This window comes from Streptomyces sp. NPDC087310, assembly GCF_044744405.1.
Lineage (GTDB): Bacteria > Actinomycetota > Actinomycetes > Streptomycetales > Streptomycetaceae > Streptomyces.
This window is the reverse complement of sequence record NZ_JBIUYF010000008.1, coordinates 345,861-458,444: the sequence shown is the minus strand read 5'-3', so window position 1 is coordinate 458,444 and position 112,584 is coordinate 345,861. Positions and strand designations below refer to the sequence as shown.

Annotated in this window: 99 protein-coding genes, 1 tRNA gene and 6 pseudogenes (1 of these 106 cut by a window edge); 56 read left to right on the top strand and 50 right to left on the bottom strand. The window is 71.7% G+C overall.

Annotated elements, in window-relative coordinates; all coding sequences use genetic code 11:
- Window positions 1-327: 327 nt before the first annotated feature.
- The 3 genes and pseudogenes from ACIO3P_RS30630 (at window position 328) to ACIO3P_RS30620 (ending at window position 2,494) form a co-directional block, all read left to right on the top strand.
- Window positions 328-870 carry a GNAT family N-acetyltransferase gene (locus ACIO3P_RS30630; protein ID WP_329824600.1) on the top strand — a complete coding sequence of 181 codons (543 nt, stop codon included), beginning with the start codon at window positions 328-330 and terminating at the stop codon, window positions 868-870.
- Between the two features lie 491 nt (window positions 871-1,361).
- Window positions 1,362-1,889, top strand: a pseudogene (locus ACIO3P_RS30625) (transposase); the annotation flags it as partial.
- 293 nt (window positions 1,890-2,182) lie between these two features.
- Complete coding sequence (locus tag ACIO3P_RS30620) at window positions 2,183-2,494, top strand: hypothetical protein (RefSeq protein ID WP_329824599.1); 312 nt, start codon at window positions 2,183-2,185, stop codon at window positions 2,492-2,494.
- Here ACIO3P_RS30620 and ACIO3P_RS30615 read toward each other — a convergent pair.
- Complete coding sequence (locus tag ACIO3P_RS30615) at window positions 2,473-5,400, bottom strand: AfsR/SARP family transcriptional regulator (protein ID WP_401854128.1); 2,928 nt, start codon at window positions 5,398-5,400, stop codon at window positions 2,473-2,475. The genes ACIO3P_RS30620 and ACIO3P_RS30615 overlap by 22 nt on opposite strands.
- Window positions 5,401-5,748: 348 nt before the next feature.
- On the opposite strand from ACIO3P_RS30615, the gene ACIO3P_RS30610 reads away from it, so the two are divergent.
- Both ACIO3P_RS30610 and ACIO3P_RS30605 read left to right on the top strand, forming a co-directional pair.
- Window positions 5,749-6,594 (top strand): putative protein N(5)-glutamine methyltransferase, encoded by an 846-nt coding sequence (locus ACIO3P_RS30610; protein WP_401854130.1) that lies wholly within the window; start codon window positions 5,749-5,751, stop codon window positions 6,592-6,594.
- Between the two features lie 110 nt (window positions 6,595-6,704).
- Window positions 6,705-8,375 (top strand): rhamnogalacturonan lyase B N-terminal domain-containing protein, encoded by a 1,671-nt coding sequence (locus tag ACIO3P_RS30605; RefSeq protein WP_329824596.1) that lies wholly within the window; start codon window positions 6,705-6,707, stop codon window positions 8,373-8,375.
- A 70-nt stretch (window positions 8,376-8,445) separates the two neighbouring features.
- On the opposite strand, the gene ACIO3P_RS30600 is transcribed toward ACIO3P_RS30605, so the two are convergent.
- From ACIO3P_RS30600 to ACIO3P_RS30545, 12 genes are all read right to left on the bottom strand, one after another.
- Window positions 8,446-9,783, bottom strand: coding sequence for a polysaccharide lyase family 1 protein (locus ACIO3P_RS30600; RefSeq protein WP_401854133.1), 1,338 nt, complete (start codon window positions 9,781-9,783; stop codon window positions 8,446-8,448).
- A gap of 59 nt (window positions 9,784-9,842) precedes the next feature.
- Entirely contained in the window at window positions 9,843-10,706 is an 864-nt protein-coding gene (locus ACIO3P_RS30595; protein WP_401854134.1) for a rhamnogalacturonan acetylesterase, read from the bottom strand.
- 115 nt (window positions 10,707-10,821) lie between these two features.
- Window positions 10,822-12,159, bottom strand: coding sequence for an ABC transporter substrate-binding protein (locus tag ACIO3P_RS30590; protein WP_401792766.1), 1,338 nt, complete (start codon window positions 12,157-12,159; stop codon window positions 10,822-10,824).
- Between the two features lie 57 nt (window positions 12,160-12,216).
- Entirely contained in the window at window positions 12,217-14,259 is a 2,043-nt protein-coding gene (locus ACIO3P_RS30585; protein WP_401854137.1) for a pectinesterase family protein, read from the bottom strand.
- Between the two features lie 100 nt (window positions 14,260-14,359).
- Window positions 14,360-15,904 carry a family 43 glycosylhydrolase gene (locus ACIO3P_RS30580; protein ID WP_401854139.1) on the bottom strand — a complete coding sequence of 515 codons (1,545 nt, stop codon included), beginning with the start codon at window positions 15,902-15,904 and terminating at the stop codon, window positions 14,360-14,362.
- Complete coding sequence (locus tag ACIO3P_RS30575) at window positions 15,901-16,776, bottom strand: PmoA family protein (protein ID WP_329824590.1); 876 nt, start codon at window positions 16,774-16,776, stop codon at window positions 15,901-15,903. The genes ACIO3P_RS30580 and ACIO3P_RS30575 overlap by 4 nt, the downstream gene beginning before the upstream one ends.
- A complete protein-coding gene (locus ACIO3P_RS30570; protein WP_401854142.1) occupies window positions 16,773-17,999 on the bottom strand; it encodes a Gfo/Idh/MocA family protein in 1,227 nt (408 codons plus the stop codon). The genes ACIO3P_RS30575 and ACIO3P_RS30570 overlap by 4 nt, the downstream gene beginning before the upstream one ends.
- Window positions 17,996-18,901, bottom strand: a complete 906-nt coding sequence (locus tag ACIO3P_RS30565) for a carbohydrate ABC transporter permease (protein ID WP_329824588.1) — start codon at window positions 18,899-18,901, stop codon at window positions 17,996-17,998. Before ACIO3P_RS30565 ends, ACIO3P_RS30570 begins: the two co-directional genes overlap by 4 nt.
- Window positions 18,898-19,851 carry a sugar ABC transporter permease gene (locus tag ACIO3P_RS30560; RefSeq protein WP_329824587.1) on the bottom strand — a complete coding sequence of 318 codons (954 nt, stop codon included), beginning with the start codon at window positions 19,849-19,851 and terminating at the stop codon, window positions 18,898-18,900. The genes ACIO3P_RS30565 and ACIO3P_RS30560 overlap by 4 nt, the downstream gene beginning before the upstream one ends.
- 162 nt (window positions 19,852-20,013) lie before the next feature.
- Complete coding sequence (gene araD / locus ACIO3P_RS30555; RefSeq protein ID WP_401854144.1) at window positions 20,014-21,807, bottom strand: L-arabinonate dehydratase; 1,794 nt, start codon at window positions 21,805-21,807, stop codon at window positions 20,014-20,016.
- The gene (locus tag ACIO3P_RS30550; protein WP_329824585.1) at window positions 21,804-22,715 is read right to left on the bottom strand and encodes a dihydrodipicolinate synthase family protein; all 912 of its coding nucleotides are present in this window, start codon (window positions 22,713-22,715) and stop codon (window positions 21,804-21,806) included. Before ACIO3P_RS30550 ends, araD begins: the two co-directional genes overlap by 4 nt.
- A complete protein-coding gene (locus ACIO3P_RS30545) occupies window positions 22,702-23,358 on the bottom strand; it encodes a GntR family transcriptional regulator (protein WP_329824584.1) in 657 nt (218 codons plus the stop codon). Before ACIO3P_RS30545 ends, ACIO3P_RS30550 begins: the two co-directional genes overlap by 14 nt.
- Window positions 23,359-23,573: 215 nt before the next feature.
- Between ACIO3P_RS30545 and ACIO3P_RS30540 the strand changes: the two genes are divergently transcribed.
- From ACIO3P_RS30540 to ACIO3P_RS30510, 7 genes are all read left to right on the top strand, one after another.
- The gene (locus ACIO3P_RS30540) at window positions 23,574-24,857 is read left to right on the top strand and encodes an ABC transporter substrate-binding protein (RefSeq protein ID WP_401854148.1); all 1,284 of its coding nucleotides are present in this window, start codon (window positions 23,574-23,576) and stop codon (window positions 24,855-24,857) included.
- A complete protein-coding gene (locus tag ACIO3P_RS30535) occupies window positions 24,857-25,858 on the top strand; it encodes a sugar ABC transporter permease (RefSeq protein ID WP_329824582.1) in 1,002 nt (333 codons plus the stop codon). The genes ACIO3P_RS30540 and ACIO3P_RS30535 overlap by 1 nt, the downstream gene beginning before the upstream one ends.
- A complete protein-coding gene (locus tag ACIO3P_RS30530; RefSeq protein WP_401854150.1) occupies window positions 25,855-26,793 on the top strand; it encodes a carbohydrate ABC transporter permease in 939 nt (312 codons plus the stop codon). The genes ACIO3P_RS30535 and ACIO3P_RS30530 overlap by 4 nt, the downstream gene beginning before the upstream one ends.
- Window positions 26,794-26,802: 9 nt before the next feature.
- Window positions 26,803-27,423 carry a hypothetical protein gene (locus tag ACIO3P_RS30525; RefSeq protein ID WP_401792795.1) on the top strand — a complete coding sequence of 207 codons (621 nt, stop codon included), beginning with the start codon at window positions 26,803-26,805 and terminating at the stop codon, window positions 27,421-27,423.
- Window positions 27,424-27,507: 84 nt separating this feature from the next.
- A complete protein-coding gene (locus ACIO3P_RS30520) occupies window positions 27,508-30,273 on the top strand; it encodes a Tat pathway signal sequence domain protein (RefSeq protein WP_401854153.1) in 2,766 nt (921 codons plus the stop codon).
- Between the two features lie 11 nt (window positions 30,274-30,284).
- Window positions 30,285-31,415, top strand: coding sequence for a rhamnogalacturonan acetylesterase (locus tag ACIO3P_RS30515; protein WP_401854156.1), 1,131 nt, complete (start codon window positions 30,285-30,287; stop codon window positions 31,413-31,415).
- A 133-nt stretch (window positions 31,416-31,548) separates the two neighbouring features.
- Complete coding sequence (locus tag ACIO3P_RS30510; protein ID WP_401792803.1) at window positions 31,549-32,463, top strand: SDR family oxidoreductase; 915 nt, start codon at window positions 31,549-31,551, stop codon at window positions 32,461-32,463.
- Between the two features lie 81 nt (window positions 32,464-32,544).
- On the opposite strand, the gene ACIO3P_RS30505 is transcribed toward ACIO3P_RS30510, so the two are convergent.
- Window positions 32,545-33,228, bottom strand: coding sequence for a response regulator (locus ACIO3P_RS30505; protein ID WP_329824669.1), 684 nt, complete (start codon window positions 33,226-33,228; stop codon window positions 32,545-32,547).
- 125 nt (window positions 33,229-33,353) lie between these two features.
- On the opposite strand from ACIO3P_RS30505, the gene ACIO3P_RS30500 reads away from it, so the two are divergent.
- The 4 genes and pseudogenes from ACIO3P_RS30500 to ACIO3P_RS30485 all read left to right on the top strand — a co-directional run.
- Entirely contained in the window at window positions 33,354-34,337 is a 984-nt protein-coding gene (locus ACIO3P_RS30500) for a tripartite tricarboxylate transporter substrate-binding protein (RefSeq protein ID WP_329824576.1), read from the top strand.
- The gene (locus ACIO3P_RS30495) at window positions 34,334-34,966 is read left to right on the top strand and encodes a tripartite tricarboxylate transporter TctB family protein (protein WP_401854159.1); all 633 of its coding nucleotides are present in this window, start codon (window positions 34,334-34,336) and stop codon (window positions 34,964-34,966) included. The genes ACIO3P_RS30500 and ACIO3P_RS30495 overlap by 4 nt, the downstream gene beginning before the upstream one ends.
- A 3-nt stretch (window positions 34,967-34,969) precedes the next feature.
- On the top strand, window positions 34,970-36,472 hold the full coding sequence (locus ACIO3P_RS30490; RefSeq protein ID WP_329824574.1) for a tripartite tricarboxylate transporter permease: 1,503 nt from the start codon (window positions 34,970-34,972) through the stop codon (window positions 36,470-36,472).
- Between the two features lie 88 nt (window positions 36,473-36,560).
- Window positions 36,561-37,109: pseudogene (locus ACIO3P_RS30485) on the top strand (NUDIX domain-containing protein); the annotation flags it as partial.
- Here ACIO3P_RS30485 and ACIO3P_RS30480 read toward each other — a convergent pair.
- Window positions 37,088-38,011, bottom strand: a complete 924-nt coding sequence (locus ACIO3P_RS30480) for a GNAT family N-acetyltransferase (RefSeq protein ID WP_329824573.1) — start codon at window positions 38,009-38,011, stop codon at window positions 37,088-37,090. The pseudogene ACIO3P_RS30485 and the gene ACIO3P_RS30480 sit on opposite strands and share 22 nt — an antisense overlap.
- Before the next feature lie 116 nt (window positions 38,012-38,127).
- Here ACIO3P_RS30480 and ACIO3P_RS30475 point away from each other — a divergent pair, with 116 nt between their 5' ends.
- A complete protein-coding gene (locus ACIO3P_RS30475; protein WP_329824572.1) occupies window positions 38,128-38,502 on the top strand; it encodes a GntR family transcriptional regulator in 375 nt (124 codons plus the stop codon).
- Between the two features lie 113 nt (window positions 38,503-38,615).
- Here ACIO3P_RS30475 and ACIO3P_RS30470 read toward each other — a convergent pair.
- From ACIO3P_RS30470 to ACIO3P_RS30455, 4 genes and pseudogenes are all read right to left on the bottom strand, one after another.
- A pseudogene (locus tag ACIO3P_RS30470) lies at window positions 38,616-39,724 on the bottom strand (DUF5925 domain-containing protein).
- A 68-nt stretch (window positions 39,725-39,792) separates the two neighbouring features.
- Window positions 39,793-40,575 (bottom strand): polysaccharide deacetylase family protein, encoded by a 783-nt coding sequence (locus ACIO3P_RS30465; protein WP_329824668.1) that lies wholly within the window; start codon window positions 40,573-40,575, stop codon window positions 39,793-39,795.
- 110 nt (window positions 40,576-40,685) lie between these two features.
- Window positions 40,686-41,762 (bottom strand): glycosyltransferase family 2 protein, encoded by a 1,077-nt coding sequence (locus tag ACIO3P_RS30460; RefSeq protein ID WP_401854161.1) that lies wholly within the window; start codon window positions 41,760-41,762, stop codon window positions 40,686-40,688.
- On the bottom strand, window positions 41,759-42,655 hold the full coding sequence (locus ACIO3P_RS30455; RefSeq protein ID WP_401978237.1) for a glycosyltransferase family 2 protein: 897 nt from the start codon (window positions 42,653-42,655) through the stop codon (window positions 41,759-41,761). The genes ACIO3P_RS30460 and ACIO3P_RS30455 overlap by 4 nt, the downstream gene beginning before the upstream one ends.
- Before the next feature lie 535 nt (window positions 42,656-43,190).
- Here ACIO3P_RS30455 and ACIO3P_RS30450 point away from each other — a divergent pair.
- Window positions 43,191-44,003, top strand: a complete 813-nt coding sequence (locus tag ACIO3P_RS30450) for an SGNH/GDSL hydrolase family protein (RefSeq protein WP_401854163.1) — start codon at window positions 43,191-43,193, stop codon at window positions 44,001-44,003.
- Window positions 44,004-44,178: 175 nt separating this feature from the next.
- Window positions 44,179-44,442, top strand: a complete 264-nt coding sequence (locus ACIO3P_RS30445) for a hypothetical protein (RefSeq protein ID WP_329824567.1) — start codon at window positions 44,179-44,181, stop codon at window positions 44,440-44,442.
- 206 nt (window positions 44,443-44,648) lie between these two features.
- Here ACIO3P_RS30445 and ACIO3P_RS30440 read toward each other — a convergent pair whose 3' ends face one another.
- Both ACIO3P_RS30440 and ACIO3P_RS30435 read right to left on the bottom strand, forming a co-directional pair.
- Window positions 44,649-45,431 carry an ABC transporter permease gene (locus ACIO3P_RS30440; protein WP_401792818.1) on the bottom strand — a complete coding sequence of 261 codons (783 nt, stop codon included), beginning with the start codon at window positions 45,429-45,431 and terminating at the stop codon, window positions 44,649-44,651.
- Complete coding sequence (locus ACIO3P_RS30435; protein ID WP_401792821.1) at window positions 45,428-46,471, bottom strand: ATP-binding cassette domain-containing protein; 1,044 nt, start codon at window positions 46,469-46,471, stop codon at window positions 45,428-45,430. The genes ACIO3P_RS30440 and ACIO3P_RS30435 overlap by 4 nt, the downstream gene beginning before the upstream one ends.
- A 63-nt stretch (window positions 46,472-46,534) precedes the next feature.
- Here ACIO3P_RS30435 and ACIO3P_RS30430 point away from each other — a divergent pair, with 63 nt between their 5' ends.
- Complete coding sequence (locus ACIO3P_RS30430) at window positions 46,535-47,272, top strand: TetR/AcrR family transcriptional regulator (RefSeq protein ID WP_329824564.1); 738 nt, start codon at window positions 46,535-46,537, stop codon at window positions 47,270-47,272.
- A gap of 36 nt (window positions 47,273-47,308) precedes the next feature.
- Here the strand turns inward: ACIO3P_RS30430 and ACIO3P_RS30425 are convergent, their stop codons facing one another.
- The 3 genes from ACIO3P_RS30425 to hmgA form a co-directional block, all read right to left on the bottom strand.
- Entirely contained in the window at window positions 47,309-48,553 is a 1,245-nt protein-coding gene (locus tag ACIO3P_RS30425) for a type ISP restriction/modification enzyme (RefSeq protein WP_401792824.1), read from the bottom strand.
- Between the two features lie 91 nt (window positions 48,554-48,644).
- Window positions 48,645-49,424 (bottom strand): GntR family transcriptional regulator, encoded by a 780-nt coding sequence (locus ACIO3P_RS30420; RefSeq protein ID WP_329824562.1) that lies wholly within the window; start codon window positions 49,422-49,424, stop codon window positions 48,645-48,647.
- Window positions 49,425-49,444: 20 nt separating this feature from the next.
- Entirely contained in the window at window positions 49,445-50,773 is a 1,329-nt protein-coding gene (gene hmgA / locus ACIO3P_RS30415) for a homogentisate 1,2-dioxygenase (RefSeq protein ID WP_401854165.1), read from the bottom strand.
- 116 nt (window positions 50,774-50,889) lie between these two features.
- On the opposite strand from hmgA, the gene ACIO3P_RS30410 reads away from it, so the two are divergent.
- The 7 genes from ACIO3P_RS30410 to ACIO3P_RS30380 all read left to right on the top strand — a co-directional run bounded on the left by ACIO3P_RS30410 (window position 50,890) and on the right by ACIO3P_RS30380 (window position 61,276).
- Window positions 50,890-51,594 carry a TetR family transcriptional regulator gene (locus tag ACIO3P_RS30410; protein WP_401792828.1) on the top strand — a complete coding sequence of 235 codons (705 nt, stop codon included), beginning with the start codon at window positions 50,890-50,892 and terminating at the stop codon, window positions 51,592-51,594.
- A 181-nt stretch (window positions 51,595-51,775) separates the two neighbouring features.
- Window positions 51,776-54,133 carry a molybdopterin oxidoreductase family protein gene (locus tag ACIO3P_RS30405; RefSeq protein WP_401854167.1) on the top strand — a complete coding sequence of 786 codons (2,358 nt, stop codon included), beginning with the start codon at window positions 51,776-51,778 and terminating at the stop codon, window positions 54,131-54,133.
- 123 nt (window positions 54,134-54,256) lie between these two features.
- Window positions 54,257-55,753, top strand: a complete 1,497-nt coding sequence (locus ACIO3P_RS30400; protein ID WP_401854170.1) for a CitMHS family transporter — start codon at window positions 54,257-54,259, stop codon at window positions 55,751-55,753.
- Window positions 55,753-57,132, top strand: a complete 1,380-nt coding sequence (locus ACIO3P_RS30395; protein WP_329824557.1) for an MFS transporter — start codon at window positions 55,753-55,755, stop codon at window positions 57,130-57,132. Before ACIO3P_RS30400 ends, ACIO3P_RS30395 begins: the two co-directional genes overlap by 1 nt.
- 58 nt (window positions 57,133-57,190) lie before the next feature.
- The gene (locus tag ACIO3P_RS30390; RefSeq protein WP_329824556.1) at window positions 57,191-58,543 is read left to right on the top strand and encodes an ABC transporter ATP-binding protein; all 1,353 of its coding nucleotides are present in this window, start codon (window positions 57,191-57,193) and stop codon (window positions 58,541-58,543) included.
- 109 nt (window positions 58,544-58,652) lie between these two features.
- Window positions 58,653-60,065 (top strand): aldehyde dehydrogenase family protein, encoded by a 1,413-nt coding sequence (locus ACIO3P_RS30385; protein WP_401854173.1) that lies wholly within the window; start codon window positions 58,653-58,655, stop codon window positions 60,063-60,065.
- Between the two features lie 131 nt (window positions 60,066-60,196).
- A complete protein-coding gene (locus tag ACIO3P_RS30380) occupies window positions 60,197-61,276 on the top strand; it encodes a zinc-binding dehydrogenase (protein WP_401854175.1) in 1,080 nt (359 codons plus the stop codon).
- Here ACIO3P_RS30380 and ACIO3P_RS30375 read toward each other — a convergent pair.
- Window positions 61,273-62,310 carry a DMT family transporter gene (locus ACIO3P_RS30375; RefSeq protein WP_401854178.1) on the bottom strand — a complete coding sequence of 346 codons (1,038 nt, stop codon included), beginning with the start codon at window positions 62,308-62,310 and terminating at the stop codon, window positions 61,273-61,275. The genes ACIO3P_RS30380 and ACIO3P_RS30375 overlap by 4 nt on opposite strands.
- A 116-nt stretch (window positions 62,311-62,426) precedes the next feature.
- Complete coding sequence (locus ACIO3P_RS30370; RefSeq protein WP_329824552.1) at window positions 62,427-63,551, bottom strand: asparaginase; 1,125 nt, start codon at window positions 63,549-63,551, stop codon at window positions 62,427-62,429.
- 252 nt (window positions 63,552-63,803) lie between these two features.
- Between ACIO3P_RS30370 and ACIO3P_RS30365 the strand changes: the two genes are divergently transcribed.
- Both ACIO3P_RS30365 and ACIO3P_RS30360 read left to right on the top strand, forming a co-directional pair.
- The gene (locus ACIO3P_RS30365) at window positions 63,804-64,091 is read left to right on the top strand and encodes a YiaA/YiaB family inner membrane protein (RefSeq protein ID WP_329824551.1); all 288 of its coding nucleotides are present in this window, start codon (window positions 63,804-63,806) and stop codon (window positions 64,089-64,091) included.
- A gap of 68 nt (window positions 64,092-64,159) precedes the next feature.
- Complete coding sequence (locus ACIO3P_RS30360) at window positions 64,160-64,792, top strand: TetR/AcrR family transcriptional regulator (protein ID WP_329824550.1); 633 nt, start codon at window positions 64,160-64,162, stop codon at window positions 64,790-64,792.
- On the opposite strand, the gene ACIO3P_RS30355 is transcribed toward ACIO3P_RS30360, so the two are convergent.
- On the bottom strand, window positions 64,780-65,241 hold the full coding sequence (locus ACIO3P_RS30355) for a MaoC family dehydratase (RefSeq protein WP_401792855.1): 462 nt from the start codon (window positions 65,239-65,241) through the stop codon (window positions 64,780-64,782). The two genes, ACIO3P_RS30360 and ACIO3P_RS30355, sit on opposite strands and share 13 nt — an antisense overlap.
- A 146-nt stretch (window positions 65,242-65,387) precedes the next feature.
- Between ACIO3P_RS30355 and soxR the strand changes: the two genes are divergently transcribed.
- Complete coding sequence (gene soxR / locus ACIO3P_RS30350; RefSeq protein WP_401854180.1) at window positions 65,388-65,921, top strand: redox-sensitive transcriptional activator SoxR; 534 nt, start codon at window positions 65,388-65,390, stop codon at window positions 65,919-65,921.
- A 102-nt stretch (window positions 65,922-66,023) separates the two neighbouring features.
- On the opposite strand, the gene ACIO3P_RS30345 is transcribed toward soxR, so the two are convergent.
- Window positions 66,024-66,635 (bottom strand): hypothetical protein, encoded by a 612-nt coding sequence (locus ACIO3P_RS30345; RefSeq protein WP_329824547.1) that lies wholly within the window; start codon window positions 66,633-66,635, stop codon window positions 66,024-66,026.
- 252 nt (window positions 66,636-66,887) lie between these two features.
- Between ACIO3P_RS30345 and ACIO3P_RS30340 the strand changes: the two genes are divergently transcribed.
- Window positions 66,888-69,734 (top strand): penicillin acylase family protein, encoded by a 2,847-nt coding sequence (locus ACIO3P_RS30340; protein WP_401854183.1) that lies wholly within the window; start codon window positions 66,888-66,890, stop codon window positions 69,732-69,734.
- A 132-nt stretch (window positions 69,735-69,866) separates the two neighbouring features.
- Here the strand turns inward: ACIO3P_RS30340 and ACIO3P_RS30335 are convergent, their stop codons facing one another.
- Complete coding sequence (locus tag ACIO3P_RS30335; RefSeq protein ID WP_401854481.1) at window positions 69,867-71,195, bottom strand: MFS transporter; 1,329 nt, start codon at window positions 71,193-71,195, stop codon at window positions 69,867-69,869.
- 109 nt (window positions 71,196-71,304) lie between these two features.
- Window positions 71,305-72,624: an exo-beta-N-acetylmuramidase NamZ domain-containing protein gene (locus ACIO3P_RS30330; protein WP_401854185.1), complete on the bottom strand. Its 1,320-nt coding sequence runs from the start codon at window positions 72,622-72,624 to the stop codon at window positions 71,305-71,307.
- Window positions 72,625-72,829: 205 nt separating this feature from the next.
- On the opposite strand from ACIO3P_RS30330, the gene ACIO3P_RS30325 reads away from it, so the two are divergent.
- From ACIO3P_RS30325 to ACIO3P_RS30305, 5 genes are all read left to right on the top strand, one after another.
- Entirely contained in the window at window positions 72,830-73,594 is a 765-nt protein-coding gene (locus ACIO3P_RS30325) for an SDR family oxidoreductase (protein ID WP_401854188.1), read from the top strand.
- The gene (locus tag ACIO3P_RS30320; RefSeq protein WP_401854190.1) at window positions 73,591-75,249 is read left to right on the top strand and encodes a class I adenylate-forming enzyme family protein; all 1,659 of its coding nucleotides are present in this window, start codon (window positions 73,591-73,593) and stop codon (window positions 75,247-75,249) included. Before ACIO3P_RS30325 ends, ACIO3P_RS30320 begins: the two co-directional genes overlap by 4 nt.
- A gap of 82 nt (window positions 75,250-75,331) precedes the next feature.
- Window positions 75,332-75,925 carry a TetR/AcrR family transcriptional regulator gene (locus ACIO3P_RS30315; RefSeq protein ID WP_329824542.1) on the top strand — a complete coding sequence of 198 codons (594 nt, stop codon included), beginning with the start codon at window positions 75,332-75,334 and terminating at the stop codon, window positions 75,923-75,925.
- Window positions 75,926-76,160: 235 nt separating this feature from the next.
- Entirely contained in the window at window positions 76,161-76,730 is a 570-nt protein-coding gene (locus ACIO3P_RS30310; RefSeq protein WP_329824541.1) for a hypothetical protein, read from the top strand.
- A gap of 141 nt (window positions 76,731-76,871) precedes the next feature.
- Window positions 76,872-77,690 carry a LuxR C-terminal-related transcriptional regulator gene (locus ACIO3P_RS30305; protein WP_329824540.1) on the top strand — a complete coding sequence of 273 codons (819 nt, stop codon included), beginning with the start codon at window positions 76,872-76,874 and terminating at the stop codon, window positions 77,688-77,690.
- 8 nt (window positions 77,691-77,698) lie between these two features.
- On the opposite strand, the gene ACIO3P_RS30300 is transcribed toward ACIO3P_RS30305, so the two are convergent.
- From ACIO3P_RS30300 to ACIO3P_RS30290, 3 genes are all read right to left on the bottom strand, one after another.
- Window positions 77,699-78,931 carry an acyl-CoA dehydrogenase family protein gene (locus ACIO3P_RS30300; RefSeq protein WP_401854192.1) on the bottom strand — a complete coding sequence of 411 codons (1,233 nt, stop codon included), beginning with the start codon at window positions 78,929-78,931 and terminating at the stop codon, window positions 77,699-77,701.
- Between the two features lie 9 nt (window positions 78,932-78,940).
- Window positions 78,941-79,963 carry a phosphotransferase family protein gene (locus tag ACIO3P_RS30295; protein WP_401854193.1) on the bottom strand — a complete coding sequence of 341 codons (1,023 nt, stop codon included), beginning with the start codon at window positions 79,961-79,963 and terminating at the stop codon, window positions 78,941-78,943.
- 148 nt (window positions 79,964-80,111) lie between these two features.
- Window positions 80,112-81,023: an MBL fold metallo-hydrolase gene (locus ACIO3P_RS30290; protein ID WP_329824537.1), complete on the bottom strand. Its 912-nt coding sequence runs from the start codon at window positions 81,021-81,023 to the stop codon at window positions 80,112-80,114.
- Between the two features lie 219 nt (window positions 81,024-81,242).
- Here ACIO3P_RS30290 and ACIO3P_RS30285 point away from each other — a divergent pair, with 219 nt between their 5' ends.
- Window positions 81,243-82,169, top strand: a complete 927-nt coding sequence (locus tag ACIO3P_RS30285) for an NADP-dependent oxidoreductase (protein WP_329824536.1) — start codon at window positions 81,243-81,245, stop codon at window positions 82,167-82,169.
- Between the two features lie 37 nt (window positions 82,170-82,206).
- On the opposite strand, the gene ACIO3P_RS30280 is transcribed toward ACIO3P_RS30285, so the two are convergent.
- The 3 genes from ACIO3P_RS30280 to ACIO3P_RS30270 are packed head-to-tail and all read right to left on the bottom strand — an operon-like array spanning window position 82,207 to window position 83,475.
- A complete protein-coding gene (locus ACIO3P_RS30280; protein WP_329824535.1) occupies window positions 82,207-82,530 on the bottom strand; it encodes a DUF202 domain-containing protein in 324 nt (107 codons plus the stop codon).
- Window positions 82,527-82,919: a DUF202 domain-containing protein gene (locus ACIO3P_RS30275; protein WP_329824534.1), complete on the bottom strand. Its 393-nt coding sequence runs from the start codon at window positions 82,917-82,919 to the stop codon at window positions 82,527-82,529. Before ACIO3P_RS30275 ends, ACIO3P_RS30280 begins: the two co-directional genes overlap by 4 nt.
- 10 nt (window positions 82,920-82,929) lie before the next feature.
- Window positions 82,930-83,475 carry an NUDIX domain-containing protein gene (locus ACIO3P_RS30270; RefSeq protein WP_401854197.1) on the bottom strand — a complete coding sequence of 182 codons (546 nt, stop codon included), beginning with the start codon at window positions 83,473-83,475 and terminating at the stop codon, window positions 82,930-82,932.
- 85 nt (window positions 83,476-83,560) lie between these two features.
- Here ACIO3P_RS30270 and ACIO3P_RS30265 point away from each other — a divergent pair, with 85 nt between their 5' ends.
- From ACIO3P_RS30265 to ACIO3P_RS30245, 5 genes are all read left to right on the top strand, one after another.
- Window positions 83,561-85,216 carry an FAD-binding dehydrogenase gene (locus ACIO3P_RS30265; protein ID WP_401792890.1) on the top strand — a complete coding sequence of 552 codons (1,656 nt, stop codon included), beginning with the start codon at window positions 83,561-83,563 and terminating at the stop codon, window positions 85,214-85,216.
- 254 nt (window positions 85,217-85,470) lie between these two features.
- The gene (locus tag ACIO3P_RS30260) at window positions 85,471-86,532 is read left to right on the top strand and encodes a hypothetical protein (protein WP_401854198.1); all 1,062 of its coding nucleotides are present in this window, start codon (window positions 85,471-85,473) and stop codon (window positions 86,530-86,532) included.
- A 32-nt stretch (window positions 86,533-86,564) separates the two neighbouring features.
- A complete protein-coding gene (locus ACIO3P_RS30255) occupies window positions 86,565-88,106 on the top strand; it encodes an APC family permease (RefSeq protein ID WP_329824530.1) in 1,542 nt (513 codons plus the stop codon).
- Window positions 88,107-88,227: 121 nt separating this feature from the next.
- Window positions 88,228-88,893 (top strand): molybdopterin-dependent oxidoreductase, encoded by a 666-nt coding sequence (locus ACIO3P_RS30250; RefSeq protein WP_401854483.1) that lies wholly within the window; start codon window positions 88,228-88,230, stop codon window positions 88,891-88,893.
- The gene (locus ACIO3P_RS30245; protein WP_401854200.1) at window positions 88,835-89,506 is read left to right on the top strand and encodes a cytochrome b/b6 domain-containing protein; all 672 of its coding nucleotides are present in this window, start codon (window positions 88,835-88,837) and stop codon (window positions 89,504-89,506) included. Before ACIO3P_RS30250 ends, ACIO3P_RS30245 begins: the two co-directional genes overlap by 59 nt.
- Before the next feature lie 40 nt (window positions 89,507-89,546).
- Here ACIO3P_RS30245 and ACIO3P_RS30240 read toward each other — a convergent pair whose 3' ends face one another.
- Both ACIO3P_RS30240 and ACIO3P_RS30235 read right to left on the bottom strand, forming a co-directional pair.
- Entirely contained in the window at window positions 89,547-90,944 is a 1,398-nt protein-coding gene (locus ACIO3P_RS30240) for a gluconate:H+ symporter (RefSeq protein ID WP_401854484.1), read from the bottom strand.
- 5 nt (window positions 90,945-90,949) lie between these two features.
- Window positions 90,950-91,486, bottom strand: a complete 537-nt coding sequence (locus ACIO3P_RS30235; RefSeq protein WP_329824528.1) for a gluconokinase — start codon at window positions 91,484-91,486, stop codon at window positions 90,950-90,952.
- 162 nt (window positions 91,487-91,648) lie between these two features.
- Here ACIO3P_RS30235 and ACIO3P_RS30230 point away from each other — a divergent pair, with 162 nt between their 5' ends.
- The 3 genes from ACIO3P_RS30230 to ACIO3P_RS30220 all read left to right on the top strand — a co-directional run bounded on the left by ACIO3P_RS30230 (window position 91,649) and on the right by ACIO3P_RS30220 (window position 94,207).
- Window positions 91,649-92,350, top strand: coding sequence for an FCD domain-containing protein (locus ACIO3P_RS30230; protein ID WP_329824527.1), 702 nt, complete (start codon window positions 91,649-91,651; stop codon window positions 92,348-92,350).
- 142 nt (window positions 92,351-92,492) lie between these two features.
- Entirely contained in the window at window positions 92,493-93,578 is a 1,086-nt protein-coding gene (locus ACIO3P_RS30225; RefSeq protein ID WP_329824526.1) for an S-(hydroxymethyl)mycothiol dehydrogenase, read from the top strand.
- Window positions 93,578-94,207, top strand: coding sequence for an MBL fold metallo-hydrolase (locus tag ACIO3P_RS30220; RefSeq protein WP_329824525.1), 630 nt, complete (start codon window positions 93,578-93,580; stop codon window positions 94,205-94,207). Before ACIO3P_RS30225 ends, ACIO3P_RS30220 begins: the two co-directional genes overlap by 1 nt.
- Before the next feature lie 15 nt (window positions 94,208-94,222).
- Here the strand turns inward: ACIO3P_RS30220 and ACIO3P_RS30215 are convergent, their stop codons facing one another.
- Entirely contained in the window at window positions 94,223-95,149 is a 927-nt protein-coding gene (locus ACIO3P_RS30215) for a pseudouridine synthase (RefSeq protein ID WP_401854202.1), read from the bottom strand.
- Window positions 95,150-95,266: 117 nt separating this feature from the next.
- Between ACIO3P_RS30215 and ACIO3P_RS30210 the strand changes: the two genes are divergently transcribed.
- Window positions 95,267-96,136: a DMT family transporter gene (locus ACIO3P_RS30210; protein ID WP_401854205.1), complete on the top strand. Its 870-nt coding sequence runs from the start codon at window positions 95,267-95,269 to the stop codon at window positions 96,134-96,136.
- Window positions 96,137-96,187: 51 nt separating this feature from the next.
- On the opposite strand, the gene ribA is transcribed toward ACIO3P_RS30210, so the two are convergent.
- Entirely contained in the window at window positions 96,188-96,907 is a 720-nt protein-coding gene (gene ribA, locus ACIO3P_RS30205) for a GTP cyclohydrolase II (protein ID WP_329824522.1), read from the bottom strand.
- A gap of 157 nt (window positions 96,908-97,064) precedes the next feature.
- On the opposite strand from ribA, the gene ACIO3P_RS30200 reads away from it, so the two are divergent.
- Window positions 97,065-97,814 (top strand): creatininase family protein, encoded by a 750-nt coding sequence (locus ACIO3P_RS30200; RefSeq protein ID WP_401854208.1) that lies wholly within the window; start codon window positions 97,065-97,067, stop codon window positions 97,812-97,814.
- The gene (locus ACIO3P_RS30195; RefSeq protein WP_401854485.1) at window positions 97,811-98,845 is read left to right on the top strand and encodes a RibD family protein; all 1,035 of its coding nucleotides are present in this window, start codon (window positions 97,811-97,813) and stop codon (window positions 98,843-98,845) included. The genes ACIO3P_RS30200 and ACIO3P_RS30195 overlap by 4 nt, the downstream gene beginning before the upstream one ends.
- Here ACIO3P_RS30195 and ACIO3P_RS30190 read toward each other — a convergent pair.
- From ACIO3P_RS30190 to ACIO3P_RS30170, 5 genes and pseudogenes are all read right to left on the bottom strand, one after another.
- Window positions 98,771-99,580 (bottom strand): annotated as a pseudogene (locus ACIO3P_RS30190) (YbhN family protein); the annotation flags it as partial. The gene ACIO3P_RS30195 and the pseudogene ACIO3P_RS30190 overlap by 75 nt on opposite strands.
- A 65-nt stretch (window positions 99,581-99,645) precedes the next feature.
- Window positions 99,646-100,518 (bottom strand): methyltransferase domain-containing protein, encoded by an 873-nt coding sequence (locus ACIO3P_RS30185; RefSeq protein WP_401854210.1) that lies wholly within the window; start codon window positions 100,516-100,518, stop codon window positions 99,646-99,648.
- Window positions 100,515-101,585, bottom strand: coding sequence for a glycosyltransferase family 4 protein (locus ACIO3P_RS30180; protein ID WP_401854488.1), 1,071 nt, complete (start codon window positions 101,583-101,585; stop codon window positions 100,515-100,517). Before ACIO3P_RS30180 ends, ACIO3P_RS30185 begins: the two co-directional genes overlap by 4 nt.
- Window positions 101,586-101,692: 107 nt before the next feature.
- Window positions 101,693-102,091 (bottom strand): 6-carboxytetrahydropterin synthase, encoded by a 399-nt coding sequence (locus tag ACIO3P_RS30175; RefSeq protein ID WP_329824519.1) that lies wholly within the window; start codon window positions 102,089-102,091, stop codon window positions 101,693-101,695.
- A 148-nt stretch (window positions 102,092-102,239) separates the two neighbouring features.
- Entirely contained in the window at window positions 102,240-103,229 is a 990-nt protein-coding gene (locus tag ACIO3P_RS30170; protein ID WP_401854211.1) for a zinc-binding alcohol dehydrogenase, read from the bottom strand.
- Between the two features lie 106 nt (window positions 103,230-103,335).
- Here ACIO3P_RS30170 and ACIO3P_RS30165 point away from each other — a divergent pair, with 106 nt between their 5' ends.
- Window positions 103,336-104,148 (top strand): CDP-alcohol phosphatidyltransferase family protein, encoded by an 813-nt coding sequence (locus ACIO3P_RS30165; protein ID WP_401792914.1) that lies wholly within the window; start codon window positions 103,336-103,338, stop codon window positions 104,146-104,148.
- Between the two features lie 580 nt (window positions 104,149-104,728).
- Here the strand turns inward: ACIO3P_RS30165 and ACIO3P_RS30160 are convergent.
- Window positions 104,729-106,210, bottom strand: coding sequence for an HNH endonuclease (locus ACIO3P_RS30160; RefSeq protein WP_401854214.1), 1,482 nt, complete (start codon window positions 106,208-106,210; stop codon window positions 104,729-104,731).
- A gap of 100 nt (window positions 106,211-106,310) precedes the next feature.
- Between ACIO3P_RS30160 and ACIO3P_RS30155 the strand changes: the two are divergent.
- Window positions 106,311-106,647 (top strand): annotated as a pseudogene (locus ACIO3P_RS30155) (cupin); the annotation flags it as partial.
- 268 nt (window positions 106,648-106,915) lie between these two features.
- Here ACIO3P_RS30155 and ACIO3P_RS30150 read toward each other — a convergent pair.
- Window positions 106,916-107,495 (bottom strand): annotated as a pseudogene (locus tag ACIO3P_RS30150) (transposase); the annotation flags it as partial.
- 41 nt (window positions 107,496-107,536) lie between these two features.
- Here ACIO3P_RS30150 and ACIO3P_RS30145 point away from each other — a divergent pair.
- On the top strand, window positions 107,537-107,959 hold the full coding sequence (locus ACIO3P_RS30145; protein WP_401854215.1) for a hypothetical protein: 423 nt from the start codon (window positions 107,537-107,539) through the stop codon (window positions 107,957-107,959).
- Between the two features lie 30 nt (window positions 107,960-107,989).
- On the top strand, window positions 107,990-108,172 hold the full coding sequence (locus ACIO3P_RS30140) for a hypothetical protein (protein ID WP_401854217.1): 183 nt from the start codon (window positions 107,990-107,992) through the stop codon (window positions 108,170-108,172).
- A 391-nt stretch (window positions 108,173-108,563) separates the two neighbouring features.
- Here the strand turns inward: ACIO3P_RS30140 and ACIO3P_RS30135 are convergent.
- A tRNA-Leu gene (locus tag ACIO3P_RS30135) sits at window positions 108,564-108,648 on the bottom strand.
- A 198-nt stretch (window positions 108,649-108,846) separates the two neighbouring features.
- Between ACIO3P_RS30135 and ACIO3P_RS30130 the strand changes: the two genes are divergently transcribed.
- From ACIO3P_RS30130 to ACIO3P_RS30120, 3 genes are all read left to right on the top strand, one after another.
- A complete protein-coding gene (locus ACIO3P_RS30130; protein ID WP_401854220.1) occupies window positions 108,847-110,172 on the top strand; it encodes a M20/M25/M40 family metallo-hydrolase in 1,326 nt (441 codons plus the stop codon).
- Between the two features lie 142 nt (window positions 110,173-110,314).
- Window positions 110,315-110,548 carry a chaplin ChpH gene (chpH, locus tag ACIO3P_RS30125; protein ID WP_329824513.1) on the top strand — a complete coding sequence of 78 codons (234 nt, stop codon included), beginning with the start codon at window positions 110,315-110,317 and terminating at the stop codon, window positions 110,546-110,548.
- Between the two features lie 138 nt (window positions 110,549-110,686).
- Window positions 110,687-111,508, top strand: a complete 822-nt coding sequence (locus tag ACIO3P_RS30120) for a chaplin (protein WP_401854222.1) — start codon at window positions 110,687-110,689, stop codon at window positions 111,506-111,508.
- A gap of 133 nt (window positions 111,509-111,641) precedes the next feature.
- On the opposite strand, the gene ACIO3P_RS30115 is transcribed toward ACIO3P_RS30120, so the two are convergent.
- Complete coding sequence (locus ACIO3P_RS30115) at window positions 111,642-111,830, bottom strand: DUF5703 family protein (RefSeq protein ID WP_114625034.1); 189 nt, start codon at window positions 111,828-111,830, stop codon at window positions 111,642-111,644.
- A 47-nt stretch (window positions 111,831-111,877) separates the two neighbouring features.
- On the opposite strand from ACIO3P_RS30115, the gene ACIO3P_RS30110 reads away from it, so the two are divergent.
- Window positions 111,878-112,528, top strand: a complete 651-nt coding sequence (locus tag ACIO3P_RS30110) for a hypothetical protein (protein ID WP_329824511.1) — start codon at window positions 111,878-111,880, stop codon at window positions 112,526-112,528.
- Between the two features lie 53 nt (window positions 112,529-112,581).
- Here the strand turns inward: ACIO3P_RS30110 and ACIO3P_RS30105 are convergent, their stop codons facing one another.
- Window positions 112,582-112,584, bottom strand: the final stretch of a protein-coding gene (locus ACIO3P_RS30105; protein WP_401854490.1) for a helix-hairpin-helix domain-containing protein. 2,178 nt of this gene lie beyond the right edge of the window; 3 of the gene's 2,181 nt are visible here — the last part of the coding sequence; the start codon falls outside the window, past its right edge; the stop codon is at window positions 112,582-112,584.

Below are 112,584 nucleotides of genomic sequence, written 5' to 3'. Positions count from 1 at the left end.
GGCTACGGCCGACACGCACGGACGGCAGCAAAGACCCTCCTCGCGCACGCCCTGCCGAGCACGGCCTGGCGCGGAGGTTTCGCACCGCAACAGTTGCCCGTGCGGTTCCGGCAGCCGCCGCCACTGGCCGCCCGGGGACCTCCGCACCGTCTGCGAGGTGACGTCGCACTCGCGCCGCAAAGCCTGCCGCGACATACCGCCGCGGTGGTCGCGGCGGGTCGCGGCGTACTGATCGACCTTCGACTGCGACGTTCCGCAGGCCCCTGCGGACGGACATCGCCCCTGGGTGCGCATCAGAGTGTCAGAGGTGAGTGCCAGGATCTCAAGATGGCCACCGACCTCCTCAGTTTTCAGCAGCTCACCTCGCCCGGCGACGTCACCCCCCAGCTCCGGCAGGCCCTCGCCGAGTGCTGGGTCGAGGTCACCAACGCGGGCGGCGCGGCCGGCTTTCCCTTTCCCCCTGTCGATGCCGCCACGGTGACTCCGGCCCTCGACCGCATCATCGGCCTGCTTGCCCCAGATGTCAGCCGGCTCCTCACGGCCACCCTGGACGGGGAACTCGCAGGCTGGCTCAACATCCGTCGCGATCGGTCCGAACTGATCGCCCACTGGGGCACTCTCCACCATGTTCAGACCCGCACTGCCATCCGCGGGCGCGGTGTCGGCCGTGCCCTCATGGAAGAGGTACGCAGGGTCGCCAGGGACGAGATGGGCCTGGAACAGCTACGCCTCGCCGCCCGCGGCGACGTCGGCCTGGAGGACTTCTACGGGAGGCTCGGCTGGAAGGAAGTCGGCCGATGGCCCGGCGCCCTCCGGCTCTCCTCAGACGACGACCGCGACGAGGTCCTCATGATCATCACCCCGCTCTGAGCCCAGCCACCGGATCGGGGAAGAAGCTCGCCCTTGCCGGTGGCAGTCGGCTGATCGCCCGTGCCTGATGAACCTCACCCGTGTGTGCGACATCCCGTGAGTTCTCCTGGGCCGTGTCTGACAAATGATCACCGAGCGGGGATGTGCGTGCGTGCTCGGCCCGATTGCCTTGCCGTCCTGACGTCGGCCAGTGATTCTGGTCAGATGCCAAGACAGGGGAGAAGAAGGCAGCGGCAAGAGGGCGCGCGACAGCGGCTTGCTGCTCGCACTGCGCCGGAAGCGGGACAGTGGGAAGTGATCGTTGAGACTCGGGATCCGGCGGAGATGCGTACGCGGTTGCGGCGTCTTCGGGAGGCAGGAGTCGACGGGGCGATGATCCGGATCGACACGCTGTGCGGGAGCCTGGAGCTGCCGACCACCTACCGACTGAGCCGTTTCCTGACGGACCCCGCGCGGGAGTCCGAGCACGAGCACTCTGATCATTGATCTTGAAGCTGCTGGAACACGTCCAGGTCCGCGACGACGCCGTGGGCCGGGCGGAGTGGACCGTCTCCATCGACTCCACGATCAACCGGGCCCACCAGCACGCGGCCGGCGCCCATAAGAGGGGGCCGCGGACGGGGACGAACGGGAAGATCCGGACCGCTCGCAGGAGCGTCAGGCCCTCGGCCGGTCCCGGGGCGGGCTGACCACCAAGGTGCACCTCGCCGTCGATGGCCGGGGCCTCCCGCTGTCCATCGTGCTCACGCCCGGCAACGTCAACGACGCCACCGCCTTCGGCCAGGTCATCGACGGCGTCCACATCCCGCGCTCCGTTACGGGCCGACCTCGCACGGACCCATGGCGGTCGCCCACCGGGCTTCGAGAAGGACATCTACCGTGCCCGCAACGTGGTCGAACGATGCTTCGCCCGTCTCAAGCAGTTCCGTGCGATCGCAACAAGGTTCGGCAAGCTCGCCGATCGTTACCGGGCTGGAATCGTCGTAGCAGCTCTGATCTTGTGGCTCCGCGAACCCGCCGGATGATCATTTGTCAGACAGCCCCTGGGCCCCTGAGTCCCCGACCTCGTGGCCAGAGGGTTCGTCCCTTCCTCGGTGGCCCTTCACCATCTGACGCGACTCGGGATTCCTGAAGCGGTCTCACGATGTCTGACCGGTCGACGGCCAGGGTGTGAAGCACGAGGCCCCGCGGGTCGCCGTGGCCGCCCCAGATTCGTTCAAGGTTTCCTCAAACAGCCCTCGGCATGGTGGCACGTGAGGGGCCGGACACATCCGGAACCCGGCGAACGAGTCTCCAACGATTGGGAGTCACCATGCGTCTTCGTCACGCCATCGCGGGCAGCGCCCTCGCGGCAGCAGTCGTCCTCGGAGCGGTTCCGGCGGCTCAGGCCGCGCCGTCCGGCGAGTCAGGGGTGGCGGCCGCCACCTGCCGTACGTCCTGGTCCGACAGCAACACCTACGCGGCGCAGTGCTCCGGGGCCCCGAGCACGAAGTTCTACGCCTGGGCCGAGTGCGGCAACGGCGCCATCGTCTTCGGCGCGACGAAGTACGCCAACGGGTCGCAGTCGTACGCCTACTGCGCGGGCAAGGGCGGATTCACCGGCTATGGCGGTTGGGTGGTGTGATCCGGGCCGGCCGGCGGCGACGGCGTCCGGCCGCGTGGTCGGTCGGTTGTCGCGGCCGACTTGTCCTCCAGGCGGCCGGCCTCCTCCGTACGGTGCTGTACGCGGAAGAGGTCGGCCGCCCGACGCCATTGGTCCCGGGCCCGGTCGGTCCTGCCGAGTGCCAGGTGGACGTCGCCGAGGTTGGCGAGGGTGTTCGCCTCCTCGTAGAGGTTGCCGAGATCGTGGAACAGGACGCGAGCGCGCTCGTAGTGGGCGAGGGCTTCGTCGTGCCGGCCCGCGGCGTGCGCGATGAAGCCGAGACTGTCCAGGGTGCACGCCTCACCGTCGCGGAAGCCGTGGCGGCGGTGGATCTCCAGGCCCTCCTCGCAGTGGGCGAGGGCCTGCCCGTACTCGCCGAGGCGGGCCTCGTACCAGCCGACGGCGTTGAGGGCGTTCGCCTGCGCCAACGGGTCGGCGCCCTGGCGCTGGAGCCGCAGGGTGTGCCGGACGTGGGCCAGGGCCTCCCGGTCGTCGCCCTGTCTGGCCCACGACCAGGCGATGACATCGTGGATGCGGGCCTGTTCGGTGACGTCCGCGGCCTCCTGCGCCGCGGCCAGGGCCAGATCGGCGTGGTGGACGGCGCGGTCGTGGTGGCCCACGCGGGCGCAGGCGTGGGCCAGGCGGCGGTGGGCCCAGGCGCGGGCGGTGCCTTCGCCGAGGCGCTCTGCCGCGGCGAGTCCCGTACGCCACAGGGCCAGGTGCTCGTGGAGCCGTCCCTGCCGCCACAGGAAACCGTCCACGACCCGGGCCAGTTGCCAGACCAGGCGGTCCCACCGGTGGAGGTGGGCCACGCGCTGCGCGGCGACCAGACCGGCGTGCTCGGCGCGGAACCAGGACATGACGGCCGCCTGATCGGCGGGCGGCTCGACGAGCGTCACGCCGTCCAGCGCCGGTTCGAGTTCCAGGACATGGTGTTCGAACGGACTGAGGATCAGGTCGCAGGCGTAACCGGTGTGCAGGTAGAAGTCCGTCAGACGTCGCAGCGCACGTTCGCGTGACTCCCGCGGCTGGTCCTCGGCGGCCCGCTCCGCGGCGTACAGACGGATCAGGTCGTGCATGCCGTACCGGCCGGGAGCCGGCTGCTGCACCAGATGGACCGTCTCCAGTTCCCGCAGCGTCACCCGGGCCGCGGCCGGTGGCTCGCCCAGCAGCGCGGCGGCGGCCGCCAGGCCGATCTCGGGGGCCGGTCCCGCGGCGCCGAGGAGACGGAGGGCCTCCGCGGCCCGGTCGGTCAGGCTGCGGTACGACACGCGGCACACCGCGCGGACGTTGGTGGACAGGTCGCCCGCGTCCAGGGCGTCCAGCCGCTCCGGCCGGGCCTGGAGTTCCTCGGCGAGCGCGGCGAGCGTGAGACCGCTGCCGACGGCGGCGCGGGCCCCGGCGACGCTGATCGCCAGCGGCAGTCCCGCGCAGTGCTCCAGTACCGCTGTGACGGCCGCGGGGTCGGCGGCCAGGCGCTCCTCGCCCAGGTGACGGCCGAACAGATTCCGTGACTCGTACGGCGAGAGCACGTCCAGCGGCAGCAGGTGCGCGCCGTGGGTGACGGCGAGCCCGGTCAGCCGACGACGGCTGGTGACGAGCACCGCGCAGCCGGCTCCGCCCGGCAGCAGGTCGGTGACCTGGTCGACGTCTCTGGCGTTGTCGAGGACGACGAGCATGCGCCGGTCAGCGACGAGGGTGCGGTACAGCCCGGTCAGGGCCTGCTGGTCCGCCGGGATCGAGCCGGGGTCGACGCCGAGGGCGTCGAGGAATCCCCGTACCGCGGTGGCCGAGGTCAGGGGTTCTCCGGAGGGAGTGAATCCCCGAAGGTCCACGTACAACTGGCCGTCGGGGAACCGGCCCAGGGCGCGATGGGCCCAGTGCACGGCCAGCGAGGTCTTGCCGACGCCGCCGCTGCCGCTGACGGCGCACACCGCCGCGGAACCGTCGGCCCGGCCCGTGGTGCCCAGTGCCTTGTCCAGTTCGGCCACCTCGGCGCCGCGTCCGACGAACAGCCCCGAGGAAGGGAGCTGACGCGGCACGGTGCGGTCCCGTGACGAGGCGATGCCGGAGGCGGGGACGGAGGCGGGGACGACACCGGCCGCCGGTGACGGGGCGGGGGCGTCGGACGGCACGCGGATCGCCGGGTCGTTCGTGAGGACCTGCTGGTGCCGTCGCCGCAGCTCGGGGCCCGGGTCGCTGCCCAGTTCCTCGGCCAGGGCGTGGCGGATCCGGTCGAAGCAGCGCAGGGCGTCCGCCGTGCGGCCACTGCGGTAGAGCGCGAGCATGTACTGGGCGGCCAGGCGTTCGTCCAGCGCGTGTCCGTCGAGGCAGGAGGCCAGCTCGGACAGGAGCGCCGCATGGCGGCCGTGGCGCAGCAGTACGTCGTTCCGGTCCAGCAGGCAGGCATGCCGTTCCTCCAGCAGCGACGCCCGCAGGGAGTTGCACCACGGCGTGTCCAGCGTGGCGAAGGGCTCGCCCCGCCACAGCCCCAACGCCCGCTCGAACAGGGCTGCCGCACTCTCGTCCTCAGCGGCCCTCGCCCGGCCGACCAGGTCGCGGAAGAGGTGGAGGTCCACCAGGTCAGGGTCGGTGAGCAGCACATATCCACCAGGACGTCGTTCGATGGCGGCGCCGGAGGACGACGCGTCGGCCGCGGCGCCGAGCGCCTGCCGCAGCCGGGACAGATAGCTGTACAACGTCGACCTGGCCCCCGGGGATATGTGGGCGCCCCACACCCGGCCGAGCAGGCCGTCCACCGGCACCGCACGGTTGACGTCCGTCAACAGCGCCGCCAGCACGCAGCGTTGCCGGACGGGCCCGAGATCCACGGCCGTCCCGCCCACGTGCGCCTGGATCTCCCCCAGCATGCCGAACTCGATCGTCACCGCATCCCCGACTTCCCCCGTACCGCCTTCTCCAAGTCTTGGCCCCCTCCGCCGCCCGGCCAATCCACAATCCGGCCAGGCTCGGGCTCGCGTGGCCCACCGAGCGCGGGATGTTCCCGCGGACATCCCCGAACGCGTCACTGCCGGAGCACCCGCCGCGCATCCACGCGCGGGCCGGGGCCGCCTCGGGTAGGGTGTCCGACGCATACAGTGATGTACCCATCACCACCGAAGGAGGCGAGACCCATCACCGCTGTACCAGGTCGGGCACTCCTCTCCCACGGCCGTGCGGTTCATCAGGCATAGGTGACCGCCGGGAGTGCCCATCGGCATCCCGAAAGGCTCCCCGTGTCCTCTGCTTCCTCCCCTTCCTCCCCTTCCTCCTCTTCTTCCCCCGCCTCCTCCTCTTCCCCTGCCTCGGCGGCCGTTCCGCCCTCCGAGGTCGTCGCCCGGCTCCGGGCCGCCGGCTGTGTCTTCGCCGAGGACGAGGCGCGGCTGCTCGTCTCCACCGCGCGGACCCCGGACGACCTCGCAGCCATGGTCGACCGCAGGGTCGGCGGGCTGCCCCTGGAACACGTGCTCGGCTGGGCCGAGTTCCACGGGCTGCGGGTCGCCGTCGACCCCGGGGTCTTCGTGCCCCGCCGCCGTACGGAGTTCCTGGTCGACCGGGCCGCCGCGCTCGCCCCGGCCCGGCGGGCGGTCGTCGTCGACCTGTGCTGCGGCTCGGGGGCGCTCGGCGCGGCGCTGGTCGCCGCGCTCGACGGGGCCGAGCTGTACGCCGCCGACATCGACCCCGCCGCCGTACGGTGCGCCCGGCGCAATGTGCCCGCCGGGGCGCGGGTGTACGAGGGCGACCTCTACGCGCCGCTGCCCGCCGCGCTGCGCGGCCGGGTCGACGTCCTCCTCGCCAATGTGCCGTACGTGCCCACCGAGGAGGTCGGGCTGCTGCCCCCGGAGGCCCGGATACACGAGGCGCGGGTGGCGCTCGACGGCGGCGCGGACGGGCTCGACGTGCTGCGCCGGGTCACGGCGGAGGCGTCCGGATGGCTGGCCCCGGGCGGCTCCCTGCTGGTCGAGACGAGCGAGCGCCAGGCGGCGGGCGCCGCCCGGACGTTCGCGGGGAGCGGGCTGGTGCCGCGCGTGGCCACCTCGGAGGAGCTGTACGCCACGGTGGTCATCGGGACCCGGCCGTAGGGCGTGTTTCGGGAGTCGCGCGGCAACCAATGAGCCGTCGGCGGCGACCAGCAGACGTGGAGCCCTCCCCGCTCCACTCGGCCTACCCCCCACCGCTGGAGCGTCCCGCCATGAGCACGTACAAGAGGCATCTCACCCGCCGCCGGGTCCTCGGCGCCACCGCGGCGGGCCTCGCCGCCACCGGGCTCTCCGCCGTGACCGGGCAGGGCGTCGCCTCGGCCGCGGCCTTCGGCTACACCGACGACGGCACGAACTACGTCCTCAACACCGGTGCCGACCTGGTCTTCAAGGTCTCCAAGTCGACCGGCGACCTGACCTCGCTGGTCCACAAGGGCACCGAGTACCAGGGCTACGGCGGCATGAACTCCCATGTGGAGTCCGGGCTCGGCGCCTCCACGGTGTCCATCGCACAGACGGGCTCGACCATCCTCGTCTCCGTCGCCCACGGCACACTCCGCCACTACTACGCGGCGCGCAGCGGCGAGAACAACGTCTACCTCTGGACCAACAAGGCCGACACGTCCTTCACCGCCACCCGCTACATCGCGCGCCTCAAGCCCGGCATCTTCCCCTCCACCGGCGCCGACGCCTGGGTGGAGGGCGGTGACACCGTCATCGAGGCGGGCGACGTGTGGCGGCAGTCCGGCGGCCAGACGCGCTCGAAGCACTACTCGGGCGTACGGGTCATGGACTACGACTACGTCGGGTACACCACGGGCTCGGTGGGGTTGTGGATGGTCCGCAGCAACCACGAGAAGGCGTCCGGCGGTCCCTTCTACCGCTCGCTGCTGCGCCACTCCAACGAGGGCGGTGTCGGGCTCTACGAGATCCTGCACTACAACCAGAGCCAGACGGAGGCGATGCGCTTCGGCCTCCAGGGCCCCTACCTCCTCGCCTTCACGGCGGGCGGTGCGCCGTCCTCGTCGCTCTTCGCCGCCAACGTCGACACCTCGTGGGTGGACGGGCTCGGGCTCTCCGGCTGGGTCGGCAGAAGCGGGCGCGGCCGGGTCGCGGGCGTCGGCATCGCGGGCCGCGACACCGCGTACCCGTACACCGTGGGGTTCGCCAACGCCCAGGCGCAGTACTGGACTTCGGCCGCCGCCTCCAACGGGGCCTACTCCTGCCCGAACATGCTGCCGGGGACGTACACACTCACCGTCCACAAGGGCGAACTCGCGGTCCACACCAGCACGGTGACGGTGACGGCGGGCACCACCACCGCGCTCAACACCCTCACCGTCGCCAACGACCCGAGCACCGCCCCGGCGATCTGGCGGATCGGCAACTGGGACGGCACACCGGGGGAGTTCAAGAACGCCCGGCTGATGACGACCGCGCACCCCTCGGACGTACGGGCCGCCGCCTGGACCGGCAATGTCGTCGTCGGGAACGGCGAGACCGCCGCCTTCCCCTGCTACATCTGGTCGGACGTCAACGACGGCGTCCTGGTCTACTTCAAACTCACCGCCGCCCAGGCCGCCGCCGCGCACACCCTGCGCATCGGCGTCACCACCGCGTACATCAACGGCCGTCCACGGGTGACGGTCAACGACTGGGTCTCGGCGATCCCCGCGCCCCCGACGCAGCCCAGCACCCGTTCGCTGACCACCGGTTCGTACCGGGGCAACAACCACACCTTCACGTACAACGTGCCCGCGAGCGCCTGGAAGACGGACACCGGCCAGTACAACATCCTCAAGCTGAACGTGGTCAGCGGGTCGACCGGAACCGGCTTCCTGAGCGCCGGGACCGCCTTCGACTGCCTGGACCTGCTCGTCTGACCGCGTCGGCGGGTACGGGTACGGGGGCGCCCGTACCCGTACCCGCCGCTCACAGCGGTACGGGATCCGCTCAGCGCAGCTTTCCGGCGCCCGCCCCGGAGTCGACCACGCGCGGCACCGCGCGCGGCGAGTCGACGGCGGTACGCAGCGTGGGCGTCCACCCCGCGTCGGGGCGCAGGGTCTCCTCGGGGATCCCCGCGTTGTGGACCGCGAGGAGATCCACGGGGAGCCCGTTGACGTAGTTGTCCGCGGTGGTGACCGGCGCGTCGCTCCACTTCTTCAGGATCTTCGCCGGGTTCACCCCCGCCGCCAGCGTGAACGCGTTCTTCTCCGCGAACAGTTGGGACTCGAAGCCGATACCGAAGGAGTAGCCGTAGTCCGCCGGCTTCTGGGCCACGTAGTGGTTGTTGTACGTGTCCACCTGGCCGAAGCGGACCCGGGGCGCCCGCTCGACGACATTCCTGAACTGGTTGTGGTGCAGGGTGACCCTGAGCTTGCCCCGGTCGGTGGCCGCCGCGCCGTCACTGTTGCCGATCAGCATGGTCTTGTCGTGGTCGGCGAAGACGTTCCACGAGACGGTGACCAGGTCGGCGCCCCGGACGATGTCCAGCTCCCCGTCGTGCTGCTGGTACAACCGGCCGAAGTAGTGGGGCTGTTCACTGTCCGGGTGGCGGCCGTCGGTGAAGGTGTTGTGATCCACCCAGACATGCGTGGTGCCGTACACCACCAGGTTGTCGTACTCGGAGTTCCACTCGCCGAGGTCGCCGTCGGTCGGGTCCCACTGCGGGAAGCAGTCGTAGGTGTCCTCGAAGGTCAGATTGCGGACGATGACGTTGTCGACGTTCCTGATCTGGAGGCTGCCGCCGAGGATCCGGGCGTCCTTGCCGACGCCGACGATCGTCGTGTCGGCCGGGACGTACGCCATGATCTGCGCCGACTGCAGCTTGGCGGACGCGGCCCGCAGATCCTCCTGCGCGCCGCTCACCGGGTTCTCGTACCCCCAGACCGCCGGGTCGTAGTCGGCGAGGTACTGGTCGAAGGAGTAGCCCGGAGCCGCGTAGTCGTCGCAGGTACGGGCGTTGCCCTGCTCGTCCGAGAGCGCGTCGAGGGTGCCCTTGACCCGGATGATCGACGGGGCGTCGGCCGCCTTCGCCAGCGCCGCTCTGAACTGGGCCCAGGTGGTGACGGTGTAGACGTGCTCGGCGTCGGCGGCCCGGCCGCCGGTGGTGCCGGATCCGGAGGAGGCCCAGCCGTCGCCCGGGGCGAGGGCCGCGCGCTCCGCGGAGCCACCCGCCGTATCCGGGCCCGGGCCGGCCTGCGCCGGGGCGGCGAGCGTGGCCAGGGCCAGGGTCGTACCGCACACCACGGCGGTGGCGGCGAGCCGTGCATGACGTCCAAAGGTGCGCATCACTGCTTCTCCTCGGTCGGGGTCATGTCAAATCGTGTGGAGGGTGGGTGGGGCCGGGCTCAGTCGTCGAGCCAGGTGAGCCAGGACTCCGGGATCTCCTCCCGGAGGCGGCGCACCTCGCGGGGCGCCAGCACCCGCTCGTCCCGCAGCGCGCGGGCCACCAGACGGGCCACCGCGACGGCGCCGCGCGGCCGGAAGTGGGTGTTGTCCGAGACCCCGTCGGGGTAGTTCGGGGACTCGCCCGGGGCGAGCCAGTTGAAGTACGTCGTCGACTCGGCCACGCCCAGCCGCTGCCACAGCGCCAGCGTCGCGGCCTGGAGATCCAGCAGCGGGACCCGCTCGGCCGCTGCCAGCGCGCGCATCGCCGCCGGGTAATCGCCGTGGGTGGGTACGGAGTTGCCCGCCGCGTCGAACCTCCGGCGCTCCACGGAGGTGAGCAGCACGGGACGCGCCCCGGCTTTCCTCGCGCCCGCCACATAGCGCCGCAGGTACTCCTGGTAGGTGGACCAGGGCTCGGTGTAGCGCGTGGGGTCGGTGTCCTTCTCGTCGTTGTGCCCGAACTGGACGAGGAGCAGATCGCCGGGGCGCAGGGCGTCGAGGATCGGGGTGAGGCGGCCCTCGTCCAGGAAGCTCTTCGAACTGCGGCCGTTCACCGCGTGGTTGGCGACCGTGAGGTGTTTCCCGAGGAAGAACGGGAGGGCCGTGCCCCAGCCGCTCTCGGGAGCGGCGCCGAGGTGTTTGTCCGCGGCCGTGGAGTCGCCCGCGATGTAGAGCGTCCGGGCGCGGACCGGGTGCGGCGGAGTGGAGGAGACCCCCGCCGCCGAGGACGCAGCGACGGCGGTCCCGGGCAGCGCGGCCAGAGGTAAGGCGGCCAGAGGTAAGGCGGAGAGGGCCGCTGCGGCCTGTCGCCTGGAGATCGGCATGACGGTGTGCCTCGCTTTCCTGTTCCGTACAGAAGAGGGGGAGGCGGCCGGCGGCGGGGCCGGTGGGTGAACGCGCCCCACCGCCGGACCGGTTGGTCAGCTCATCGGCCGTGTCTCAGCTCTTGGTCTGCTCTTTCCACTCCGCCTGGGCGTCGTTCAGCTCCTTGGCGACCTTGTCCGCGAACTCCTTCGCTGACATGTCACCGAGCAGCACCTTCTGGAAGTTCGGCTCGTTGCCGCTCTTGCTGATGGTGTTCCAGTCGGGCAGGTAGTACGGCAGGTTGACGAGCTTGGTCGAACCGTCGCTCAGCGCCTTCATCGCGGTGGCCGTCGGCGCGGCGTCCTTGATCCAGTCGTCCTCGGCGGCATCCGTGTTCGCCGGGATGGAGCCCGCCGACGCGTTCCACGCGCTGTTGGACTTGTGGGACGCGGCGAACTCGATGAACTTCCAGGCCGCCGCCTTGTTCTTGCTGCTCTTGAACAGCCCGAGCCCGTCGACCGGGTTGGAGACCTGGACGCGGCTGCCGTCCTCCAGCGCCGGGTAGGGCAGGCCCTTGAACTTCTCGTTGCCGAGCGCCTTCACATGGTCCTGGTACGAGGCCAGGTTGTGGGTCAGCATCCCGATCGAGCCGTTGTCCCACTGCGCGACCATCTTGATGAAGTCGTTGTTGACGTCGGCCGACGGCGTCACCTTCTTGTACAGGGCGACGTACTTCTCCAGGGCGGCCACGTTCTTCGGGTCGTTGACCGTGGTCTTGTCACCGTTCCAGAAGGACGTGATGCCGGACTGCCCGTACATCGCGTCCATCGCCGGCGCGATGGACCCCGCGCCGCCCCGGATCGTGTAGCCGAACTGGTTCTTGCCGGCGTCGGTCAGCTTCTCCGCCGCGTCGTAGAACGCCGCCCAGGTGGTGGGCGGTTGGAGACCGGCCGCCGAGAACAGGTCCGTGCGGTACCAGAGCGTCCCGTTGTTGGTGGACGTCGGCACGGAGTACATGCCGTCCCGGCCGCCCGCCGCCTTGACACTGTCCACCATGGCCGGGACGAGCTTGCCCTTGAGCGCGCCGTCGGCGATGCGCTGGTCGACCGGGTCCAGGACATCGCGTACCACCAGGTTGGAGAGGTACGCCGTACCCACACCGCCGACGTCCGGCAGCCCGCCGCCGTCGATCGCCGTGTCGTACTTCGCCTGGACCTGGTCGATCGGGAGCCCGACGTACTTGACCTTGATGTCCGGGTTCTGCGACTCGAAGTCCTTGATGATCTGCGCCCAGATGTCCCTGCGCTCACCGGTGTTGTTGTCCCAGAGGGTGATCTCACCCTTGCCCGAGCCCTCGCCGCCGCTGCCGCCGCCGTCGTCACCGCACGCGGTCGCCGTCAGGGCGAGGACGGCGGTCAGGGCGACGGCGGCGGACGTCCGTCCTCTGCCGCCGGATGCCATGGGGATTCTCATGTCAGGCTCTTCTCTCTCGTCGTTGAGTTGAGTGGAGGGTGGAGTTTCGTTGGGAGTTCAGTGCCGCGTCCGCGACGGGGTCCGGTGCGGCGCCCAGCCGTCCTGCCCCGCGAGATAGTCGGCGACCTGGTGGCGGGCCGCGTCGGCGTCCGCCATCTGCGGACGGTCCGGTGTCACGGCCGCTCCAGGACCGTAGGTGCGGTACTCGGAGAAGCGGGCGTCCCGCCACGGGAAGCCGCTCATGTCCGTCCACGGCGACGACTTGATCGCCGCGGGCAGCTCGGTGTCCCGGATCAGCACCTGGGCGATCGCGTCCGGCTCCCCGCCCGGATGCCAGGGCCGGCCGAGGTGGAAGGACTGGGCGGGGGCGTCGCTGACGATCCGGCTGCCGGTGATCAGGAAGCCGTACGGGTTGCCCTTCCACGTCGAAGCGGCCGTCACATAGCCGTTGTTGGTGGCGGAGCCCCGGCTGAGCGCCCTGATCAGGGAGCGCTCGATGACGGTGGTGGCCCGTCCGTAGATGAAGTCGACATCGCCCTCGATGTAGCTGTCGCGGACGTAGACCCTGCTGATCCGGGTCAGTTGGGGGCTGTCCGTCATCAGGGTGTCCTGGTTGCCCTTGAAGGCGGTGTTCTCGAAGACGATCCGGTCGCCGGTCGTCTTCATCGCCAGCGCCTGTTCGCTGTTCAGCTCGTGCGCCGCCTCGTCGAAGTCGTTGACGAAGGTCAGATTGCGGGCGGTGACGTCGTTGGCGGCGATCAGCACCGTGGCGCTGCCGCTCGAACCGCCGTACTCGTTGGGGGTGTCGTGGACGATCACCGCCTGGGACCGGTCGCTCCCGGTGCCCCGGAAGTCCAGCAGGGGCTTGGTCGCGGGCACCCGGACCTGCTCCCGGTACGTACCGGGAGCGATCGCCACGGTGATCCGGCCGTCGTTGCCCGCGGGGACGGCGTCCACGGCCGACTGCACGGTCCGGTAGTCGGCCGGCACGTTCAGCACGGTGTCCGTCCCGATGGACGCCTGCGGTCCCGCGTACTTCTTCACCAGCGCGGGCACGGCCGCCGCCGGGTCCAGCCGGTACGGGTAGAAGTCGCGCGGCCGGAAGGCGGTGCCCCACGCGTCCCGGCGCCCCGTGGTGTTCCTGAGGATCGAGCCGCGCTGCACCAACTCGGCGGTCTCGTCGGCCTGATAGGGGTGCTGGACGTCCTCGTAGAAGCTGTTCTCGATCACCATTTTCGTCCGGCCGCGCGCCCAGTTGCCGTAACTCCACACCGGATCGCCGTCGGCGACCTGTGCGGAGAGGTAGTTGTTGTAGAGATGGGCGTAGGCGCAGTTGTCGGCGGACGGGTTGCGCTGCTTCGTGCCGCTGAACCAGTTGTGGTCGATAGTGATCTGGGTCTTCGCGTTCTCGGTCCAGCCGATCCCGAACGCCTTGTTGTGGTCGTCGAAACGGTTGTACGAGACGGTGATGTACTCGCTGTCCTTGCGGATGTCGAGCAGCCCGTCGCCCATGTGCGTGAACCGGTTGTGGTCGATCCAGACATGGTGGACGGAGTCCATCTGGATGCCGTCGAAGTCCTGGGTCTTGCCGTCCCAGTCGCCCTCGACGTACGAGTCCCTGATGGTGAGGTTCCGGATGATCACGTTGTGGGTGCCGGGCCGCAGATGCAGCTCGCCGTGGACGATCTCACCGGCCGTACCGACCCCGACGATCGTCTTGTCGGAGGTCACGACGATGTCCGCGCCGAACGGCGCGACCTCGATCGCCCCGGCGACCCGGATGATGTACGGCTCGGCCGCGGCGGCGTAGCGGGCCAGATCGGCCTGGGTCCGCACGGTGACGACCTGGCCGCCCCGGCCGCCCGTGGTGGAGCCCGCGAGCGAGGCGAAACCGTGCGGCTCCTCGGAGATCCGGTCCTGGACCCGGCCGGAGGGGCCGGGGGAGGGGGCCCCGGAGACGGCGGCGGGCGCGGGGGCGGAGCCGGAGGGGGCGGCGGGCGCCGCGACGGCGGGGGTCGTGGCGACCCCCGCGAACAGGGTGAGCAGGGCGGACGCGAAGGCGGCTGCCCCGATGCGAAAGCGCTTACGGCGGTGCGTCATGTGCGGCTCTCTCCTCACGGGCTTGCGTCGGAAGGCGGATCAGGCGGAACGTGTGGGTCTGGCGGTCAGGCGGGTCGTACGGGTCGGTCGGTCCTGCGGGTCACGCGGTCGTACGGAACCTGGCGAAGGCGGCTGTCCCGGCCGCCCCCTCCCCACCCGGCGGCGCCGTGGCGAACAGCCCCAGCAGCGCGCCGACCCAGCGCCAGGGCGTGGCCGCGAAGACCTGGCCCGAGGGGCGGAAGCCGTCCCCCGTATCCGCGGCGAAGCGGCAGCGCGCGCCCGGGGCGACCTCGATCCGCAGCACGGCGTGTCCGCCGGACGCGGGGCGTGGGGCGTCGGCGTCCCGTTCGTGGGGCGCGCCGGTCTCCGCGAAGCGGTGGACGAGGGTGACCGCGCCGTCCGCACCGCGTTCGAGGCCGATCCAGGAGAAGGCGTCACCGAGCACGGCGAGACCTGCCTTCGCCCCGGGCTCGGTGGACTCCAGGGAGAGTCCGACGGTGACGGTGAACGTTTCTGCGGGCAGCCGCTGCACCAGCACACCGGGAAGCAGCCGCAGATCGTGCGCGTCCGCCGTCCGCAGGCAGGCCAGCCGCAGCCCGTCCCCCGGGTGCGGGAGCGTCCAACCGGGTCGCGGGTTCGCGGTCCACTGCCACTGCGGTCCGAAGCGACCGCCGGGGAAGTCGTCGTCACTGGCGGGCGCCCGTACCACCGGCGTGGCCGCGCGTGCGGGGAGTGCGGGCTTCGGGTGGACGAGGACGGGCTCGCCGTCCGCCCCGACGACCGGCCAGCCGTCGTCGTCCCAGCGCAGCGGCTGGAGGTGCACGACCCGCCCGTACGCGCCGCGTTCCTGGAAGTGCAGGAACCAGTCGTCGCCCGTGGCGCCCGTCACCCAGGCGCCCTGGTGCGGTCCGTTGATCTCCGTACGCCCCTGGGCGAGGACGACCCGCTCCTCGTACGGTCCGAAGAACTCCCGGGCCCGGAAGGCCCCTTGCCAGCCGGTGGTGACGCCCCCGGCGGGCGCGAGGATCCAGTACCAGCCGTCGCGTCGGTGGAGCTTCGGCCCCTCCAGCGTGAACCAGCCGGGCAGCCGGTCCCCGTCCACCACCGTCCTGCCCTCGTCGAGCAACTCCCGCCCGTCCGGGCTCATCCGGTGTCCGGTCAGCCGGTTCTTCACCCCCGACCGGGACTTGGCCCAGGCGTGCACGAGATACGCCTCGCCGGTCTCCTCGTCCCACAGCGGGCAGGCGTCGATCAGGCCCTTGCCCGCCTTGAGGAGGTGCGGGCTGCTCCAAGGCCCGGTGATGTCAGGGGCATTGACCTGGAAGACGCCGTGGTCCGGGTCGCCCCAGAAGATCCAGAACCGGTCGTCGTGGTGCCGGAGCGAGGGCGCCCACACCCCGCAGTCGTGCCGGGGCACGTCGAACGCCTCGGCCGGCTCCAGCCGCTCCAACGCATGCCCCACCAGCGACCAGTTGACGAGATCGCGGGAGTGCAGCAGCGGCAGTCCCGGCACCCGGCCGAAGCTGGAGGCGGTCAGGTAGTAGTCGTCCCCGACCCGGATGGCGTCCGGATCGGACCAGTCGGAGGCCAGCACCGGGTTGCGGTACGTGCCGTCGCCGAGGTCCGCCGTCCACGGCAGGCTCATGCCGCCACCGCCTTACGGGCCAGGGCCGCCGCGTCCTGGCGGGTGAGCCGGCCGTCCGCGACGACGGTGACGATCCGCCGCGACAGGCTGCCGCCCGCGGCCAGCGGCAGCCGCCGCCCCCAGGCCAGCGAGGAGCCCACCCCGGGGTACTGGCCGGTGCGGACGAACCAGGGGTCCTGCCGGGTCTCCTCGTTGGCCCCGGCGAAGACCAGCGTCCACTCCCGTCCCGCGAGCGCCAGCCACTCCGCGGTGGTCCCGTGCACCGCGGCCTCCCCGGAAGCGGCCTGGGTGAACACCTCGGGCTCCGGGTCCGCCGCGTCCTCCTTCGGGGCCCGCCAGAAGAAGCCGCCGTACCCCGCGCCCGGCCGCCCGTTGGTGGCCGGGCTGCCGAAGGAGAGGTCCCCGCCGGACACATTGGTCAGCGCCGAGGTGAAGTCGAGGGCCCAGGCACCGGCGGAGAGCGCGAGCACACTGATCGTGCGCCGCTCCTTGAGGAGTTCACGCCCCTCCCGCGTCCAGGACAGCTCCTGCACACAGCCGTCCGGGTCCCGCAGCAGCCAGCCGGTGTGCTCCTGCGCACCGTGGTTGTCGAGCGCCACCGGCCCCTGGTCGCGTACGTAGGTCCGTCCGCCCCAGAAGTTGACGCCCGACACGTCCGGTACGGCCATCGACACCCCGAGGTGGTGTGCGTGGTCGGCGGGGCGCAGCTCGGTGACGGTGACGCCGCCGAGGGTCCGTACGGGGTGCAGGTACGGGCGGGGCGCGAGCGTCGCCGGGAGCGCCGCGGGCCGGTGGTGGTAGCCGGCCACCGGACGGGTGTCACAGCGCAGCGTCGTGACCGCGGGGGCTCGGGAGACCTGTGCCTCGCTCATCGGGGGTGCACCTCCGTCGGCGGCGCGGCCCAGCCCGCGCCCAGTTCGGAAAAGGTGGAGAGGGTGTCCGCGCTCGCCGTGACCAGCGCGTCGATGCCCTTGACGACGCGGCGCGGCGCCTTCTCGCCCGGTACGCCGTACCAGGCGTCCGCGGGCAGCGGGGTGGGCAGCGGGCCGGTCCTGACGGCCTCGACGATCCGCATGAAGGCGCCGGTGCGCGGGGCCGGTACCAGCAGTTCCGTACCGTCACGCAGATGCGCGACCAGGTTCTCCAGCAGGTCCGTACGGCCGTGGACGGTCCCGGCCCGGTCCACGGTCCCGGCCCGGTCCACGGCGCCGTTCCCGTCCCCGTCCGTCCCGCCGTCCGTGTGCTCCACGAGGACCCGGTCCTGCTTGTACCAGAAGGTGATCCGGCCCCGGCTGCCGTGCACCACGACGTACGGCTCCCCGGCCTGCTCCGCGCAGAGGGTGACGGCGACCGTGATCCGGGTCCCCTTGGCCGTCCGTACCCGCAGACAGCTCGTGTCGTCGGCCTCGATGTCGTTGGCCCGGAACTGCTCCAGCTCGATCTCGGCGATGTCCTCGGCCCGTTCGCTGCCGTCGAGGCGCAGCGCGGTCGCGACGGCGTGCGCGAGCGGGTTGGTGAGCACCCCGTCCACGACGTCCCGCCCGTTCAGGGAGCGCCGCCCGGCCCACGGCACCCGGCGGTAGTACGCGTCGTCCCGTACCCACGCACCGGCCGCGCCGATCCCGCGTACGGCGCCGATCGCACCGTCCGCGACGAGACGCGCGATGGCGTCGAGGGCGTGCGAGCCGAGCGACTGGAAACCGACCTGGCAGGCGGTGCCCCGCTCGGCCAGCCCGGCGAGGAGCCGCTCGTACTCCCCGTACGACGGTGTGGTCGGCTTCTCCAGCAGGGTGTGCACCCCGTGGTCGGCGGCGATCAGCGCGAGTTCGGTGTGCGTGTGGATGGGGGTGCACAGCACGGCGATCCGCGCGCCCGTACGCTCCAGCAGCCCGGCGAAGTCGTCCGACTGCTCGGGGGCGCCGAAGCCGGCCAGCTCCTCCTCGCTCAGCGGTTTCAGCTCGCAGATGCCCACGAGCCGTACCAGACCGGCCTGTTCGAGCCGGTGGATGTTGACGAGGTGGGTACGGCCGTGGCCGCGCGCCCCGGCCAGGACGACGGGCAGCGGGCCGGCCTGCGGGGCAACGGGGTGGCTCATCCCTTCACCGCCCCCGCGCTGAAGCCGCTGATCAGCCACTTCTGGATGAACGCGAAGACGATGACGACCGGTACCGCGGAGATCACACCGCCCGCCGCCAGCGCGCCGAAGTCCACACTGTCCGAGCCGATGAGGGTGGAGAGCCCGACCGGGATCGTCTGCTTGTCCTGTTCCATCAGGAACATCAGCGCGAAGAGGAAGTGGTTCCAACTGTGCACGAAGGCGAAGGAACCCACGGCGATCAGACCAGGACGCAGCATCGGCAGCACGACGATGCGGAACGCCTGGAGCCGTGAACAGCCGTCCACCCAGGCCGCCTCCTCCAGGGAGTACGGGACGTTCTTGATGAAGCCGCTGATCAGGATGATCGACAGCGGGAGCTGGAAGACCGTCTCCGCGAGGACCACGCTCACCGGCGAGTTGATGAGCTGGAGGTTCTTGAAGATCTGGAAGAGCGGCACCAGCATCAGCGCGCCCGGGATGAACTGCGAGCAGAGCAGCGCCAGCATGAAGCCCTGCTTGATACGGAAGTCGAAGCGGGCCAGGGCGTAACCGCCGGCCAGCGCGACCCCCGTCGTGCAGATCAGGGTGAAGACGCCGATCAGCGCGCTGTTCTGGAAGAAGACGGAGAAGCTGCGTTCGTTCCAGACCTTCTCGAAGTGGTCGAAGGTCATCGGCCACGGCACCAGCGAGGTGGATCCGGCGGGCCGCAGGGAGAACAGCACCATCCAGTAGAACGGCACGAGGGTGAAGAGGAGATAGAGGCCGAGGGGCAGATAGATCTGCCACCGGGGGACGTCGTCGAACCGGCGTTCGCGGCGCCGGCGCCGCCGGGGCGGGGGCACCGGGCCGTCGCTCGCGGACACGTCGCTCAGGCCCTTCTCGGCGAGGGCGGTGGTCACTTGTGATCGCCTCCGAACTTGCTCAGGCGCAGATAGAGAATCGAGCAGAAGAGGAGGATCGCGAAGGCGACGGTGGTCAGCGCGGTGGCATAGCCGAAGTCGTGTGCCTCGAAGCCGGTGACCGCGACATACAGCGGCAGTGTGGTGGTGACACCGGCGGGACCGCCCTTGGTGAGGGTGAGCAGCAGGTCCACGTTGTTGAACTCCCACACCGCCCTGAGCAGGGTGGAGAGGATGATCGCGTCCCTGAGGTGGGGCAGTGTGATGTGGGTGAACTGCTGGAACCGGTTGGCTCCGTCGACCGAGGCGGCCTCGTACAGATCGCCCGGGATGGACTGGAGGTCCGCGAGGATGAGGATCGCGAAGAACGGTACGCCGCGCCAGAGTTCGGCGAGGACGGCCGCCCAGAAGACGGTCCCGGTGTCGGAGAGCACGGACGAGCCGTACTCGCCGAAGCCCGCGTCCGCGAGGTAACGCCCCACGCCCGTCGAGGGGTTGTAGAGCAGCAGCCAGATCGTGGTGGTCAGGACGCCGGAGACCGCCCACGGTGAGAAGACCAGCGCGCGGGCCACGGCCCGGCCCAGGAACGTCTGGTTGACCAGCAGCGCCAGGATCAGACCGAAGGCCAGTTGGAGACTGACCTCGGTGACGACCCACTTGCCGCTGAAGATCAGGCTGTCCCAGAACAGCGGGTCGTCGGTGAAGATCCGCCGGAAGTTGTCGAACCCCGCGAAACCGTTCCGCCAGGGCTTGGTGGCGTTGTAGTTCTGGAGGCTGTAGTAGAAGACGCTGAGCATCGGATAGGCGATGAAGCCCAGCATCAGCAGTCCGGCGGGGGCGATCAGCAGATACGGGAGACGGCGTGGTGTCGCTCCGGTACGGCGCCCCGGCTTACGGGGCCGGGGGGCCTGGGGCGGCGCCCCTGAGTCCTGCGCCACAGCAGAGGCCATGACTTGCTTCTCCGTTCGGTGGGTGAAGCGCTTTCGCAGACCGGGTCCGGCGGAGCGGGCCCGGCGGTGTGCGGGGATGGTCGCGCGGGGCGACGTGGTGATCGGCTCGGCCGATCGGCGACGTGGTGGTCGGCCGAGCCGACCGGTGACGCTGCGGTCGGCTCAGCCGACGTACGGGTCGGGCACCTCGCCCGGCCTGGCGAGGAAGGCGAAGTCGCAGCCGGTGTCGGCCTGCGTGATCTGCTCGTCGTAGAGGGCGCCGTAACCGCGCTGGTAGCGGGGCTCGGGCGCGGTCCACCCGTCCCGGCGCACCGCCAACTCCTCGTCACTCACATGCAGATGGAGACTTCGGGCGGCGACGTCCAGGGTGATGAGGTCGCCGCTGCGGACCAGGGCGAGCGGCCCGCCGACGTACGACTCGGGCGCGATGTGCAGGACGCAGGCGCCGTAACTCGTGCCGCTCATCCGGGCGTCGGAGAGCCGCACCATGTCCCGTACACCCTGCTTGAGCAGGTAGTCGGGGATCGGCAGCATCCCGTACTCGGGCATCCCCGGGCCGCCCTTGGGCCCGGAGTTGCGCAGCACCAGCACATGGTCGGGGGTGATCGCGAGCGCGGGGTCGTTGATGGTGCGCTGCATGGTCCGGTAGTCGTCGAAGACCACGGCGGGACCGGTGTGCTGGAGGAGTTCCGGCTCGGCGGCGATGTGTTTGATGACCGCGCCGTCGGGGCAGAGATTGCCTCGCAGCACCGCCACCCCGCCCTCGGACGCGAGCGGCTTCTCCCGGGGGCGGATCACCTCCGGATTGTGGACGAGCGCGCCGGCGAGCTGTTCCCGCATGGTGGTGTGGGCGACGGTCGGCCGGTCCAGGTGCAGCACATCGGTGAGCCGGCTCAGGAAGGCGGGCAGGCCGCCCGCGAAGTAGAAGTCCTCCATGAGGTACTGGCCGCCGGGGCGGAGGTTGGCGAGCACCGGTACGGTCCTGGCGATCCGGTCGAAGTCGTCGAGCGTGAGCCGCAGTCCCGAGCGGCCCGCCATCGCGATGAGATGGATGACCGCGTTGGTGGAGCCGCCCAGCGCGAGCACCGTGGCGACCGCGTCCTCGTACGCCTCCCGGGTCAGCAGCTTCGACAGCCGCAGACCGCCGCGGACCAGCTCGACGATCCGCCGCCCGGAGGCGGCGGCCATCCGGTCGTGCCCGGAGTCGACGGCCGGGATCGAGGAGGCCCCCGGCATCGTCACCCCGAGCGCCTCGGCGGCGGCGGTGAGCGTGGAGGCCGTCCCCATCGTCATACAGGTGCCGGGGGAGCGGGCGAGACCGTTCTCCAGCTCGGCCATCTCGGCGTCACCGATCAGTCCGGCCCGCTTGTCGTCCCAGTACTTCCACATGTCGGTGCCCGAGCCGAGGACCTCGTCGCGCCAGTGCCCCGGCAGCATCGGCCCCGCCGGGACGAACACGGCCGGCAGATCCACACTCGCCGCGCCCATCAGCAGCGCGGGCGTCGACTTGTCACAGCCGCCGAGCAGCACCGCGCCGTCGACGGGGTACGAGCGCAGCAGCTCCTCCGTCTCCATCGCCAGCATGTTGCGGTAGAGCATCGGCGTCGGCTTCTGGAACGTCTCGGAGAGCGTCGAGACGGGGAACTCCAGCGGGAAGCCGCCCGCCTGCCACACCCCGCGCTTCACCGCCTGGGCGCGGTCCCGCAAGTGGACATGGCACGGGTTGATGTCGGACCAGGTGTTGAGGATCGCGACGACCGGCTTGCCCAGATGCTCCTCGGGGAGGTAGCCGAGCTGGCGGGTCCGGGCGCGATGGCTGAACGAACGCAGCCCGTCCGTCCCCCACCACTGGTGGCTGCGCAACTCCTCGGGGCGTACGGCGGCTTCCTCCCCGGCCGTCTCCCCGCTCGCTTCCCCGCTCGCTTGCCCGGCGGCGGGTCCGGGGCCGCGGGTCATATCGCCCACCCCGCGACCAGCGAAGCGACCGCCGCGCGCTGCTCCTCGGGCAGGGCCCGGCTCGGCGGGCGGATGTCGCGCCGGCACAGGCCCAGCGCGGCCAGCGCCTCCTTGACCACCGTCACGTTGTCGGCGGACTGGTGCGCGGCCCGCAGCTCCTCGAAGGGCCTGATCTGCTCCCAGACCTTCATGGCGCCCGCGTAGTCCCCGGCGCGCAGCGCCTCCAGCATCCCCAGCGAGACCGCGGGGGCGACATTGACGAGACCGGAGGTGAAGCCGGTCGCGCCGCCCGCGAAGTAGGAGGGGGCGTACAGCTCGGCGAGGCCCGCGACCCACACGAAGCGTTCGAGCCCCGCGTCCCGGGCGAAGGCGGCGAACCGCGCGGCGTCCGGCACGGCGTACTTCGCGCCGATGACATTGGGGCACAACTCCCCGAGCCGGGCGAGGGTTTCGCCGCTGAGCAGCGGGTTGCGGATGTACGGTACGACGCCCAGCTCCGGTACGGCGTCGGCGATCGCGCGGTGGTAGTCGATCCAGCCGTCCTGCGAGACGTAGGGGTGGACGGGCTGGTGGACCATCACCATCCCGGCGCCCGCGGCGCGCGCGTGCTCGGCGGCTGCCACGGCGGTCGGCACTTCGAGGCCGATACCGACGAGGATCGCGGCCTCGCCCGCGGCCTCCTCGACGGTCAGCTCCGTGACGGCGCGCCGCTCGTCGGGGCCGAGCGCGTAGTACTCGCCGGTGTTGCCGTTCGGTGTGAGGGTGCGGACGCCGCCGTCGAGCAGCCGGCGGAGCAGGGCGCGGTGTGCCGCGGTGTCGATGGTGCCGTCGGCGGTGAACGGTGTCACGGGGATCGCCACGACATCGGCGAGCGCGTCCCGCGACGATGTGAGATCAGGGCTCTTCATGCGTGGTCTCTCCTTCGGGGAACGCCCGGTGCAGGAACGAGGCGATGTGGTCGTGGAGGGCGCCCGCCGCGCCGTCGATGTCACCGGCGAGGGCGAGCCGCAGGATCTCGCGGTGCTCGCCCGCCTCCCGCTCCCAGGACGGGACGGTGGCCCAGGCCACGGTCGAGACGAGGGCCGCCTGGTCGCGCACCTCGTCGAGCATCCTGGCCAGCAGCGGATTGCCGCAGGGCAGATAGAGCGACCGGTGGAACTCCCGGTTGGCCAGGGAGCGTTCGGCCTGGTCGGCCGCCTGGTCCGCGCGCAGGAGGGCTTCCCTGGCGGGCTCCAGCGAGGCGCCGCGGCCCAGGGAGCGCCGTAGCGCCGCCGGTTCCAGCAGCAGCCGTACGTCGTAGACCTCGTGGGCCATCGCGGCGTCGACCGTGCGGACGGTGGCGCCCTTGTACTGGCTCATGACGACCAGGCCGGTGCCGGCCAGGGTCTTGAGGGCTTCGCGCACCGGTGTCTTCGACACCCCGAACCGCGCGGCCAGTTCGGTCTCGACCAGGGGCTGACCCGGACTGAGCCCGCCGGTGAGGATGGCGTGCTTGATCGCCTCCTGGACGTACTGGGTGCGGGAGGGGATCGGACTCGGGGCGAAGGCCATGGGCGCTCTCAGATCTCGCGTCTCATATATGACGTACGAAGTACGACGCGATGAAGCTAGAGCGGCGTTTCATGTTTCGTCAATGCTTCGGACAGAAGTGGAAAGCGCTTCAACGGATGTCGTCCGAACCATTGACGTACGGCTCACAGGTCCTTAATTTCTAGCGGCAAGCGCTTACCTAAAACGATTCAATTTTTCGGAGTGAGGGGCGAGCTATGCCTACGTCGGGGAGCGTCGACAGACGCGGCCTGCTCAAAATCGCGGGCGGCTCACTGGCCGCACTCGGCCTGACAGCGGCCGGCTGCGGATCCGGAAGTGGATCGAGTGGCGGGAACGTCACCATCCGGTACGCGTGGTGGGGGTCCGAGGACCGTGCGAAGCGGATCAACCGGACGATCTCCCTCTTCGAGGAGAAGTACCCGAAGATCAAGGTCAAGACGGACTTCCAGCCCTACCTGGACTTCTGGAAGAAGTTCAACACCCAAGCCTCCGGCGGCAATCCGCCCGACGTCTTCCAGAACGCCGTCGGCTTCCTGCGCAAGTACGACCAGAAGAACGTCCTGCTCGACCTGAAGCAGCAGGTGAGCGCGGGCAACCTCAGCATGGACGGCTTCCGGGCCGGCCTCGCCACCTTCGGCGAGGTGGACGGCAAGCTCCTCGGGGTGCCGGTCGGCAGCAACTCCATGGCGCTGGTCATCGACGAGAAGGTGTACGAGAAGGCGGGCATCGCCCCCAAGCCCGGCTGGACCTGGGACGACTTCGACGCCGCGATGCGCAAGATCCGCGACACCCAGGGCATGGCGGGCGACAGCGGGATGTACGGCGTCATGTACCTCTACGACCTCTACCTCCGCCAGCACGGCAAGGCGTTCTTCACCGCGGACGGGCTCGGGTTCACCGAGGCCGACCTCACCCAGTGGTGGACCAAGGCGTACGACGGGGTGAAGTCGGGCGTCTACACGGACCCGAAGAAGATCGCGCAGATCAAGCCCAAGTCCGCGGTCGCCGCCGAACTGGCCGCCGGGGAGTTCACCTGGGACAACTTCACCGTCCGCTACACCGCCGAGGGCAAGAGCGACTACGGCCTCGCCCCGATCCCCACGACCGACGGCAAGAAGACGGGCCAGTACCTCGGCTCGCTGATGCTGAGCGGGTCGCGGCGGACCAAACACCCCAAGGAAGTCGCCCAGTTCATCGACTTCATGGTGCACGACCCCGAGGTCGCGAAGATCATGGGCTACGACCGCGGTGTGCCCACGACCACCGCCCAGTACGAGGCGTTCAAGCCCACCGACGAGGTGAACAAGCAGATCGCCGCGTACGAGCAGCAGCTCGTCGACACCGGCGTGCTGGAGCCGATCACCCCGCACCCGGCGGGCGCGGACGTCGCCGAGTCGGCCTTCCTGCGGATCGCCGAGGAACTCGCCCTGGGCAAGCGGCCGGTGGACGACGCGGTGAAGCAGTTCTTCACCGAGTCGAACACGGCGCTCGGCTCCTGATGGGACCCACGGTGGTGAGCGGGGCGCCCACCGCGGCGGAGCCCGGAGCCCGGGACCGCGCGGCCGCACGGGCCGGCCAGGACAGCCCCGGACCCCCCGCCGCCCGACGGCGGGGCCGCCGGGAGAACCTGGCCGGCTTACTCTTCATGTCCCCCTGGATCGCGGGCTTCCTGATCCTCACGGCGGGGCCGATGATCGCCTCGCTCTACTTCGCCTTCACCGACTACAACCTCTTCGACGCCCCGAAGTGGATCGGGTTCGACAACTTCACCGAGATGTTCGGGGACGCCCGCTGGCGCCACTCGGTCTCCCTGACGCTGTGGTACGTGGTCGTCGGCACCCCGCTCAAACTGGCGGCGGCGCTCGGCGTCGCGCTGCTGCTCAGTCAGAAACGCCGCGGACAGGGCTTCTACCGGGCCGCGTTCTACGCCCCGTCCCTGATCGGGGCGAGCGTCTCCATCGCCATCGTCTGGAAGGCGATCTTCTCGGACGACGCCGTGGTCGACCGGGCCCAGCGGCTCTTCGGCCTCCCGGCGGGCGGCTGGGTCGGCGACCCCGACATGATCGTGTACAGCCTGGTGGCGCTCACCGTCTGGCAGTTCGGCGCGCCCATGGTGATCTTCCTCGCCGGGCTGAAGCAGGTGCCGGTCTCGCTCTACGAGGCCGCGGAGGTCGACGGCGCGGGACCGCTGCGCCGGTTCTGGAACATCACCCTGCCGATGATCTCGCCGGTGCTCTTCTTCAACGTCCTGCTGGAGACCATCCACTCGTTCCAGATCTTCGGCTCCGCCTACATCCTCGGCGGCGCGGGCGGCACCTGCGGCCCGGCCGACGGCACGCTCGTCTACACCTGTTACCTCTACATCCAGGGCTTCGAGAACAGCCGGATGGGGATGGCCTCGGCCATGGCCTGGATGCTGCTGCTCGCGGTCGGACTGGTGACCGCGGTGCTGTTCTGGTCCCAGAAACGCTGGGTGCACTACGAGGAGGCGACCCGATGAGCACACCGCGTACGCAGTCGTCCCCGCACCCGGCGCCCGGCCCGGCCGTGCCGCCAGGGTCGCGCCCGGACCCGGCCGAGGCCGTACGCGCCGCCTTCCGCCGCCGGAGCGCCGGCTCGCTGGCCTGGCACCTCGGCTCGCTGGCCGTCCTCGCGATCGTCCTCTACCCGGTGTTCTGGGTGATCGGCGGCTCGTTCAAGCCGAACGACCAGATCGTGGGCAGCCTGGACCTCTTCCCGGTGGACCCCATCACCGAGAACTACACGCGCCTCGCCGACGGCATCGCTGACATCCCGATCACCACCTTCTTCGTCAACTCGACGGTCCTCGCCCTGGGTTCGGTGGCCGGGGTGCTGATCTCGTGCTCGCTGGCGGCCTACGCCTTCGCCCGGATCCGGTTCGCGGGGCGCAACCTGCTCTTCGCGCTCATGATCGGGACCCTGCTGCTGCCGTACCACGTGCTGCTGATCCCGCAGTACGTGCTCTTCCAGAAGCTCGAACTCATCAACACCTACACGCCGTTGCTGCTCGGCAAGTATCTGGCCACCGACGCCTTCTTCGTCTTCCTGATGATGCAGTTCATGCGGAACCTGCCGAAGGAGCTGGACGAGGCGGCGCGGCTGGACGGCTGCGGGCACGCGCGGATCTACTGGTCGATCGTGCTGCCGCTCTGCCGGCCCGCCCTGATCACCAGCGCGATCTTCACCTTCATCAACGCGTGGAACGACTTCATGGGCCCGCTGATCTATCTCAACGAGCCCGAGAAGTACACCGTTTCCCTCGGGCTGAAGATGTTCGTCGACCAGGACGGCGTCGCCAACTACGGCGGAATGATCGCGATGTCGCTCATCGCCCTGCTGCCCGTGCTGCTCTTCTTCCTCGCGTTCCAGCGCTACCTGATCGACGGCATGGCGACCTCCGGACTGAAGGGCTGAGCCGCTGCGATGAGCCAGACCGTCCACCTCTCCGAGGCCCGGGCCGAGCGGCGCCGTACGGCCCGCCAGGACTCCCGCTTCCTGCGGGCGTTCGCCGTGTTCGCCGAGGCCCTGCTCACCGGCGTGTGGATCGCGCTGGCCTCGCTGCCCCTGCTCACCTTCCCCGCGGCGTTCGCCGCCGGCGCCTCCCACCTGCGCCGGGTGCTGGGCCACGAGGTCGCCACCCGGCGGGAGTTCCTGGCGGACCTGCGCTCCGCCGCCCGGCGCGGCTGGCTCGTCGGGGCGGCCGGCTGGGCGGCCCTCTGGCTGCTCTGGGCGGATCTCACCGTGGTACGGGCCGGGCTGCCCGGCGGCGCCTTCGCCGGGGCGGTCGGGGTGCTCGCCTTCCTCGGCGTGTGCGTCGCCGGGCTGCGGGCCGCCGCGTCATGGCGGCCCGGGGCGTCGTGGCGGGTCCTGCTGCGCGCGGCGGCCCGCCGTACGGTCGCGGACCCCGCCGGGTCGCTGCTGCTGATCTGCGGCCTCGCCGTCGTACCGGTCTCGGCGTGGTTCGCCACCCCGCTGGCGGCGCCCGCGCTCGGCGTGGTGACGGCAGCGGCGCTGGCCGTGGAGCGCCGCCACCGTACCGGCTGAGCTCCCTGCCGCAACCGCGCCCGGCCGGCGCCGGCGCGTCTCCGCATATGTCATGTGCATGTAGATGCCGAGGAAGGATTGCCGATGTCACCGATCCCTCGCAGGTCCCTGCTCAAGGCCGCCGCCGTCGCGGGCGCGGCCACGCAGTTCAGTTGGGCGCTCGGTGGGCAGCAGGCCCAGGCCGCGGAGGCCACCGCGGCCGCGGCCGACGCCCCCGTCACGGTCCGCTGGCTGGAGGACGAGGGTCCCGGGGCCGCGCCGGGATCCACCTTCGGTGTGCCGTGGCCCCGCGGCGCCCACCCGGCCGGCACGGCGTTCGCCCTCGCCACCGGGGACGGCGAGGCCGTCCCCGTACAGACCTGGCCCACCGCCTACTGGCCCGACGGCTCCCTCAAGTGGACCGCCCACGCCGTCGGCATCGAGTCCACGGGCACCGGTGTGGTCGCCGCGGCCGAGCGCTTCACCCTCGCCGCCGGCCGGCCCGCGGCCCCCGCGAGGAAGGTCACCGTCACCGAGACCCGGCGGAAGATCACCGTCGACACCGGTGTCGTCAAGGCCGTGATCCGCAGGGACGGCGACCAGCTCGTCGAGTCCCTGACCCGGGGCACCACGAGGATCGCCACCGACGGCCGCCTCGTTCTGCTGCGCCAGGGCGAACTCGACGAGGACGACGCGGGCAGCGCCAAGTGGGAGCGGTTCGACGGCGAGATCGGCGTCGCCGAGGTGGAACAGGACGGCCCCGTCAGGGCGGTGGTCCGCATCGACGGCAAACACCGCAGGGGAAGCCGCAGTTGGCTGCCTTTCAGCGTCCGGCTCTACTTCTACGCCAACGCCGACTCCTTCCGTATGGTCCACACCATCACCTACGACGGCGAGCAGACCGCGGGCCGTACGAAGGGCGACTTCATCCGCGGCCTCGGCGTCCGCTTCTCCGTACCGATGCGCGACGCCGCGTACGACCGCCACATCCGGGTCGCCGGCGAGGGCAAGGGCTTCCTCACCGAGGCCGTCCAGGGCATCACGGGACTGCGCCGCGACCCGGGCGCCGCCGTCAGAGCCGCGCAGGTCAAGGGCGAGAAGCTGCCCGACCCGGCCACCTGGGACCAGCGGGTCACCACCCGCCTCCAGTACATCCCCACCTGGGGCGACTACACCCTCTCCCAGCTCTCCGCCGACGGCTTCACCCTGCGCAAGCGCACCAAGCCGGGCCACGGCTGGATCACGGCGGGCGGCGGCGGCCGGGCCTCCGGCTTCGGTTACGTCGGCGGGGCGAGCGGCGGACTCTCCTTCGGGCTCCGCGACTTCTGGCAGAAGCACCCCGCGCAGCTCGACATCCGGGGCGCGGCGGGCGACGAGGCCGAGGTCACCCTCTGGCTCTGGTCACCCGAGGCCCGCCCCATGGACCTGCGCTTCTACCACGACGGGATGGGCCAGGACACCTATCCCGAACAGATCGAGGGCCTCAACATCACGTACGAGGACTACGAGCCGGGCTTCGGCACCCCGTACGGCATCGCCCGCACCAGCGAGCTGATGTTCTGGGCCAACGCGGCCACCCCCACCGCCGCCGAACTCGTCGCCCAGTCGCAGGCCGTACGCACCCCGCCGCAACTCGCGACGACCGCCGAAGTCCTCAGCAGGGCAGGGGTGTTCGGCGGACTGTTCGCCCCCGTCGACCGCTCGGATCCCGCGAAGGCGAAGATCGAGGACCAGCTCGACTTCCTCTTCACCTACTACCAGGAGCAGGTCGAGCAGCGCCGCTGGTACGGCTTCTGGGACTACGGCGACTTCATGCACAGCTACGACGAGAACCGTCACCAGTGGCGGTACGACGTCGGCGGCTACGCCTGGGACAACTCCGAACTCTCGCCCGACCTCTGGCTCTGGTACGCCTATCTCCGCTCGGGCCGCTCCGACATCTTCCGCTTCGCCGAGGCGCTGACCCGGCACACCGGCGAGGTCGACGTCTACCACCTCGGCCAGTGGGCGGGACTGGGCACGCGCCACGGCGTCCAGCACTACGCGGACAGCGCCAAGCAGCAGCGCATCTCCACCGCCGTCTACCGCCGCCCGTACTACTTCCTCACGGCCGACGAACGGGTCGGCGACCTGATGCGCGCACAGGTCGACTCCGACGAGACCTTTCTCGTCCTCGACCCCATCCGCAAGATCCGCACCGAGCCGTACGAGCCCGACCGCAACGCCCTGTCGGTCGGCTTCGGCACCGACTGGAGCGGGCTCGCGGCGGGCTGGCTCACGGAGTGGGAACGCCGGGGCCCGCAGGCGGCCAAGGCCGAGGCGCGGCTGCGCTCCACCATGGAGACGATCGCCGCGCAGCCCAACGGCTTCGTCCAGGGCTCGGGGCTCTACGACCTGGACACCGGGAAGTTCGCGGTCCCCGGCACGCCCGTGGTCAGCGTCTCCCACCTCTCCTCGATGTTCGGCCTGGTCGAGATGTGCGCGGAGCTGATCGGCCTCATCGACCTGCCGGCGTTCAAGGACGCCTGGCTGGACTACTGCCGCTACTTCAACGCGACCAAGGCCGAACAGCGCGAACGGTACGGCTCCGACTTCGGCAGCCTGCTCCTCTTCCAGGGCCACTCGCGCCAGGACGCCTACGCGGCGGCCCAGTTGGGCGACGAGAAGCTGGCGGCGCGCGCCTGGCAGAAGTTCTTCGACAGCGACGCGTACACCTCGGCGATGGTCTGGGACAAGAAGCGCATCGAGGGCCCGGACGTGCTCGAACCGGGCTGGGAGAACCTGCGGGTCAACAGCAACGAGACGGCGCTGTTCGGGCTGGCGGCGATCCAGAACCTGGCGCTGGTGGGCGACAGCATCCCGAAGAAGTAGGGGAGGGGCCCATGGAACAGGAACAGGAACAGGAACAGAAACGGGGACAGGAACGGGAACAGGGACAGGAACGGGAACGCGCACGGGCGAAGGGACGCGGCGCCCTCGCCCGGCACACCGGCGCGCTGGCGCTGGCGGCCCTCACGGCGGCGACGGCCCTGTCGTCCCCCGCCCAGGCCCGCCCGCCGCGCCTGCCCGCCGGGTGCGCCGGCACCTCCCCGGTGGTCTGCCACGTCGACGTGCCACCGGGTACGTACGAGGTGTCGGCCCTGCTCGGCGGCGCCACGGCGGGCTCCACCGGCGTCTCGGCGGAAACCCGCCGGACGATGCTGGACGAAACGGCGACCGCGGCGGGCCGGACCGTACGGCGCGGCTTCACCGTGGACGTACGCGAACCCGAGGGCGAACCCACGGGCCCGAGCGGCACCCCCGGGCTCGACCTGCGCTTCGACGGCGCGGCGCCCCTCCTGGCGGGGCTCCGGGTCACCCCGGCGCCCCGTACGCCCCAGCTCTTCCTGGCCGGTGACTCGACGGTCTGCGACCAGGCGGGAGAACCGTACACCGGATGGGGCCAGCAGCTCCCGCAGTACCTCCGCGGTGGTATCTCGGTCGCCAACTACTCGGATTCGGGGGAGGGTTCGCAGTCCTTCCTGGACACGCCCGCGCTCTTCCCCGCCGTCGAGTCCCGGGTGGGCCGCGGCGACCTGGTCCTCGTCCAGCTCGCCCACAACGACAAGCAGACGCCCGCCGACGTCTACCGCGCCAACCTCACGGAGATGACGGACCGGGTCAGGGCCCGGGGCGGCCGGCCCGTCCTGGTCACCCCGATCGTCCGCCGCTGGTTCAACGCCGACGGGACGCTCGACAACGGCACGGCCCTGAACGTGAACGGCCTGGGCGTCGACCTCCCGGCCGAGATGCGCGCGCTCGCCAGGGACCGGAACATCCCCCTCGTCGACCTCACGGCGCTCACCAAGCACCGGGTGGAGGAACTGGGCCCCGAGGCGTCCAAGGCGCTCTTCCTCTACGACGAGAAGCGCGACAACACGCACACCTCGGTCAGGGGAGCGACGGAGTTCGCCGCCCTCGTCCTCGGGGAGCTGCGCGCCCAGCGGCTGATCCCGGCAAGGGTGGTGCGCTGACCGCCGGCGCCCCGGCCCGCGGGTCCGCGTGGATACCCGACAGAAGATGTCGGGTATCCACGCCATCATCGTGCTCGGCGCCGCCACATCGGGCGCCGGCACAACGGTGGTACGTGGACACGGAAGGACACACATGTCAGCAAGGCTGGACGGCAAGGTCGCTCTCGTCGCGGGAGCGACCCGGGGAGCGGGCCGGGGCATCGCGGTGGAACTCGGCGCGGCCGGCGCCACGGTCTACGTGACCGGCCGCAGCACCCGCAAGCAGCGCTCGGAGTACGACCGCCCCGAGACCATCGAGGACACCGCCGACCTCGTGACCGAGGCGGGCGGCCACGGCATCGCCGTCCCGACCGACCACCTGGTCCCTGCCCAGGTCCGCGCCCTGGTGGACCGCATCGCGTCCGAACAGGGGCGGCTCGACCTGCTCGTCAACGACATCTGGGGCGGCGAGAACCTCTTCGAGTGGGACGTCCCCGTATGGGAGCACGACCTCGACAACGGGCTGCGGCTGCTCCGGCTCGCGGTGGAGACCCACGCGATCACCAGCCACCACGCCCTTCCCCTCCTCCTGCGGAACGAGGGCGGTCTGGTGGTCGAGATGACCGACGGCACCGCGGAGTACAACCGCGACACCTACCGGAACTCGTTCTTCTACGACGTCGCCAAGGCCGCCGTCCTGCGGATGGCCTTCGCTCTGGGCCACGAGCTGGGATCACGCGGCGGTACGGCGGTGGCCCTGACGCCCGGGTGGATGCGGTCGGAGATCATGCTGGAGCAGTTCGGCGTGACCGAGGGATCATGGCGCGACGCACTGGAGCGGGTACCGCACTTCTGCATCTCCGAGACCCCGCGCTACGTCGGACGGGCCGTGACCGCCCTGGCCGCCGACCCCGGGGTGAGCCGGTGGAACGGGCAGTCCCTGTCGAGCGGCGGGCTCGCGGAGGTCTACGGCTTCACGGACGTCGACGGCAGCCGGCCGGACGCCTTCCGCTACCTCGTCGAGGTGCAGGACGCCGACAAGCCCGCCGACGCGAGCGGATACCGCTGAGCGGACTCCTGAGGCCACCCCTGAGGTCAGCCCTGAGGCCAGCCTTGAGGCCACCCCTGAGGTCAGCCCTGAGATGACCCCTCACCCCGTCCAGCGGTAGCGGCGCTCGGGGCGGCCCGTACCGCCGTAGCGCAGCGAGATCTCCGCGCGGCCCGTCGTGGCGAAGTACTCCAGGTAGCGGCGGGCGCTCACCCGGGAGAGGGCTCCCGCCGCCGCACACTCGGTGGCGGAGAGCCCCTCGGCGTTCTCCCGCAGGACGCGTTCCACCAGCTCCGCCGTGTGCGGGGCCAGCCCCTTCGGGAGACCGCGGCTGCCCGGCGGGCGGGCGCCGAAGATGTGGTCGACGTCCTCCTGGCGCGCCTCGCCCAGACCGGCCAGCCGGGTCCGCAGCGACGCCACGTGCTGAAGCTGCTCCTGGAGCGCCGTCCGGTGGAACGGCTTGATCAGATAGTGCAGCGCGCCCGCCCGCAGCGCGGCGCGGATCAGCTCCGCGTCCCGTGCCGCCGTGATGAACAGGGCGTCGACCGTGCCGGCCCGGCCGTCCCGCTCCTCCGCCGCCCGCAGCTCCCGCAGGACCGCGATCCCGTCCATGTCGGGCAGGTAGATGTCGAGCAGCACCAGGTCGGGCCGGAGCCGTTCGGCCGCGCGCAGCGCTTCGGCGCCGCTGTGCGCCACACCGACGACGGTAAAGCCGTCCATCGCGGACACATAGCGGCTGTGCAGCTTGGCGACCATGAAGTCGTCGTCCACCACCAGCACTTTCATCACGCGCACACGCTAAGCCGCGACCACAACGACCACAACGTCCGTTGATTCCGGAAGAGAGACAGCTTGTTAACGCGCAGGCAACATGTGGCCCACTTCACACCACCTTCCGAAGGGCGGCACACGTGCGATTGCGCACCCCTCTGGCCCTGCTCGGGTCGGCGCTGCTGGTGCTGGTGGGGCCGCCGCTGCTCACCTCCGGCAGTGGCACCGACACCGGCACGCAGATACCCGGCCTGCGTTTCATGGTCCCCAACACCCCCGGCGGCGGCTACGACATCACGGCCCGCACCATGGCGAAGAACGCCGAGGACGCCGAACTCACCCACAACATCGAGGTGTTCAACCTGCCCGGCGCGGGTGGCACCGTAGGGCTCACCCGGCTCGTCGGTGAGCACGGCAACGGCAAGCTCGCGATGTCCATGGGCCTCGGGGTCGTCGGCGCCGTCCACACCAACAAGTCGCCCAAGACCCTCGCCGACACCACTCCGATCGCCCGGATCACCGAGGAGTCGGACATCGTCGTCGTCGGCAAGGACTCCCCGTACCGGACCATGGACGACCTGGTCACGGCCTGGAAGGCCGACCCGGCCAAGGTCCCCGTCGGCGGCGGCTCCTCGCCCGGCGGGCCCGACCACCTCGCCCCGATGCTGATGGCGAAGGCCGCCGGTATCGCGCCGAAGACCGTCAACTACGTACCGTTCGACGGCGGCGGCGAACTCCTCGCCTCCATCCTCGGCAACAAGGTCGCCTTCGGTGTCTCCGGCGTCGGCGAGTACCTCGACCAGATCGAGTCCGGGGAGCTGCGGCTCCTCGCCGTCACCGGACCCGAGCGGCTGCCGGGCCTGGACGCGCCCACCCTGCGCGAGGCCGGTCTCGACACCGACTTCACCAACTGGCGCGGCATCGTCGCCCCGCCCGGCCTCTCCGGCGCCGAACGCGACAAGCTGCTGGCCTTCTTCGAGAAGCTGCACGACTCGCCCCAGTGGCGGGAGTCGCTCAAGAAGAACGGCTGGGCCGACGCCTTCCTCACCGGCGACGAGTTCGGTGACTTCCTCGCCAAGGAAGACCGGCGCGTCGACTCCGTTCTCAAGGAGCTGGGACTGTGACACCGCCCACCGACACCCCGAACACGCCGGACACCCCGAACACCCCTGAGGCCCCGGACACGCCGGACACTCCGAACACTTCTGACGCCCCGGGCACCTCTGGCGCCGTCGCGGCCACGGCGGGCCCCCGCGACGCCCGCTCCTGGCTCCGCGAGCACTCCGAGATCGGCGTGGGCCTGCTGCTGCTCGCCCTCGGCGTCCTCGTCCTCACCGACGCCCTCACCATGACCGTCGACCTCACCCAGCGCGGCCCCGTCGGCCCGAAGACCGTCCCCGTCGTCGTGGGCATCGGGCTGCTCGTCGTCGCCGTACTCCTCACCCTCGACGTGCTGCGCGGCGGCCGGGGCGAGGCCGAGGGCGGCGAGGACATCGACCTCGCCGAGCCCAGCGACTGGCGCACCGTCCTGCTGCTCGCCGGGGTCTTCCTCGCCAACGCCGTCCTCATCGGCCCGCTCGGCTTCCCCATCTCCGGGGCCCTGCTCTTCTGGGGCTCGGCGTACGCGCTGGGCAGCCGCCACTACGACCGCGACCCGCTGATCGCCGCGGGGCTCTCCCTCCTCACCTACTTCGTCTTCAACAACCTGCTCGGTGTCCCCCTCCCCGGTGGCCCGCTGATGGGGGTGCTGTAACCGATGGACTCCCTCAACTCCCTCATCGACGGCTTCGGTACGGCGCTCACGCCGATGAACCTGCTCTGGGCGGCGATCGGCGTGCTGCTCGGCACCGCGATCGGTGTCCTGCCCGGCATCGGCCCCGCCATGGCGGTCGCGCTGCTGCTCCCGGTGACGTACGGACTCGAACCGACCGGCGCTTTCATCATGTTCGCCGGCATCTACTACGGCGCCATGTTCGGCGGCTCCACCACCTCCATCCTGCTCAACACCCCGGGGGAGAGCGCCGCCGTCGTGGCGGCCATCGAGGGCAACCCGATGGCCAAGGCGGGCCGGGGCGCCCAGGCGCTCGCGGCGGCGGCCGGCGGGCACTTCGCCGGCGGCATGATCGGCACGATCCTGCTGGTCGTCCTCGCCCCGACCGTCGCCTCGCTCGCCGTGGACATCGGCGCCCCCGACTACTTCGCGATCATGGTGCTCGCCTTCATCGCCGTGACGTCCGTCCTCGGCTCGTCCCGGATCCGCGGCCTCGCCTCCCTCCTCATCGGCCTCACCCTCGGACTGGTCGGGCTCGACCAGATGACCGGCCAGCAGCGGCTCACCTTCGGCACGCTCCAACTCGCCGACGGCATCGACGTGGTGATCGTCGCGGTCGGCCTCTTCGCGATCGGCGAGGCCCTGTGGGTCGCCGCCCATCTGCGCCGCACCTCGGGCGAGGCGATCCCGGTCGGCCGCCCCTGGCTGGCCAAGAAGGACATCCGCCGCACCTGGCGGCCGTGGCTGCGCGGGCCGCTCATCGGCTTCCCGTTCGGGGCGATCCCGGCCGGCGGCGCGGAGATCCCCACCTTCCTCTCCTACGTCACCGAGAAGCGGCTCTCCAAGCACAAGGACGAGTTCGGAAAGGGCGCCATCGAGGGCGTGGCGGGCCCCGAGTCGGCCGCGTCCGCCTCGGCGGCCGGCACGCTGGTCTCGATGCTCACCCTCGGACTGCCCACGACGGCCGTCGCCGCGGTGATGCTCGCCGCCTTCCAGCAGTACGGCATCCAGCCGGGACCGCTGCTCTTCGAACGCGAACCCGACCTGGTCTGGGGGCTGATCGCCTCCCTCTTCGTCGGCATGGTGCTGCTGCTCGCGCTCAACCTGCCGCTCGCCCCGGTCTGGGCCAAGCTGCTGCGCATCCCGCGCCCGTACCTCTACGCGGGGATCCTCTTCTTCGCGGCGGTCGGCGCGTACGCGGTCGGCGGCGAGGCGCTCGACCTGGTCATCCTGCTGATCATCGGCCTGATCGGCTTCGGGATGCGGCGCTACGGCCTGCCCGTGCTGCCCGCCGTCATCGGCGTCATCCTGGGCCCGGCCGCCGAACAGCAGTTGCGGCGCGCGCTCCAGATCAGCGACGGGAGCGTGACCGGCCTGGTCAACACCCCGTTCTCGGTGACGGTGTACGCGGTGGTCGTGCTGCTCCTGGCCTGGCCGGGCATCCGCAAGCTCATCGAGCTGCGGCGCCGCCCGCGTACGGAGGCGTAGCGGCACCGGGGCGGAGAGCGGCGAGGGCGGGCCCGTTGTCAGTGGCGGCTGTCACCATCGGACCATGACCACGAACGACCGGCCCGCCGCCGCCCCCGCCCCGACCGCCCGCCACCGGGAGGTGGTCGACGTCCATCTCGTCCTGCGCAGAGGGGACGAGGTGCTGCTCGCCCGCCGGGCGGGGACGGGGTACGCCGACGGGCTGCTCAACTGCCCCTCCGGGCATGTGGAGTCCGGCGAGGACGTCCGTACGGCCATGATCCGGGAGGCGGCCGAGGAGATCGGGGTCGAACTGGCCCCCGGGGATCTGCGCGTCGCCCTGGTCATGCAGCATCGCGGGCCGGGCGGCGCACCGCGGATCGGATGGTTCTTCGAGGCGGCGTACGGCGCCGGTGGTGAGCCGTACAACCGGGAGCCGGACAAGTGCTCGGGCCTTTCCTGGCACCCCTTGTCCGGCCTCCCCGACGACCTGGTCGCCTACGGCCGCGCGGGTCTCGACGCCTACCGCGCGGGCGAGCGCTTCGTTCTGCACTGGCACGAGGACGACGACCCGATCGCCCACACCACGGGGACCGACCGCTCCGTCGTCCTGCCCGCGACGTACCGGGACGGGCCTCAGACCAGGTCGCGCACGTGACGTACCTCGGACGCGCAGATCTGGTAGTCGAGCCACCGGTTGACGGCCAGCATCGGGCCGTTGTCCGCGTCGTTCGCGGTGAACGCCTCCCGGTATCCCGCCGCGCGGGCGCGCAGGAGCGAGTCCGTCTTGGCGAGTTTCGCCAGCCCGCGGCCCCGGAACGCGCGGCGCGTGCCCGTCATGGCCGTCAGATAGCGGGTGGCGCCGTCGGTGTGGGCCGCCGTGAACGCGGCGACCTGGCCGTCCACCTCCACCACCGTCGTCAGCGCCCGGTCCAGACACGGGTGGTTCCAGGTGTGGTTCAGCCAGTCCTGGTAGTCGTCCAGGCCGGTGCTGATGTCGCCCGGCTCGTCGGACGTCACCTCCGCGTCCGCCTCGAAGAGCGGGCGCGGATCGGCCGCGTACTCCGCCGCCGTACGCAGCACCGCCCCGGCGGGGAGCTCCGCCGGCGGCTCGGGCAGGACACCGTCGGCCAGGTCGAGGCGCTGGAAGTGCGCCGGGCGCGTCGGCCGGTAGCCGTGGCGCTCGGCGAAGGCGAGGCTGGACGGCTCGTCCAGGGCCCAGGAGTAGACGCTCGTCGCGCCGTGCGCCGCGAGATGCTCCTCGGCGGTACGGAGGATCAGCGACCCCGCGCCGCGCCCCCGGCGCCCGGGGTGGACCTGCGGGGTGACGGAGGACTGGCCCGGCTCCTCGCTGTCGTACGCGATCCCCACATGCGCCGTTCCGATCATCTCACCGTCCTCCTCGGCCACCAGGAGGCGGTACTTCTTGGCCGGATTGGCGGTCGCCACCTCGAAGAGGACGGCCTCCTCGGTCACGATGAGGAACGGAACGCAGGCACGGCGCAGCTCGACGACGGCAGGGGCGTCCTCGGTGCGGAAATCACGGACAGTCACAGTCATGGGGAGCGACCCTACGTGCGCGCGCCACCGGTCCGCCTCTCCTTTTCCCCGTCGCGTTCCGGCCAGCTCTGCCGCGTGTCACTCGGCGCCCGCGGCTCGTGGGGGAGAATCACTCCGTGACGTTGAAGATCGTGATCGACCCGGCCTCCGTGACCGCTCCGTACGAGCAACTGCGTACCCAGATCTCCGCGAAGGCCCGCTCAGGGCTGCTGCCGGTCGGGTACAAGCTCCCCACCGTACGGGGGCTCGCCGAGGAGCTGGGACTGGCCGCCAATACCGTCGCCAAGGCATACCGCGCGCTGGAGACGGACGGGGTCATCGAGACCCGCGGCAGGAACGGTACGTTCGTCGCCGCGGCCGGGGAGGCCGCCGACCGCGAGGCCGCCTCCGCCGCCCGCGCGTACGCGGAGCGTGCCCGGCGCCTCGGGCTCGGCAGGGCCGCCGCACTCGCCGCGGCCGAGGAAGCCGTACGGGCCGTTTACGCCAAGTGACCGCGCCCGGGACGCGATCGGCCCCCGGGACCCGAAGGACGACCGGGACCCGAAGAGCTACCGGGACCCGAAGGATGACCGGGACCTGAAGGACGACCGGCCCCCGCCCCGGCTCACAGGTACAGGCCCGCCTCAGCGCCCGCGTGCTGCGCCGGGACCGACGCGGGACCCGTCCCCCGGCGCAGCGCGTACAGCTCCGCCAGGGTCGCGCCCTCCCTGCCCACCGCCGCCTCGCCCTCGCCGTCCTCCCGGCCCAGCCAGGAGACCGCCTCCGCGCGGGTCAGCGAGCCGACCTCGATCCTGGCCAGGCAGCGGCCGGGACGGACCACCGCCGGGTGCAACCGCTCCAGATCCTCGTTGGTCGTCACCCCCACCAGCACGTTCCTGCCCTGCCCGAGCAGTCCGTCCGTCAGATTGAGCAGCCGTGACAGCGCCTGGCCCGCCGTGTGCTTGGCCTCGCGCGGATCAGCTCGTCGCAGTCCTCCAGAAGCAGCAGCCGCCACCGGCCCTTGGCCGAGCCGTCGTCCTCGCCGATCGCGATGTCCATCAGATAGCCGACGTCGTTGAAGAGCCGCTCCGGGTCCAGCACGCAGTCGACCTGGCACCAGTCGCGCCACGAACGGGCCAGCGTCCGCAGCGCGGAGGTCTTCCCGGTGCCCGGCGGGCCGTGCAACAGCAGCAGCCGGCCCGCGATGTCGTCCGGCGTCACCTTCATCAGCCGGTCCATCGCCTCGGCCACCGGCGCGGTGTAGTTGGGCCTGACCTCGTCCCACGTACCGGCGGAGATCTGCCGCGTCGTACGGTGCGGTCCGCGCCGCGGCGAGACGTACCAGAACCCCATCGTCACGTTCTCGGGCTGCGGCTCCGGATCGTCCCGCGCGCCGTCCGTGGTCTGCTGGTGGATCTTCTCCGCCAGTTCGGTGGAGACGGCCGTCACCGTCACATCGGCGCCCCGGTTCCAGCGGGACACCAGCAGCGTCCAGCCGTCGCCCTCGGCGAGGGTCGCGCTCCGGTCGTCGTCGCGGGCGCGGCGCAGCACGGTGGCGCCGGGCGGCAGCAGACCGGCGCCCGGCTTGACGCGGTCGATGGTGGAGCTGTGGGAGTACGGCTGCTCGCCCGTCGCGAAGCGGCCGAGGAACAGCGCGTCGACCACATCCGAGGGCGAATCGCTGTCGTCGACGGTGAGCCGGATCGGCAGGGCGTCCTGAGGCTTGGCAGACATGTCGCCCATGATCCGGCACGGGGACGGCCGATGCACGGTGTTTTGCCCGGTGGCGGCCGGGCGCGTCGCTACCGTCCGCCGGGCACCGCCCCGCGTGTCACGGCCGCGGCCCGGCGGGCGCGCCGCACCAGCGCGTATCCCTTGGTCAGCGCCCGGTCCCCGGCGAAGGCGCGGACCAGCCCCCGGCCCTCGACCAGCCGGCCGAACTCCTCGATCCCGGTGGTGCGCCGTACGGTCACCCGCCGCAGCGCGTACGGGCCCTGGCCCCGGCGCGCCGCCGCGTTGCCCACGGCCAGCGCCTGGCTGAACCCGGCCACGCGGACGGCGTGGCGCACCCGCCGGCTGGAGTAGCCGTACGGGTAGGCGAAGGAGACGGGCTCCGTGCCCAGCTCCCCGGCCAGGATCTCCCGGCAGCGCCCGGTCTCGAAGCGCAGCCGGCCGTCGTCGAGCTGGTCGAGCTGCGGATGGGTGTGGCTGTGGCCGCCGATCTCCGTTCCCGCGGCGGCCAGTTCCCGTACCTGGTCCCAGTCGAGCATGGTGTCCAGGGCGCCGCCCTCGTCGTACGCGCCGCGCAGCCACGCCGTCGAGACGAAGAGCGTCGCCGCGAAGGAGCGCTCCGCGAGCACGGGGAGCGCGTGCCGGTGCACGCCCGCGTAGCCGTCGTCGAACGTGATCAGCACCGGGCGCTGCGGCAGCGGCTTCCCGGTGCGCCAGGCGTCGGCGAGCCGCGCCGTGGTGACCGGGGTGAAGCCACGCGCGCCGAGCAGCGCCATCTGCGCCGCGAACGCCCCGGGCGAGACGGAGAGCGCGCGGGTGGCGGGCGCGGGCCGGTGTGCGACGGCGTGGTACATCAGGATCGGTACGGCGCCCGCGTCGCCGCCCGCCCCCGCCCCCGTGCCCGGCGCGGCCGAGGGGCCGGAGGGGCCCGGCGCGCGCCGCGCCGGCCCCCTCCCTCCCGTCGTCATACGGCCGCCTCCCACCGGCCGCGCGGCTCCTCCCGCGCGTCGGGCCCGCTCCGCTCGATCGGGCCCGACGAGAACGCCACGCCCCCGCCGCGGGTACGGAAACGGCCCACCAGATAGCCCGCCGCCGTCAGGGCCGTCCCGGCCACGATCGCCCCGGCGCGGCCCAGACCGCCGGACTGCCCCCGTACCGCGTCGCGCAGACCGCGCGCGACGCCCGCCGGAAGCACACGGGTGGTGTAGCGGCGCTCGGACGCGAGCCCCTTGTCCGCCCCCACGCTCCTGGCGACCAGCGCCTTGGACAGCCCTTCGGCGTAGGTCCGCGTACGGAAGTAGCCGAACCGCTCGCGGGCCGCCGGGACCCGGTGGTGGATGACCGCGCGGTCGTCGATCAGCAGCACCGCGTCCGGTACCGCCTCGGTGAGCCGGATGCACAGCTCCGTCTCCTCGCAGCCGAGCGGACGCTTGTCGCCGTCGCGCCCGATGCCCGTCGCGAACCCCCCTGCCGTGTCGAACGCGGTACGCCGGAACGAGGCGTTGCCGCCGAGGACGTTGCGTACCCGCACCAGACCCTCCGGCAGCCCCCGGTACGTACAGCCGACGACCCAGTCGAACTCCTCGGGGAACCAGGCGGGTCTGCGTCCCGAGGCCCAGGCGGGCACCGTCCGCCCGCCCACCGCCAGGATCCGCGGATCGTCCCCGTACGCCTCGTCGAAGCGGCGCAGCCAGTCGCGCTCGGCCACCGCGTCGTCGTCGAGGAACGCCACGAACGCGCCGCGGGCCACCGCGATCCCGGTGTTACGGCCCGCGGAGAGGCCGCGCGGGCCCGCGTTGGCGAGCACCCGCACCTCGCCGCGCGCGGCCCGCTCCGCGTACCGTGCGGCGAGCCGCGCCAGCAGGGCCGGGTTGTGGTCGACCACGAGCAGTGTCTCCAGGGCGGGCAGGGACTGCCCGGCCACCGAGTCGACCGCCGCGAGGATGTCCGTCCAGCGGTCCTCGGTGTAGACGCAGATGACGACCGTGAACGGCCGGTGACGTGCGGGCGCTTCCCCCGGGCGCGCCGGACGTCCGGTCACGACGTCTTCCCGCGCGGCGCCGCCGGGACGCTGATCCGCAGGGCGACCGGCCGGCGGCGGGTCGAGCGGGGCACGCCCCGCTCACGGAGGATGACCTTCAGGACGCGCAGGCCGTCCCGTACGGCTCTCAGATTGCTGACCCCGTGGATCCGGTCGTACTCGTGGCTCGGGATCTCCTGCACCTTCAGCCCGGCCTTGACGACCCGGATGTTCATCAGGGTCTCGACCTCGAAGCCGGTGCAGTCGAGCGTGATCTCGTCCAGGCAGTGGCGCCAGAAGGCGTTGTAGCCGTAGCAGAGATCGGTGTAGCGGGCGCCGAACTTGGCGTTGACGACGGCGCAGAGCACCCGGTTGCCGAGTTTGCGGATCGCCGTCATGTCGTCCGTACCGCCGCCGTTGGCGAACCGCGAGCCCTTGGCGAAGTCGGCGCCGGAGACCAGCGCCGACACGTACGAGACGATCTCCTGGCCGTCGGCCGAGCCGTCCGCGTCGACCATCACGATGATGTCGCCGGTGCACGCGGCGAACCCGCTGATCAGGGCGTCCCCCTTGCCCTTGCCGCGCTGCGCGACGACCTTGACGTCCGGCCGTAACGCGCGGGCGACCTCGATCGTGCCGTCGGTGGAGTCACCGTCCACCAGGACGACTTCGTGGATCCACTCGGGCAGGGTCCTGAAGACGTACGGAAGGTTCTGTGCCTCGTTCATCGCTGGTATCACCACACTCACCGGCGGAGTGATCGCGAGATGCGAGGAGATCGCCCGGTACGGCAGTAGCCCCGGGCCCTGACGGCCGCTCTCCTGATGGCCGGTCGCCTGATGGTCGATGTGGCTCTGTGCCGGAAGGTCCAACGGATCGTCGCCCGGTATCGCCGGGCGCAGAAAAGCGCTCACGGGTCTCATTTCCCTCTCGTCCGGTGGACCGCCCACCCCCGGGCGGTCCCGCAGTGTTTCCGGTTCGAAAGGGGGGTTCTCACCCCGCCATGACGGCATGGCACATGGAACTCCGTACCGGCCGGGTGAGCTGTGGAACTGGTCGCGCGGCACGCGACTCGGCAGCGCGGAACGCGGTCACCGAGCGCGGCACCCCCCTACCGCGCCCCGCCCCGGGAGCCATCGCGACGCTTGCTTGAGCCCTCCCCTGGAGCCGCTTGCGTGATGGACCGATGCGGGTGGATGTACGACGGTATTGATGATTGGGACTGTATGGCAAGAGGTGGAACCTCGGCACGGGTTTTCCCTTCTTTGGCCGTACTTTGTCGGTCGAATCCGGAACCTCCCCGATCAGTTCTGCTCAATCCCGCGTGATTCGAGCGCTCATATCGATCCACGGGAATCCCTCACCGAACGTTCTTGGCATGAACACTTCCGGTGAACTGTCGTCACTGGTACGACAGTTGTGGCAGAAATCCTGCTAAGGAGAGGTTCTATGAAGAAACTGGCCCGAATCACGGCATTCTCGTCCTCGCTCCTCCTTGGTGCGGTCCTCGCCCTCACCGGGGCATCGGCGGTCTCGGCCGCCGAATCGGCCGCCGCCGTCGACTACGTGGCGCTCGGCGACTCGTACTCCTCCGGGGTCGGCTCCGGCGGATACGACAGCGCCAGTGGCGCCTGCAAGCGCACGCCCAGGGCCTATCCCGCGCTCTGGGCGGCGGCGCACTCGCCCACCACGTTCGCGTTCACCGCGTGCGCGGGCGCTCGTACGGGTGATGTGACCGCCGGTCAGCTCGGGCCGCTCAGCTCCGCCACCGACCTCGTCTCCATCTCCATCGGCGGCAACGACGCGGGATTCTCCGATGTCATGACGGTCTGCGTCCTCCAGTCGGAGAGCGCCTGCCTCAACCGGATCGCGCAGGCCCGCGCGTTCGTCGACGCCACGCTGCCCGGCAGCCTCGACACGGTGTACACGGCGATCAGATCCAAGGCGCCCTCGGCCAGGGTCGTCGTCCTCGGGTACCCCCGCTTCTACCAACTCAAGGGGACATGCGTCGGAGGGCTGAGCGAGGCGAAGCGCACCGCGATCAACAGCGCCTCCGACTACCTCAACGACGCCACCGCCAAGCGCGCCGCCGACCACGGCTTCACCTTCGCCGGTGTCTCCGGAGCCTTCACCGGTCACGAGATCTGCTCCAGCGCCTCCTGGCTGCACAGCCTGAACGTGCTGGACATCGGCGAGTCGTACCACCCCACGGCCGCCGGCCAGACCAATGGTTACCTGCCGGTCTTCACCTCGGCCGCATAGGTTCTTCACGCACGGGCGAACTGTCCAACTCGCCCTGAATTCACACAGATCGAGCTGTGTACATTCCTCCCCGTACGAGTGTGGTTCCGCCCGAAGGCGGGATACACGGGTGTCCTGAAGGGGCGATAGGGTTAACCTGCCCGGACCGGGTGCCCTCGTACGGGTGGGGAGTGAAATGGAACAGATAACGATGCACAGCAGGGCGCGAATCCCTGCGATCACCTGCGGGAGCAGCGCGACCAGTTCGCGCCTCGACCGCCATCTCTCGGTGCTCGGCGGTCCCGCCGTACCGCAGCGGGAGACGGTCGAGGCGACGTTGCTGATGCGCGAGCTGACCGCACGGGACAGGACGAACACGCACAGGAGCAGGGGTGCGCGGGTCTCGCTCTTCGCGCCGCTCCGGCGGCTGCGTCGCACGCTCTTCGGCAGCCGCCGCTGACGGTTCAGGCTCCTCGCGGCACCACCGCGCTCGGACCACCCACACCCGTTCGGTGGGCCGGTCGAGTGCAGGCCGCCGCCTTCGCGTCTCCTTCCCCGTCCCCTCCGCGGCGGCCCGGCCGGTGAGTCCACTCCCCGACACCGGCCCAGGCCGGCCGCGGTCCCGTCACCACCGCCGGACCGGGCCGGCCGGCCGCCCGTACCGCCTCACTCCCCGCCTCTGGCGTAGCGCCGGACGGCCAGCGGTACGAACAGGCAGAGCAGCGCCAGCGACCACAGCAGCGATCCGGCCACCGGATGCGCGGTCGGCCAGGCGGCGTCCGCCGCCGGCGCCCCGTTCCCGCACAGATCCCTGACCGCCGCGGCGATGGCGCTGATCGGGTTCCACTCCGCGACCGTACGCAGCCAGCCGGGCAGCCCCTCCGACGGGATGTACGCGTTCGACAGCAGCGGCAGGACGAATGTCGCGGCGCCGAGCTGCCCCGCGACCTCCTCGTTGCGGACGAGCAGTCCGAGATAGGTGCCGATCCACGCGGCGGCGAACCGGAAGAGCAGCAGCAGCCCCACCGCGCCGAGCGCGCCGGCCACACCGCTCTCGATCCGCCAGCCCACCGCGAGCCCCACGAGCAGCAGCGGCACGATCCCCACGAGGGTGGTGAGCAGATCGGCCAGGGTCTGTCCCAGCGGTACGGCGACCCGGCTCATCGGCAGCGACAGGAACCGGTCCGTGACGCCGCGCTGCGCGTCGTACGACGCCTGGAACATGCCCGTCATCAGGCCGCCGGCGGCCGTCGCGGCGAGCAGCCCGGGGACGAGGTAGGCGCGGTACTGCTCGCCCGGCATGGCGAGCGCGCTGCCGAAGACATAGCCGAAGAACAGCAGCATGTTGATCGGCATGGACTGGGTGAGGATCACCACGCCCGGCGCGTGTCTGATCCGCTGGAGGTGGCGGCCCAGGACGGCGCCGCTGTCGTACGCGAGTGTGCTCATGCTGCCTGCTCCTCGGTGAGAGAACGGACGGTTCGGTCGGTGTGGCCGGAGTGGCCCGTGCGGTCGGACGGCCCCGTGCGGTCGGTCAGGCGGAGGAAGACCTCGTCCAGCGTCGGCGGCCGCAGGCTCACGTCGACCACCGGCACACCCGCCGCGTCCAGCTCCCGGACGAGCCGGGGCAGGGTCAGCGTGGGGTCCGTGGTCACGGCGCCGACCGCGCGGCGCTCCCGGTCGAACACCGGCTCGGCGCCGGTGAGCTGGTCGAGCACGCCCGCCGCCGCGAGGAGCGCCGTCTCCGCCGCGTCGCCCGTCACCACCTCGGAGAGGACGGCCTCCGCGTACGAGCCGATCCGCGCCTTGAGTTCGGCGGGGGTGCCGCTGTGGGCGGCCCTGCCCCGGTCGATCAGCACGATGTCGTCGGCGAGCCGGTCGGCCTCCTCCAGGTACTGCGTGGTCAGCAGGACGGTGGTGCCCTCGGCCGCGAGCGCGCGCACGGCGGCCCAGATCTGGCCCCGGCTGTGCGGGTCGAGCCCGGTGGTCGGCTCGTCCAGGAAGAGCACCCGGGGGCGGGTCAGCAGGCTGACGGCCAGGTCGAGGCGGCGCCGCATCCCGCCCGAGTAGGTCCGTGCGACCCGGTCGGCGGCGTCCGTCAGCTCGAAGCGCTCCAGCAGCTCGTCGGCGCGCGCCCGGCCCGCCTGGCCCCTGACGCCGAGCAGCCGGGCGAAGAGCCGGAGGTTCTCCCGGCCCGTCAGCTCGCCGTCGACGGCGGCGTACTGGCCGGTGACCCCGATCGCCCTCCGTACCGCGCCCGGATCGCGCACGATGTCGTGTCCCGCCACCCGGGCGCTGCCGGCGTCCGGCGCGCTGAGGGTGGTCAGTATCCGCACGGCGGTGGTCTTGCCCGCGCCGTTCGGCCCGAGCACCCCGCAGACGGTGCCCTCGGCCACGGCCAGGTCCAGCCCGCGCAGGGCGGTCACGCCACCGGCGCCGCCGAAGCGCTTCTCGAGACCTTCACTAAGTACAGCGTACGTAGTTGTCATGGGGTCACCGTAGCGCACTACGTACGTTGTACGTAACTAGGATGGTGGGCGAGGTGATGATCCATGGCGGGGCGACCTGCTGAACCCGGAGTGATCTGGTCCCGCCCCGAGCGGGCCGGGCGCGGACCGAAGGCGGCCTACAGCCGCTCCGACATCGCGTCCGCCGCCGTGCGGATCGCGGACGCGGGCGGCATCGGCGCCGTGACCATGCGGCATGTGGCGGGCGAACTGGGCTGCGGCACGATGTCGCTGTACAACTACATCCCGCGCAAGGAGGACCTGTACGAGCTGATGGTCGACGCGGTCGCGGGCGCCTACCCGCTGCCCGAGGCGCCGTCCGGCGACTGGCGCGCCGACCTGACACATCTCGCGTACCGCGCGCGCAGGATGATGCGGGAGCACCCCTGGATGGCCGGGCTGATGTCGAGCGCCTACGGATTCAGCCCGAACGTGATCAGCTTCCTCGAATACAGCCTGCACTGCCTGGACGCGCTCGACGTCACCTACGGCGAGAAGATGGAACTGGTCGCGATGGTCAACGGGGTGGTGACCACGTACGTGGCCAACGAGCTGCACACCGCGGAACGTGTGCGGGCGCTGCCCTGGTCCGCGGAGCGCGAACACGAGGTCCGGATCGCGTACATGGTGAGCGAGCTGTCCACGGGCCGGTACCCGCGGCTGTCGGCGGCGCTCGCGGAGGACTCGGGCCCCATCGACCTGGACGCGGTCTTCGACCGGGCGCTGAGCCGGGTGCTCGACTCGTTCGTACCGCTGACGGAGCGCAGCGGGCGGCTGTCCTAGGGGTGTCGGAGTCCCGGGGTCCCGGGGCCCTGACGTCTAAACGAGGGCGAACTGCCCCTCCGGGCCCTCCTCGTGGTGGTCGAGCACCGATGCCGGGCGGCGGGCCGCCGCCCGGACCGGCAGGACGCCGGCCGTACGCAGCTCGGCCCGCCCGATCGCCGTGGCGCCGGCGCCACCGCGGACCTCGGCGAGCAGCCTCCGCCGGAGCGGCCGGAGTTCCGCGAGCAGCGCCAGGACCGTGATCAGCTCCAGCAGCTCCGAGGTCCACTCCCGGGGCCAGCCGACCGGCCGGATCGCCTCCAGCGTGCCCGGCCCCGGCGGGTCCGCGACGCGGGCGCGGCGCTCGAACCACAGCTCCAGCATCCGTACCCCGCCGACCGTGAAGTCCCAGGCCCCGGCCGGTACGGGCGAGATGCGGCCCGTGCCGACGCACAGCGCCTCGTCCGCCGCGTCGTACGTCAGGGACGCGGGCCGGTCCGGCACGGCGGCGCGTACGTACGGGCGGCGCCCGCCGGGCAGCCGGGGGCGCTCGCCGCCGCGCGCCCCGCGGAGCTGGATCCCAGTCATCCGCCGCCCCAGCTCCACCCCCGAGGCCCAGACGCCGGGATCGGCCGTGAGCGGCACCACGGCCCCGGCGGGCGAGGGGACGCAGGCGGCCACCGCCCACGCCAGCACCTCCTCCGCGCCGACCTCCTGGCCGAGACGCGCGCCCAGCGCCTCCGTCAGCCCGGGGGCCAGGTTGGGCTCCCCGCCGCCGGGGCGCCGGTAGAGCGGCCGGATCCGGCCCGGCCGGCCCGCGGGGGAGTGGCCGTCCGGGAGCACGGCGCTGACCAGCAGCGCGGGCCCCGTCTCGTCCTGGGGAACGTACCCCTGCTCCACGGCGAAGAGCTGCCGGGCGTCGGCGACGCGCCACAGCTCGGGGCGCGCCGCGTCGATCAGCCGGTGGTCGGGAATCAGCCACTGCTCGTCGAACGGCCCGTGCGCCACCCGCAGCGGCCGCGGACAGCGCCCCGCCTCCCGGGCGAACCGCCCGGTGCCCGTGGCCTGCCCCGGCAGCGCGGCGACCGCGCTCCGCGGGGTACGGGCCCGGGTCACCCCGAACAGCGCGTCGCGCTCGGCGCCCTCGGCCCGGACGAGCCGGTCCCAGCGGGCCGTCAGCGAACCGGCGTCCGGTGCCAGCACCCAGGGACGGCCGAGCCGCAGCGGCGGCGTCGACCACGGCATCAGCTCACCGAGCAGCGGGGCATCCCCGAACGCCGCGTCGGCCCGCGTCGCCGCCATCCCGGACACCCTCCCCGTCGCCCTCGCTCCGTGCGCCGTCGGCGAAAGCCTAACGGCCCGGGAGCGGTGACCGCCGCCCGTGGCGGCCCGGTCAGCGCGCCGGTGGCTCACCCGTCGGGCCGGTGTCCGTCTCCACGGTGACCGAGAAGGAGAACCGGTCGCCCCGGTAGCGGATCCTGGCCACGTCGAGCACCCGGCCGCTCTCGTCGTACGTCACCCCCGTGTAGTGCAGGATCGGGCTCAGCAGCGGCACCCCCAGCAGCTCCGCCGTTACCGGGTCCGCCAGCCGGGCCTCGACCGTGTCGGTGATCCGGCTGATCCGTATCCCCCGGGTGTCGCGGAGCACCTTCGTCATCGGCCAGCGCTCCAGGTCCGCGACGTCGATGGCCGCAGCGACCTCCGGACGCACCGCGTTCTCCGCCCAGTTGACCGGCTCGCCGCTCTCGCCGTCGCGGCGCAGCCTGCGGTAGCCGACCACCTCGTCCAACCCGGGGAAGTACTCGGCGAGTTCACCCGGGACCGGCACCGGGCCATGGTCCAGGACCGTGGTCAGCTCGCCCGACTGCTGCGCCACGATCGCGTCGACCGAGCCGAGGAGCCGGCGCGGGGCGCCGCGCCGCGCGCCCGGCTCGATGAAGGTGCCGCGCCGCCGGTGCCGGCTGATCAGCCCCTCCTGCTCCAGCTCCTTGAGCGCCTGGCGCATGGTCAGCACGCTGACGCCGTAGTGCGCGGCGAGCTGTTCCTCCGTGGGCAGCCGCAACGGATCGAGCGGACGGCGGCCCAGTATCGAGGCGCGCAGGGACTGCGAGACCTGGTACCAGAGCGGCAGCTTGCGGTTCAGGACCAGCGAGTCGGGGGCGAAGGCGGTCACCGGTGATCTCCCCCAACGGGTCAGGGCCTGAAGTGGCGCTCAAGACCCTGCCACACCTCGTCGTACCCCTGCTGGAGATGGGCCGCCCGCGCGGCCTGCCCGGACAGCGTCACCGGCCAGCGGGTCTCGAACATGAACGCCAGGCCGTCCTCGATCTTCTGCGGGCGCAGCTCGGCGGCGCTCGCCCGGTCGAAGGTCTCCCGGTCGGGGCCGTGCGCCGACATCATGTTGTGCAGCGAGCCGCCGCCCGGCACGAACCCGCCCTCACCCGCGGTCTTCGCGTCGTACGCGCCCTCGATCAGGCCCATGTACTCGCTCATCACGTTGCGGTGGAAGTACGGCGGCCGGAACGTGTCCTCCCCGACCAGCCAGCGCGGCGCGAAGACCACGAAGTCGACGCCCGCGAGACCCGGGGTGTCGGACGGGGAGGTCAGCACGGTGAAGATCGACGGATCGGGGTGGTCGTAGCTGATGGACCCGATCACATTGAAGCGGCGCAGGTCGTAGACGTACGGCACATGGTTGCCGTGCCAGGCGACGACATCGAGCGGTGAGTGGTCGTAGGTCGCGGACCACAGGTTCCCGCAGAACTTGTTGATCACCTGGGTCGGCCGCTCGATGTCCTCGTACGCGGCGACGGGCGCCAGGAAGTCCCGCGCGTTGGCCAGGCCGTTGGCGCCGATCGGGCCGAGGTCGGGCAGTACGAACGGCCGCCCGTAGTTCTCGCAGACGTACCCGCGCACCGCCTCGTCCAGCGGCTCGACCCGGAACCGCACCCCGCGCGGGATCAGCGCCACCTCGCCGGGGCGGGCGGCGAGCAGGCCCAACTCCGTACGGATCAGCAGCCCGCCGTGCTCGGGGACGATCAGCAGTTCGCCGTCCGCGTCGCTGAACACCCGGTCCGTCATGGGGGCGTTGGCGTGGTACAGGTGCACCGCCATGCCGGAGCGCTGCCCCGCGTCCCCGTTGCCGCCCAGCGTCCAGAGGCCGGCCAGGAAGTCGGTGCCCGGCGGCGGTTCGGGCAGCGGGTTCCAGCGCAGCCGGTTGGGGTCGGGGAGGACCTCAGTGAACGGGGCGCCGCGCACCGCGCCGCTGTCGATCCGTACGAACGGCGGATGCGCCGCCGAGGGGCGGACGCGGTACAGCCACGAACGGCGGTTGTGGGCCCGGGGCTCGGTGAAGGCGCTGCCGCTGAGCTGCTCCGCGTAGAGCCCGAGCGGCGCGCGCTGCGGTGCGTTGCGGCCGTGCGGCAGCGCCCCTGGCACGGCCTCGGAACTGTGCTCGTTGCCGAAGCCGGGGGAGTGGCCGAGGTCCGTGGCCGCCTTCCGTGCCTGCTCGATGCCGCTCATCGTCCGCTCCCTGGTCGAGGGGGTCCGGGACTCGCGCACCCCGGAGTCAATCCTATGGACAACCGTAGGATTGACTCCCCGGCACGTCAACGGGGCCGCGCGGCATCATGGAGCCCGTGTCACGCGACCGTACGAACCACCAGACCGCCGCCGTCCCCGCGGCCGGTGCCGACGACGCCGGGTTACGCCGGGTCCCCGTCCAGCGCCGGAGTACGGAGCGGCTCGCCCGCATCCTCGACGCCTGCGCCGTACTCCTCGACGAGACGGGGTACGAACAGCTCTCCACCCGTGCCGTCGCCGCCCGCGCGGGCGTCCCCATCGGCTCCGTCTACCGCTTCTTCGGCAACAAGCGCGCCATGGCGGACGCCCTCGCCCGCCGCAATCTGGACCGCTACGCCACCCATGTCACGGACCGCCTCGCCCGGCTCGACGCGCGGGACTGGCGCGGCGCCGTCGACGCGCTGCTCGACGAGTACCTGGCCATGAAGCGCACCGTGCCCGGCTTCTCCCTCGTCGACTTCGGCGCCCAGCTCCCGCTCGGCGTCCGCCACCCCGCGCCCGCCCCGGCCCCGGCCGCCCCCGGACGGGACGACCCGGACGCCGACCCCAACCACCGCGTCGCCCGCCGCCTCACCGGGCTGCTCGCCGCGCACCTCGGCCGCGCCCCGGACGCGGCGCTGCACCGTACGGTCCTGGTCGCCGTCGAGGCCACCGACGCGCTCCTGCAACTCGCCTTCCGTACGGACGCCGCGGGTGAACCGGGGATCGTCGCGGAGACCCGGGAACTGCTGCGCGGCTATCTCGCGAGGACGCTCGACTGAACCGGCGCGCGGGTGAACCGGTGCCGGAGCGAACCGGCGCGCGGGCGCGGTGCGAGCCGCCGCGAGAGTTGTCCCGCGTTCCCCCTTCCGTCGTCCGTACCGGTCGGTATGCTCAGGGGGTGCGCGCCGTCCGACCGAGCGCCGCCCGCGCGTCACCGCTGCCGCCGCCCCCGGAGGAACCATGGCCCGTACGGCACCGCGCATATGCCCCCTCTGCGAAGCCACCTGCGGACTGACCCTCACCATCGAGGGCACCACGGTCACCGGCGCGCGGGGCGACCGCGACGACATCTTCAGCCGGGGCTTCATCTGCCCCAAGGGCGCCTCCTTCGGAGAGCTGGACGCCGACCCCGACCGGCTGCGCCTGCCCCTCGTACGCGAACACGGCGAGCTGCGGGAGGCGAGCTGGCAGGAGGCGTACGACCTGATCGCCGCCCGGCTGCGCCCGCTCGCCGAGGAGCACGGCCCGGACTCCGTCGGCGTCGTCCTCGGCAACCCCAATGTCCACACCGTCGCCGGGAACCTCTACCCGCCCCTCCTGCTGGGCGCGCTGCGCACCCGTAACCTCTTCACCGCCAGCACCCTGGACCAGATGCCCAAGCATGTCTCCAGCGGGCTGCTCTTCGGGGACCCGTTCGCCATCCCCGTACCCGACCTGGACCGTACGGACCATCTGCTGCTCCTCGGCGCCAACCCGCTGGAGTCCAACGGCAGCCTCTGCACCGCGCCCGACTTCCCCGGCAGGCTCAGGGCGCTGCGCAAGCGCGGCGGCACGCTCACCGTCGTAGACCCGCGCCGCACCAGGACGGCGCGCCTGGCCGACCGGCACCTGGCGATCCGCCCCGGCACGGACGCCCTGCTGCTCGCCGCGATCACCCGGACCCTCTTCGAGGAGAAGCTCACCGACCCGGGGCGGCTCGCGGAGCTCGCCGAGGGGATCGACGAGCTCCGCGAGGCCGTACGGGACTTCACCGCGGAGGCCGTCGCCCCGGCCTGCGACCTGACCGCCGAGGACATCCGCACCCTCGCCAGGGAGCTCGCCGCGGCGCCCACCGCCGCCGTCTACGGCCGTATCGGGAGCTGTACGGTCGAGCACGGCACCCTGGCGAGCTGGCTGGTCGACGTACTGAACATCCTCACCGGCAACCTCGACCGGCCCGGTGGCGCGCTCTTCCCCCTCTCCGCCACCGACCGCGCGCCGCGTCCGCCCGGCCCCGGCAAGGGGTTCGCGCTCGGCCGCTGGGCCAGCAGGGTCGCCGGGCACCCGGAGGCCAAGGGCGAACTGCCGCTCGCCGCGCTCGCCGAGGAGATCGAGACCCCGGGCGAGGGCCGGATCCGCGTGGTGATCGCCCTCGCCGCCAACCCGGTGCTCTCCGCGCCCGACGGCGACCGGCTCGACCGGGCCCTGGCCGGGCTGGACTTCATGGTCAGCGTCGACCCGTACCTCAACGAGACCTCACGCCACGCCGATGTCGTCCTGCCCCCGCCGCCACCCGCCCAGAGCGCCCACTTCGACTTCGCCTTCAACGGCTTCGCCGTACGCAACCAGGTCCGCTACACCCGGGCCGCCGTCCCGCTGGAGGAGGGGCGGCTCGACGAGAGCGAGATCCACGCCCGGCTGATCCTCGCGGTGAGCGGGGCGCACGGCGCCGACCCCGCCACCGTGGACGACCTGGCGATCGGCCGGGAGCTCGGCAAGGCCGTCGCCGACCCGGGCGCACCGGTCCACGGACGCGACCCAGGCGAGCTGGCCGCGCTCCTCACCGGGGAGAGCGGACCGGAGCGCCGGCTCGACCTGAGACTGCGCCTCGGCCCGTACGGGGACGGCTTCCGCACCGGTACGGAAGGGGTGGGCGGTGGTACGGCGGGCACGGACGCCGGTACGGAGGGCACGGACGCCGGTACGGCAGGGGCGGGCGCCGGTTCGGCGGGGCTCGGCCTGGCGCGGCTGCTGGCGCATCCGCACGGCATCGACCTCGGCCCGCTGCGCCCGCGCCTGCCCGGACCGCTGCGGACCCGCAGCGGACGGATCGAGCTGCTGCCCGCGCCGATCGCCGCCGATCTGCCCCGGCTGCGCGCCGCCCTCGCCGGGCGGCCCGCCGGGCTCGTCCTGGTCGGGCGGCGCCACCTCCGCTCCAACAACAGTTGGATGCACAACGTCCCCGCGCTGAACGGCGGTTCCAACCGCTGCACCCTCCAGATCCACCCCGAGGACGCCGCCAGGATCGGACTCCACGACGGCGACCTCGCCAGGATCACCGCCGACGGAGGCGCGCTGGAGGCACCGGTGGAGATCACCGACGCCGTACGGACCGGTGTGGTGAGCCTGCCGCACGGCTGGGGCCACGACCGCCCCGGCACCAGGACGTCCGTGGCGCGCACCCGGCCCGGCGTCAACGTCAACCAGCTTCTCGACGGCTCCCGGCTCGACCCGCTCTCCGGTACGGCCGTACTCAACGGCTTCCCCGTCGAACTGGCGCCGGCGGCCCCGCCGCACCGGGCGCGCGCTGACCGTGACGCTCCCATCACCCTGCTGTGACCTGGGGTTCTGCTCGTATTGCTCGCATGTCAACATCTTGTTAACGCGCAGAACGGCGCCCTAACGTCATCCGCACCGCCGCCCCCGGCGGCAGTTCAAAGGTGAACGTGAGGGGCCTTCCCAATGCTGACCATCCTCGGCTTCGTCATGATTGCCACCTTCCTGGTGCTGATCATGATGAAGAAGATGTCGCCGATCGCGGCACTGGTGCTCATACCAGCACTCTTCTGCGTCATTGTCGGACAGGGCGCGCAGTTGGGCGACTACGTCATCAAGGGCGTCGGCGACCTCGCGCCCACCGCCGCGATGCTGATGTTCGCCATCGTCTACTTCGGCGTGATGATCGACGTCGGGCTCTTCGACCCGATCGTCCGGGGCATCCTGCGGTTCTGCAAGGCGGACCCGATGCGGATCGTCGTCGGTACGGCGGTGCTCGCCTCGATCGTGTCGCTGGACGGCGACGGCTCCACCACCTTCATGATCACTGTCTCCGCGATGTACCCGCTGTACAAACGGCTCGGGATGAGCCGGGTCGTGATGACCGGCGTCGCCGCCACCGCCAACGGCGTGATGAACACCCTCCCCTGGGGCGGCCCGACGGCCCGCGCCGCCACCGCGCTCAAGGTGGACGCGGGCGACGTGTTCGTCCCGATGATCCCGGCGCTCGCCGTCGGACTGCTCTGCGTGCTGATCCTCGCGTACGTGCTCGGCATCCGGGAGCGCAAGCGGCTGGGCGTGCTGACGCTGGACGAGGCGCTGAAGACGGGCACGGTCACCGAGACGCCGGACGAGACGTCCGAGACGAAGATCGAGCAGCTCCTCGTGAAGACCGGTGGCGGCAACGGCACGGGCACGAGCGCCGGTACGGGTGCGGGATCCGGTACGGGTTCGGGTGACGGTGGCGCCTCAGGAGCCGGTACGGCCGGCAGCACCGGCACCGGCAGTGCTGATGAGGCCGACGAGGCGGACGACGACGGCTTCCAGGGGCTCGACCCCAACCGCGCCACCCTGCGCCCGCGCCTCTACTGGTTCAACGCCGGGCTGACCGTCGCGCTCCTCACCATGATGATCCTGCAACTGATGCCGATCCCGGTGCTCTTCCTCCTCGGCGCGGCCCTCGCCCTCACGGTCAACTACCCCAACATGGCCGAGCAGAAGGCCCGTATCGCCGCCCACGCCGACAACGTCCTCAACGTCTCGGGCATGGTCTTCGCCGCCGCCGTCTTCACCGGCGTCCTCACCGGCACCGGTATGGTCCAGAACATGGCCGACTGGCTCGTGAGTGCCATCCCCGACGGCATGGGCCCGCACATGGCGATCGTCACCGGCGTGCTGAGCCTGCCGCTCACCTACTTCATGTCCAACGACGGCTTCTACTTCGGCGTCCTGCCCGTCCTCGCCGAGGCCGGTGCCGCGCACGGCGTCTCCCCGCTGGAGATCGCCCGCGCCTCCCTCGTCGGCCAGCCGCTGCACATGTCGTCCCCGCTCGTCCCCGCCGTCTACGTCCTCGTCGGCATGGCGAAGGTCGAGTTCGGCGACCACACCCGCTTCACCGTCAAATGGGCCGCGCTCACCGCGCTCGTCGTCCTCGGCGCCGGGATCCTCTTCGGCATCGTCTGATGGCCAAGGCCCGCACAACGGCCAAGGCCCGCGCACACGATGCGCCGCCCGGTGGGAGAAGCTGGCTGCTGCGCCTCGTCATCGCCTTCGCGTTCGCCCAGGGCGCGGTGTCGATGGCGCGGCCGGCGGTCTCCTACCGGGCGCTGTCGGTCGGCGCCGACGAACGCGCCATCGGCGTGATCACCGCCGTGTACGCGCTGCTGCCGCTCTTCGCCGCCGTACCGCTCGGCCGCAGGACCGACCACGGGCGCTGCGCCCCGCTGCTCGTCGTCGGCGTCGTCCTGATCTCCGGGGGGTGCGCGCTCAGCGGACTGGCGGGCTCCCTCACCGAACTCGCCGCCTGGAGCGGGGTGATGGGCCTGGGCCACCTCTGCTTCGTCATCGGCGCCCAGTCGATCGTCGCCCGCCGCAGCGCCCCCGCCGAACAGGACCGCAACTTCGGCCACTTCACCATCGGCGCCTCCCTCGGCCAGCTCGCGGGCCCCGCCGCGGCCGGTCTCGCCGTCTCCGGCCAGGGCGGCGAGATGGCCCGTACGAGCGCGCTCGCGCTGCTCTGCGCCGCCGCCGCTGCCGCGGTCTCCTTCACCGCGCTGTGGCGCGTCGAACCCCCTGCCCCCGCCGTCGCGCCGGACCGCAGCGGCGGCCGGGTCCCCGTCCACCGCATCCTGCGCACCAGAGGCGTACCCGCCGGGATCTTCATCAGCCTGGCCGTGCTCTCCGCCACCGACATCCTCACCGCCTACCTGCCGGTCATCGGCGAGGAACGGGGCATCGCGCCCGCCGTGATCGGCGCCCTGCTCAGCCTGCGCGCCGCCGCCACCATCGCCTGCCGCCTGGTCATGCCCCCGATGCTGCGCCTGCTCGGCCGCAGGGTCCTGCTCACCGCCACCTGTCTGCTCGGCGGGCTGCTGTGCGCGGGCATCGCCCTGCCCGTACCGGTCTGGGGTCTCGCGCTGATGCTCGCCGCGCTCGGCTTCTGCCTGGGCGTCGGCCAGCCGCTGTCGATGACGACCGTCGTACGGGCCGCCCCGGACGGGGCCCGCTCCACCGCACTCGCCCTGCGCCTCACCGGCAACCGTCTCGGGCAGGTCGCCGCACCCGCCTCCGCCGGTCTGGTCGCGGGCGTCGCGGGCACGGGCGCGCCGTTCCTGATGCTCGGCGCGCTGCTGGTGGGCGCGGCGGCCCTCGGGCCCCGCAAACCGGAGACGGCGCGGAGCGCGAGCGTGGGCGGAGGCAAGGGCGGTAGCGAGGACGCAAGCGTGGGCGGAAGCAAGGGCGGTAGCCAGGACGGAGGCGAGGGCGGAAGCAAGGGTGGTAGTGGGAGCGGTGGTGGGAGTGGAGTGGAACCTTCGCGCGAATCATTCCCTGACCGCGCGTAGTCGGCTAACTTCAGGCGTTCGCAGCCGCTCCACCTTCCTCTTCCGGGCGGAACCATTCATGACTCGCGCCATTTCCCTGCACAGCGTCGGCAAGGCATACGGACGGACGACCCGCGCGGTCGACCGCTTCTCGCTCGATATCGCGCCCGGCGAGTTCCTGGTGCTCCTCGGCCCCTCGGGGTGCGGTAAATCGACGGTGCTCCGTATGATCGCCGGTCTTGAGGACATCACCGAGGGAGATCTGTTCCTCGATGGTGAATATGCCAATCACATGCCGCCACGGGAACGCCGCATGGCCATGGTGTTCCAGAACTTCGCGCTCTATCCGTCCATGACCAACCGCGAGAACATCGGTTTTCCGCTCAGGCTGGAGAACCCGGGCGAGGACCGCACCGCGCGCGTCGAGGCCACCGCCAGGATGCTCGGCATCGAGAGCGTCCTCGACCGCTATCCGAGCCAGCTCTCCGGCGGCGAGCGCCAGCGCGTCGCGATGGGCCGGGCCATCTCCCGGCGCCCCTCGGCCTTCCTGATGGACGAACCGCTCTCCAACCTCGACGCCAAACTCCGCAGCCATCTGCGCGCCGAGATAGCCCAGCTCACCGCCGAACTCGGGGTCACCACCGTCTATGTGACGCACGACCAGGCGGAGGCGATGTCCCTCGGCGACCGGGTGGCGGTGATGCGCGGCGGGGTGCTCCAGCAGGTCAGCGCGCCGCGCGAGGTGTACGCGCTGCCGGAGAACGTGTTCGTCGCCGCGTTCATCGGCACCCCGCGGATCAATCTGCTCCAGGCCGTCGTCCACGCGCCGCTCGACGGCCGGATGTCGATCGACCTCGGCCGGCAGCGGCTCCCGCTTCCGCAGCCTCTCAGCTCCGACCACCAGTTGCTCCGTATCCAGCAGGGCCGGCAGATCATCGTCGGCCTGCGCTCCGAGGCGGCCAGGATCGCCCCGCCGAGCCAGGCCCGGCCGGGTGAGGTGGCGCTGAGCGGCATCGTCGAGCACATGGAGTACCAGGGGCACGAGGCGCTCGTCCATCTCAACATCGGGTCGCGGCCCGCCGTGGTGGCCGATCTAGAATCACCCCGCCCCAAGTCCGCGGTACGCCGCCGCAAGAGCGGTCCGGGACTGCTGGACCGGCTGCGCGGCCGGGCGGCCGGCGGCAACGGCTCGGGCAAGGGCGGCGGCGTGGCCGTGGACGAGCCGATGACCGGCCAGGAGCCCGCCGCGCACAGCCCCGAACGCGCCGCCATCGCCGCGAGCGACCTCGTCGTCCGTACCGGCCCCGACATGCGGCTGCGTACGGGCGCGCAGGTGCCGCTCCTGGTCGACCTGGCCCACCTCTACGTCTTCGACGACTTCGGCCGGCGGATCTGCCCCGCCCCGAGGGACCAGCCCGGACTGGACGCCTGAGGCGTTTGGGCCCGGCGCAGGACGGAAGACAAGAGGACAGAGCAACGGGCGGGACATGCCGAACAGGTTGGACGCGGGTCGAGCAGGCGGACGTACGAGAAGGATGGCGATGAAGGCGTACGACGGGATGTACATCGGCGGAGCGTGGCGGCCCGCGGCGGGGACGGAGAGGATCACCGTCGTGAACCCCGCCGACGAGACGGAGATCGCCACCGTCCCGGCCGGCACGGCGGAGGACATCGACGCCGCCGTCCGCGCCGCCCGGGCCGCCTTCCCCGGATGGGCCGCCACCCCGCCCGCCGAGCGTGCGGCCCACCTCGCCGCCCTGCGCGACACGATGCTGGCCCACCGGGACGAGATCGCCGAGACGATCACCGCCGAACTGGGCTCGCCGATCGGCTTCTCCCGGGCCGTCCAGGCCGGGGCGCCGATCGCGGTCGCCGCTTCCTACGCCGAGCTGGCCGCCTCGTACCCCTTCGAGGAGAAGATCGCCAACTCCACGGTGCTGCTGGAGCCGGTGGGGGTCGTCGGCGCCATCACCCCGTGGAACTACCCGCTCCACCAGATCGTCGCGAAGGTCGGCCCCGCCCTGGCCGCGGGGTGCGTCATCGTCGTCAAGCCCGCCGAGGACACCCCGCTCACCGCCCGGCTCTTCGCCGACCTGGTCCACGGGGCGGGCCTGCCCGCGGGCGTGTTCAACCTGGTCACCGGCGTCGGCCCGGTCGCGGGACAGGCGCTCGCCGAGCACCCGGACGTCGACCTGGTCTCCTTCACCGGATCCACCGCGGTCGGCAGGCGGATCGGTGCCACCGCGGGCGCCGCCGTCAAACGGGTCGCCCTGGAGCTGGGCGGCAAGTCCGCCAATGTCATCCTGCCGAGCGCCGATCTCGCCAAGGCCGTCAAGGTGGGGGTCGCCAACGTCATGTCCAACTCCGGCCAGACGTGCAGCGCCTGGACCCGGATGCTGGTCCACACCGACCGCTACGACGAGGCGGTCGAGCTGGCGCGGGGGTACGCCGCCGGATACGTGGCGGGCGACCCGCGCGACGGCGCGAGCCGACTGGGGCCGCTCGTCAGCGCGAAGCAGCGGGAGCGGGTGCGCGGCTACATCGAGAAGGGCGTGGCGGACGGCGCCCGCGTCGTCGCGGGCGGCCCCGGCGCCCCGCACCCCACCGGCTACTACGTCGCCCCGACCGTCTTCGCCGATGTCACCCCCACGATGGCCATCGCCCAGGAGGAGATCTTCGGCCCGGTCGTCTCGATCCTCCGGTACGAGGACGAGGAGGACGCCCTGCGGATCGCCAACGGCACCGTCTACGGCCTGGCGGGCGCGGTCTGGGCGGGGGACGCGGAGGAGGCCACGGCCTTCGCCCGCCGGATGGACACCGGACAGGTCGACATCAACGGCGGGCGCTTCAACCCGCTCGCCCCCTTCGGCGGCTACAAGCAGTCGGGGGTCGGCCGGGAGCTCGGCGCGCACGGACTCGCCGAGTACCTTCAGACCAAGTCGCTCCAGTACTGAACCCGCCCGCTGAGCCCGTCTACTCGCCTGCTGAGCCCGCCTACGGAACCCGCCCGCTGAGCCCGCCGGTGCGCCTTACGGACCCGGTCCGGAGCACCGCCCCTGTCGTATCGAGCCGGGAGAGAACACTCGTGGTCCGCGCCGCCGTCCTGCCCGCCGTCGGAGCCCCGCTGGAGATCGCGGAGATCGAGCTTCCCGAACCCGGCCCCGGCCGGGTACGGGTCCGCCTCGCCGCGGCCGGGGTCTGCCACTCCGACCTGTCCCTGTCCAACGGCACGATGCGGGTCCCGCTGCCCGCCGTCCTCGGCCACGAGGGCGCCGGTACGGTCGTCTCCGTCGGCCCGGGCGTCACCCACGTCGCGCCCGGCGACGGCGTCGTCCTCAACTGGGCGCCGTCCTGCGGAAGCTGCCCGCCGTGCGCGGACGGCGAGGTGTGGCTCTGCGAGAGCGCCCTCACCGGCACGGGCGGCCGCCACGCCCGTACGGCCGACGGCACGGAGCTGCACCCCGGCCTCAACGTCGGGGCGTTCGCCGAGGAGACCGTCGTCGCCGCGAACTGCGTCCTGCCGCTGCCCGCCGGGATCCCGCTCACGGAGGCGGCGCTGCTCGGCTGCGCCGTCCTCACCGGGTACGGTGCCGTGCACCACGCGGCGCGGGTCCGCGCGGGCGAGTCGGTCGTGGTGTTCGGCGTCGGCGGCGTCGGCCTCGCGGTCCTCCAGTCGGCCAGGATCGCCGGTGCGGCCACGGTCGTCGCCGTCGACGTCTCGCCGGAGAAGGAGGCCCTGGCCCGCGCGGCGGGAGCCACCGCGTACGTCGTCGCCTCCGACACCACCGCGAAGGACATCCGCGGGCTGACCGGTGGGCGGGGCGCCGACGTGGCCGTCGAGTGCGTCGGCCGCGCCACGACCATCCGTACCGCCTGGGAGTCCACCCGGCGCGGCGGCCGTACGACGGTCGTCGGCATCGGCGGCAAGGACCAGCGGGTCACCTTCAACGCGCTGGAACTCTTCCACTGGGGCCGCACGCTCGCCGGGTGCGTCTACGGCAACAGCGACCCGGCGAAGGACCTGCCGGTGATCGCCGGGCACATCAGGGACGGACGCTTCGACCTGGGCGCGCTGGTCACGGAGCGGATCGGTCTGGACGGCATCCCCGCGGCCTTCGAGAACATGCTCGCGGGGCGGGGAGGCCGCGCCCTGGTCGTCTTCTAGTCAGCGGCGGCGCTCCGGCGCGAGTCGGTCGCGGCCGGAGCGGACGTCGCGGCCGTATCCGTATCCGGGCCCGTGTCCGTCGCCCCGGCGCCGTGTGCGACGACGGTGGTACGGCGGCGCGGACGCGAGCGGGACACCGCGACCCCGGCGAGACAGAGGGCGCCGCCGCCGAGCGTCAGCAGCCCCGGCACCTCGTCCAGGACGAGCCAGGCCATCAGCACGACCAGCGCGGGGACGGCGTACGTGGTGGCGCCCATCCGGCCGGCCGTCGTACGGGCCAGGGCGTATGCCCAGGTCGTGAACGCCAGCGCGGTCGGGAACACGCCCAGATAGACCATGTTGAGCGTCGCCGACAGCGGTGCGTCCGCCACGTCGTGGACGAGCTGCCCCGCGAACGGCAGACAGGCGACCGCGCCCGTCAGACAGCCGAAGGTGGTCACCTGGAGCGCGCTCGCGTGCGCCAGCGCGGGCTTCTGGGCCACCACCCCGCCCGCGTACGCGATCGCCGCCAGCACACACAGCGCCACCCCGAGCACCGAGGCATGCCCCTCGCCCGACATCGAGAGACCCACGGCCACCGCGCCCGCGAACGACACCGCCATGCCGGCCAGCAGCCGGGGCGGCAGGCTCTCGCCGAGCAGCCGGCCGCCCAGCAGCGCGATGAGGACCGGGCCTATGTTGACGACCATCGCGGCCGTTCCCGCGTCGACCTCCTGCTCACCCCAGTTGAGCACCACCATGTAGACGCCGAACCAGAGCAGCCCCGAGACGGCGATCCCGGGCCAGGCGGCCCGGGGCGGCAGGCCCTCGCGCCGTACGAGCCAGACCAGGCCGAGCACCAGCGCCCCGGCCAGCAGCCGGCCGAGGGCCAGCGACCCCGGCGCGTACGCCGCTCCCGCGCTGCGGATCGAGACGAAGGCCGAGGCCCAGAGGAGGACCGTCACCCCCGCCGCGGCCAGCGGGAGCCAGGGCAGCCGGGACGGGGGAGAGGCGGGCGGGCCGGAGGGGCCGGGTGAACCGGGCGCAGACGTCATGCGGGGAAACGTACGCCGACAGCGCTCCGGTTCTCACCGCAATATCGGGGGCGGGCCCCTCCGCGCACCCGTCCCGGTGTTCGTCACCGGGACTACCACCGGGGCCATCACCGGGGCTACCGCGTGACGAACTGCGCCGTGCCCAGCGTGCCGAACCACTTCCTGATCTGCTTCTGGTCGTCGGTGGCGGCGAGCGAGAGCAGCAGCAGGATGCGGGCCTTCTGCGCGGTCAGGTCCTCCGCCCCGATGACCCCGTCCGTACCGGCGTCGTAGACCGCGCCGGAGCCGGTACGGGTGGTCGAAGCGAACAGCACGCCCTTCTCGACGCCCTTCTTGCGCGCCTCGGACATGGCCGGGGAGATGCCGCCCGCCCCGGTGCCCGCGGTGACCACTCCGGCCGCCTTCGCGTCGACGAGCGCCTTCAGGGCCTCGCCCCCGGCCTCCTGGTAGCTGTAGGCGATCTCCACCTTCGGCAGCGCCTTGTTCTTCCCCGTGATCCGGTCGAGGTCGAAGGGGGTCGCCCAGCTCTTCTTGCCGCAGCTCTCGACGCGGGCCGGGGCCCGGTTCAGCCGGATCCTGTCCTGGTCGACCACGCCCAGCCGGCCGCTGCCGCCGCTGGTGAAGGTGTCCATCCGCAGGGCGTCGGACTTGCGGACCTCGCGCGCCGCCTGGATCTCGTCGTTGAGCATCAGCACCGTGCCGTAACAGGTGGTCTCGCGGCTCGCGGCGAGCTGGATCGCGTTGTAGAGGTTGGCGGGCGCGTCGGTGCCGATCACCGTCCACGGCCGCATCGAGCCGGTGAGGACCACGGGCTTGTCGCTGCGGACCGTCAGGTCCAGCCAGTACGCGAACTCCTCCATCGTGTCCGTGCCGGTGGTGACGACGACCCCGTCGTTCTTCTTCAGCGCGGCGTCGACCGAGGCGGTGAGCCGGCGGAAGTCCGCGAGGGTGTAGCCGCTGGAGCCCTTGTTGCCGAACTGCTCGGTGGAGACGTTCGCGACGGCGTCCACCTCGGGCTTCAGATCGCCCACCAGCTTCGAGACGGGCAGCTTGCCCGCCTCGTAGTCCTGGAAGGACACCCGGCTCTTGCTGACCCCGGCGATGGTGCCGCCGGTGCCGATGACGGCTATCTTCGGCAGCCGCTTCTTCTCGGGCTCGGCGCTGGCGACCGAGGCGGTCGTACCGAGGGCGACGGAGAGGAGGGTGAGCAACACGGTGGAACGGCGGGCAAGTCTGCGCATCGGTGAATCGTCTCCTCGGCCAGGACGTGCGGTGGCACCGATCTGTGATCAGGACAGGTGCGCGATGTGACAGGTGTGACGAGAGGAAACTTCCCTTACGCGTGTTGCGGGTGCATTCGGCGATCGTGAACGCGCGATTGCGACGGCCCGGAGTTCCGGCCCTGAGTTCCGGCTCTGAGCACCGGCTCTGAGTACCGGCTCTGAGTACGGGTACGGATGTGGCCCCCGCCACCACGGCGGAAGCTGTCCCGCATGACCGACACACCCGTCAAGCAGCAGATCACCTCGGCCTACTACGCGCAGGCCGTCGCCTCCTTCGGTCTCGCCCTCGTGGCCCTGGCCGTCGGCATCGTCAAGCTCGACGCCAGCGCCTGGGTGCGGGGCTTCCTCGCCGTCGCCGTCCTCTACCTCACCACCTCGGCGTTCACGCTCGCCAAGGTGATCAGGGACCGCCAGGAGGCCGGACAGCTCGTCAGCCGGGTCGACCAGGCCAGGCTGGAGAAGATCCTCGCCGAGCACGACCCCTTCCAGAAGCTCTAAGCGCTTGCTCACTGCCGGGGTATGGTGTGCGTCCTGTCGAATGGACGGCCGAACGGAAGGGGCGTGCGATGCGCGCGGCGGAGCAGGAGGCGGACGGTGAGAACACGCCGTGGGGTGAGGTCACCCCGGAGGCGGCCAGGAAGCTGCTGGTCGCCGCCGTCGAGGCGTTCGCGGAGCGCGGCTACCACGCCACCACCACCCGCGACATCGCGGGACGCGCGGGGATGAGTCCGGCGGCGCTCTACATCCACTACAAGACGAAGGAAGAGCTGCTCCACCGGATCAGCAGGATCGGCCACGACAGCGCCCTGGAGCTGCTGACGGCGGCGGCCGACGGCGAGGGCACGGCGGCGGAGCGGCTCTCCGAAGCCGTACGCACCTTCGTCCGCTGGCACGCGGAGCGGCACACCACGGCGCGGGTCGTCCAGTACGAGCTGGACGCGCTCGGCGCCGAGCACCGCGCGGAGATCGTCGAACTGCGGCGCAGCAGCAACGCGGCGATACGGCGGATCCTCGTCGACGGCGTACGCGACGGGGAGTTCGACGTCCCCGACGTGCCGGGGACGACGCTCGCGGTGCTCTCCCTCTGCATCGACGTGGCGCGCTGGTTCAACGCGGCGGGCCCCCGGACGCCCGACGAGGTCGGCGCGCTCTACGCCGACCTCGTCCTGCGCATGGTCGCCGCGCCTCAGAAGAAGTAGCGCGACACGGACTCCGCCACACAGGCCGGCTTGTCGCCGCCCTCGCGCTCGACGGTGACGAGGGTGGTGATCTGTACGCCGCCGCCCGCCTCCGTGACGTCCTTCAGGACGGCCGTCGCGCGCAGCCGCGAGCCGACCGGCACGGGGGAGGGGAAACGGACCTTGTTCGTCCCGTAGTTGATGCCCATCTTTACGTTCTCGACGCGTACGACCTGCGGTACGAGCACGGGCAGCAGCGACAGCGTCAGATAGCCGTGCGCGATCGTCGTCCCGAACGGGCCCGTCGCGGCGCGTTCCGGGTCCACATGGATCCACTGATGGTCTCCGGTGGCCTCGGCGAAGAGGTCGATCCGCTTCTGGTCGACCTCCAGCCAGTCGCTGTGCCCCAACTGCTCGCCGACCCCGGCGCGCAGCTCCTCGGCTGAGGTGAAGATCCTCGGCTCGGCCATGTCCCTGGTGCCGCCTCTCGAAGGAGCGGAAGACCCGCTCGTGTCTGCCTGTATGACGCCTGCCTGTACGCCTGTCCAAGCGCTTGCTCAGCATGAGCATGTTGCGCGAGCGCGCCGATGTCAACGAGGGCAGTAGGCTCCGAGGGGTGCCACAGATTCCGGAGACGATCAGCGAACTCACGGTCGGACAGTTGTCGGCGCGCAGCGGCGCCGCCGTCTCGGCCCTGCACTTCTACGAGGCCAAAGGGCTGATCACCAGCCGCAGGACGAGCGGCAACCAGCGCCGCTACTGCCGCGACACCCTGCGCCGCGTGGCCTTCGTACGGGCGGCCCAGCGGGTCGGGATCCCGCTCGCGACCATCCGGGACGCCCTGGCGGAACTCCCCGAGGAGCGCACCCCGAACCGTGACGACTGGGCCAGGCTCTCGGAGGCATGGCGCGCGGCGCTGGACGAGCGCATCAAGCAGCTCGGCCGGCTGCGGGACCATCTCACGGACTGCATCGGCTGCGGCTGTCTCTCCCTGGAGACCTGTGTCCTGTCCAACCCCGACGACATCTTCGGTGACCGCATCACGGGTTCACGCCTGATGCCGGAACGCCGTGCCACCGGGAGCGGCGCCACCGAGAACGGCGCCACCGAGCGCGGCGCCACCGGGAACTCCGGCCCGGCCGCGAGCTGACACCGAGTCGGCACCGAGTCGGCACCGAGCCGACTTCGGGGGCGACTCCGCGGGGTCGACACCGTGGGGGCGTGTCGTGTCCCGGACTCGCCCCCACAGGCCCTATGCCACCGACGCCAGATCCCTCAGCCGCATGCGCTTCGCCCGGGCCAGCGCCTCGGACGTGAGGACGGGCAGGGGTACGACGATGCCGCACCCCGTGCAGACCGGTCCCGACCACGGCTCGTTCGAGAGATCGGGCCGCCAGACGAACCCGTGCTCCGCGCAGACGGGGCAGGAAGCGCCGGGACCGCTCTTCAGCCCCGAGATCAGCCGGCGCAGTACCTCGGCGAGCGACTCCGACGGATGGACCGCCGGATCGTCGCACCGCGCCACGCCGTTCCCGCCCCACGTCCGCCGATGCCAGTCGTCGCAGCTCCCGGGCCGCCTCAGCCCGTCGTGCTTCTCGCGCCTGCGCCGCTCGGCGAACTCCATCTCGTACGCGAGCCAGACGGCCCGCGCCTCTTCCAGTTCTTCCAGCGCGGCCGTCAGCCGCGCCGGGTCCGGCGCCCTGTCCTCCGGTTCCATGCTGTGCCTCGCGCACAGATGGTCCCAGGTCGCCCGGTGTCCATAAGGAGCGAACCGCTCCAGGCACTTGCGCAGTGAATACCGTCGCAAGGCCAGGTCGCACCGCGGATCGCGCACCTGTCTCGCGAGACTCCGGAATCCGGCCATCGCCTGCCACCTCCGTCGCTGTTCGGCGTTGAGGAATGGACGTACGCCTGCCCCATTCGGCTCCATCAAAAAACAGATGGCAGCCATGGATCCGGTCATTCCGGTTCATATCGAGTGAAGTTCGAATCCGATTCACAGGAACCGCGGTCCCTTTCGGGTGTGAGGATCCGGAAAAGGTGACTGATGTTCATCTTACCGGCGAGTCATACCGTCGGTAACCTCCGGCGCACCGGCCTCCCCGAGGAGCACCCCATGCGACGACGCACCGGAAGACTCAACCGCGCCACCCTCACCGCCGCCGCGGTGTTCGCGCTGGGCGCGGCCCTGCTGACGCCCCAGACGCAGGCCACCGCCGCACCCGCCGCGCACCCCGCCCAGACCCCCACCAAGGCCGCCGCCGCGGCCGACCCCGATTACTGTCAGGGTCAGTGCGCCGACATCCTGCCGCCGGGACAGAGCGGCAACGCCACCCTCGCCGAGATCCTCGGCAACCGGCTGTTCGGGACGTTCCCCGCCCACGCCTCGGACCAGCTCGGCCGCTACGACTCCCTCGTGGCCGGACAGGACGGTCTCACCGACGCCAAGGTCACCGACTTCTTCAACGACGCCTCCTTCGGCGTACCGTCCGACCAGGTCGAGTCCGTCACCTCGCCGCGCTCCGACGTCACCATCACCCGCGACAAGAAGACCGGCGTCCCGCACATCAAGGGCACCACCCGCTACGGCACCGAGTTCGGCGCCGGCTACGCGGCGGGGCAGGACCGGCTCTGGATGATGGACCTCTTCCGCCACATCGGCCGCGGCGAACTGACCTCCTTCGCCGGTGGCGCCCTCGCCAACCAGGGCCTTGAGCAGCAGTTCTGGCCCGCCGCCCCGTACACCGAAGCCGAGTACGAGGCCCAGATCGAGCGGATCAGGACCACCGAGGGCGCCCGCGGCGAGCTGGCCATGGCCGATGCCCAGGCGTACGTCGACGGCATCAACGCCTACCGCCAGAAGGCCAAGGACGGCCGCTACTTCCCCGGCGAGTACGTCCTCACCGGGAAGATCGACTCCATCACCAACGTGGGGGAGATCCAGCCCTTCAAACTCACCGACCTGATCTCCATCGCGTCCGTCGTCGGCGGTCAGTTCGGCGGCGGAGGCGGCGGTGAGGTGCCGGCCGCGCTCTCCCTCCTCGCCGCCCAGCAGAAGTACGGCGTGGCCGAGGGCACCGCCGTCTGGGAGTCCTTCCGGCAGCGCAACGACCCCGAGGCCGTCCTCACCATCCACGACGGCACCAGCTTCCCGTACGCGCAGAAGCCCGACCAGCCGCGCGGCACCGCCCTGCCCGACGCGGGCTCAGTCACCGCCGAACCCCTCGTGTACGACAGGACCGGCTCGGCCGTCACCCCGGCCCTGGACCCGGTCGACACGCCCGAGAAGCTCAAGCCGCTCCAGGGCATCTTCGACGACGGTGTGCTCCCGGCCGGGTCCCTCTCCGCCAAGCGCGGCATGTCCAACGCGCTGCTGGTCTCCGGCGCGCACACGAAGAGCGGCAACCCGATCGCCGTGTTCGGCCCCCAAACCGGTTATTTCGCGCCACAGTTGATGATGCTCCAGGAACTCCAGGGCCCCGGCATCAGCGCCCGCGGCGTCTCCTTCGCGGGCGTCGGGATGTACGTGCAGATGGGCCGCGGCCAGGACTATGCGTGGAGCGCGACCTCCTCGCAGCAGGACATCACCGACACCTACGCGGTCGAACTGTGCGAGCCGGACGGATCGGCCCCCACCAGGACGTCCACGTCGTACCTCTTCCGCTCCGTCTGCACCCCGATGGAGAAGATGGAGCGCAAGAACGCCTGGAAGCCCACCACCGCCGACTCCACCGCCGAGGGCTCGTACCGGCTCCAGGTGTGGCGCACCAAGTACGGCATGGTCACGCACCGCGCGACCGTCGGCGGCAAGCCCGTCGCGTACACCTCGCTGCGCACCACCTACCGCCACGAGGCCGACTCGATCATCGGCTTCCAGATGTTCAACGACCCCGCGTACCTGACGGACGCGGCGGCCTTCCAGCAGGCCGCGCACAAGGTCGGCTACGCCTTCAACTGGTTCTACGCGGACTCCCGCACCGCCGCCTACTACAACAGCGGCCTGAATCCGGTACGGGCGGCCGGTGTCGACGCCTCGCTCCCGGTGAAGGCGGAGCGCGCGTACGAATGGCAGGGCTTCGACCCGGTGTACAACGAGACCGCGTACACCCCCTTCGCCCAGCATCCGCGGTCGATCGGGCAGGACTACTACATCTCCTGGAACAACCGGCAGGCCAAGGACTACGACGCCGCCGGATTCGGCTACGGCGCGGTGCACCGGGGCGATCTGCTCGACGACCGGGTGGCGAAACTGGTCGCGGCGGGCGGGGTCACCCGTGCCTCCCTCACCCGCGCGATGGCCAACGCGGCCCTGGCGGACCTGAGGGGCGAGCAGGTGCTGCCCGAACTGCTGAAGGTGATCCGCTCGGCGCCCGTCACCGACTCCGCGCTCAACACGGTCGTCCAGCAACTGGAGACCTGGCGAGCGGCCGGCGCGCTCCGCAAGGAGACCGCGCAGGGCTCGCACACGTACGGCAACGCGGCGGCGGTCCGCACGATGGACGCGTGGTGGCCGAGGCTGGTGGAGGCGCAGTTCAAGCCCGGCCTCGGTGACGGTCTCTACACCGCGCTCACGGCCTCCCTGCCGATCGACGAGTCCCCCGCCTCCAGCCACGGCCCGACGGGCGCGCACAGCGGCTCGTCGTTCCAGTACGGCTGGTGGGGATATGTCGACAAGGACCTCCGGCAGGTCCTCGGCGACCCCGTCCAGAGCGCGACGCCGAAGACCTACTGCGGCGGCGGCTCGCTCAGCGCCTGCCGTGACGTCCTGCTGTCGACCCTGAAGACGGCCGCGGCGGTACCGGCGAACACGGTCTACCCGGGCGACGACTCCTGCTCGGCGGGCGACCAGTGGTGCACGGACACGATCATCCACCGGGCGCTCGGCGGCATCACCCACCCGAAGATCAACTGGCAGAACAGGCCGACGTATCAGCAGGTGGTGGAGTTCCCCTCGCACCGATGAGCCACGTACCGCCGAGGGGATGACCCGTGGGCCGGACCGGACCGGAGCGGGCCGGAACGTCCGGCCCGGCCCACGGGGCGGCCCGGGAGCGAGCGGGAAGCGAACGGGAGCGAACAGGAGGAAGCGCGAGGATCAGTCCAACTCGCGCTCCCGCGTCTCCGGCAGCGCCCGTACGCACAGCAGGGACACCAGAGCCATCGCGCTCACGTACCAGCCCACCGACGCCGAGCCGAAGGCCGGCTGGAGGCGCGGCACGACCAAGGGGGAGACCGCGCCGCCCAGGACACCGCCCAGGTTGTACGCGAGGGACGCGCCCGAGTAGCGGACACGGGCGGGGAACAGCTCCGGCAGGTACGCGCCCATCGGTCCTGACGCCACACCCACGCAGAACGTCGCGCCGCCCAGGGCCAGCGCCATCAGCACCGGCCGCCCCGTGTCGAGCAGCGGGAACAGCAGCAGCCCCCAGACCGCCGCGAGCCCGCAGCCCAGCAGCGCGGGCCGGCGCCGGCCCGCCGTGTCGGAGCGGGTGGCGGCGAACCAGATACCGGCCGCGAGGAAGAGACAGGCGACCAGGGACAGACTGAGCATCGTGGTGCGCGGCACGCCCAGGGTCGTCGTCGCGTACGACAGGCTGTAGGTCATCGACGTGTAGAAGAGGGCGTACACGACGGCCATCGCGCCCGCGCCGAGCAGCAACTCCCGCGTATGGCACCGGAAGAGCTCCAGGGTGGGCGCCTTGCTCGCCTCCTGCCGCGCCATGGACCGTGCGAACACCGGGGTTTCGCTGATCTTCAGCCGGACCACCAGACCGACGGCGACCAGCACGAAGGACAGCAGGAACGGAACGCGCCATCCCCAGCTCGTGAAGGCCGCCTCGTCGAGCGACGCGGACACCAGCCAGAAGGCGCCGGTGGCCGCGGAGAACCCGACGGGCGGGCCGAGTTGGGGGAACGCCGCGTACAGACCGCGCCGGCCGCGCGGCGCGTGCTCCACGGCGAGCAGCACCGCGCCGCCCCACTCCCCGCCGATGCCGATGCCCTGGAGGCAGCGGAGCAGGACGAGCAGCAGGGGCGCCCACACGCCCAGGGTGGCGTAGCCGGGCAACAGCCCCACCAGCGCGGTCGACACGCCCATCAGCAGCAGCGAGGCGACCAGGACGGACTTGCGGCCGACCCGGTCGCCGAAATGGCCGAAGACGATTGAGCCGATCGGGCGGGCCAGAAAGGCGACCGCGTACGTGGAGAAGGACGCGAGCGTGGCGTTGAGGGGGGAGAGGTTGGGGAAGAAGACGTCGTCGAGGACGAGCGCCGCGGCCATGCCGTAGAGGAAGAAGTCGTAGAGCTCGACGGTGTTACCGATGAAACTCGCCGCGGCCACCCGGCGCGCGCTCTCCGGGCTCGCCGCGCGCTCCGGCGGGTCCGCGGCGGGATCCGAGGATGCGGGGGACAGAGTGTTGTCGATCACACAGGCACTCTCACGGCCGCCGAACGGGGCGGTCAACGGCGCCTGTTGGGCACGCTCGGAAAGCGTGGCACTACCGACTGTTATCGGCCGCGATGCCGCCGACGGCTCACCGGTAGAGCAGATACCTCCGCCGTACGGCACGGAACGCGGCCAGTTCGCTCTGCCAGGCGTCGGCCACCTCGTCCGGCTCCGCGCCCGCGTCGATCATCGTGCGGACGTCCGCCGATCCCGTCAGCTTGTCGATCCAGTGGTCGGAGCGCCAGGCGAACCCGCTCCAGGTCCGCCGCGCCGTCACCAGCAGCCCGATCCCGGTCCGTACCGGATCGAACGACTCTCGGTCGTGGACGTGGAGTTGGACGCCACCGATCGTCTTCCCCTGGAACTTGGAGAAGGTCGGCGCGAAGTACGCCTCGCGGAAGCGCACCCCCGGCAGCTCCAGCGCGTTCGCCGCCTCGGCCCAGCGTCCGTCGAGGCCCTCCGCGCCCAGCAGTTCGAACGGGCGCGTGGTGCCGCGCCCCTCCGACAGGTTCGTCCCCTCGAAGAGACAGGTCCCCGCGTACACCAACGCCGTTTCGGGCGTGGGCATGTTGGGGCTCGGCGGCACCCACGGCAGCCCCGTCGCGTCGAAGAAGTCGTCCCGTGCCCACCCCGACATCCGTACGGTCTCCAGCGGGACGGGGTGCGCCAGGAACTCGCCGTTGAAGAGCCGCGCCAGCTCCGTGACCGTCATGCCGTGGGCCTGCGCGATCGGCCGGCGGCCCACGAACGTCGCGAACTCCGGCCGCAGGACCGGGCCGAGGGCCGCCCGGCCGGTGACCGGGTTGGGCCGGTCCAGCACGACGAACCGCTTGCCCGCGAGCGCCGCCGCCTCCATGCAGTCGTACAGCGTCCAGATGTACGTGTAGAAGCGGGCGCCCGCGTCCTGGATGTCGAAGACGACGGTGTCGACGCCGGAGGCGGTGAAGACGTCCGCCAGCGGCTGCCCGCTCTTGAGGTACGTGTCGTAGACCGGCAGCCCGGTCGCCGGATCGTCGTACCGCCCCTCCGAGCCGCCCGCCTGCGCCGTACCCCGGAAGCCGTGCTCCGGGCCGAAGACGGCGGTCAGCCGCACCCGGTCGTCCGCGTGCATCACGTCCACGATGTGGCGTACGTCGGCGGTGACCCCGGTCGGGTTGGTGACGACGCCGACCGTGCGGCCGGACAGCAGCCGGTAGCCGTCGGCGGCCAGCCGGTCGAAGCCGGTCCGTACGCGCGTACGGTGCGTGCCGCCGTGTCCGGAGCGCGCCGCGCCCGGCGGCGCGGGGGCCTCCGCCGCGCCTGCGGTTCCTGTGGTTCTTGTTGTACCGACCGCTCCTGTGGCGCCGACCGTTCCCGTCGCGCCGATCGCGCCCCCGGCGGCCAGTAATCCCCGTCTGGACAGGCTCATCGCGCTACCTCCGTGGATCGGCGGTCGTCTGTCATGGCCACGCAGGCTAGCGCCCCGCGGCCGCCGGGGGAACGAGGCCGCCCCGGCGGTTTTCCCCTTCCCTTCCCCGCGACATACCGACCGGTTAGTCTGTTTGCAGGAAGTTCGGAGGCTCGGAAGTCCGGAAGTCCGTGACGGAGAACGGAACGCCCGAAAGGCAGGCCCGATGAGCGCGGTGCACGGTGCAGGGGTTGTGGTCACAGGGGCCGGTGGTGGCATCGGCGCCGCCCTGGCCCGCAGATTCGCGGCCGAGGGCGCCCGCGTCGTCGTCAACGACCTCGACGCGGGGAAGGCCGTCGCCGTCGCCGACGAGATCGGCGCCACAGCCGTCCCCGGCGACGCCTCCCTCGTCGTGTCCGAGGCCCGCGACGCCCTCGGCGGCACCGTCGACATCTACTGCGCCAACGCAGGCATCGGCTCCGGCGGCGACGCGTTCGCCGACGAGGACGTCTGGGCGACCGCCTGGGACGTCAACGTCATGGCGCACGTCCGGGCGAGCCGCGTCCTGCTGCCCGACTGGCTGGAGCGCGGCGCTGGCCGGTTCGTCTCCACGGTCTCCGCCGCCGGGCTGCTCACCATGATCGGCGCGGCCCCGTACAGCGTCACCAAGCACGGCGCGCTCGCCTATGCCGAGTGGCTGTCGCTGACCTACCGTCACCGCGGCCTCAAGGTCCACGCCATCTGTCCGCAGGGGGTCCGTACGGACATGCTCGCCGCCACCGGGAGCGCGGGCGAACTCGTCCTCACCCCCACCGCGATCGAACCGGAGGCCGTCGCCGACGCGCTCTTCGACGCCATGGCGGAGGACCGTTTCCTCGTACTGCCGCACCCCGAGGTCGCGGGCTTCTACGAGGCGCGCGCCGGGGACCCCGACCGCTGGCTCTCCACCATGAACCACATACAGCAGAAGTGGGAAGGAGGCGCCGGGTGACCACCGCGTCCATCTACTCCGCCCAGCCCTGGCTCGGCCGGCTCAGCGAGGCCCAGCGGGCCCCGCTCGACCCGCCCGTCTCGCTCGTGCACGCCCTGCGCGCCGCCGTCCTGCGCGCCCCGGAGCGCACCGCGCTCGCGTACTTCGACGGCCGGCTCGACTACCGCGAGACCGACGCGCTCTCCGACTCCGTGGCCGGCCATCTCGTCGCCCGGGGTCTCGCGCGCGGCGCCCGCGTCGCGATCATGCTCCAGAACACCCCGCACTTCGTCCTCGCCCTGCTCGGCGCCTGGAAGGCGGGCGCGACCGTCGTCCCGCTCAACCCCATGTACAAGGCCGCCGAGGTCGCCCATGTCCTCGCCGACGCCCAGGTCACGGCCGTGATCTGCGCGGACCGCACCTGGGAGGCGTTCCTGCGCGAGACGGCCGCCACCTCGCCGGTACGGATCGCCCTCACCGCCTGCGAACTGGACTTCCAGACCCGCGACGACCCCCGCGTCCTCGGCTTCCCGCGGCAGCCGCCGCCCGATGACACCGATGATCTGCTGGCCGTCGCCCGCGGCGGATCGGCCGCCCCCGCCGACCGCGACCCGGCCGCCACCGACACCGCGCTGATCAGCTACACCTCCGGTACCAGCGGCAAACCCAAGGGGGCCATGAACTCCCACGCCAACATCATGGTCAACGCCGAGCGCCAGCGGGCCGGCCACCCCCTCGCCGAAGGCGCCTGCTACTTCGCGCTCGCCCCCCTCTTCCACATCACCGGCATGGTCTGCGAACTCGCTGCGTGCGTCGCCAACGCGGGCACCCTGGCCCTCGCGTACCGCTTCCAGCCCGGCGTCGTCCTCGACGCGTTCACCGAGCACCGGCCCGCGTACACCGTCGGCCCCGCCACCGCCTTCATGGCGCTCGCCGCCCACCCGGACGTCACCCGCGACCACTTCAGCTCCTTCCAGGTGATCTCCTCGGGCGGTGCGCCGCTGCCGCCCGCGCTGGTCGAGAGGTTCCGCGCGGGGCTCGGTCCGTATCTGCGCAACGGCTACGGCCTCACCGAGTGCACCGCGCCCTGCGCCTCCGTACCGCCCCAGTGGGAGGCCCCGGTGGACCCGGTCTCGGGGACGCTCTCGGTCGGCGTGCCGGGTTCTGACACGGTGGTACGGATCCTCGACGAGAAGGGCGACGAGCTTCCGTTCGGGAAACCGGGGGAGATCGCCGTACGAGGCCCCCAGGTCGTCAGCGGCTACTGGAACAACCCGGCCGCGACCGCCGAGACGTTCCCGGACGGCGAACTGCGCACCGGCGACATCGGCTTCATGGACCCGGACGGCTGGCTCTACGTCGTCGACCGCAAGAAGGACATGATCAACGCGTCGGGCTTCAAGGTCTGGCCGCGCGAGGTCGAGGACGTGCTCTACACCCATCCGGCGGTGCGCGAGGCGGCGGTGATCGGTGTCCCCGACGCCTATCGGGGCGAGAGCGTCAAGGCGTACGTCAGCACGCGTCCCGGCGCCACGGTGGAGCCCGCCGAGCTGACCGCGTACTGCCGGGAGCGGCTCGCCGCCTACAAGTACCCGCGGGAGATCGAGATACTGCCCGAGCTGCCCAAGACCACGAGTGGGAAGATCCTCAGGCGGGAACTGCGTTCCCGTCCATGAGCGTCCCAGGCGGGGACAGCCCCTGACCGGGCCCGTAAGGGTCCCCCGGGGGTGACACGGAGCGGAAGGCGGGTGGCGGCAGATGGCCAGGACGACGGACGGGCACGGCGAGCCTGTCCCGCAGCGGCTGCTGGCCGCCGCCACCCGGCTCTTCGCGGAGCGCGGCTACGACCGGACGTCCGTCCAGGAGATCGTCGAGGCGGCGGGCGTCACCAAGGGCGCGCTCTACCACTACTTCGGCTCCAAGGAGGACCTCCTCCAGGAGGTCTACGCCCGGGTGCTCCGCCTCCAGCAGGAACGGCTCGACGGCTTCGCGAACGCGGACGGGCCGGTGGAGCGGCGGCTGCGGGACGCCGCCGCCGACGTCGTCGTGACGACCATCGACAACCTGGACGACGCCGCGATCTTCTTCCGCTCCATGCACCACCTCAGCCCGGAGAAGAACAAGCAGGTACGGACGGAACGGCGGCGCTACCACGAGCGGTTCCGCGCGCTGATCGAGGAGGGCCAGCGCACCGGGGTCTTCTCCACCGCCACCCCGGCCGACCTGGTGGTCGACTACCACTTCGGCTCCGTCCACCATCTCTCCACGTGGTACCGGCCGGACGGCCCGCTCACCCCGCGCCAGGTCGCCGACCACCTCGCGGATCTGCTGCTGCGCGCGCTGCGCCCGTGAGCCGACCGGTCCGCGGGCGCCCTGCCCGCCCGTAAGTCGGCCGCCCTGTCGGTGACGCGCCCCGCCCGTAACGCACCTCGCCCGTAACGCACCATGCCTCCCCGGCCACTTCCGCGCCATACGTACTTGTACGCATTGCGACCCGCCGAACGCGTTCGTCACGATGAGTGCTGTTGGCGCTACGGAACGTCAGGGTTCCGGGCGGGAAGATCAACAGGAAGATCCAGGGGGATCGATGAACAAGATCCGTGCGTTCATGCTGAAGGCCACGGTCGGGGCGGTCGCCGCGGGGGCGCTCGCCACGGGTGTGATGACGGCCCCGGCGGGGGCGCGGACCGCTCCGGACCAGGACCGTCAGACCTATGCGGCCCAGACGGACCGGGCGGGCCTGACCCACGATCAGGCCGCCTCTCTCCAGGAGCGGGTGGACGGCTATCTGGGCAGGCTGGCGGGGGGCAGGCAGGTCTCCGCCAACAAAATCACCATGCCGGGCGGTGATGTCACGGTCGCGGCTCCCGGCCAGCGGTCCGCCCGTGACCTCGCCCTGCCGCCGGTGAGCAACCGACTGCCCGCCGCCTGCGGCTCCGGGCACCTCTGTCTGTACCGGGGCGGTGACACGCTCGACTACTACCGGTGCGGCACCTACAGCCTGTCGTGGACCGGCGACGGGACCTTCAACAACAACCAGACCAGGAATACCAGGGCCCGGTTCCTGAACTCCGACCGCTCGGAGCGCTGGAGCCATGTGGCGCCGGGCACCGGCACCGCGAGCTGGACCCCGGTCTACTACGTGGTGCCTTGCTGACCGCCGCCGGCTGAGGGCCTCTCGCGGACGCGGGCGCGGGGGCGCGGGGGCGCGGGGGTGTGTGGGTGCGGAGAGTGAGGGGGAGGGTACGTACGGTCAATGTTGGTCAGGCGCTGGTCGTGCGGGCACGGGGGTATATCGATGGGCACTGCTCTGTGGCATGAGTACGCGCAGATGCTGAGCCTGGCCGTCGCCGTGCTGGAGCGCGCCGATCCGGAGCCGCCCTGGCCCCTGGTCCTGGCGGAGCTGACCCGGGGGCTGCACTCCCCGGCGGCCTCCCTCGCCCAGGCCCGCCACGCGGAGCGGACGGGCCGGGTGGAGGCGTGGAGGACGGCGCTCCCGGTCTCCCCGGGCCTGCCCGACTCCCTGATGGCCCGCCAGCTCCGCGCCGGCAACCCACTGGTGGCGCACTACGCGTCCACCTCCGACCGCACTCCCCGTACGGCGAGCGAGATCATGGGCGAGCGGTCCTGGCTGCGCAGCAGGAGCCACCGGCTGGCCCGGGGGACGCTCGGCGCCCATATGCTCGCCATCCCGCTGCCGGCCCCCGCCGGAGTCGTCCGTGGCTTCGTCCTCCACCACGAGTGCGACGACTTCACCGCCGAGGAACGCGCGTACGCGTGCCGCGTGCAGCCCCTCCTCGTCGGCATCGACTGCCACTACCGCGCGCTGGCACGCTGGCGGGCGGCTCCGGACCGGGCCCGTACCGGTTCCGGCGCCGCGCCGACCGAGCGGGCGATGGAGGCGGGGCTCACGCCACGCCAGCACGCCGTACTGACCCTGCTCGCCAAGGCGCTGCCGGCCACGGCGATCGCCCACCGGCTCGACATCTCACCGCGCACCGCCCACAAGCACATCGAGGGCATCTACCGCAGGCTGGGCACCTGCGACCGGCTCTCCACCGTCATGCGCGCCCAGTCCCTGGGCCTGCTGCCCCTGCCGCAGCCCGTCGACCACTGAACGGAGGCTCACCTGTACTTCTTCAACTCCCGCCGGGCCAGCGACCGCTGGTGCACCTCGTCGGGGCCGTCCGCCAGCCGGAGCGTCCGTGCCGAGGCCCACAGCTCCGCCAGCGGGAAGTCCTGGCTGAGGCCGCCCGCGCCGTGCAACTGGACGGCCGAGTCGATGATGTCCACGACCGCGCGCGGCGTCGCGATCTTGATGGCCTGGATCTCCGTGTGCGCCCCGCGGTTGCCGACGGTGTCCATCAGCCAGGCCGTCTTGAGCACGAGCAGCCGGAGCTGCTCGACCGTCACCCGGGCGTCCGCGATCCAGTTCTGGACGACACCCTGGTCGGCGATCGGCTTTCCGAACGCCGTGCGGGACAGGGCCCGGCGGCACATCAGCTCGATCGCCCGCTCGGCCATGCCGATCAGCCGCATGCAGTGGTGGATACGGCCGGGACCCAGCCTGGCCTGCGCGATGGCGAATCCGCCGCCCTCCTCACCGACGAGATACGAGGCGGGCACCCTTACGTTGTCGAAGACGACCTCGGCATGGCCCCCGTGCGAGTGGTCCTCGTAGCCGTACACCCGCATCGCCCGGCGCACCTCGACGCCCGGGGCGTTCCGGGGGACCAGGATCATCGACTGCTGGCGGCGCGGGTCGGTGCCGTCCGGGTCGGTCTTGCCCATCACGATGAAGACGGCGCAGTCCGGGTTCATCGCCCCGGAGATGTACCACTTGCGGCCGTTGACGACGTACTCGTCGCCGTCACGCCGGATGCCGGTGCGGATGTTCGTCGCGTCGGACGAGGCGACCTCCGGCTCCGTCATCGCGAACGCCGACCGGATCTCCCCCGCGAGCAGCGGCTTCAGCCACTGCTTGCGCTGCTCCTCCGAGCCGAACTGGGCGAGCAGCTCCATGTTCCCGGTGTCGGGGGCCGCGCAGTTCAGCGCGGTGGGGGCCAGTTCGGGGGAGCGGCCGGTGATCTCGGCGAGCGGCGCGTACTGCAGATTGGTCAGCCCGGCCCCGTACTCACCGTCCGGGAGGCTGTGCTGGTCCACGAAGAAAAGGTTCCACAGCCCCTGCTCGCGCGCCTCGGCCTTCAGCTCCTCGACCACCGCCGGGGTGCCCCACGGGTCGGCCAGCCGGGAGCGCTGCTCCCGCGCGACGGCCTCGGCCGGGTAGATGTGCTCGTCCATGAAGGTGAGCAGCCTGGCTCGCAGCTCTTCGGTGCGGGCGTCGAATGCGAAGTCCATCAGGGGTACTCAGCCTTCCTGGAGGGTGGTGAGACCGTGCTCGATGAAGACGGGGACGAGGGCGCCGATCCGGTCGAAACCCGGCCCCACGGTCTGGTGGAGGGTGTAGCGGTAGTGGATGCCCTCCAGGATCACGGCGAGCTTGAACCAGGCGAACGCCGTGTACCAGGAGATGCCGGCGGTGTCCCGCCCCGAGCCCGCCGCGTACCGCTCGATCAGTTCGCCCGGTGTGGGATGGCCCGGGGCCCCGGCCGTCGTACTGATCGGGGAGCCCGTCACCTCCAGGGGCGCGCTGTACATCACCAGCAGCCCTAGGTCGGTGAGCGGGTCGCCGAGCGTGGACATCTCCCAGTCGAGTACGGCGTTGATCCGGTCGTCCGCGCCGAGCAGGACGTTGTCGAGCCGGTAGTCGCCGTGGATCACCGTGGGCGCGGGGGAGGCGGGCAGTGACCGGCCGAGGGCCGCCTGGAGTTCGTCGATGCCGGGCAGTTCGCGGTTCCTGGACGCGTCGAGCTGCTTGCCCCAGCGGCGGAGCTGCCGGCCGAGGAAGCCCTCGGGCCGCCCGAAGTCCCCGAGCCCGACGGAGCCGGGGTCGACGGCGTGCAGGTCGACCAGGGTGTCGACCAGGGCGAGCAGGGCGGCGCGGGTGCGCTCGGGACCGAGCGGGGCGAGCTGTTCGGCCGTACGGTACGGCGTGCCCGCCACGTGTTCCATGACGTAGAACGGGGCGCCGAGCACCGACTCGTCCGCGCAGAGCAGCAGCGGTTCGGGGACGGGCACGGCGGTCGGGTGCAGCGCCTCGATCACCCGGTACTCGCGCCGCATGTCGTGCGCGGTGGCCAGCACATGGCCGAGCGGGGGCCTGCGGACCACCCAGCGGCCGGTGCCGTCCGTGACGGCGTACGTCAGGTTCGACCGGCCGCCCTCGACCAGCCGCGCGTCGAGAGGGCCGCCCACCAGGCCGGGGAGCGCGCGGTCGAGATGGCCGCGGAGCCGCTCGGGATCGAGTCCTGGCGTGGGGGCTGGGCTCATCGGGCGTACCTCCGTGGACGGCGGGCGACGGGCAACCGGGCGGTCGCTCCCATGATGCCGACCAGTCGGTATGTAGTCCAGTGCCCGTCGTCCCCGGGGCAGCCCGGAGCCCTCCCCGGGCCCCGGGCCCGGCCCGGGAGGCGGCGCGTCAGGCGTGACAGGCCACCGGCACACCGCCGTTCATCGTCGTCATGTCCGAGAAGAGGGTGATCGGATCCAGCGGCGAGCCCTCGGGCTTCCCGTCCAGCTCGGCGTAGGCGCGGTGCAGGTTGGCCACCAGCCGCTCGCTCTCGCGCAGCTTCCCGAACTCCCCGAGATCGGCCTGCCGCGCGGCCTCCAGCGGGGTGAGCCCCTTGGCATGGCTCTCCTCGGCCACGTCGGCGACGTACCGGAGATAACGCTCCGTCGCGTCGTAAGCCGACGGGTCGGTGAGCGGCCCATGGCCCGGTACGACCACCGTCGCGTCCAGCGAGCGCAGCAGGTCCAGCGCCCGCAGGGAGCCGCGCAGCGAACCCATCGGGACGAACGGCGTGCCGCCCTGGAAGACCAGGTCGCCGGTGAAGACGACGCCGTGCTCCGGCAGATGCACGATCGAGTCCCCGAGCGTGTGCGCCACACCCGGGTGGATCACCCGCACCTCGGTCCCGCCCACATGGAGGGTGAGCCGGTCGCTGTAGGTCACACTCGGCGGAACGATGCCGACCTCCCCGAAGTCGGTCCCCGGCCAGATCAGATGGAGCTGATGACCCGCCGCGAGCTGCTCGCTACGGCACGCGTCATGACCGACGACGGTGGCCTCCGGCAGGAACACACCGTTGCCGTAGGTGTGGTCGCCGTGGTGGTGCGTGGTGACGATGGTGCGGGGCAGCTCCACCCCGGCCAGCAGGATCGCCTCGCGCAGCAGCCGGGCCCGCCGTTCGGTGGCCGTGGTGTCGACGAGGAGCGTCGCGCCGCCGTCACTGATGAACCCGGCGTTGTTCAGACACCAGCCACCGTCGGGCTGGACATAGGCGTGGACTCCGGGGGCGAGGCGGACGGTGTACGGATCGGTGGCAGACATCGGAACTCCTGTGGGGGTCGAAAGCTCCCCCTGAGCCTGCCAGTTGACGCGACGCACGAGAAAGGCACCCCTGACCACGGTCAGCCGACCCCCCTTCCGTCCCGCCCGCCCTTGCCCCGCCCGCCCCCTGTCCCGCTCGGCCTCGTCCCTCCCGTGCCCATGGCGGGAACAGATCGTTCCGGCTTGCGCGAGGCGTGAGGGCGGCAGAGGGTGCGGAGTATGAAGGCCATCAGCTACCGCCGTTACGGCGGCCCCGAGGTCCTGGAGTACGGCGACCATCCCGAGCCGAAGGTCGGCCCCGACGCCGTCCTGGTCGAGGTGCGGGCCGCGGCCGTGAACCCCGTCGACTGGAAGTGCCGTGAGGGCTATCTCGACGGGGTCCTCGACACCGTCTTCCCGGTGATCCCCGGGTGGGACGTGGCCGGTGTGGTCGTGCGGCCCGGTGCGTCGGTCACCGAGTTCGCCGCCGGGGACGAGGTCATCGGGTACGTCCGCGAGGACTTCCTCTCCCGGGGCACCTTCGCGCAGTACGTGGCCGCCCCGGTCAGGACCCTCGCGCACAAGCCCAGCTCGCTCGCGTTCGCGGAGGCGGCCGGGCTGCCGCTGGTCGGACTCACCGCCCACCAGGTGCTCCACCGGGTGCTGCGGGTACGGCCCGGGGAGACCGTGCTCGTCCACGCGGCGGCGGGCGCGGTCGGCTCGATCGCCGTCCAGCTCGCCCGCCACCTCGGCGCCCGCGTCATCGGCGCCGCCCGCGCGTCCGGCCAGGACCACGTCCGGGCGCTCGGCGGCGAGGCGGTCACGTACGGGGACGATCTGGCCGCCCAGGTACGGGCCCTGGCGCCCGACGGGGTGGACGCGGCGTTCGACATCATCGGCGGCGATCTCCTGCGCCTGACGCCGGGACTGCTGGCGCCCGGCGGCCGGCTGGCCTCCATCGCGGACGCCGGCGTCACCGACCTGGGCGGCAGCTACGCCTTCGCCCGCGCCGACACCGCCGATCTGACGGAGCTGGCGGGCCTGGCGGAGCAGGGCGTGCTGTCGGTGGGGGTGGCGAGGACGTTCCCCCTGGAGCGGGCCGCGGACGCGTTCCGCTTCACGGAGGCGGGCGGAGCGGGCGGCAAGGTGATCGTCACCACGGACTGATCCGGCAGGGCGGCGCTGGGCCGGCCAGGCGCCGCCGTCAGACCAGCACCGTCACCGCGAACGCCGCCAGCAGCAGCGCGCAGGCCGCCGCCGTGAGCGCGCCCCGCTCCGAGAGGCGCGGCGGCCTCGTCGCCTCCAGGGCCTTCAGCCGCCGGTGCGCCACGCCCAGGAAGCCGAGCCAGACCAGGGCACTCAGGGCCGCGCCCGTCAGACCTGCCGCCGTGGCGCCGCCGTGGATGGCCTGGCGGGCGCCGAGGACGGCGACCACCGTGCAGGAGAGCGTCGTACGGCGCCACGCCAGCCGGGTGCGTTCGGGCTGGAGGCCCGGGTCGCGTTCCGGGGCCGGCGCCGGGGCCGTCATCCGGCCCGGCCCAGGACCACGATCACCAGCATCGCCACCGCGACCAGCCCCACCGCCAGGCTCAGCAGCGTCGGGAAGCCGGAGACCGGCAGATCCTCGCCGCGCCGCATCGCTTGTTCGCACCGCACCCAGTGGTTGACCGCGCGCAGCGCGCACAGCGCCCCCGCCGCGAGCAGCGCCACCGCGAGCCCGGCCCGTACGCCCCAGCGCAGGTCGGGCAGGAACTGGTCCACCGCGAACCCGCCGCCGACCAGCGCGAGCGCCGTACGGATCCAGGCCAGGAACGTCCGCTCGTTGGCCAGCGAGAAGCGGTAGTCCGGGGTCGTGCCCTCCTCGCCGATCCGCCGGGGCGAGAACCACAGCCGGAGGCTCCGTGCAAAGTCGATCACCTGCCGCACCCTACGCGCGCGGAGCGGGCCCCGCGCGCAGCGCCTTGAGCCGTTCGTACGCCTCGACGCCGTCCGGCACCCACTCCCACCCGCCGGGCCCGGCGGCCAGCCGCCGCTCCAGCTCCTCCTCCGGGATGAAGGCGTGCCAGGCGATCTCCTCCACCTGGGGGTGCACCGGCAGCGCGCAGACCACCTCGTACACCCGCGACCACGAGCGGAACCCGCCGGGCCCCGGGGACACGTAGCGGAACGAGAAGAGCGGTACGGGACGGTCGAGCCCCGACACCCCCAGCTCCTCCTCCGCCTCGCGCAGCGCCGCCTCGTCGTAGCCCTCGCCCGCGCCGACGACCCCGCCCACGAACATGTCGTACATCGAGGGGAAGGCCAGCTTGTCCGGCGTTCTGCGGTGGACGAAGACCAGGCCCCGCGGGTCGCGTACGAACACGAAGACGGAGCGGTGGGTCAGCCCCTTCGCATACGCCTCACCGCGTGGCGCCTGCCCGATGACGTGGTCGTTCTCGTCGACTATGTCCAGGATCTCGTCTGCGGCACTCATGGCGTCCATCCAACCAGTTGACTCGTTACTCGCCCGTACGGAAGATCGGACCACTCACCCGCCCGGCCCGTGAAGGATGGAAACCATGGCGTACGACGCCGATGTGATCGTGATCGGGGCCGGCCTCGCGGGCCTGGTCGCCACCGCCGAACTGGTCGACGCGGGCCGCTCCGTCATCGTCCTCGACCAGGAGCCCGAGCGGTCCATCGGCGGACAGGCGCACTGGTCCTTCGGCGGGCTGTTCTTCGTCGACTCGCCCGAACAGCGCAGGCTCCGCGTCAAGGACAGCCGCGATCTCGCCCTTCAGGACTGGCTCGGCACCGCCGGGTTCGACCGTCCGGAGGACCACTGGCCGCGCAAGTGGGCCGAGGCGTACGTCGACTTCGCGGCGGGCGAGAAGCGCGCCTGGCTGCACGGGCAGGGCATGCGGTTCTTCCCGGTGGTCGGCTGGGCGGAGCGCGGCGGGTACGACGCGACCGGCCACGGCAACTCCGTACCGCGCTTCCACATCACCTGGGGCACCGGCCCCGGCGTCGTGGAGCCCTTCGAGCGGCGGGTGCGCGAGGGCGTCGCGAAGGGCCTGGTGACCTTCCGCTTCCGCCACCGCGTCACCGGGCTCGCCACGACGGCCGGCGCCGTGGACACCGTGACCGGCGAGACCCTGGAGCCCAGCGACGCCGCCCGCGGCACCGCGAGCAGCCGTACCGTCACCGGTGCATTCTCGCTGCGCGCCCAGGCCGTGATCGTCACCTCGGGCGGCATCGGCGGCAACCACGACCTGGTCCGCGCCCAGTGGCCCGAGCGGCTGGGCACCCCGCCGCGGAAGATGCTCTCCGGGGTGCCCGCGCACGTGGACGGGCTGATGCTCGGCATCGCGGAGGCGGCGGGCGCGCACCACATCAACGGTGACCGGATGTGGCACTACACCGAGGGCATCGAGAACTGGAACCCGATCTGGGCAAAGCACGGCATCCGTATCCTGCCGGGCCCCTCCTCGCTCTGGCTGGACGCACGCGGCAAGCGGCTGCCCGTGCCGCTCTTCCCCGGCTTCGACACGCTCGGCACGCTGGAGCACATCATGCGCTCCGGCCACGAGCACACCTGGTTCGTGCTCGACCGGCGCATCATCGGCAAGGAGTTCGCGCTCTCGGGCTCCGAGCAGAACCCGGACCTCACCGGCAGGTCCGTGCGTGATGTGCTCGGGCGGGCCCGCGCCGATGTCCCGGGCCCGGTAAGGGCGTTCATGGACAAGGGCGCCGACTTCGTCGTCGAGAAGGACCTGGGCGCCCTCGTGCGCGGCATGAACGCGCTCACCGAGGAGCCGCTGATCGACGAGGCCGCGCTGCGCCGGGAGATCACCGCGCGCGACCGCGAGATCGCCAACCCCTTCACCAAGGACCTCCAGGTCACGGCGATCCGGGGCGCCCGGAAGTATCTCGGCGACCGACTGATCCGTACGGCGGCCCCGCACCGCATCCTCGACCCGGAGGCGGGCCCGCTCATCGCCGTACGGCTGAACATCCTGACCCGCAAGTCGCTCGGCGGCCTGGAGACCGACCTGTCCTCGCGCGTGCTCACCGCCGGGGGCGATCCGCTGCCCGGTGTGTACGCGGCGGGCGAGGCGGCCGGGTTCGGCGGCGGCGGGGTGCACGGCTACCGCTCGCTGGAGGGCACCTTCCTGGGCGGCTGCATCTTCTCGGGGCGTACGGCGGGCCGGGCGGCGGCCCGCGCCCTCGGCTGACCCCCCCCGCGTCCTCGGCCGATCCCCGCGTCCTCGGCCGATCCCCGCGCCCTCGGCCGACCCCCGCGTCCTCGGCCGACCCCCGCGTCCTCGGCCGACCCTCGCGCCCGAGGACGGCTCGCCGACGCCAAGTGGGCTGCCCTGTAAGCCAGTTGACGGGGCTATGTAACAAATTGGCTCTTGACGCGGAGCGTTACCTTCGATTGGCTGTGCGCGATCATCGCTCGAACATGTGCCCTGGAGGATTACGCGGAATGCCACCGCCTCCGCCACCCCTGGGCCGTTCCCGAAGACGGGCCCAACGGAACTTACGCTCCGCCCAGTTCTTCGATCCGGCCCTCGACGACGCCGAACTGGGCGCCGTAAGAGACCAGTTGGCCCAAGGCCGCTGGTCCGAAGCTCGCACCCTGCTCGCCGCCACCGGCACCGACTGGGACCGGCGAGGCCACCGCGTCATCGTGCTCGCCCAGGCCGCGGGCGCCGCCACCTGGGCCGGGGACTGGCTCCTCGCCGAACCCGACAGCGCCGACGCGGCCACCCTGCTCGCCTGCGCCGACGTCCTCGACGTACTCCACGGCACGAACGGCGGCAAGAACGGCGGCAAGGACAGCGCCAAGGACGTCGGCCGGAACAACGGCAGCGACGGCGGCAAGGCCCGGGACAGCAAGGACCGGGCGAAGGAACAACGCGCCAGGGACGCCTGCCGCGACGCGGTACGGCGGGCCCCCGCTGACCCCACCCCCTGGCTCGGCCTGCTGCTCCTCGCCCGTACCCTCGGCACCGAGGAAGAGACCTCCCGCTTCTTCGACGAGGTCAGGACCCGCCACCCCGACCACCATCACGCGCACCACCTGATGGCGGCCCGGCTCGCGGAACGTCACACCGAACCCGGCCACGAAGCCTTCCACGAGGTCTACGACTTCGCGTCCTGGGCCGCCGAACAGGCCCCCGCCGACTCGCCGCTCTCCGTCCTCCCCGTCGTCGCCCACGCCGAGCGCTACCGCGTCCTCGCCGCCGCCGGGCGGGAACCCGCCGACCCCGCGGCCTCGGGACACTGGACCGGACGGCGCGCCCGCCAGGTCCTCAAGGGCGCGTTCGACTGGTGGCTGGAGTGGGAGGGCGAGGAACACCCGCGCAACCGCGTGGACCTGAACTTCCTCGCCCACGCCCTGTTCCACGACGGGCGCCTCGCCGAGGCCGCGGCGCTCTTCCACCGCATCGGCCGCCACATCACCCCGGCGCCCTGGTCCTACCCGGACCAGGACCCCCACCCCGCGTTCCTCGCCGCGCGCGACACCGCGCTCGGCTCCGCCTGAATGCCGATGAACTCCGAGAGGACACCCCTGTCATGTCGACGGGCAGACCGAGCAGCACCGCTGAGATCAACACGTACAAAGGGCAGGAGCGCGCACTGCGCGCCAACCGGCTCGGCACGGTGGGCCTGCTGCTCTCCGTACTCGCCGCGAGCGCGCCGATGCTGGTCGTCGCCGGCGTCATGCCCACCGTCTTCGGTGTCATGGGCATCGTCGGCCAGCCCCTGCTCTACGTGATCCTCGGCATCGTCCTGGTGCTGTTCAGCTTCGGGTACGCGGAGATGAGCCGGCACGTCCACAACGCCGGTGCCTTCTACGCGTACATCGCCCGCGGCCTCGGCCCGACCACGGGCGCCGGCGCCTCCCTCCTCGCGCTCGTCGCGTACAGCGCCATGCAGTTCGCCGTCTACGGCCTGCTCGGCTTCGAGGTCTCCGGGCTCTTCGCCACCTATCTGGACCTCTCCGTGCCCTGGTGGGTCCCGGCCCTCGGCGCCGCCGCCGTCGTCGGGTACCTCGGCTGGCTGAAGATCGACCTCAACGCCAAGGTCCTCGGGGTGCTGCTGGCCATCGAGTGCGTCCTCGTGGTCATCTTCGACGTCGCCACCCTCGCCTCCCCGGGCCCCGAGGGCCTGTCCTTCACGGCCTTCGACCCCGGCACGCTCACGGGCGCCGGCTTCGGCACCGCCCTCTGCTTCTGCGTCGCCGCCTTCGTCGGCTGCGAACAGGCCCCCGTGTACGCGGAGGAGACCAGCCGCCCCCAGGTCGTCGTCTCCCGCGTGATGTTCCTGGCCGTCGGCTACGCCTCGCTGTTCCTGGCCTTCAGCGCCTGGGCCCTGACCGTCGCCGCCGGACCGGGCTCCATCGTGAAGACCTCGGCGGAACAGGGCCCCGGACTGCTCTTCGGACTCACCGAGGCACGGCTCGGCGCCACCTTCACCGACGTCCTGCACGTCCTGTTCGTGACGGGCATGTTCGCCGCGCTGCTCAGCTTCCACAACGTCGTCGCCCGCTACGCCTTCGCCATGGGCCGCGAGGGCCTGCTGCCCGCGACCTTCGGCCGTACCACCCGGGCCAGCGGAGCGCCCGCCTCCGGCTCCGTCCTCCAGTCGCTGATCTCCGTGGCCGCCATCGCCGCCTTCGCCCTCACCGACGACAAGCCCACCGGCGACCCGACCGCGCCGGTGCTGCGCCTGTTCACCTGGATGGGCAGCGTCGGCGCGCTCGGCATCATCACCCTGATGGCCCTCGCCTCCTGCGCCGTCATAGCCTTCTTCGTCAAGCGCGGCGCCGGGCGCGCCCACGCCCCGCGCCTGGTCTCCTCCGGGCTGGCCATCGTCCTGCTCCTGGCGATCGCCTTCTACACCGTCAAGGACTTCGGCGTCCTGATCGACGCGGGTCCCGGCTCCTCGCTGAGCTGGATCCTGCCCGCGACCATCGGCGTCGCACTGGTCGCGGGCCTCGTGTACGGAGTGGTCCTGCGCTCCGTCAAGCCGGAGGTGCACGCCCGGATCGGGCTCGGGAACGAGGCGTTCCAGTTGGAGAAGGCGGCCGAGTCGGCGCAGACGGCCTCCGTGTGAGATCCGGCGTATGACGCCCGCGGCCCTGGTTTCCCGGGGCCGCGGGTGTTCTCCTCGGGGGGTGACCGATCCACGAAACGAACCGGAGGGCACCCCGGTCGGGCGGCGCCTGGTCCTCTCCATGCTCGGCCTGGGCGCCGCCGGACTCGTCGCGGCGCCCGCCCTCCAACGGGGCCTCGAAGGGTTCCTCGGCGCCGCCGCCGACAAGGACCCGACCGGGCTGACCGGACTGCTGCCCAACGGCGGCGGCTTCCGCTACTACTCGGTCACGGCCTCCGTACCGAGAAAAGGCCCGGACACCTACCGGTTGAGGATCGACGGACTGGTCGACCGGCCCGCCACCTACACCCTCGACGCGCTGCGCGCACTGCCGCAGACCCGGATCGTCCGCGACGTGCAGTGCGTCACCGGCTGGCGCGTCCCGCACACCCCGTTCGGCGGCGTACGGCTCGCGCACCTCCTCGACGCGGCCGGGGTGCGCCCGGAGGCCAAGGCGGTCCGCTTCACCTGCTTCGACGGCGCGTACAGCGAGAGCCTCACGCTCCAGCAGGCCCGCCGCGCCGACGTCCTGGTCGCGCTCTCGATGCGCGACCGGCCGATCGGGCACGCGCACGGCGGCCCGGTCCGGCTCTACGTGGCGCCGATGTACTTCTACAAGTCGGCGAAATGGCTCTCCGGGATCTCCGTCACCTCCGACGTACGGCCCGGCTACTGGGAGGAGCGCGGCTATGACGTCGACGCCTGGGTCGGCCGGTCCAACGGCCGCGACGACACCCCCACCGTCTGATCCCGGCGGTCCCGCCGGACCGGACCGGCGGCGCTTCACCCCGGCCGAACGCTGGGTGCACCGCACCACCGGCGCGCTGATGCTGGTCTGCGTGGCGAGCGCCGCCTGTCTCTACCTGCCGCAGCTCGCCGAACTCGTCGGCCGCCGGCTGCTCGTCGGCACCGTCCACCAGTGGTCGGGGCTGCTGCTCCCGGTGCCCGCACTGCTCGGGCTCGCCTCGCGCGCCTTCTGCGCCGACCTGGGCCGGCTCAACCGTTTCCTGCCGTACGACCGGGAGTGGCTGCGCGCGGTACGGCGCCGCGACCGGCGCCCCGAGGCCCGCCCGGCGGGCAAGTTCAACGCCGGGCAGAAGCTCTACGCGGGGTGGATCGCGGGCGCCGTGCTGGTGATGCTCGGCACCGGGCTGCTCATGTGGTTCACCGGGCTCGTCCCGATCGTGTGGCGCACCAGCGCCACCTTCCTCCACGACTGGCTGGCCCTGGCCGTCGGCGCCGTACTCGTCGGGCACATGCTGAAGGCGTACGGGGATCCGCAGGCCCGGCGCGGCATGCGCACCGGGTCGGTGGAACGCCGGTGGGCGGAGCGGGAGCACCCCCACTGGAAAGAGGAGTGAACCCGCCCCGCCCGCCGATCACCGCCCGGACGACCGCCGCCTAGACGATCAGTGACAGCAGCAGCACGGAGCCGATACCGACCACGGAGATGATGGTCTCCATCACCGACCATGTCTTCAGCGTCTGCCCCACGCTCATCCCGAAGTACTCCTTCACCAGCCAGAATCCGGCGTCGTTCACATGGCTGAAGAAGACCGAGCCCGCGCCGATCGCCAGCACCAGCAGCGCGGCGTGCGCCGTGGACATGTCCGCGGCCAGCGGCGCCACCAGTCCGGCGGCCGAGATGGTCGCCACCGTGGCCGAGCCGGTGGCCAGCCGGATCGCGACGGCGATCAGCCAGGCCAGCAGCAGCGCGGGGATCGACCAGTCCTTGGAGAGGTCCAGGATCATCTGGCCCACCCCGGAGTCGACCAGCGTCTGCTTGAAGCCGCCGCCCGCGCCGACGATCATCAGCACGCCCGCGATCGGGCCCAGCGACTTCTCGACGGTGGTGGAGATCCGGCCCTTGGTGAACCCGGCCGCGCGGCCCAGCGTGAAGATCCCCACCAGCACGGCGGCCAGCAGCGCGATCAGCGGGGAGCCGACCACGTCCGCGATCCGCTGGACGGTGTGCTCCGGATCGTCCACGACGATGTCGACGAGCGCCTTGGCCAGCATCATCACCACGGGCAGCAGCACGGTGGCGACGGTCGCGCCGAAGCTGGGGCGCTTCGCCAGATCGTCCGAGGTGCGCTCCGGGATCATCGACTCGGGCGCCGGGAGGTCCACCCAGCGGGCCGCGTAACGCGAGAACAGCGGGCCCGCGATGATCACGGTCGGGATCGCGACGACCACACCCAGCGCCAGCGTGACCCCGAGGTCGGCGCCGATCGCGTCGATCGCGACCAGCGGCCCGGGGTGCGGCGGGATCAGCCCGTGCATCACGGAGAGCCCGGCCAGCGCCGGGATGCCGATCCGCATCAGGGAGTAGTTGCCGCGCTTGGCGACGAGCAGCACCACCGGGATCAGCAGCACGATGCCGACCTCGAAGAAGAGCGGCAGCCCGATCACCGAGGCGATCAGGACCATCGCCCAGGGCATCGCCCGCCCGCTCGTCCTGGCCAGGATCGTGTCGACGATCTGATCCGCGCCGCCGGAGTCCGCGAGCAGCTTGCCGAGGATCGCGCCGAGCGCGATCAGCACGCCCACCCCGGCGACCGTGGAGCCGAGCCCGGTGGAGAAGCTGGTGATGACCTTGTCCAGCGGTGCGCCCGCGAAGGCGCCGAGCGCCAGCGAGCCGATGGTCAGGGCCAGGAACGCGTGCAGTTTGAAGAGGGTGATGAGCAGGACGATGACGGCTATGCCGGCGAGGACGGCAAGGCCCAACTGCGCGTTGCCCGCCGAGGTGATGGGCTCGGCGGCGTCCGCCGCCAGTGTCTGGACACCGGGACCGGTCACGGATATCACGGGTTACGTCCTTCAGCTTCCGAGCCGCTTTCGAGCCGGCGCAGCGCGGCGACGGCCCGTTCGGTGATGTCCTCGGGGGTGCCCGTCACGTCGACGGTCACCCCCGCCTCGTCGGCCCCCAGGTTCTCCAGCGCCGCGTACTGCGAGTCGAGCAGCGCGGTCGGCATGAAGTGCCCCTTGCGCTCGGACATCCGCTGTTCGACGAGGGAGCGCTCGCCGGCGAGATGGAGGAAGAGGGCGCCGGGCGCGGCGGCCCGCAGCCGGTCGCGGTAGGCGCGCTTGAGCGCGGAGCTGCTGGCCACCCCGCCGAGCCCGGCCCGGCCGTGGGCCCACGCCCCGATGGCGTCCAGCCAGGGCCACCGGTCGGCGTCCTCCAGCGGGACGCCGGCGGACATCTTGGCGATGTTCTCCGGCGGATGGAAGTCGTCGCCCTCGGCGTACGGGACGCCCAGCGCGGCGGCGAGCAGGGGGCCGACCGTGGTCTTGCCGGTCCCTGCCACGCCCATCACCACGACGACGTGGGGGGTGTTCATCTCATGCCTCGCTGTCTTCATCGACATCGGTCCTGCGGGTCCTGCGCGGACGCGGACATCCGCCCGTCGCGCCACTGAAACCCATTAGGTACGACATATTCAAGAGACTGTGATGTAAACGTCGTACTTTTTACCGGGCCCGTGTCCCCGTAGGCTGACCCCATGACCACAGAAGGCCGGGGGCTGCATACCCGTGTGCTGGACACCCTCGGTCTCGCGATCACCGCGGGCGAGTACCCCCCGGGCGGTGTCGTCCGTACGGACGAGGTCGCCCACCGTTTCGACGTGTCACGGACCGTCGTCAGGGAAGTGGTCCGCGTCCTCGAATCCATGCACCTGGTGGAGTCCCGGCGCCGCGTCGGTGTGACCGTACGGCCCACCGAGGAGTGGAACGTCTACGACCCGCGCGTCATCCGCTGGCGCCTCGCCGGACCCGACCGCCCCCGCCAGCTCCGCTCCCTGACCACACTGCGCTCGGCGGTCGAACCGGTCGCGGCCGGTCTCGCCGCCCGGTACGCCACGCCCGAGCAGTGCGCCGCCCTCACCGAGCAGGCGCTCGGCATGGTCGCCACCTCGCGCGGGGGCCGGCTGGGGGAGTACTTGGTGCACGACATCGCCTTCCACCGGGTGGTGCTCAACGCGTCGGGCAACGAGATGTTCGCCCGGCTCGGTGACGTGGTCGCCGAGGTCCTCACCGGACGCACCCGCCATCAGGTGATGTTCGACGACCCCGACCCCGCCGCCGTCACCCTGCACGTGGGGGTCGCGGAGGCGGTACGGGAGGGCGACTCCGCCCGCGCCGAGGAACTGACCAGGGAGATCGCCGTCGGCGCCCTCGAAGAACTGGACGTTCTGGCGCCCTGACGAGCCACAACAGGACCGTCCGTCACTCCGGAACGCCCTCGCACGGGATAGTGGGGGCAGGAACGGAGAGCGCCTGGGGCGCCTCCGGTTCCCCAGTAGGCCATCGGTATGTCATCAGGTATGACGAAAGGCAGGTCCTGGCATGGCGCAGCAGGTGCAAGGGGTCATCGCGCCCGGCAAGAACGAGCCGGTACGGGTCGAGACGATCGTCGTACCCGACCCCGGCCCCGGCGAGGCCGTGGTGCAGGTGCAGGCGTGCGGTGTCTGCCACACCGACCTGCACTACAAGCAGGGCGGGATCAACGACGAGTTCCCCTTCCTCCTCGGCCACGAGGCCGCCGGTGTGGTGGAGTCGGTCGGCGACGGTGTCACGGAGGTCGCCCCCGGTGACTTCGTGATCCTCAACTGGCGTGCGGTGTGCGGTACCTGCCGGGCGTGCCGGCGCGGCCGCCCCCAGTACTGCTTCGACACGCACAACGCCCGGCAGAAGATGACGCTGACCGACGGCACGGAGCTCTCCCCGGCGCTGGGCATCGGCGCCTTCGCCGAGAAGACGCTGGTCGCGGCCGGCCAGTGCACCAAGGTCGACCCGGCGGTCTCCCCGGCCGTCGCGGGGCTCCTCGGCTGCGGTGTGATGGCGGGCATCGGCGCCGCGATCAACACCGGTCAGGTCGGACGCGGCGACTCCGTCGCGGTCATCGGCTGCGGCGGCGTCGGTGACGCGGCCGTCGTCGGCGCGCGGCTCGCGGGCGCGGCCCGGATCATCGCCGTCGACATCGACGACCGCAAGCTGGCGACGGCGGTCTCGATGGGCGCCACCCACACCGTCAACTCCCGTACCCACGACGCCGTCGAGACGATCCGCGAGCTGACCGGCGGCAACGGCGCGGACGTCGTCATCGAGGCGGTCGGCCGCCCGGAGACGTACCGGCAGGCGTTCTACGCCCGCGACCTGGCGGGCACCGTCGTCCTGGTCGGTGTCCCCACCCCCGAGATGAAGCTCGAACTGCCGCTGCTCGACGTGTTCGGCCGTGGCGGCGCCCTCAAGTCGTCCTGGTACGGCGACTGTCTGCCCTCCCGTGACTTCCCGATGCTCGTCGACCTCCACCAGCAGGGCCGGATCGACCTCGCCGCTTTCGTCACCGAGACCATCGGCCTGGACGACGTGGAGAAGGCGTTCGAGCGGATGCACGAGGGTGACGTCCTGCGCTCGGTGGTGGTGTTCTGATGACCGTACGCATCGACCACCTCGTCACCTCCGGCACCTTCGCGCTCGACGGCGGCACCTGGGACGTCGACAACAACGTCTGGATCGTCGGCGACGACTCCGAGGCGATCGTCATCGACGCCGCCCATGACGCCGCCGCCATCGAGGCCGCGCTGAACGGCCGTACGCTGCGCGCGATCGTCTGCACCCACGCGCACAACGACCACATCGACGCGGCCCCCGCGCTCGCCGCTGCCACCGGCGCGCCGGTGCTGCTGCACCCCGACGACCTGCCGCTCTGGAAGCAGACCTTCCCCGAGCAACTGCCGGACGGCGAACTGACGGACGGCGCCACGATCGCCGTCGCCGGCACCACCCTGACCGTGCTCCACACCCCGGGCCACGCGCCCGGCGCGGTCTGCCTGTACGCCCCCGAGCTGGCGACGGTCTTCACCGGCGACACGCTCTTCCAGGGCGGCCCCGGCGCCACCGGACGGTCGTTCTCGCACTTCCCGACCATCATCGACTCGATCCGCGACCGGCTCCTCACCCTGCCGCCCGGGACGGCGGTACGGACGGGCCACGGCGACCCGACGACCATCGGCGCCGAAGCGCCCCAGTTGGCCGAGTGGATCCGGCGCGGCCACTGAGACGGGCGGGATCCGTCAGAGCGGACGCAGCCGCAGCCGGCTCTCGAACCGGTGCGGTTCGCCCGTCACCGGATCGGTGAACTCCAGCACCCTGGCGAGGAGTTGCAGCGGCCGGCCGTAGTCGTCGTCGGCAGGCTCCTGGACGAGCGGATAGACCGGGTCGTCCAGGAGCGGCAGCCCGAGAGCGCACATGTGGACCCGGAGCTGATGGGTACGGCCGGTGACCGGCAGCAGCCGGTAACGGCCGTACCCGCCCCGGTGCTCCAGCAGCTCGATCCGGCTCTCCGCGTTGGGCACGCCCGCCACCTCCCGCGCGGCGATCACCCCGCGCTCCTTCTCGATCCGGCCGCGCACCGTGACGGGCAGCGCCACCGCCGGGTCGTACGGTGCCACCCCCTCGTACTCCTTGCGCACCAGCCGGTCCCGGAACATCGTCTGGTACGCGCCCCGGTCCCCGGCCCGTACGACGAAGAGCACGAGCCCCGCCGTCAGCCGGTCGAGACGGTGCGCGGGCTGCAGCTCCGGCAGCCCCAGCTCGCGTCGCAGCCGCGCCTGCGCGGTCTCGGTGACATGCCGCCCGCGCGGGGTGGTGGCCAGGAAGTGCGGCTTGTCCGCGACGACGATCCGCTCGTCCCGGTGGACCACCCCGACCTCGAACGGCACCCGCTCCTCGGGGGCGAAGTCCCGGTGGAACCAGACGTACCGCCCGGCGGTGTACGGCTCGGCGGTCCCGACCGGCCCGTCCTCCCCGACGAACCGCCCCGCCCGCACCATCGCCCCGACGCGCTCCACACCGACGGCGTCCCCGAACCGCGCCACGAGGTGCTCCCGTACGGTCGCCCACCGCCCGTCCGGATCCGGGGGCAGCCGCAGCCGTACGGGGTCGACGCCGTCCCGCTGGGGGAGGGGCGGGCGCGGCGGGGCGGGATGTCTGCGGGGCACGGGCCGACAGCGTACCGGGGCCGGCGGCCGCGCCGTGTCCCTCGTTCGGCCCCAGGACCTGCGGCGCAGCGCCGGGATGAGAACGGATCCGGTCGGGGCCGCCCGCATGATGGGCCGGTGATCAGTGTTCTGTTCGCCGTCCTGACCGCGGTCAGCAACGGCTCCGCCGCGGTGCTCCAGCGCCGTGCCGCGGCCACTGTCCCCGACTCCCAGGCGATGCGTCTCTCGCTGATCGGACGGCTTCTGCGCCAGCCGGTCTGGCTGGCGGGGATCGGTCTGGTGCTGGTGGCCGCCGTCTGCCAGGCGGTGGCGCTCGCGACCGGGCCGATCGCCGTGGTCCAGCCGATCTTCGTCATCGAACTGCCCGCCACCCTGCTGATCGCGGGCCGTCTCTTCAAGGTCCGGCTGCCCCGCCCCATCTGGTACGGGGCCGCCGCCGTCACCTGCGGCCTGGCCCTGGGGCTGGCCGCCGCGGCCCCCGGCGGCGGCTCGGAGAGCGTCCACGGGACCGCCTGGATCATGGCGCTGCCGCTCACGGGGGTCTTCGAGGCGCTGGTGATCCTCTGGGCGCTGCGGCTGCGCGGCAACGCGCGCGCCGCGCTCCTCGGACTCGCCGCCGCCTGTGGGTACGCGCTGACCGCCGCCCTGATGAAGGACGCGGTGGCCCGCCTCGACCAGGGCGGGGCCGGCGCGCTGTTCGCCTCCTGGCAGCTCTACGCCATGGCCGTCGCCGGGGTGGGCGCGCTCTTCCTGCTCCAGAACGCCCTTCAGGCGGGCTCGCTGGCCGCCTCCCAGCCGATGCTCACCCTGGGCGACGCGCTGATCAGCATCGCGTACGGGGTGACCCTCTTCGGCGAGAGCGTGCGCACCGGCTGGTGGCTGCTGCCCGAACTCGCCGCGATCGGCCTGATCGCGGCGGGCTGTGTCGTACTGGCCCGCTCCCCGCTGGCCGGGGGAGGACCGCCGCCCCGGCGCCGCGTCCACTGACCGGGGCGGCGCGGGGGCGGCGGGGCGGGGGCGGCGCTTACGCGGCGACGCTCAGCCGGACAGGTCGGCGGACGCGGCGGACGTGACGGACGTGACGGACGCGGCGTTGGCGGGGACGCCCTCCCGCACGAGGCCGTCCAGATGCGGCAGATGGTGGTCCAGCCGCTCCCGCTTGGTCCGCAGATACGAGAGGTTCTCCTCGCACGGCGGTATCAGCAGCGGAACCTGCTCGGCGACCTTGACGCCGTGCCGCAGCAACGCCTCGCTCTTGCGCGGGTTGTTGGACAGCAGCCGTACCGAACGCACCCCCAGATCGAGCAGCATGTCCGCCGCCACCTGATAGTCCCGGGCGTCGGCCGGCAGTCCGAGGGCGAGGTTCGCCTCGACCGTGTCCAGGCCCTCCGCCTGGAGCTGCATCGCCCGCAACTTCGCCAACAGGCCGATCCCGCGCCCCTCGTGGCCCTGGAGATAGATGAGTACGCCGCGCCCCTCGCGCACGATGGCGTCCAGCGCCGCACCGAGCTGCTCGCCGCACTCGCAGTGCTTGGAGCCGAAGGCGTCCCCGGTCAGACACTCCGAATGCACACGGGTAAGGGCTCCGTCGCCCGCGACATCGCCGTATATCAGGGCTATTTGTTCGTCCCCGCGATTACGGTCCAGGTAGCCGACTGCGAGAAAGTCTCCGTGCACGGTGGACAGCCGTACTTTCGCCGCTCGTTCGACACCTGATGAACGAGTACTTTCGAGGCACACGCCATCACTGTCTGTCATGCCTCAATCATATCCGCTGAACCGCTCCCGGTGTACGGAAAGAAAGATAAAAGGGCATCAACTGACGGTCGTCTTCATCACGTTCGGACGATCACCAGGCCATTGCCGCGTAGTCTGCTCCGGTCGACACGCACACGGAAAGAGAGGACCGGAAAACATGAACGGTTCGGGAACGCCACCGGTGACGCCCGGTCTGCTGCCCCGGGAGACGACGCGGGACGTAGGGGCCGCGCGGCCCCGGGCCGCCGTCCTTCCCGTCGGCAGCTTCGAGCAACACGGCGCGTATCTCCCGCTGGTGACCGACACGGTCGTGGCCTGCGTCATCGCCCGCGAGATAGCAGCCGCGCACCCGGTCCACCTGCTCCCGCCGATCACGGTCTCCTGCTCGCACGAACACGCCGACTGGCCCGGGACCGTGAGCATTTCCGCCGCCACGCTCCACGCCGTCGTCCAGGACATCGCGGGATCGCTGCGCCGGTCCGGAATAAAATCCTTGATTCTGGTGAACGCGCACGGCGGAAATTACGTACTGCGCAACGTGGTTCAGGAATCCGCCGGCAGCGGAACGCGCATGGCGCTTTTCCCCGGCTCGGCCGACTGGGACGCGGCAAGGAGCAGAGCGGGGGTGGAGACCTCTTCGCACAGCGATATGCACGCGGGTGAAGTCGAGACATCCATCCTGCTGCACGCGCATCCCGAACTCGTACGGCCCGGTTATGAGACCGCCGATTGCGTCGCCGACGACCGGAAACATCTCCTCACGCTCGGCCTGGCCGCCTATACGGAGTCCGGCGTCATAGGCCGGCCGTCGAGGGCGTCCGCCGGGAAGGGAAAGGAACTCCTGGCCGGACTGGTCGACTCCTTCGACGACTATCTCTCCCTTCTCACCCGCCAGGAGTCCCGATGACCGGCCACCGCTCCGCCGAACCGCCGCCGCGCACGGAGTTGGACACGGACAAGGCGTGGGAGCTGCTGCGTACGGTCAGGACCGAGGCGGACGCCGAGGCCGCCGGGCTCGTCAGGGACGCCGAGGGCCGGCCGCGCTGGAACCGGGACTCCTCGCCCGGGGCGCGGGAGCTGGCCGACCGCTATCTGCCGCTGTGCCTGGCCGGACCGCGCCTCACCTTCGCCCAGCTCGGCCAGAGTCTGGACGGCTTCATCGCGACCCGTACGGGAGACGCCGACTACGTCACCGGCGAGGAGGACCGCCGTCATCTCCACCGCCTGCGCGCGCTCGCCGACGCGGTGGTCGTCGGAGCCGGTACGGCCGTCGCCGACGACCCCCAGCTCACGGTGCGCGCCTGCACCGGGGCCCACCCCGTACGGGTCGTCCTCGACCCGCACCGCCGGGTACCGCCGCATCGCAAGGTGTTCACCGACGGGTCAGCCCCCACCCTGTGGGTGGTGAGCGCCGGCCGCGAGGGCGGGCACACCCCGGCGGACGACCGCCCCGGCCCTGGGGTGGAGGTGCTGACCCTTCCGGACAGCGCCGCGTTCGCCCCCGGCAACCTGGTGCGCGTGCTCGCGCGGCGCGGTCTGGGCCGGGTGCTGATCGAGGGCGGCGGCGTCACGGTCTCCCGCTTCCTGCACGAACGCGCCCTGCACCGGCTCTACGTCACGGTCGCGCCCGTCCTGCTCGGCGACGGCGTCCCCGGGCTCCGCTTCGCCGGTACGCCGGTGATGCGCGACGCCCTGCGCCCCCCGACCCGGCGCGCCGCCCTCGGCGAGGACACCCTCTTCGAACTCGACCTGGGGACGCCGCACCCCGGCCCACCACTGGACGGCGAGCACCCCGAGCCCCGGCAGGCTCGCGGCGAGCGAGAGCACCCCGTACACCACGGCGACAGTCAGCCCCTGGGCGGCGCCGAGACCGGCGGCCCCGAAGGCCCAGGCGGTGGCGCCCTCCCGGGGCCCCCAGCCGCCGACGTTCAGCGGTAGCGCCATCGCGAGCAGCGCCAGCACCATCAGGGGCAGCAGCTCGGCCGCGGGCGCCGTCACCCCCGCGGCCCGGGCGGCCAGCAGGAACGTGGCGAGGAACCCGGCCGGCACCACGACCGACGCGAGCACCACCCCCGGCCAGCTCCGCCGGGCGAGCAGCCCGAGCCGCACCTCGGCGAGCGCGGTCCGCACCGCACGGCGCCGCCGCGAGACGGCGGGCGCCGTGCGCAGCCGCCAGGCGGCCACGGCCACCAGGGCGGCGAACGCGACCAGCACCGTCAGGGCGGCCGGCGTCCCGAGCGTGTCCCGCACGGCCCGGCGGGCCGCCGCCGGAGCCTGCGACGGCCACCAGGCCAGCAGCGTCACCCCGAACGCGACCAGCACGACCTGGCCCGCGACCCGTTCGAGGACGACCGCGCGGACCCCCAGGCCGACATCACCGGCGCTCCGCCCGTGCCGTACCGCACGGTGCACATCGCCGAGGACCCCGCCGGGCAGCGCCGCGTTCAGGAACAGGGCGCGGTAGTAGTCCGCGACGGCGCCGCGCAGCGGCAGCCGGATCCCCAGACCGCGGGCGACCAGACACCAGCGCCAGGCGCTGAACACGGTGGTGACCAGGCCCAGTCCGACAGCGGCCAGCAGCGTGGGCCCGTCGATCCCGCGCACCCCGGCCAGCAGCGGACCGGTGCCGAGCTGCCACAGCAGCACCCCGAGGACGGCCACTCCCGCGACCATCCCGAGCCGCCCTCGCAGAGGCCCTGTGCTCCTCGGCGTACGCGGGGCCCCGGCACCCCGCGCCGTCACGTGACGCCGCCCGTCCGGGGCAGCGCCAGCAGATCACTGTGGTGCACGACCACCCGCAACACGCCCGCCTCGCACTGCTCCAGACGGCGCCGCAGATACTCCTCGGCGCGCGGCGCGAGATCCGGCCGCTGCTCACAGGCCGCGCCGACCCAGCCCCGCAGCCACTCGGCCGTCAGCGCCGACTCGGCGGCGCCGAGCCGCCACGGGCTGGCGTGCACCCGTACGGTCGCCCCGCACCGCGCGAAGGCCGCTGCGGCCACCGCGACGGCGTCGGGCCCCAGCATGGTCCGGCCGTGCTCGGCCCGCCGCTGGTGCGCGTTGAACGCCTCGGCCAGCTCCGCGTCGAGCGGATCGGCCGGGCTCAGCTCGACCCGCCCCACCACGGAGAGCGCCAGCAGCGCCGGGCAGCCCGCCCCGGCGCAGGCGGCGGCGAGCGCGTCCACCTCCTCGCGGGTGAGCACGTCCAGCAGCGCGGAGGCCGTCACCAGCGAGGCGCCGGCCAGACCGTCCGCCGTCAGCTCCGCGAGGTCGCGCCGCTCGGTGGCGACCGTGACCCGGCTGCCGTCGGCCGAGATACGGGGCGTCCGCGCCGCGGCCAGCTCCAGCAGCTCGGGGTCATGGTCGTGCAGGACCCAGCGCTGCGGTCCGGCCAGCTTCGGGGCGAGCCAGCGCCCCATGGAGCCGGTGCCGCACCCCAGATCGTGGATCACCAGGGCCCGTTCGCCGTTTCCGGCGGGTCCGGCCAGTCTGCCGCGCAGCGCGTCGAGGAGTTCCGTCGCACGCGCGGCGCCGTCCGGTCCCTCCCGCAGCTCCAGCCACGCGGGGGCGTAGCGGGTCGCTTCCGAACGCGGAGCTTCTGAGGTGGTCACGCGGCCCTCCCGGTTTCCTGACGGAGCTGTTCCAGCGCACCGGCCAGACTCCGTGATGTCGTTCCCCACCCGTCCAGGGCGGTACGCCGCCCCCGCGCGGCGGCCGTCAGCGTCCGCCGTGTGTCCGGCTCACCGAGCCAGCCGCGCAGCGCCGCCGTGAGCGCCGCCGGGTCGTCCGGCGTGACGAGAACGCCCGGTACGGTGCCGTCAGGCGCTCGCCCGACGGCCTCGGGGACCCCGCCCACCTCCGTCGCCAGGACGGGCACGCCCCGTGCGAGGGCCTCGGTCACGGCCATGCCGTACGTCTCGGCGTCCGAGGCGAGCACCAGCAGATCGGCGGCGGCGTACCGACCGGCCAGCTCCTCGCCGTCCAGCGGGCCCGTCAGCCGCACCCGGTCGCCCAGGCCGTGCCGCTCGATCAGCTCCCGCAGCCCGGCGACATACCCCGGATCCTGGTCGAGCCCGCCCGCGCAGACACAGCTCCACGGCAGGTCACCGAGGGCCGCCAGGGCCTCCACCAGCCGGTGCTGTCCCTTGCGCGGGGAGACGGTGGCCACGCACAGCAGCCGCGAGCCGTCCCCCGATCCGGTCGCCAGGGGCGCGATGTCGGCGCCGGGCGCGGCGACATGGACCCGCTCCGGGGCCAGTCCGTGGTGGTGTACGAGCCGCCGCGCCGCCCAGTCGCTGGTGGCCACGACCACGGGCACCGCGCGCAGTGTCCGGCGCTCGCGTTCGTCGAGATCCGCCGCCTCGCCGGGCGTGAGCCCCGTCTCGTCGGCCAGCGGCAGATGCACCAGTACCGCCAGCCGCAGCCGCGCGGCCTCGGGGGTGATCACGCCGGGGACGCCGCAGGCGACGATCCCGTCGAGCAGGACGACCGCGCCGTCCGCGAACGCGGCCAGCAGCCGCGCCAGTTCCGTACGGGCCGCGTCCCCGGGCCGGGGCCAGGCGCCCGCCACGGTGTGTTCATGGACCCGCCACCCCGCGCCGGGCAGCTCCCGGCAGACCCGGCGGTCGTACGTGTTGCCGCCGCTGGGCGCGGCCGGATCGTCGATGCCACCGGGCATGACGAGATGCACCGTACGCGCGGAACGCTCCCCGGACACCGGCGGGACGGCGTCGGGCGCGGTGGCGTCGGTGTCGGTGGCGTCGGCGGTGGCGGCGTCGGCACGCCTCACAGGGCGCGCTCGTAACTCGCCCACGCGACATGCGACTCGTGCAGGGTGACCTGGATGGCCGCCAGCCCGCGGGCCCCCTCGCCGAGCGCCCCGGCGTGCACCCGCTCCGCGAGCCGGTCCGCGATGATCCGGGCCAGGACCTCGGTGGAGGTGTTGACCCCGGCCAGGGAGGGTTCCTCGTCGAGGTTGCGGTAGGTCAGCTCACCGACCACACCGCCCAGTTCCCGGGTGGCCAGGCCGATGTCGACCACGATGCTGTCGGCGTCCAGCTCGGCGCGGCGGAAGGTGGCGTCCACGAGGAACGTCGCTCCGTGCAGGCGTTGCGCGGGTCCGAAGACCTCGCCGCGCAGACTGTGGGCGATCATGATGTGGTCGCGGACGGTGATGCTGAACAACGGATGACCCTCCAGGTGCGGCACGTCTGGCCTCGGCCCCGGCACGCGAGGCCGGGGCATGGTGTGTAGTACGGCCGGTCCGGCCGTCCTGTTCAGACGAGTTCAAGCCATGTCCACCCCCGCACACCAGCCACCACCGCCGCCCTCCTCACACCGGCGCGTCCGGCCCGTACACCACGCGGTGGCAGAGCCCCGGCAGGTCGCCGGCGGCGATCCCGGGCAGCACCCGGGGCAGTTCCTCGAAGCCGCACTCGCCGGTGACCAGCGCGTCGAAGGCGGGCTCGGCCAGCAGCTCCAGGGAGAGCGCCAGCCGGTCGGCGAAGCTCCGCCGGGCGCTGCGCGCCGGGGACACCGTGCCGACCTGGCTGCCCCGCAGGGTCAGCCGCCGCGAGTGGAACGCCTCGCCCAGCGGCAGTGCGACCCGCCGGTCCCCGTACCAGCTCAGCTCCACCACGGTCCCCTCCGGGGCGAGCAGTTCCAGCGAGCGCGCGAGCCCCGCCTCGGTGGCGCTCGCGTGGACGACCAGGTCGCAGTCGCCCAGCGCGTCCCTGGGGAGCGCGAAGCCGACCCCGAGCGCCTCGGCGATCCCGGCCCGCGCGGGCTCCGCGTCGACCAACTGGACGCGGACGCCCGGGTAGCGGGCGAGCAGCGCGGCCACGGAGCAGCCGATCATGCCGCCGCCGACCACCGCGACCCGGTCCCCGATCAGCGGCGCCGCGTCCCACAGGGCGTTCACCGCGGTCTCCACCGTCCCGGCCAGAATGGCCCGTCCGGCGGGCACGTCGTCCGGTACGGGGGTCACCGCGCTCGCCGGGACCACGTACCGCGTCTGGTGCGGGTAGAGGCAGAAGACCGTACGGCCCAGCAGCTCGGGCGGGCCCTCCTCGACCAGGCCGACGTTGAGGTAGCCGTACTTGACGGGCCCGGGGAACTCACCGTCCTGGAACGGCGCCCGCATCGCGGTGTGCTGACTGCGCGGCACTCCGCCGCGGAAGACCAGGGTCTCCGTACCCCGGCTCACACCGGAGCAGAGCGTGCGCACCAGGACGTCGCCGTCGCCGGGCTCCGGCAGGGTGACCTCCCGTATCTCGCCGTGGCCGGGTGAGCGGAGCCAGAAGGCGCGCGCGGCACGCTTCATCGGTGTCCTCCTGAACGCTGGGGTGACGGTTCACGTTCTTAGTTCACGAGGCCGCGCTCGGTACGCGGCGCCAATCGACTCTGTCACACGGCCGGAGGGTGCAACGGTGGCCCTGAACGACACGTACCACCTGAACAAGTACCACCTGAACAACACGTACGACCTGAACGAGACCAGCACCACCCGGCTGTTGCGACGCACGGGACTGCTCCGCCAGGAGACCGCGGTGGGCGCGGGCGCCCAACTCCTCCTGCTGGCCCTGATCGGCACGGTGACCGGACTGGGACCCGCGGGCTGGCTGGCGGGCCTGGCGTTCACGGCGGGCACCTGGGCCGTGCTCACCCGCGCGCTCTCCCGCACCTGGCCGGGCCCCTTCGGACCGGCCAACGGCGTCACGCTCGCACGGGCGACGCTCGTCGGCGCGGTGACCGCGCTGGTCGCGGACTCCTTCACACACCGGGCCCCCGTCGCGCTCCTGGTCACGCTCACCACGGTGGCGCTGATCCTGGACGCCGTCGACGGCCAGGTCGCCCGGCGCACCGGCTCCGTCTCCTCCCTCGGAGCCCGCTTCGACATGGAGGTCGACGCCTTCCTGATCCTGGTGCTGAGCGTGTACGTCGCCCTGTCGCTGGGCACCTGGGTGCTGCTGATCGGCGCGATGCGGTACGTCTTCGTCGCTGCGGCCCGGGTCCTCCCGTGGCTGAACGGCGCACTCCCGCCGAGCATGGCCCGCAAGACGGTGGCCGCGCTCCAGGGCATCGCCCTCCTGGTGGCGACCGCCGGCTTCCTCCCGCACCTGCCCGCGCTCGCCGTGGTCCTGCTCGCCCTGGCGCTGCTGACCTGGTCCTTCACCCGAGACGTCGGCTGGCTGTGGCGCACCGACCGCGCCCGCGTGACCGTGGCCGCCCGGCGGGCCTGAACAGAAAATCAGGCCGTGACCGGGGGACTTGAACTCTCCACTCGGACACCAGCCTCCAACCGCTCTGACCTGGGAAACGCTCGTCAACTGCTTTTCGGCGGGCGCTTCTCCAATTCTTTCGTGCTGTTTCCTGCGGCTTCGGGGCGCTGCTGGTCAGGCGTTGGGCACGTGACCATCCCGTCCTGCCCCTGTCTGATCAGGCCCTATCGATGGCCTCGAAGACGTCGACGCCGGTCTCCTGCTGCGAAGTCGGGAGGCCGTCCAGTTAACGGAAGCAACCCGGCTTCAGGTCCTGGAAGCGCCCGAGCATCTACGTTGTCCCAGCACCTCGCCGCAGACCGGCTCTGCTACTCCCGGGTGAGTCTTGAGGCGTGTCCGCCGCTCATCTCGGCGAACTGGCGCACCTGCTCGTAGACGGCCCCTTCGGCCTTCCCGCTCCCAACGTGACGTTGTCCTCCCACCCCTCCCACAGGGGCACATAGCTCTGCTCTGGCTTGCTTGGGAAGTGCTGCCGAACCTCAGAGATCCACGCCTCCGTAATGGCCGTACATCGGCGGCGAAGTCGGCAACTGCGGACAGCTCACCGATATGTCTTCGGCGGACTTGCCTTCCACGTTCGGTCGAGGCAATTGTCCCAAGTGCCTTCCCGGTCGAAACTCGCGGCCCGGCAACCACGGGACATGGGTGCCGCAGCGCTGTGGCGCCAGGGAGCGTCTCCAATCCGGGCTATGGCGTGGCCGCAGTACCGGCAGGCGGTGTGCGCCATCAACTCGTCATTCAGCCGCTCGAATTGCGCGGTGCGGTCCGCCACTTCCTCTTTGAGGCATCGCAGCACCTCCTCGGCACTGGAAATCCCCGCCGAACCCATGATGTCGCGCACGAGGTTCGCCGCCTCGATCGCGATGTCGGCCCGCCGTGCGGCATCGACCAGGTTCTGCGCACCATTGCTGTCGGGCGACTTGCGCACCGTCCGTTCCGCCAATTCAACCGACGGACGGCTCGACACCGCCGACTGGTCATTGCCGGCCTCGTGCTCCGCAACTCCGTCTCTCAGGCGTCTGCGTGCCACTTCGAAGGCCCATGCCTCGGTGGATGCCTTCTTGGAAACGTTGAAGTGAGTACTGGTCGCCGAGTCCATCACCGTGTGGAACTCTTCCATCAGCGCTCCCCAGTGGTAGCCGCCAGCGAAGTCCTCCGGGCACCAGCCGTAGTGACGAATGAGTTCGTCACGGACCCGGTCGAAATGGCGCAGGCTCTTCCGCACCGGTCCGCGCGTCTCGATGTGGAGGCCGACGTGTTCCGCCTTCGCCAGCAGTTCAGGGTCTACGCCCTCCCACTTCATATGGCCGTCGCGTTCACAGGCATAGTCGACCCAGGACCAGAACGCCTCGGCGTCCGCGACATCGGGCGCCTCACGGTGATGGCGCGGACAGAGGAGGGCGAAGTTGCGCACATCGTTGGAACCGCCGAGCGACTCCGGGACCACATGGGCCCTCTCCACCGGCGCCTGCCAACAGATCAGGCAGATTGGCTCATCGAGACCGAGGTAGTCGGCGATGGCCCGGACCGGAGGTCTGGACCGGCGGCTGTCAGGGCTGTTGTCCCGGTTGCGTACGCGCAACTCGCGGTGGTCGTAGGAGTGTTCACGGTCGGGGTCTCGTACGGTGAGGTTGTCAGGGATGTCCTCGCGTTGCGGCTCGGGGTTCCTCGCATGGTAGAGCGGTGTACTGATCTCCGTGAGGTACGGGCCGAGGAACCCCAGCAGGAACTCGCGGATGATCTCCAGAGCATCGGCGTCATAGCCACCGGCTGCGTTGCGGTGCCCCTGGATGTCGAGGTAAACGTAACGCGGGGCGCCAGGGTTTGTTGCTGCGGCCTTTTTGAGGATTGAGAAGAGGCGGGTGGCGCACTTGGCGAAGTCCTCTTCGACCCGCATGTCGTGATACAGCGCGATGCCCTGCGGCTTCGCATCGGCTCCCGGTTGCCCAGGAGGGGCTGCGTTCTGCGTGGTCTCGGGGCGGGAAGACCGAGCTGTCATCGACTCCTGTTGGCTATCGTTCATGGGCGCAAGCTAGCCGCCGCCTCTGACAGTCGGTGTTCGCGGCGCCCGAGCGACCCACGCTATGACCGGACTCCGGCGACAAGCGATAGGGGCGAGGACCGCGCACTTCCCCGACACCACCGACACGGCGGGCCTGTTCTCCGGGGACGACCTGAACCAGATCATCGCCACGCAGCGACTGGAGCCGCCTCGGCTGCGCCTGTCAGCCGATGGTGAGATGGTCCCCCTCACCGCCGCGCGGTCACCTGGTCCCGCGTCCAACCGTCCGACTTCCACGCCCAGCTCAGAGACGGCGCATCGGTGGTCCTCGATGCGGTGGAGAAGATCCCCCGCCCGTAGGTGCGGCTGCCGAAGGACTTGAACGCTTCCTCGGGACTTCTGTGCCAGGCCAATGTTTTGAAGGACGTTTTTGGGCTCCATGGTTGGGCCGGAGGGGGCGTGAGGCGGTGTGATTCACGCCCCTGCAGTGAGGTGATTTGGCCCCACTTCGATCGAGTGGTTCCGCTGGTCCTGGTCCTGGGGTCTCGCGATAGCCTCGATCGTTCATGAGTCCTCGTCGGTTCGCTGACGGGGGCTCTGTGCTTGCGAGATGCGTAATTTCGTGGGCTGGGGCAGGTTGGCGGCCCGGCTGTCGTGTCGGGTGAGCGCCGGGTTCCACTGTTCCGGAGACGATAGTGCTGCTCGTAGGGACGGGAAACCTACTGCTCAGACCGGGTTGGGTAGTTGTTCGAGCCGTTCGAGGGCGCTGGTGACGACATGGGTCCATGGCCAGTGGCGGGCGAGGCGGAGGATCTGGCGGCGGCCGGTGGTGACGAACTGGCCGGCCGGGCTGGAACAGGCGGAGCCGTAGGCGGCGGGGCTCCCAGAGGCGGGTCTTGCCGCTCAGGGCAAGCATCGGCATCCAGGCCAACAGGTCGAGTGCGATCTGGACGATCTCCAGCCAGACCCTGTTCTGCGCGGTGTCGTGCAGGGGCAGGTTCCGCAGGCCGGTCGCGCGGGCAGCTCGGACGCGGTCCTCGGCCCGTGCCCGCAGGCGGTGGCGGAGTTCGAGTTCGGCGATGGGCCGGCTGGTGGTGTTGGTGGCGAAGCACGTGATCCGCATGCCGTCGGCGTCTGTGATCCTCAGCTGGGCACCGGGGTGCGGCCGTTCCTTTCGAATGATCAGCCGCATGCCCCTCGGCCGGCCGTCGAGCATGCCGCCGGTGAGTTCGGCGACCCAGGCCCCGTCGCGGATCTCTCCATCGGGCTCGACGGCCGGCGTCCATGCCGCGGGCGGCACCTTGACCGATGAACCGGGCCGGAACAGAGTAATGGCGCTGGCGGACCGTGATCCGGCCGCTGCGGTCGACCTTCGGCGTCAGCGTGATGCCGCACTCGAACTCCTCGAACGGCAACGGCAGCAGGAGATCGGTCCCGGAGACGAAGTTGAACCCGACGCTGGTCAGCCGCCCCGACAGCATCCGCTCGTCCTCCTCCGCGTCGATCTCTCTCAGCCGTTCGTTCAGGGCCTCCAGCGAGACGACGTCGGGAACGAGAACCACAAGGGCGGTGGTGCCCAAGCTGATCGCCGTCAACCCCGACACGACGGCGCACTCTCCCGCGGCCCGGCAGATCCGGGCGCAGGAGTCGAAGTACCCGGCCCTGGACGGCTGTCAGACGACCCCGTGCGCCCCGCTGTGGACCGTGTACGCCGCTACCGGCATGCGCCGCAGTGAGGCGCTCGGCATGAAGTGGCCCCTGGTGAACTGAGATGCGGAGGCCATCGAACTGGGCTGGGTCGTGGTCGAAGAAGGCAACACCTACCGGCTGCGCAAGCTCACCAAGGACGTCGACGACAACGCCGTCATCTATGTGGACCAGTCCGTGATGAACGTTCTGAAGTGGCAGAGGGCAACGCCAGAAGGCGGAGCGGAAACGACTCCGCCCGGCATGGGTGGACAGTGGTCTCGTGTTCGCCTGTGACGGCTTCAAGCTGTACCGGGGTGAGGCGGGTGGGCCGCAGGACCCTGAGAAGGTGTCGGCACGGGGGCGAGCCCTCCGCGACCGGCTGCACCTGCCGGAGGACTTCCGCATCCACGACTGGCTACACAGCAAGGTCACGATGAGCTGGAGGCCGGGTAGAACCCTGTGGAGGTCTCCGCCAACGTCCGGCACCATTCGCCGGGCTGCACCATGGCCCGGTACGGGCACTCACGTAAGGATGGAGCGCGGCGACCGGCCGCCTCCGGAGCGGGCCGATTCGGCCTGTCATCCCTGGCCTGACCAGGGGATTCGCTGGGCTGCTGGTCACGTGGTTGGTCACGCAACCGCCCGGTAACGCAGAAAACCCCACATGAAGTGGGGTCTCAGCTCGTGTCCGAGGGGGGACTTGAACCCCCACGCCCGATAAAGGGCACTAGCACCTCAAGCTAGCGCGTCTGCCATTCCGCCACCCGGACAAGGTGTCTGCCGGGAGGCCCTGGGCCGTTCCGACGTGGAAAACCATAGCAAACATTCGACGGTGCCCGATCACGCCCCGATCCGTGTGACTGGCGTGTGGCGGGCCGGGTCCGCCCTTGGGTGAGGGGGGCCGGCGCGGGAGGATGGGGAGGACCACCAGCGAGAACCACCTAGCAACGACCGTGGGAGTGAGCAGCGTGAGCGAGCCGAACGCGGGCAGGACCGTATCGGGCGAGGACGAGGTCGTCGACCTCTGCCGGGATCTGATCCGGATCGACACCAGCAACTACGGGGACCACTCCGGCCCCGGGGAGCGGGCCGCCGCGGAGTACGTCGCGGAGAAGCTCGCCGAGGTGGGGCTCGAACCGAAGATCTTCGAGTCCCATCCGGGCCGTGCCTCCACCGTGGCCAGGATCGAGGGCGAGGACCCGTCGCGGCCCGCGCTGCTCATCCACGGTCACACCGACGTCGTGCCGGCCAACGCCGAGGACTGGACGTACGACCCGTTCGGGGGCGAGATCGCGGACGGCTGCGTGTGGGGCCGGGGCGCCGTCGACATGAAGGACATGGACGCGATGACCCTCGCGGTCGTACGCGACCGCATGCGCAGCGGACGCAAGCCCCCGCGCGACATCGTGCTGGCCTTCCTCGCCGACGAGGAGGCGGGCGGCACGTACGGCGCGCGCCACCTGGTCGACCACCACCCCGGTCTCTTCGAGGGCGTCACGGAGGCGATCAGCGAGGTCGGCGGCTTCTCCTTCACCGTCAACGAGAACCTGCGCCTCTACCTCGTCGAGACGGCCCAGAAGGGCATGCACTGGATGCGGCTGACCGTGGACGGCACCGCGGGCCACGGTTCGATGACCAACAACGACAACGCGATCACCGAGCTGTGCGAGGCAGTGGGCCGGCTCGGCCGCCACCAGTGGCCGGTACGGGTGACCAAGACCGTACGGTCCTTCCTGGACGAGCTGTCCGACGCGCTCGGCACCCCGCTCGACCCGGAGGACATGGAGGCCACGCTCGCCAAGCTCGGCGGCATCGCGAAGATGATCGGCGCCACCCTGCGCAACTCCGCGGCCCCCACCATGCTCGGCGCCGGCTACAAGGTGAACGTCATCCCCGGCCAGGCGACCGCCCATGTCGACGGCCGGTTCCTGCCGGGGTACGAGGAGGAGTTCCTCGCGGACCTCGACCGGATCCTCGGCCCGCGCGTGCGGCGCGAGGACGTGCACGGCGACAAGGCGCTGGAGACCAGCTTCGACGGGAACCTGGTGGACGCCATGCAGAGCGCCCTCTCGGCGGAGGACCCGATCGCGCGGGCCGTCCCGTACATGCTCTCCGGCGGTACCGACGCCAAGTCCTTCGACGACCTCGGGATCCGAGGTTTCGGCTTCGCCCCGCTCAAGCTGCCGCCGGAGCTGGACTTCGCCGGGATGTTCCACGGGGTGGACGAGCGGGTACCGGTGGATGGTCTGAAATTCGGTGTACGGGTCCTCGACCGGTTCATCGACCAGAGCTGACCGGCCGAACGGAAAATCGTCCACGCGTGCGTCATTGACTGAGAAGAGTGAATGCGCTCATAGGCTCGTAGCCTCATTACTTCCCCTTCGTTACAGGTGTGCGGTCCGCGGCTGGGACCGCGTTTGCCAACAAGGAGGAATAATGATCAAGAAGGTCGTCGCTGCTGCGGCAGTCACTGGTGGTCTGGTGCTCGCGGGTGCGGGCATGGCCGTCGCCGACGCGGGCGCGCAGGGTGCCGCCATCGGTTCCCCCGGCGTTCTCTCGGGCAACGTGGTGCAGGTTCCGCTGCACGTTCCGGTGAACGTGTGCGGTAACACGATCAACGTGATCGGGCTGCTGAACCCCGCCTTCGGCAACGTGTGCGTCAACAGCTGACGTTGTATCTCTCACCCGTGAGGGTCTGAGCCCGAGCGGCCCCGGAGCGCGTGCCATGCGCTCCGGGGCCGCTGGGCATCCTGCCCCGGCACCGATGCCCAGGGCAGTCCCGCAAGGCAGAAGGCAGGGATCGAAGCTATGAGACAGGTCACGCGCAAGGGCCTGATCACCGTGGCGGCGGCGGGCGGAGTGCTCGCGCTCGGCGGTGGCTACGCGCAGGCGGACGCGGGGGCGGGCGGCGCGGCCGTCGGTTCCCCGGGCGTGCTGTCGGGGAACAACGTGCAGGTTCCGGTGCATGTGCCGGTCAACGTGTGCGGCAACACCGTGGATGTCGTCGGGGTGCTCAATCCGGCCTTCGGCAACAAGTGCGGCAACTTCTCGGGCAAGCCGTCCGGCGGCCACGGCAGTGGACACGGCGGCGGCTACGGGGACGACGGCGGCTACGGCGGGGGCGCGCATGCGGGCGGGGGCTCGCACACCGGCGGTTCGCACCCCGGAGCCACCCACACCGAGCCGTCCGGAGGCTCCCACGCGGGAGGCGGCGCGATCGACTCCCCCGGAGTCGGCTCCGGCAACTCCGTCGAGGTACCGATCGATGTCCCCGTGAACGTGTGCGGGAACAGCATCGACCTGATCGGGCTGCTCAACCCGACCTTCGGCAACAACTGCGCCAACGGCTCGGTTCCCAACCGCCCCGGCCCGGAGCGCCCCGAGCACCCCGAGAAGCCGGTCACCCCGGTCACGCCGGGTACCCCGGGCCCTCCCACCGAGGAACGGGTGATCCCCCCGGTCCCGAGCACCCCCGAGACGCAGCCGGTCTCCCGGACCACCGAGCAGACCGGGTCCACCGAGGTCCTCGCCTCGACCGGAGCCGGCGGGCTCGGGATCGCGATCCCGGCGGGCGCCGGACTGCTGCTCGCGGGCACGATCCTGTACCGCCGCGCCCGTTCCGCGGCCTAGTACCGTGACCGGCGACGTTTGCCGGGAGGGGCACTAGGCACGCGGCAGGCCCGTAGCGCCCGTACCCACGCGTACGGGCGGGACCGGGCAGGCCGGGGCGGGCCTCGCAGCAGCGGGGCCCGCTCCGTCATGTTCACCAGGTGGCGCGCACCTGACGAATGATGCGCCGGCGCAGCCGCACCCTGCGGCTGCCGTCCCGGTGCAGGCTCAGGCGGTCCAGTTCCCAGTGCCCGTACTCGGCATGATCGGTGAGCAGACGGGCCGCATCCTTGCGGGAGACCCCGCGCGGCACGTACACGTCGACAAATTCGTATTCCGGCATCGCATCTATTGTGCGGGCAGAGGCCCGGTACGGATAGCGTCTGCACTATGTCTGATGCTGCGCAGCCCACCGCTGCCGAGGTACGCGCCGCCGCCGAGGCGGTGAAGGTAGCCCTGGACCGCCACCTCGCGGCGGTCGAACATCGCACGGGTGAGGACGACCCGGCCGTTTCCGAAGCGTTCAACGCCCTCGCCGTCGCGGCCGAGGTCTACGACGAGCGGCTCTACAACCGGTACGACGAGGTCACCCCGTTCGAGATCCCGGACCCGGACGATTCCCTGCCCCCGTACAACGGTCCCGAGGAGCCGAACGCCCTCAGTGTGCTGATCCGGCGCGACTACGCGGTGGTGGAGCCGCAGCGGCTGCTCGCACAGGCACAGCGCATCGCCGACGTCGAGGGTGACACCGACACCGGAGGGGTCGTGGGCGGCAGTGTGCACGCGGCGCTCGGTGTGCTCTTCGGTGAGTACGAACCTGACGAGATCGCCTCCCGGCACAAGGAGTTCGGCCTGGAGGAGGGCGACTCCACCCTCTGGGTCTCGGCCGCGGACGACCTCCCGGAACCGGGGGAGTGGCTCTCCGCCCCCTTCGACCAGGCCGACCCCCAGCAGGTGGTCTGCCGCTTCGACGTCAGCGCGGTCTTCGACGAGGACGACCTGGACGCGGACCTGGACGACCTGGAGGAACAGGACGCCTGACCCTTCGGCCCCGCCGCCGCCCCGCACAGGGGCGGCGGCGGACGCCCCGGGTGTCA

Excerpts from the sequence above, each read along its gene's own strand:
- ACIO3P_RS30465 (WP_329824668.1), bottom strand. The coding sequence starts at position 40,575 with ATGTACCACGCCGTCGCACACCGGCCCGCGCCCGCCACCCGCGCGCTC.
- ACIO3P_RS30570 (WP_401854142.1), bottom strand. The coding sequence starts at position 17,999 with ATGAGCCACCCCGTTGCCCCGCAGGCCGGCCCGCTGCCCGTCGTCCTG.
- ACIO3P_RS30255 (WP_329824530.1), top strand. The coding sequence starts at position 86,565 with ATGTCGACGGGCAGACCGAGCAGCACCGCTGAGATCAACACGTACAAA.
- ACIO3P_RS30340 (WP_401854183.1), top strand. The coding sequence starts at position 66,888 with ATGCGACGACGCACCGGAAGACTCAACCGCGCCACCCTCACCGCCGCC.
- ACIO3P_RS30360 (WP_329824550.1), top strand. The coding sequence starts at position 64,160 with ATGCGCGCGGCGGAGCAGGAGGCGGACGGTGAGAACACGCCGTGGGGT.
- ACIO3P_RS30120 (WP_401854222.1), top strand. The coding sequence starts at position 110,687 with ATGAGACAGGTCACGCGCAAGGGCCTGATCACCGTGGCGGCGGCGGGC.
- ACIO3P_RS30405 (WP_401854167.1), top strand. The coding sequence starts at position 51,776 with ATGGCCCGTACGGCACCGCGCATATGCCCCCTCTGCGAAGCCACCTGC.
- ACIO3P_RS30585 (WP_401854137.1), bottom strand. The coding sequence starts at position 14,259 with ATGACGCACCGCCGTAAGCGCTTTCGCATCGGGGCAGCCGCCTTCGCG.
- ACIO3P_RS30605 (WP_329824596.1), top strand. The coding sequence starts at position 6,705 with ATGAGCACGTACAAGAGGCATCTCACCCGCCGCCGGGTCCTCGGCGCC.
- ACIO3P_RS30290 (WP_329824537.1), bottom strand. The coding sequence starts at position 81,023 with ATGTCTGCCACCGATCCGTACACCGTCCGCCTCGCCCCCGGAGTCCAC.
- ACIO3P_RS30115 (WP_114625034.1), bottom strand. The coding sequence starts at position 111,830 with ATGCCGGAATACGAATTTGTCGACGTGTACGTGCCGCGCGGGGTCTCC.
- ACIO3P_RS30285 (WP_329824536.1), top strand. The coding sequence starts at position 81,243 with ATGAAGGCCATCAGCTACCGCCGTTACGGCGGCCCCGAGGTCCTGGAG.
- ACIO3P_RS30160 (WP_401854214.1), bottom strand. The coding sequence starts at position 106,210 with ATGAACGATAGCCAACAGGAGTCGATGACAGCTCGGTCTTCCCGCCCC.
- ribA (WP_329824522.1), bottom strand. The coding sequence starts at position 96,907 with ATGACAGACAGTGATGGCGTGTGCCTCGAAAGTACTCGTTCATCAGGT.
- ACIO3P_RS30435 (WP_401792821.1), bottom strand. The coding sequence starts at position 46,471 with ATGACAACTACGTACGCTGTACTTAGTGAAGGTCTCGAGAAGCGCTTC.
- ACIO3P_RS30450 (WP_401854163.1), top strand. The coding sequence starts at position 43,191 with ATGAAGAAACTGGCCCGAATCACGGCATTCTCGTCCTCGCTCCTCCTT.
- ACIO3P_RS30400 (WP_401854170.1), top strand. The coding sequence starts at position 54,257 with ATGCTGACCATCCTCGGCTTCGTCATGATTGCCACCTTCCTGGTGCTG.
- ACIO3P_RS30575 (WP_329824590.1), bottom strand. The coding sequence starts at position 16,776 with ATGAGCGAGGCACAGGTCTCCCGAGCCCCCGCGGTCACGACGCTGCGC.
- ACIO3P_RS30330 (WP_401854185.1), bottom strand. The coding sequence starts at position 72,624 with ATGAGCCTGTCCAGACGGGGATTACTGGCCGCCGGGGGCGCGATCGGC.
- ACIO3P_RS30510 (WP_401792803.1), top strand. The coding sequence starts at position 31,549 with ATGTCAGCAAGGCTGGACGGCAAGGTCGCTCTCGTCGCGGGAGCGACC.
- ACIO3P_RS30200 (WP_401854208.1), top strand. The coding sequence starts at position 97,065 with ATGAACGGTTCGGGAACGCCACCGGTGACGCCCGGTCTGCTGCCCCGG.
- ACIO3P_RS30225 (WP_329824526.1), top strand. The coding sequence starts at position 92,493 with ATGGCGCAGCAGGTGCAAGGGGTCATCGCGCCCGGCAAGAACGAGCCG.
- ACIO3P_RS30515 (WP_401854156.1), top strand. The coding sequence starts at position 30,285 with ATGGAACAGGAACAGGAACAGGAACAGAAACGGGGACAGGAACGGGAA.
- ACIO3P_RS30590 (WP_401792766.1), bottom strand. The coding sequence starts at position 12,159 with ATGAGAATCCCCATGGCATCCGGCGGCAGAGGACGGACGTCCGCCGCC.
- ACIO3P_RS30260 (WP_401854198.1), top strand. The coding sequence starts at position 85,471 with ATGCCACCGCCTCCGCCACCCCTGGGCCGTTCCCGAAGACGGGCCCAA.
- ACIO3P_RS30525 (WP_401792795.1), top strand. The coding sequence starts at position 26,803 with ATGAGCCAGACCGTCCACCTCTCCGAGGCCCGGGCCGAGCGGCGCCGT.
- chpH (WP_329824513.1), top strand. The coding sequence starts at position 110,315 with ATGATCAAGAAGGTCGTCGCTGCTGCGGCAGTCACTGGTGGTCTGGTG.
- ACIO3P_RS30250 (WP_401854483.1), top strand. The coding sequence starts at position 88,228 with ATGCTCGGCCTGGGCGCCGCCGGACTCGTCGCGGCGCCCGCCCTCCAA.
- ACIO3P_RS30550 (WP_329824585.1), bottom strand. The coding sequence starts at position 22,715 with ATGAAGAGCCCTGATCTCACATCGTCGCGGGACGCGCTCGCCGATGTC.
- ACIO3P_RS30365 (WP_329824551.1), top strand. The coding sequence starts at position 63,804 with ATGACCGACACACCCGTCAAGCAGCAGATCACCTCGGCCTACTACGCG.
- ACIO3P_RS30245 (WP_401854200.1), top strand. The coding sequence starts at position 88,835 with ATGACGTCGACGCCTGGGTCGGCCGGTCCAACGGCCGCGACGACACCC.
- ACIO3P_RS30280 (WP_329824535.1), bottom strand. The coding sequence starts at position 82,530 with ATGACGGCCCCGGCGCCGGCCCCGGAACGCGACCCGGGCCTCCAGCCC.
- ACIO3P_RS30355 (WP_401792855.1), bottom strand. The coding sequence starts at position 65,241 with ATGGCCGAGCCGAGGATCTTCACCTCAGCCGAGGAGCTGCGCGCCGGG.
- ACIO3P_RS30440 (WP_401792818.1), bottom strand. The coding sequence starts at position 45,431 with ATGAGCACACTCGCGTACGACAGCGGCGCCGTCCTGGGCCGCCACCTC.
- ACIO3P_RS30580 (WP_401854139.1), bottom strand. The coding sequence starts at position 15,904 with ATGAGCCTGCCGTGGACGGCGGACCTCGGCGACGGCACGTACCGCAAC.
- ACIO3P_RS30180 (WP_401854488.1), bottom strand. The coding sequence starts at position 101,585 with ATGCCCGGTGGCATCGACGATCCGGCCGCGCCCAGCGGCGGCAACACG.
- ACIO3P_RS30325 (WP_401854188.1), top strand. The coding sequence starts at position 72,830 with ATGAGCGCGGTGCACGGTGCAGGGGTTGTGGTCACAGGGGCCGGTGGT.
- ACIO3P_RS30170 (WP_401854211.1), bottom strand. The coding sequence starts at position 103,229 with ATGAAGCGTGCCGCGCGCGCCTTCTGGCTCCGCTCACCCGGCCACGGC.
- ACIO3P_RS30375 (WP_401854178.1), bottom strand. The coding sequence starts at position 62,310 with ATGACGTCTGCGCCCGGTTCACCCGGCCCCTCCGGCCCGCCCGCCTCT.
- ACIO3P_RS30265 (WP_401792890.1), top strand. The coding sequence starts at position 83,561 with ATGGCGTACGACGCCGATGTGATCGTGATCGGGGCCGGCCTCGCGGGC.
- ACIO3P_RS30620 (WP_329824599.1), top strand. The coding sequence starts at position 2,183 with ATGCGTCTTCGTCACGCCATCGCGGGCAGCGCCCTCGCGGCAGCAGTC.
- ACIO3P_RS30270 (WP_401854197.1), bottom strand. The coding sequence starts at position 83,475 with ATGAGTGCCGCAGACGAGATCCTGGACATAGTCGACGAGAACGACCAC.
- ACIO3P_RS30520 (WP_401854153.1), top strand. The coding sequence starts at position 27,508 with ATGTCACCGATCCCTCGCAGGTCCCTGCTCAAGGCCGCCGCCGTCGCG.
- ACIO3P_RS30220 (WP_329824525.1), top strand. The coding sequence starts at position 93,578 with ATGACCGTACGCATCGACCACCTCGTCACCTCCGGCACCTTCGCGCTC.
- ACIO3P_RS30530 (WP_401854150.1), top strand. The coding sequence starts at position 25,855 with ATGAGCACACCGCGTACGCAGTCGTCCCCGCACCCGGCGCCCGGCCCG.
- ACIO3P_RS30315 (WP_329824542.1), top strand. The coding sequence starts at position 75,332 with ATGGCCAGGACGACGGACGGGCACGGCGAGCCTGTCCCGCAGCGGCTG.
- ACIO3P_RS30560 (WP_329824587.1), bottom strand. The coding sequence starts at position 19,851 with ATGGCCTCTGCTGTGGCGCAGGACTCAGGGGCGCCGCCCCAGGCCCCC.
- ACIO3P_RS30490 (WP_329824574.1), top strand. The coding sequence starts at position 34,970 with ATGGACTCCCTCAACTCCCTCATCGACGGCTTCGGTACGGCGCTCACG.
- ACIO3P_RS30505 (WP_329824669.1), bottom strand. The coding sequence starts at position 33,228 with ATGAAAGTGCTGGTGGTGGACGACGACTTCATGGTCGCCAAGCTGCAC.
- ACIO3P_RS30535 (WP_329824582.1), top strand. The coding sequence starts at position 24,857 with ATGGGACCCACGGTGGTGAGCGGGGCGCCCACCGCGGCGGAGCCCGGA.
- ACIO3P_RS30235 (WP_329824528.1), bottom strand. The coding sequence starts at position 91,486 with ATGAACACCCCCCACGTCGTCGTGGTGATGGGCGTGGCAGGGACCGGC.
- ACIO3P_RS30385 (WP_401854173.1), top strand. The coding sequence starts at position 58,653 with ATGAAGGCGTACGACGGGATGTACATCGGCGGAGCGTGGCGGCCCGCG.
- ACIO3P_RS30305 (WP_329824540.1), top strand. The coding sequence starts at position 76,872 with ATGGGCACTGCTCTGTGGCATGAGTACGCGCAGATGCTGAGCCTGGCC.
- ACIO3P_RS30295 (WP_401854193.1), bottom strand. The coding sequence starts at position 79,963 with ATGAGCCCAGCCCCCACGCCAGGACTCGATCCCGAGCGGCTCCGCGGC.
- ACIO3P_RS30310 (WP_329824541.1), top strand. The coding sequence starts at position 76,161 with ATGAACAAGATCCGTGCGTTCATGCTGAAGGCCACGGTCGGGGCGGTC.
- ACIO3P_RS30390 (WP_329824556.1), top strand. The coding sequence starts at position 57,191 with ATGACTCGCGCCATTTCCCTGCACAGCGTCGGCAAGGCATACGGACGG.
- ACIO3P_RS30540 (WP_401854148.1), top strand. The coding sequence starts at position 23,574 with ATGCCTACGTCGGGGAGCGTCGACAGACGCGGCCTGCTCAAAATCGCG.
- ACIO3P_RS30545 (WP_329824584.1), bottom strand. The coding sequence starts at position 23,358 with ATGGCCTTCGCCCCGAGTCCGATCCCCTCCCGCACCCAGTACGTCCAG.
- ACIO3P_RS30430 (WP_329824564.1), top strand. The coding sequence starts at position 46,535 with ATGGCGGGGCGACCTGCTGAACCCGGAGTGATCTGGTCCCGCCCCGAG.
- ACIO3P_RS30480 (WP_329824573.1), bottom strand. The coding sequence starts at position 38,011 with ATGACTGTGACTGTCCGTGATTTCCGCACCGAGGACGCCCCTGCCGTC.
- ACIO3P_RS30395 (WP_329824557.1), top strand. The coding sequence starts at position 55,753 with ATGGCCAAGGCCCGCACAACGGCCAAGGCCCGCGCACACGATGCGCCG.
- ACIO3P_RS30195 (WP_401854485.1), top strand. The coding sequence starts at position 97,811 with ATGACCGGCCACCGCTCCGCCGAACCGCCGCCGCGCACGGAGTTGGAC.
- ACIO3P_RS30630 (WP_329824600.1), top strand. The coding sequence starts at position 328 with ATGGCCACCGACCTCCTCAGTTTTCAGCAGCTCACCTCGCCCGGCGAC.
- ACIO3P_RS30425 (WP_401792824.1), bottom strand. The coding sequence starts at position 48,553 with ATGGCGGCGACGCGGGCCGACGCGGCGTTCGGGGATGCCCCGCTGCTC.
- ACIO3P_RS30300 (WP_401854192.1), bottom strand. The coding sequence starts at position 78,931 with ATGGACTTCGCATTCGACGCCCGCACCGAAGAGCTGCGAGCCAGGCTG.
- araD (WP_401854144.1), bottom strand. The coding sequence starts at position 21,807 with ATGACCCGCGGCCCCGGACCCGCCGCCGGGCAAGCGAGCGGGGAAGCG.
- ACIO3P_RS30445 (WP_329824567.1), top strand. The coding sequence starts at position 44,179 with ATGGAACAGATAACGATGCACAGCAGGGCGCGAATCCCTGCGATCACC.
- ACIO3P_RS30230 (WP_329824527.1), top strand. The coding sequence starts at position 91,649 with ATGACCACAGAAGGCCGGGGGCTGCATACCCGTGTGCTGGACACCCTC.
- ACIO3P_RS30110 (WP_329824511.1), top strand. The coding sequence starts at position 111,878 with ATGTCTGATGCTGCGCAGCCCACCGCTGCCGAGGTACGCGCCGCCGCC.
- ACIO3P_RS30600 (WP_401854133.1), bottom strand. The coding sequence starts at position 9,783 with ATGCGCACCTTTGGACGTCATGCACGGCTCGCCGCCACCGCCGTGGTG.
- hmgA (WP_401854165.1), bottom strand. The coding sequence starts at position 50,773 with ATGAGCGGCATCGAGCAGGCACGGAAGGCGGCCACGGACCTCGGCCAC.
- ACIO3P_RS30345 (WP_329824547.1), bottom strand. The coding sequence starts at position 66,635 with ATGGCCGGATTCCGGAGTCTCGCGAGACAGGTGCGCGATCCGCGGTGC.
- ACIO3P_RS30370 (WP_329824552.1), bottom strand. The coding sequence starts at position 63,551 with ATGCGCAGACTTGCCCGCCGTTCCACCGTGTTGCTCACCCTCCTCTCC.
- ACIO3P_RS30595 (WP_401854134.1), bottom strand. The coding sequence starts at position 10,706 with ATGCCGATCTCCAGGCGACAGGCCGCAGCGGCCCTCTCCGCCTTACCT.